Genomic DNA, 115,343 nt, shown 5'->3' on the forward strand with positions numbered 1-115,343 from the left:
GCCCATTCCTGCAGAAAATACGGATAGCCCTGCGTGATCCGCAGAACCTCGGCCACCGCTTCAGGCGTGAAATTCACCCCCTCACGCTCCGCCGGCGTCCGCAACGCGTCAGCGGACTCCTCCTCCGAAAGCGGCCCCAGTTCCGGAAAAGAAAAGAGCCGCTCGGAATAAGACCGCGACTGCCCCGTCAGCGCCACCACATGCGGCAGCCCCGCGCCCGCCAGCACCACCGGCAATCCTTCGCGCATCACGCGATGCATCGCCATGATCAGCGCGCCCATATCCTTCTCGGAAAGATACTGGATCTCATCAATAAAGATCGCCACACCCGTCTTACGGGACTGCGCCGCATGACCCAGCGCCGACACCATGTCCGGAAGATCGCTTTCCAGATCGCCGCTATCCGCCGTACCCCTCTCGGGATCGACGTCCAGCTCGATCATCAGCCCCAGCGGGTGATGAATCCGCAGTCCCCCGGCAAAACTTTTCAGAACCCGCAACCCGCGCTTCACCTGCGCCGTCACCGCCCCGAGCCGGTCCAGCTCCAGCATCATCTTCCGGAACGGCGGCGCCAGAAGCTGCCCCAGCGACTTATCCTCATGCGCCTCGACAAAGCACGTCAGATAACCCGCGCTTTCCGCAAGCTGCTGAACCCGCCCCAGAACAACCGTTTTGCCCACCCCGCGAAGCCCGGTCGCAATAAAACTGCGCGCGCTCTTCCCGATCAGCGCCCGCTGCAGCACGACCCCCGCCTGGGTGAACAGCTCCTGCCGCCCCGCCAGCTCAGGCGGGGACGCCCCGGCCCCCGGCACATAAGGATTGCGAATAGGGTCCATGAACCGAGATCAGCCCGCCTTCACGCCCGAAGCCTGCCGCGCGTCGATCATCGCCACGAACCGCTCGAACAGATAGAAACTGTCCGAAGGACCCGGGCTCGCCTCAGGGTGATACTGCACCGAAAAAGCCGGCAGCGTGTTCGACGCAATCCCCTCGTTGGACCTGTCGAACAGGCTCACATGCGTCACCCGAACCTCATTCGGCAGTGACCGTTCATCTACCGCGAACCCGTGATTCTGACTGGTAATCTCCACACGCCCCGTCGCCAGATCCTTCACCGGCTGGTTCGCCCCCCGATGCCCGCGCTCCAGTTTGTAGGTCTTGCCGCCCAGCGCCAGAGCCAGCAACTGATGCCCGAGACAGATCCCGAACACCGGCACACCCGCATCCAGCACACCCCGGATCGCCGGCACCGCATAAGCCGCCGTCGCCGCCGGATCGCCCGGCCCGTTGGAGAGGAAAACTCCCTCAGGCTTCAGCGCCAGAATTTCCTCCGCCGTGGTCGTCGCCGGAACCACCGTCACATCGCAGCCCGCCGTGGCCAGACAGCGCAGAATGTTCCGCTTCGCGCCATAATCGACCGCCACAACCTTTCGCAGCTTCGCCGGCAGCGGCTTCGTCGCCGAAGGCCACTCCCACACACCCTGCGACCAGCCATAGGGCTTCTCACAGGTCACGACCTTCGCCAGATCCATGCCCTCCAGCCCCGGCCAGGCCACCGCCGCCTTCTTCAGCGCCTCAATATCCAGCTTCCCGTCCACGACATGCGCCAGAACCGCCGTCTGCGGCCCTTTGTCACGGATACGAAGCGTCAGCGCCCGCGTGTCCACACCGCAGATCCCCGGAACCCCGCGCTCTTTCAGCCAGGCATCCAGACTCTCCGCCGACCGCCAGTTCGCAGGCTCCGTCAGATCCTGCTTCACCACCAGCCCCCGCGCCGAAACGCGCGCCGCTTCGTCGTCTTCCGCGTTCGTCCCCACATTCCCGATATGCGGAAAGGTGAAGGTGATAATCTGCCCGGCAAAAGACGGGTCCGTCAGCGTCTCCTGATATCCCGTCATCCCCGTCGAGAAGCAGATCTCCCCGATCGCCTCGCCGGTCGCCGGCGCGCCAAAACCCATGCCCCGGAACACCGTGCCGTCCGCCAGAACAAGCGCCGCCGTGGCGCCATCAGGGATTGCGCCGGACACTGCGCCGCTCTGCTCGGACATGATGGAATCCCGCTTCTGGTCATGTGATGAAAATTCAGAGGAAGAGGTCTCCGCGCCGGACGCCCCCGGCTGCAACGCCTCGATCGGAACACCCGCCGCTTTCGCCACAACCGGCCAGTGCTTCGGCGGAATCGCCCGCGCCTGCCGCCACTTGCGAACCGCCTCGGTGCCCACGCCCGTCAGCGACGCGATTTTTTCCGCACCGCCGATGCGCTCAATGATACTATCGACTGACAGAGACATTCCGAATATCCCCCTGATTGCTGACCTCCATATCAGTCCCAATCGTCCGTGGGAAGAAAATTCCCACCATGTGACAGGTGAGGGAAGTGGGAAAAACTTTCTCCCGCCATCCCGCGTCACCCGTCACTCTGTTACCGACCGGAGACCATCATGACCGAGCCCACCTCCCTCCGCGCCCGTATCGCCGACGATACGAAAACCGCCATGAAAGCCGGACAGAAAGACCGCGTCAGCGCACTCCGCATGATCGGCGCGAAAATCAAGGACGCCGACATCGCCGCCCGCACCACCGGCAAGGAACTCAGCGAGGACGACCTGATCGGCACGCTCCGCAGCATGGTCAAATCCCGCACCGACTCCCTGAAAATGTATCTCGAAGGCGGCCGCGAGGACCTCGCCGAAAAAGAGCAGGCCGAAATTACCCTGATCCAGGAATACCTGCCTGCCGAAATGGATGACGCCGCCCTCGAAGCCGCCGTCAAGGCCGCCATCACCGAGACCGGCGCCGCCACCATGAAAGACATGGGCAAAGTCATGGGCGCCCTGAAAGCAAAATTCGGCGCCTCACTCGACCTCGGACGCGCCAATGGTCTGGTCAAAACTACCCTGAACGCAGGCTGAAATCTCTCGCTCAGCCATACTATTTTTCCGGGGCCTGGCCCCGGACCCCTGTACAGAACGCACCCCCCTGATCCCGCCGGCTCAGAATTACATCAGCCGCCCAGCCGGATTCATGACGCCTCAGGTCACCGGTAAAAATCAATTATACTGCCGGAAAACCAGGAGACTGTTTCAAAAGCCTCAAAGGGACAAAAACCTTTCAAAACAAACGGATAATATTACGTTTTCTATGTCCCGCTCGTCTGTTCGCCTCAGCCAGCCTTCAAAAGAATCTCACAACAAACCTTTGATAAAAAAATAAAAGTTTTTGGGTGCCGCCTTTTTTCAAAAAGGCGGCGTCTTCTGAAGCTTCTCCAGAAACCTCTCGATAATTCAAAGAAGAGTTCAAAAGCAGGATCCTGAAACAGATTCCAGATGTTTTCAGGCTCCATGACCGCCCCCCCCGGAAGCAACCACCGGCAACCAGGCCTTCCGCAAACTTTACCGGTCATCAAAGCCGCCATCCCCGCTCACAACCGCAAACGGAACGCCTCACACACAAAAACAGACAGGCAACTCATGACCGCTGCACGCGTCCTGTTCACTGTCACGACAGAAACAGGACGCTTCCCCATGAAAGCACTGACCTGGCAGAAAAAGGGTAAGATCACATGCGAAAGCGTGCCTGACCCGATCATCCTCGACGGACGCGACGCCATCATCAAAGTGACGGCCTGCGCCATCTGCGGCTCCGACCTCCATCTCATGGACGGGCTGATGCCCACCATGCAGTGCGGTGACATTCTCGGCCATGAAACCATGGGTGAAGTCGTCGAAGTCGGCCGCGACAACAAACGTCTTTCCGTCGGCGACCGTGTCGTCGTCCCGTTCACCATCTCCTGCGGCGAATGCCGTCAGTGCAGATGGGAAAACTGGAGCTGCTGCGAACGGACAAACCCGAACGGGAAACAGCAGGCCGAAACCTTCGGCTACCCGCTCGCCGGCCTTTTCGGTTACTCTCACATCACCGGCGGCTTCGCCGGCGGACAGGCGGAATATCTGCGTGTCCCCTATGCCGATGTCGGCCCGATCGTGGTTCCTGAAGACCTCAGCGACGAACAGGTCCTTTTCCTGTCAGACATCTTCCCAACCGGCTATCAGGCCGCCGAATACTGCGAAATCACGCCGGAAGCCGAAAAGACCATCGCCATCTGGGGCTGCGGCCCGGTCGGTCAGATGGCCATCCGCTCCTGCTTCCTCCTCGGCGCCCGACGCGTCATCGCCATCGATGAAGTCCCCGAACGCCTGGCCATGGCCCGCGAAGGCGGCGCGGAAACCATCGACTTCCGCACCCATAATATTCAGGAAACCCTCATCGAAATGACGGACGGGCAGGGACCGGACGCCGTCATCGAGGCCGTCGGCATGGAAGCCCACGGCGCGGACACCACAGCACAGAAAATCGGCTCGGCTGTGATGTCGGCGGCAACGCTCGAACGCCCGTTCGCCCTCAACCAGGCCATTCTCGGATGCCGTCCCGGCGGAATTGTCTCAATGCCAGGCGTTTACGCCGGCGCCCTGGGACCGGTGATGATCGGCGCTCTCATGAACAAGGGCCTGACCCTGCGCACAGGACAGACGCGCGTCCAGAAATATCTCGCGCCTCTGCTCGAACGTATCCGGAAAGGCGAAATCGATCCTTCCTTTGTCATCAGCCACCGTTCCGCCAGTCTCGAAGACGGTCCTGAACTTTACAAAAAATTCCGCGACAAAACCGATTACTGCACAAAAGTCGTCTTCAGACCCCATGGTGTCGCAGCATAAGATAATCGTCCCCGTACCCGGCAAAATGCAGCGACCACGTTCCGTCCGGAAATAAAAGAATTCAGAAATATTCTGTTCTCAGAAGAAAAACCTGTCCACTTTCCTGAAATAAACAATCCGGCTCGCCCGGACCGGTTGCGGGTCAGACAATCAGTCAGCCCGCGCCGGAATAAGCCTCATCATTTCCTATCCGGCTTTTTCTTATCAGCATGATCTGAAACCCGCCATGAAATTTCCGGTGGAAAACCGATCAGCGAATTACCTGCCTGACGGGAAGACGCCTTCAGGCTCCATCTTCTCCCGTCCGGGCCACCGAAGAAATCCCTCACACAGGTCGTCCCGTCACATCACCCTGAAAAAACAAAACCTTTTTCAAAACTTCCGAACACGGTGCGGCGTTGGGACAGCATCGAATAAGCAAAGGAAAAATATATCATGCCAATTCTGCTCTGGCTTCTCGGGGTGCCACTCCCCCTGATCCTCATCATCTTCCTCTTTTTCCGATGATCGGACCCGCTATGACAAAAGATATTGAGACACCGGCGCTTTTGCGCGCCGGCATATCCTGGCCCGCTGTTTCAGGAGGCGCCTTCGTCGCGGCGGCCGTATCCATTATGCTGATCAGCCTCGGAGCCGGCTTCGGCTTCTCCGCTGTCTCCCCGGAAGCAGGGAATAATCCGTCAGCATTCACATTCACCGTGTGGGCGGCAATCTGGCTGATCGTCGTCCAGTGGATCTCATCGTTTTTCGGCGGCTATCTCGCCGGACGGCTCCGCGCACCACTCCTCTCAGCCCATTCGCGCGAAGTCATGTTCCGCGACACCGCCGGCGGCTTCGTCGCATGGGCCGTCGCCGTCGTCTTTACGGCTGCCATCATCGGCTCCGGCGCTTTTTCCCTCGCGGGAAGCGCCGGCAAAGCCTCAGGACATATCGCTGCGGCTGCCGTTTCAAAAAATACGGATATGCCATCAGGCTATATGCTCGATGCCCTGTTCCGTCCGGCCCAGCCCGACAACGTCACCGGCAATGCCTCAGAAGGCAAAAACCCGGCCCCGGAAGCCGCGCGTATCCTGGCGACAGCAGCCACCGGAAGCATCAGCCCTCAGGACCGCGACTATCTGACAAAACTCGTGGCCGCCCGCACCGGAACCTCCGCGGAGGATGCCGGACAACGTGTCGACCGGGCCATCGCAATGGAAAACGAAGCCATCAGTAAAGCGAAACACGCCGCCGAGCTCGCACGGAAAGCAGCCGCGTCGCTCGCTTTCTACACTTTCTTCTCCATGCTGGTCGGCGCGTTCATCGCCTGTGTCGCAGGCGCCATCGGCGGCCGGCAGCGCGACGCCCTGCAGAGAACTGAAGCGGAGTTCTGAAATCCGAAAAACCCTGACTCTGAAAACCCTGGCGACAGCGGCAACATCCGCTCCGCCAGGTCAGACTCCCGGACCGGATGCAGAGAGCTTTCGCCAGCAGGAGAGCATAGTGGACAGGCCGGTCACCAGCGATATGTCCGCACAGAGTCCGTATCAGAATACCGACCTGCTCCACTTCTGCCGCTCGGAAATAAGATTCGAAAGTGAGATGGTGGGCGTCCGGCTGAGCGCCCTCGTCAACTCACAGTCCTTTCTCGTCATTGCATACGCAACCTCAATGACAACCTCCGCATCCCGCTGGGGAAACGCCCTGTTCCTCCTCATTCCGCCTCTCCTCTCCGCGCTCGGTTTCGTCCTTGCACTCCTCGCCTGGCCTGGAATTCGCGCGGCTTACGCGGCGATCGGGAAATGGGAAGAAAAGGAAGCTGAACTCCACCGCCAAAGTCAGCATCTGTCGGCCTTCTCTCTGGCGTCCAGCGACCCCGACGCCCGGGCAACGCTCCGCCGCGGCCAGGAAGGCGCCCGGTTTGCCCTTTGCGCACCCGGCATCTTCCTCGCCACCTGGTGTCTGTTCGGGTATCTCCCTTTTTATCTCTGTTATTTTCATTAACAGACGCGCCGCTCGTTCACGCCCCCGCAATACATCGCCGTGCACGATCAGCGAATACACCGCCTCATCCGCAAAAAGACCTTTACCCATTCCACTCCAGGTCGCCTCAGATCCAGGCACAAAAAAACCATACTCCCGCCCGGCACAGGGTCCGCGCCATCCCGTTTGCAGAACGCCGCTCCCACCCATAAAAAGAACCCCCACCAAAAGAACCTCACGCCACCTGCACCCGGCCGCCAGCAGAAAAGCCCCCGTTCCGCCCCGCATGAGCACCATCGACGCCGCCTTCCTCGACGAACTCCGGGCCCGCACCCCGATCGCCCCCCTGATCGGCCGCCGCGTGAAGCTCACCCGCTCGGGCCGGAACTGGAAAGGCTGCTGCCCCTTCCACGGCGAAAAAACACCGTCCTTCTACGTCTATGACGACCACTATCACTGCTTCGGCTGCGGCGTGCATGGCGACGTCATCAGCTTCGTCATGCAGCTTGAGGGAAAATCTTTCCCGGAAGCCGTCGAAAACCTCGCCGCCGAAGCCGGCCTCGAAGTCCCGAAAGCCACCCCGCAGGCCCGCGCCCAGGCCGTCCGGGCGAAAACCCTCGGCGACGTGCTCGACGCCGCCCAGCAGCTCTGGACCCACGCCCTTCACGAGCCGGAAGGCCGCCCCGGTCTCGATTACCTCCGCAAACGCGGCCTGACCGACGAGACCATCGCCACCTTCGGTCTCGGCTGGGCCAGCGACCGGCGCGGCGCCCTCGTTTCCGCCATGCGCGAACAGAACATCACCCCGGAAGCCCTCGCCGAAGCCGGCCTGATGAGCACCGATGAGGAAGGCCGCCCGAAAGGCGAACTCTTCTGGGGCCGCGTCACCTTCCCGATCCGCGACCGGAGAGGCGATATCGTCTCCTTCGGCGGCCGCATCCTCGGTGACCGCCAGCCCAAATACCTCAACGGCCCCGAAACCGCGCTCTTCTCCAAACGCCGCCTGCTCTTCGGCCTCGACCGCGCCCGCGCCGCCATCCGCGCCCCCCGCCCGAAAGGCGCCGCCCCCGTCGAAGCCGTCGTCGTCGAAGGCTACATGGACGTCATCGCCCTGCATCAGGCAGGCTTTCCCGGCGCCGTCGCCCCGCTCGGCACCGCCCTGACACCCGAGCAGCTCGAAATCCTCTGGCAGGTCGCCCCCAGCCCCATCCTCTGCTTCGACGGCGACGCCGCCGGCCGCCGCGCCGCCATCAAAGCCGCCGAAACCACCCTCCCGCTGCTCTCCACCGAACGCGGCCTGCGCTTCTGCATGCTTCCGGAAGGCGAGGACCCCGACAGCCTCAGCCGCACAAAAGGCCGCGCCGCCGTCGAACAGCTCTTCGCCGGCGCCCGCCCGCTCGCAGACGTCCTGTTCGACCTCCTCGCCGAGGGCACCCCGCAAAACCCCACCCCCGAACAGCGCGCCACTCTCCGCTCCCGCCTCGTCGAGGCCGCCGGGAAAATCGCCGACAAATCGCTCGCCGGCGAATACCGCTCCTCTCTGCTCGACCGTTTCTTCCAGACCTACCGGGGCAGGAAAGGGGGCAGGCCCGGCAAAAACGGCAACTCCTTCACCCCCTCCGCAGGTCCGTCAGTTCCCTTCGTTCCCCTCGACGCCGGCGCCGCCAAACTCGCTCTGCTCACCGCCCTGGTCCTGCGCTACCCCCGCCTGACCGGCAGCGTCGCCGACGCCTGGTGCCAGCTCGATCTTCCGCAGGACCTCGCCGAACTCCGCAGCGCCATCCTCGACAGCACCGCCTCCGGCACCATGCTCGACGACCATCCCGACGAGGAAACCGCCTTCACCCGCATGATGGACGCCCTCGGCGAGCAGGGCCTCGGAGCCCGGGCCGAAGCCCTGCTCCGTACCGCCTGCCTGAGAAAACCCGGCAGGCAGGTCGATGACGGGCTGATGGAGTCGCCGCCGGAAGTCCGGTGGTGGCATTTCTATGCCGCAACGAATCGCGCCGCCTTCGAGGCCGACATCGCCCGCGATACCGAAGCCTGGACGCGCGAAGGACTGGACCCGGCGCAATGGGACAGGTTGAAACTCCGTCTCGAAGCCCTCGCATCGCTGCGCCGCCTGGAGGACGGCTCTTACTGAAAACCGGCCGGAAACCCGGTGTCGGAAATACGCACGGAAACCGGAACGAAAAGCCGGACAAAAATCTGGTGCGGAAAAAAACCACGGACAGCGCGGAAACGTTTGGCCGTAACGGAACCAGGTCTTGACTTCCGGGCCCGGATCGACCACCTCCACGCTATCAAATTCAAATTGAGTGTATAATTGTACTGCGTTCTCACTTCGGAGAAATGCGGACACGGGGAGATATTCCGGGAATGGCGACAAAGACTGCTGCTGGCACTGCCGCGACATCCGGGGATCAGGACGGCGATACCGCGCTCCTCGATACCCAGTCCGGCGCCGTCAAACGCCTGATCGCCAAAGGTCGTGAGCGCGGTTACATCACCTTCGACGAGCTCAACGCCGTCCTCCCGCAGGACCAGATGTCCTCCGAACAGATCGAGGACGTGATGGCCGTGCTGTCCGAAATGGGCATCCAGGTCGTCGAGAACGAAGACAACGAAGACTCGGACAGCACCGAGGAAAAGGCCGCCGAAACCGAGGACGAGGAAGAAGAGGCCGAAGCCGAGGCGGAAGCCGGCCCGGAAGGCGCGCCGACCCGCGGAAATGTGAGCGAGAACGCCGGCCGCACCGATGATCCCGTCCGCATGTATCTGCGCGAAATGGGCTCGGTCGAACTGCTGTCCCGCGAAGGCGAAATCGCCATCGCCAAGCGCATCGAGGCCGGCCGCGACGAAATGATCGGCGGCCTCTGCGAGAGCCCGCTCACCTTCCGCGCCATCATCTCCTGGCATGAACGCCTCAAGGTCGGCGACATGCTCCTGCGTGACATCGTCGATCTGGAAGCCATGCAGGCCGAAGCCAACGGCCTCGAAGGCGTGCCGGGCGAAGGCGACGACCCGGATGCCGCGGACGCCAAGGCGGACGACACGGACGACACCGAGGAAGCCGAAGGCGGCGAAGGGGAGGGCAGCGGCCTGTCCCTTTCCGCCCTGGAAGAAAAACTCAAGCCCGACATCCTCATCCAGTTCGACGAAATCGAGCCGCTCTACGACCGGCTGCAGAAAATGCAGAACAGCCGTATCGAAGCGCTCGTCGCCGGTGAAGAGACAACCGACAAGATCGAGAAAGCCTATCTCCAGCTCCGCTCCGAACTGGTCGCGAAGGTCGAGCAGGTCCATCTGCACAACAACCGTATCGAGGAACTGGTTATGCAGCTCAAGGAGCTGTTCCAGAACCTCAACATGCTCGAAGGGCGGATGCTTCGCCTCGCGGAAAGCTGCAAGGTGTCGCGCGAAGACTTCCTGATCAAATACCGCCATAACGAAATCGATCCCGGCTGGATGGACATGATCGCCACCCTGCCGGGCAAAGGCTGGAAGAACCTCGTCGCGAAACACGCCGACACCATGGCCGACCTCCGCAGCCAGGTCGCGGAACTCGCCCAGGACACCGGCCTCTCGGTCAGCGAATTCCGCCGCGTCTACGCCACCGTCGCCCGCGGCGAACGCGATTCCGCCCGCGCCAAGAAAGAGATGATCGAGGCCAACCTGCGTCTCGTGATCTCGATCGCCAAGAAATACACCAATCGCGGCCTGCAGTTCCTCGACCTCATCCAGGAAGGCAATATCGGCCTGATGAAGGCGGTCGATAAGTTCGAATACCGGCGCGGCTACAAATTCTCGACCTACGCCACCTGGTGGATCAGACAGGCCATCACCCGCTCGATCGCCGATCAGGCCCGCACCATCCGTATCCCAGTGCACATGATCGAAACGATCAACAAGCTGGTCCGCACCTCGCGCCAGATGCTGCACGAAATCGGACGCGAGCCCGCGCCGGAAGAACTGGCCGAAAAACTTGGCATGCCGCTGGAAAAGGTCCGCAAGGTCCTCAAGATCGCCAAGGAGCCGATCTCCCTCGAAACCCCGATCGGTGACGAGGAAGACAGCCATCTCGGTGACTTCATCGAGGACAAGAGCGCCGTCATCCCGCTCGACGCCGCGATCCAGACCAATCTGCGCGAAGCCACCACCCGCGTCCTCGCCTCCCTCACTCCCCGTGAGGAACGCGTCCTGCGCATGCGCTTCGGCATCGGCATGAACACCGATCACACGCTTGAGGAAGTCGGGCAGCAGTTCAACGTCACCCGCGAACGTATCCGCCAGATCGAAGCCAAGGCCCTGCGCAAACTCAAACACCCGAGCCGCAGCCGTAAACTCCGCTCCTTCCTCGACGACAGCTGAGCCCATGTCAGCCCGGATGACGCCGGCGAACACAACCACCCGGGCAATCGTGGACGTCACCTTCATGGAGATGCGCCATCCGCCCGCCACGCCGGCGCCGCACCTGCCGGCCGGATGGAGCATCACCCACGAGCCCCGTCCGTCCGTCGCGTTCTACCGTGAACTCTATGACCGCGTCGGCCGGGATTACTGCTGGTGGATGCGCCAGGTCCTCCCGGACGCCGAACTCGCCGGCATTCTCGCCGAACCCGGCCGCCGCGTCTTCCTGCTAAGGGAAGGCAAGGATCTCCGGGGTTTCTTCGAACTCGAAAACCAGCCGTGGAACATCATCAACCTGGCCTATTTCGGCCTGTTCCCGGACGCCATCGGACACGGAACCGGCCGCATATTCCTGAGCAACGCCATCGAAATTGCCTGGGCCAGCCGCCCGGCCCGCGTCACGGTCAACACCTGCAACGCCGATCATCCCCGCGCGCTGCCGGCTTATCTCAAAGCCGGGTTCGAAATCCGGAATGTCGTCCGCGAAATCTGGGACATCCCCGACCGCCTCGGTCTCACCATCCCCGATCGCCTGCGCGCCTGACATAGCCGGACCGGAACAAAGGCACTCCCGGACAAGGCTGTTTATGCGCTTTGCAGACACGTCTGGAGCAGGTTTTCGGGGCTTTGCCCCAAACCCCACAAAAGGGCACAGCCCCTTTGATCCTGATCTGTAAAATCAGGCGAGACAGAGCAGGCGTCATGCGCGCAGCACGCCTTATGCGTGCCGACCACCATCAAGGTGGAAGGCAGAGCCCGAAATAGATAAACACCAGAAAAAGCCAGTCGCCATCGCCCTATGCGGAATTCTCAGAGGCTGTTTATAAGCCTTAAATGCACAAAAATTCTTACGTCAAACTGATAATGTTATGTTTTTTAAGACCCACTTACCTCGCCATTCCAGTTTTCAAAAAGACGGCATTCCCTGAATCTCTCCCAAAAAAGCGTCACCAGAAACATCTTTATAATTTAAAGGATATTTCACAAGCAGGCCTTTGAAACAGACACTTATTTCTGAACGGCGATCAGCGCCATCATCGGCCGGTCCATCTCATCACACAGCGCCGGCATCTCCTCCAGCTGCGCCGCCGTCGGCGACCATTCCTGAAGCTCGCGAAACGTAAACCCCGACGCCACCAGCGTGTTCAGCGTCGTGGCCAGAGTCCGGTGCTGCTTGACGACACCCTTCGCCAGCCAGTCCGTCCTGCGCTCCCCCTCCACCGCGTAATGATCGACAGGCCAGCTCCGCCCGTCCTCCCGCATCACCCAGTCCAGTCTTCGGGACGCCATGTAAATGGGATGCTCAATAGTGAATACAAAATGAGCCCCCGGCGTGAGAGCCCGGAACACCATGCGAACCAGCCTGCCGAAATCGACAATGTAGTGAAAAACCAGAGAACTGTAGGCAAAGTCGAACGCCCCCGCCGGCAGCTCCAGCGATTCAAGATCAGCCGTCACATATTCAACCGCTGCATCGCGTGTCTCCGCCTTCGCCCGCGCCAGCATGTTCTCCGACAGATCCACGCCAAGCACATGCGCCGCTCCATGCGTCCGCGCCCATCGGGAAAACCATCCAAACCCGCACCCCAGATCAGCGACACGCCGCCCCGCCAGATCCGGAAGCATCGCCCGGATCGCCGCCCATTCCGGCGCCCCGTCAAGCCCGTGAACCGAACGGCCAAGCTGGCTGTACCCCGCAAAGAATTCAGCCGTATCATAAATGTTCTGCGCCATTTCTCTCTCCGTCGGAGCACCGGTGAACAGGGCAGGGAAGGAACAGGGAAGGAACAGGACAGAAAAGCAGCCCGGCCGGAACCCATATCCGCCACGATCCGGGATGCTATGCGCGGCCGCTCCGCCATTCAATGCCGGTCCGCAACAAACCGGCACATCACCACTTCATCAGCCTCTCCGGTCCGGACCGTTCCGTTCTCCAAAGAAACGAAAAAAGCTTTTATCAGAATAAATAATTCCCATTACAGACAGACCACGCGACCCGCCCGGACAAAAGCGTTCAGCCGGATTCAGAATGTAAAACACCTCCGGCCGGCCTGAAGACGCACCCGCAACCACACCGGCAAAAATATATTCCGGAACAGGAAAAAATCAGGACAGCAAGAGCATCTCCGCTGTTCCCTCACTCCCGGCCGTACTCTATCCGTCATCCCGGCACACTGGCCGTGCGTAAGAAGAGATCATGACCCGATTTGCTATGAAAACCCCGCTCAGTAATCGCAAAGCCGTCATCATCGCCATAGCGGCCTGTGTCCTGATCAGTTTTCTGCGCTGGCCCGAGCTTCTGCTCGACGCTCAGTTCTGGGGCGAGGACGGCTGGTACTGGTGGCCCGAAGCGCGTGCATTCGGTTTTAGCAGCCTCCTGCTGCCCCATACAGGATACTTCCAGACAGACGCCCGCATGGTCGCCCTGCTGGCCAGCCCGTTTCCCCTTTCCCGGGGACCAACACTCTTCGCGCTGGCCGCTCTGATATTTGACGTCATGCCAGCCGCCTTCCTCATCTCAGGCCGCTGCGCCAGTCTCTGTCCGTCGCTCCCGCTCCGTATATTCATCGGATTTCTCTGGTGCGCCATGCCCAACACATGGGAGGTCCACGGCAATCTTACGAACAGCCAGTGGCATCTCGCGGTCCTTTCTCTCCTCATTCTCATGTCCGCAACTCCCGCAACAAAAGCCGGACTGACGTTCGATACGGTCATGCTCGCACTCGGCTGCGTCAGCGGACCATTCTGTATCTTCCTGGCGCCTGTCAGCGCAATCCTGGCATGGCGGCACCCCTCCGGCACCAGACTGGCAAGACTTGCCATCGTCATGGCGGGCGCGCTCATCCAGATCAGCGCACTTTCCATGGGCGCGCGCAGCGCCATGCCCAGTCTTGGAGCGACGCCGATCAGTTTCATCAGACTGATGGCCGGACAGGTTTTCCTGGCTCCCCTCGTCGGGCACCGGCATCTGCCACAGTGGTACGCCACCGGACCATGGCGAAGCGGTCTTCTGCCCTGGATCGCAGCCCTCACCGGTTTCTGGCTGTGTATCGACGCCGCGCGGCGCTGGCCCGTCATCCGTCTGGCCGGACTGTTCACCCTTCTGACGCTGTGCGCCAGCCTGTCGCACCCGGTTCCCGGCGACGATGGCAGCCCCGTCTGGGTCAGCATGCGCAACCTTGACAGCAATATGCGCTATCTTTTTCTGCCGCTCGTCTTCTGGATGACAGTCCTCGCCGTAACGACCTTCGCCGCACCACGCGGATGGGCAAAAGGCGTCGCCACCGGCGCCCTGCTGGTCAGCCTGTTCTCCGGTATCCCGAGAGACTGGCGCTTCCCGGCCGTTCCCGACCGTCATTTCTATGATATTGCCCGCGAATACGATAAAGCCCCGCCGGGAACCCGGTTCGTTATTCCGGTCCGTCCGGGCAGGCAGGCCGTTTACATAAAGTAAAACCCATCCTCTGCTTGCTTTCCCGCTCCATTCGTGCTTGATGCCGCTTCTTCCCTGCCGGGCGCGCGGCATCGCTCCCGGCTATACCCGTCGCGCAACATGGTTCCGGCTCAGCCGCCAGAACAGCGCACCATCGCGGAACGGTCCGCAATGGTCTGGGTTGAAGCAATCCGGAGGGACACACAGTGCCACTGTACGAAACCGTGCTCATCGCACGTAACGATATCAACCAGCAGCAGGTTGAAGCCATCGCCGAAGGTATCAAAACGTACCTCGAAGGCGAGAACGGCTCCATCAAAAAGCAGGAATACTGGGGCCTTCGCTCCCTGGCATACCGCATCAAGAAGAACCGCAAGGGCCATTACATGCTCCTCGGTCTCGATGCGTCCGCGCCGGCCCTGAAGGAAGTCGAGCGTCAGCTCGCCCTGAACGAAGACGTGCTCCGCGTCCTCACTCTGCGCGTCGAGGAAATCGACGAGGCTCCGTCTCCGGTTCTGTCCCGCAAGGGCGATGACCGCGGCGACCGTGGCGATCGCGGCAACTTCCGTGGCCCGAAGCCGTCCGGCCGGTTCGAGAGCGGCCGTTCGCGCCGTTCCTATGACGACCGCGAGGAATATCGCGCTCGTGACGAAAACCCCGAGCCGAAAGCGGAGTAAGGTCAGATGTCCGACACAACCGAAGTCAATCCAGCCGGCCGCCGCACCGCCGTCGGCGCGCGTCGTCCGTTCTACCGTCGTCGCAAGGCATGCCCGTTCTCCGGTCCCAACGCGCCGAAGATCGATTACAAGGACGTCCGTCTGCTCAGCCGGTTCCTGTCCGAGCGCGGCAAGATCGTCCCGAGCCGTATCACCGCGGTATCCGCGAAGAAGCAGCGCGAACTAGCCCAGGCCATCAAGCGCGCCCGTTTCCTCGCCCTGCTGCCCTACGTCGTAGGCTGAGGAGAGGCATATCATGGCTGCTACAGAAGTAATCCTCCTTCAGCGCGTTGAGCATCTGGGCCAGATGGGCGACCTCGTGAAGGTGAAACCGGGCTATGCCCGTAACTTCCTCCTGCCCCAGGGCAAGGCCATCCGCGCGAACGCCGCCAACCGCGAGCGTTTCGAGCGTGAGCGCGCCCAGCTCGAGGCCACCAACATCAAGCGTCGCGAGGAGGCCGAGCGTCTCTCCGAGCGTATGGAAGGCCTCACCGTCGTCCTGATCCGTCAGGCCGGCGACGCAGGCAACCTCTACGGCTCGGTGTCCACCCGCGACATCGCCCTGGCCACCACGGAAGCCGGTCTGACCGTCACCCGTAACCAGGTGTTCCTGCCGCACCCGATCAAGAGCCTGGGGCTGTACGACGTCCGCGTCGACCTGCACCCGGAAGTCTCGATCCATGTGCGCGTCAACGTGGCCCGCTCGGCTGAAGAAGCCGAGCGTCAGGCCAAAGGCGAAGTCATCGGCACCGAAGAAGACGAATACGAGCTTCCCGTTCCCGACGACGCGGAAGACGCCGGGGCGGAAGCCACGGCCGAAGGCGAGACAGCCGCCGTCTGACGGCAGCTTTCCTCCGCAAAGTTACAGAAAACCCCGGAAGAACACTTCCGGGGTTTTTTTATTATCCGGCTTTCCTCCGGGACTTTGCCCCGAACCCCATAAAGGGGCGCGCCCCTTTGATCCCGATTTGTCAAATAACGGAGCCTGTCATGCACAGCACGCTCCCGCGTGAGGCAGGATGGACCCCAGCTCTGAAACCCGCATAACCCGCGGTTCCCCGATAAAATCCGGGTACCGCACCCGGTTACCGCGCCAGCGCCAGCACGCCGTCCAGATCGATACTCCGCTCCAGCACCTCCGCGATCTCATCCAGCGCAGCATTCACCATGATCTCATGATCGACGGCATCGCTCCGCACTCCCATCTGCGCCATCAGCGCGGACCGAAACCCAGGCGCCCCCAGCAGTCCGTGACAATACGTCCCCATCACCCGCCCGTTCCCGCTGACCGCCCCGTCGCTCCGTCCGTCATCCAGCCGCGCAAACGGACGAACATCCCCACGCCACGTCTCTTTCCCCACATGAATTTCATAGCCCAAGAAATCCGCGCCCAGCGCCACACCGGAAACCCGCGTCAGCACCTTATGCCCCGCCAGCTCCGTATCAGTCTCCAGCAATCCCAGCCCCGCCATTTCCTCCGCATCACCCTCAAGCCCCTGCGGATCGGCAATCCGCCGCCCGAGCATCTGATAGCCGCCGCAAATCCCCAGTATCCGGCCACCCTGCCGGTAATGAGCCAGAATATCGACATCCCAGCCCTCCCGGCGCAAAAACTTCATGTCGGTAACAACAGCTTTCGAGCCCGGCAGGACAATCAGCGCCGCATCGGCCGGGATCGGCCGCCCCGGCGGCACCATCGCCACCTCAATCTCAGCTTCATGCCGAAGCGGATCGAGATCGTCGAAATTCGCGATATGCGGCAGGACAGGACACGCCACAATCCGCCGCCGCTCCGATAAAACCGCATCCTTTTCCAGAACAACCGCATCCTCGGCCGGAAGCCGCCGCGCAGCCCCCATCCACGGCACAAGCCCCAGCCCCGTCCAGCCGGTCAGTTCCTCAATCGCCCGATACCCGTCCTGAAAAAGCGCTGCATCCCCACGAAATTTATTGATGATAAACCCACATATCTGCCGGCTGTCCTCCCCGGACAGCACCGCCTTCGTCCCGACCACCGACGCAATAACGCCGCCCCGGTCGATGTCTCCGACAAGGATCACCGGCACATCCGCCGCAAGCGCAAACCCCATATTGGCAATATCGCCATCCCGCAGATTGATCTCCGCCGGAGATCCCGCACCCTCCACGACAACAAGATCGGCATTGTCCCGCAAACGCCTGAAACTGCCGAGCACCTCAGGCAAAAGCGAGCGTCTGTCCTCACGGAAACGGTCCGAATGCAGCATCCCGCACATCTGGCCATGCACGATCAGCTGCGACGACCTGTCACTCTGCGGCTTCAGCAATACCGGATTCATGTCCACAACCGGCTCAGCCCGCGCCGCCACAGCCTGAAGCGCCTGCGCCCGCCCGATCTCCCCGCCATCCGCCGTCACCGCCGCATTGTTCGACATGTTCTGAGGCTTGAACGGCGCCACCCGCAGCCCCCGGTTCGCAAACGCCCGGCACAGCCCGGCAACAAGAACCGACTTGCCAACATCAGAACCCGTGCCCTGAACCATGATCGCAACCATCGATCCCACATCTCCGTCTCATCGCGATGGCAGCTTTTTGTCTGCAATCTTCTTCCGCGGGTCTCCTGTGGACCCCACCAGGCTGTTCACCCTGATCCGCCAGCCGGGCGAAGCAGATAATGCCTGCGACCCAATGTCCACCCGCGACATCGCCCTGACCATCACGAAAGCCGCCTCATCACCGTTCGGGACAGGAGTTCCTGCCACACCCGATCATAAGCCTGGGTCCGGATAACCTCCGCGCCGATCTGCACCCGGAAGTCCCGATCTGCATACGCGTGAACGTCGTTCACTCGGCTGAAGAAACCGGACGCCAGACCAAAGGCGAAACAGCCACCATCTGACGCCATCTCACCTCTGCAAAGTAAAAAACCATCGCATCGTCATCAGCAGGGCAGGGGAGCCAGAGCAAGAACCAGGCATAATCGTTTGCCCCGGTGTCAGGAACCGGGACGTCTCTCAACCAGCCCGGATAACACCCTGCGAACCGTCAGGACCGCTGTACGGCAATCCTGGCTCCGACAGCATTCAGACAGGCAGAAATTTTCGTCCTTGACCATTTCTGCAAAGGCATTTCGAGAAGTCTGTAACTCAGAGCAGACATCATTACGGTTACCACCGCCGCCAGGAAGGTTCCGGAATAAGGCCCCACCGCATGCAGAACACCGGATTTTCCGAGCCAGTAATAAACAGGGATATGCAGAAGATACACAGAGAAACTTATCGCTCCCAGAAAAACCATTGCCCGATTTCCGAAAACAAAATCCCCAAATCTGCTTTCATATGACAGACACATCACAATGAACCCTGTCACCAGAACGCGCAGGATATTCCCATAAAATACCGAATACGATGGATCCAGCGCCCGGTTAAATGTGGTTCGTCCAAAAAGATCACCGTAATGATAGTTAAACAATATAACCAGTAACAACAAAAATCCCACACAACCAACAATGTTTACCGAAAGGTTATTTAAATTTTTTAGTTTTCCGAATCTTAAAAATGAAAATAAAATCCCTGTTGAAAATATATGAAATTTTGATGTGAAAATAACTCCGGGGATATGCCGCATTGTCATAATCCCAAAACACGAAACGATAAAAAGAAACGAAAAACATATTATTTTATTTTCGAATCTATTGAACAGGAACCATATAAATATAAAAACAAAATAGAACTGAAACTCAGGCCCTATGGACCAGAAAACGGAAGCGCTCCCGTTAAATGTTAATAATCTCACAAGCTGAACATCTGTAATATTATAGATAAAATCATGATCAATTGTTTTATATATAAAAAACCCGCATAGAACTATTATATAATAAATAGGAACAATTCGCGCAATTCGCGCTGATATGTATCTGGAAACCGTATGCCCGTTAAAAGGCTGCGCAAGATACAGTGTGCCCATCAGAAATCCGCTCAGCGCGAAAAAAATCAGCACACCATAATGACTGACAGAAGGCGCAAGAAACGACGCACACCCGAATTCAGGCGCATGCCCCGACAGGACCATCAGCGCCGCGAGGCCACGCAAACCATCCAGAGCAGGCATATGTTTTCGCGTCGGAGAAAAACTGTCTGCCATAATTCACTCATCTTTTTTTAAAATGCCATTTCCCTTATGTCATCTTAACGACTGATCCGGAACCTTGTTTACCGTCCGGTACCATGAAATATCCGGCGCAGATGAGTAAAGTATCGATGAGGAAAATAAAATTATGAACAAGCCACTCGATTACATCCTCAGAAAGTTCATCTCAGCCGGATCTCTGGACGTCACCTTCGCCAACGGAAAAACGTCACATTATCAGGGCACCACACCCGGCCCCCACGCCGCCATGCGTCTGACAACACCCGCCGCCGAGCGCAGCCTTCTCCTCAATCCCGGCCTCGGCTTCGGTGAATCCTGGATGGACGGCAGCATCACCCCCCTGAACTGCACCCTCTACGACCTGCTCCACGTCCTCATGCTCAACGCCATGAATCCAGCCGGCCATATCGGTGAATCTCTCGCCGCCGCCGCCCGCTATCTCCGCCGGAAAAAAATCCAGTTCAACCCGGAATCCCGCTCCCGCAAAAACGTCGCCCACCATTACGATCTCGGCGAACCGCTCTACGATCTCTTCCTCGATAAAGACCGCCAGTATTCCTGCGCATATTTCCGAACCGGCAATGAAACCCTCGACGAAGCCCAGGAAGCCAAGAAACACCACATCGCCGCCAAACTCCTGCTCAACCGGCCAGATCTTTCCGTCCTCGATATCGGCTGCGGCTGGGGCGGCATGGCGCTTACACTGGCAAAAGATTACGGCGCCACCGTCACCGGCGTCACTCTCTCCACCGAACAGCTCCGCACCGCCCGCGCCCGCGCCGAAGCCGCCGCCCTCTCAGACCGCGTCCGCTTCGAACTGATGGATTACCGCCACGTCAGCACCCAATACGACCGCATCGTCTCCGTCGGCATGTTCGAACATGTCGGTATCGCCCATTACCGGACCTTCTTCGAAAAAATCCGCGACTGCCTCACCGAAGACGGCGTCGCCCTGATCCACTCCATCGGCCGCAACGACGGCCCCGGAACCACCAACCCCTGGATCGACAAATACATCTTCCCCGGCGGTTACTCGCCCTGTCTCAGCGAAACCTTCGCCGCCATCGAACCCACCGGCCTGTGGGTCACGGACTGCGAAATCCTCCGCCTCCATTACGCGAAAACCATCGCCATCTGGCGCGACCGCTTCGCAAAAAACCGCGACAAAGCCAAAGCCCTCTACGACGAACGCTTCTGCCGCATGTTCGAGTTCTACCTCGCCGGCGCCGAACTCTCCTTCCGCGTCCAGGGCCACATGAACTTCCAGCTTCAGCTCACCCGCAGCCAGACCGCCGTCCCTCTGACCCGCGACTACATCACCGGGGCCGAAAACCGCGCCTGACCCCGAACAGGCGAAACAGTTTTTCGGACCCTTATCCCGAAACCCATGAAGGATCGTGCTCCGAAATCAAAAAGAGACGCTCCCAAAAGGATCACCTGCGGACAGAAACCCCGCCGGAAAATTCCGGCGGACCTCCCGTAAACCCGAAAAAAATCAGCTAAACGAAAGCTTATTTCAGCCAGGAAGCATCCCAGGCGCCGTATAACCGGCAGAACCAAATCCCCCGGCCTCTTACGCTGTCAGAACTCCGCCCTCTGCCGTGCCTTCCCCATCAATCCATTTCCCCACGGCAGCAAAAGCCCCGCCGCAGTCACACGGCTTCATGCGGCAGCCCGAAAACCTCCACCTGATCGAAATGCAGATAAGTCCGGCTCAGGATCGTAATCCTGACAAAGCGACCACACACCGGGACAGACGCCACCCAGCGATAAGGCGTTCCGTCAGCCCCGCCGGGCGGCACACCCCCGAAATCATGCCGATGAACCTCGGAAAACCTGACACCGTCATCCGAGACCGTAATCGAAATCGCGCTGCAGCGCGCCGCGACCGCCGGATGGTCGATCCTGTTGTAAATCCTGACCTCGTTAATATCGCACAGGCCGCCAAAATCCGTCTGCCACCACGGATTGTCCTCCTCTGCCGTATGACACTGATAAATCCCGGTCAGATACCCGCTCACAGCCCCTTCCGCCGTGCGCGTCCTGCCTTCGTCGTGCGGATACACCGAACTCTGCGAAGCCTGTCCCGTCCGCGACAGATTCACCCCGAAACCCTCATCCCGGAAAATCAACGGCGAAACAGTCCGGCCCATATCCGGAATCACCGTCGGACTTAACGCCCCGCTCTCGAATTTCCCGATGCAGGACAAAATGGAGCGCCCGAACGCCTCCACATCCCGTATCCGGCAGACCAGCGAAAAAGAGTCAGTCCGCCCGGTCTGCTCCAGATCATCGCTGAACAGATGCAGCACCCGGTTCGAACCGTAAGCATCCAGCAGCAGCTGATTGCTCGACGCATAACAGTCCCGGTTGATCAGGATAATATCCCTGCCGTCAAAAAAATTGCAGAGATGAAAAGAAGAACTCGAAAACCCGATAAACTTTCCATGCGTGGCCCAGAATTGCAGCTGCTCCTCAAACTGGAACTGCTCCGGCGCCACGCATTTCACACCGTTCTTTTCCAGAAACTCACACAGCGCATCCTCGTTTTCGACAGAGAACACACCCCGTCTCACCAGATGCTTCGTAATATAAACAAAAGATTCGGAAGCCTCGTCGGAAAAAGGGTAAATACTCCTCACCGACTGGTTATAGCGCTCGCTGACCGAGTAATTCTCATTCAGTGCACGCTCGGCAATATAAATCGAAGAAAACACACACGGAGCGTCCACGCGGATCAGCCGGTCCGGCGTCAGACCCAGACGGCCGAAAATCTTCGCGATAAACTCCTGCTGAAACAGGTCTTCAGCCGGCGGCCCGTAATAAGCAATCCTCACAGAAGCGGGGACCCGATCCAGCGCCCAGATACGGCTCAGTGAACTCAGAAGAAAATGCCCGAAATGTCCGAAAATCTCCCCGAGCCAGAAACACATTTCCTCAACGCGACGCACACGACTGACATTCACCGTCGCCGTCACATCAGACCCGAGAAGACGATACCCGTCAGCCCCTCTGAAGAACGCCGAGTCAGAAATGATCTGCCCGTTCTCCTTATAAAGAGCATTCTGCTGCATCAGAACATTTCTGTATAAAGCGAAACTCAGGTCAGACCCCGTGGGAACAGCATATCCATAAAGTCTGGTCGTTTTCCTGAGCGCCATGACCCGTTCCCTGATAAAACAAACTCAGATCCGGCGTGACCGCGGACGGAAAACAGTCCGCGCTCCGGCTCACCGCACCCCGATCCTGCGAACGATGTTCATATCCACATCCCGCCCACCACGAAAGACCACCCGGTCACAGACCGAAACCATGCCCGGAAGGCGCTGTCTCATGCGAAAATACCCCGTCTCAAAAGTGTATCGCCTCCTTGAGCCCGGCCCCGTCGTCCTGGTCACAACCCGCCCGAAAAACGGCCCGCCCAATGTCATGACCATGGGCTTTCACATGGTCATTCAGCACGACAGGCCGCCTCTGATCGGCTGCATCATCGGACCATGGGATCACAGCTACACAGCACTGAGGGACACCGGCGAATGCGTCATCGCCATCCCCGGCGCCGATCTTGCGGAAAAAATGGTCGATATCGGCAACTGCTCCGGTCAGAACACCGATAAATTCACCCGCTTCGGCTTCACGCAGTCAAAGGCGAAAACCGTCAGCGCACCCCTCATCGCGGACTGCCTCGCCAACATCGAATGCCACGTATCCGACACAACAATGGTCGAACGCCTCAGTCTCTGGATACTCGAACCCCGCGCCGCCTGGATCAGCCCCGACCGTCCCGAACAGCGCACACTCCATCACCGGGGCGACGGCACCTTCACCATCGACGGCCCGGTCATCAACCTCCAGGATCGCATGATCCTGTGGAAACAGTTCCAGGACTAAAGAGACCCGCCGCCAGCCCGCTCTCCCCGCAGCCGCGCCATCCCCCGCGACGACCCGAAGCGCCACATCAGATGCGCCACCGCCATCAGCACCGGCCCGGCGAACAGACCCACCAGTCCCCAGGTCTCCAGCCCGCCCAGAATCCCCAGCAGAACCCAGACAAACGGCAGCCGGATCGACCCGCCAATCAGCACCGGCCGGATAAAATGATCCGCCAGGAACAGAACCAGCATCCCGAACACACCCACAGCCACCGCCGCGCCCACACTGCCCTTCATCAGGATCAGAAGCACCGCGATCAGCACCGCAAACCCGCCCAGCATCGGAATCATCGAGGCCACCGCCGTCAGAATCCCAAGCAGAACCGGCTGCGGCGCCCCGGCGATCACATAGGAGACACCGATCAGCAGGCCCTCGCCAAGCCCGACCAGCACCAGCCCCGCCATCGAGCCGCGCACCGCCCCGACAACCTGCTTCAGAACCATCCCGCCCCGCACGCCCAGCAGCCGGTCCGTCAGAACCGTAATCCGGTCCGTCACCTCACGCCCGCTCCGCAGCAGAAAAAACAGCACCAGCAGCGAGAAGGCGAGCAGAACCGTGCCATTCGCCGCTCCGTGGCCGACATGCTCCGCCGCGTCCAGCGCCTGCTCCGGCCTGAGACGATGCATCAGATCCTGAACACCCTGCGGGTCCGCCAGATTGTCCGCCCACCATTGCCGGGCCTGAGCCCTGCCAAACGGCAGCTCGCCCAGCCAGCCCGGCGCCGCAATCCCGTTCTGACGCACCTGACCGAACCACTGCGTCGCGTCATGCGTCTCCTTCGCCACCTCGGTGCCGATCAGAAGAACCGGCGCCGCAAACGCCACCGCGATCGCCACCACCACTGCCGCCGGAATCAGCGTGTCCGCATGGCGCGGCGACCACCGCCTGCGAACCCACGCCATCATCGGCCAGCACACAATCGCCAGAATCCCGCCCCAGGCCACCGCCAGCCGGAACCGCCCGAGCGTATACAGGGTCAGCACAACAACCAGAACGGCCAGAACACCCTGCGCCCGGACCTGAAACCCTCTCCGGGACGGTTTCACCGGATTGTCAGCCTCATCCGGTGTCTCAGAAAACGCGCCCTCACGGGAAACAGTATCGTCGTGCATATGGCCTTCAGAACAGGAAGAAAGAAAAACCGGAACCCGTCGCGAACAGCAGTCCACGCGAACAGAACCACGACCCGGTCATAACAGGACAGGGCAGGGGACTTCACACCGGATACTTCATCCCGAACGCCTCCGGCCAGAAATCGTTTCCTTCCTTTACCAGACTGGCATCACGACACATCAGGTATTTATTCACACCACGCCCGTCATGACCGCACACAACCAGACCCCTCAGACCCACCCGGCAAATCAGTGCGACAGCGCCGGTATCACCGACAGAAAATAGTCCACCGCCGGCGAAATGGCCGCAACCGGCGTCCGCTCGTTCAGACCATGCGAGAAATTTTCCGACAGCCTGATGAACAGCGGGCTGGCGCCATAGGACGGCACGCCATGCGCGCGAAACCACATGCTGTCCGTCGCGCCGGATTTCATCGCCGGTATCACCGGCAGCCCCGGATAAATCCCGTCAATCGCCTGCGTGATCGCCCCGACCACGTCCGGCCGCATCGGCGAGGCCGGCGTCTCAACAGCACCCTCCGTCACATCCGTCACCCGGACCTGCGGATCGGCCACTACCCGCTCCAGCTCATGCAGAATCTCCTGCCGGGAATGTCCCGGAAACACCCGGCAGTTGATATTCGCCACCGCCCGCTGCGGCAGGGCATTGAGCGCATGACCGCCCCCGATCGTCGTCACCACACAGGTCGTCCCGATCCGCCCCGCCATCGCCGGATCGGCCCTCAGCACCGCAACCGCCTTCGCGTCCGCCGGATCGGCCGCGAAAGCCTTCATCGCCGCGCCCTGCGCCCCCGGCTCCAGCTTCGCCGCCTCCGTGAAATAGGCCCGCGTAATGTCATTCAGCTCCGGCCTGAAATGATACGCCTGAATCCGCAGCAGCGCCGCCGCCAGCCGGTCGATCGCATTGTCCGCCCGCGGCTCGGAGGAATGTCCGCCCGGATTTGTCACCGTCAGCTGAAAATCCAGACAGGTCTTCTCCGCGCCCGCCCAGGCAAAATACTCAGGCTTCCCGCTCCGCTCACCGGTCACGCCGCCCGTGCCGTCGACATTGATCACCAGTTCCGCGTTCGCCAGCCTGTCCGCCAGCGCCGCGCCGGTCCGCATCTCCGTTTCCTCATCGCCGGAAAACGCCAGAACGATCGACCGCTTCGGCCGGTATCCCTGACGCTTCAGCTCCAGAACCGACGCAATCAGCAGCGTGTCATCCAGCTTCATGTCCGTCGCCCCGCGCCCGAACAGATAGCCATCCTCCACCACCGGCGTGAACGGATCGCGCTTCCAGTCCGCCGGCTTCGCCTCCACCACATCCATATGGCCCAGAAACACCAGCGGCTTCAGCGACGGATCGCTCCCGGGCCACGTCGCCGTCATGTAAACCGTGCCACCCAGCGGCGTGATCGCAATGTCCTTCGCCTGAAACCCGCCCGCCAGGAGCGCCGACCGGAACAGTGCCGCCACATCCGCCGTCCTGTTGCCAGGTCCCGCCACAGAGCGCAGCGCAATCGCCTTCTCCGCCAGATCCAGAGCCTGCCCGTCCGCCTGCGGATGAGCCACGACCTCCGCCCGGACCGGAGAGCCGGTCATCACCGGCGCCGCCGTCAGAGCAAGCAAAGTCAGGATTTTACGCATCAGCCCGTCACTCCCGGAACACCATCGGCACCATCCGACGTTTCTTATCAGAAATAATCCGGAAATAAACGCACCCGCCGGCCGCCCCGTCAGGAGACTGTTTCAAATGCCTGTTCGTGAAATGTCCTGTAAATTATAAGGACGTTTCTGGTGAAGCTTTTTCCGGAAAGCTTCAGAAGACGCCGCCTTTTTGAAAAAAGGCGGCACCCAAAAACTTTTTCAAAGATTTATCGCGACAGTGCGCTCTGATCCTGACTGCAGCAAACAGCTGATCGGGACCAGAAAAAACAAAGCAAAATCAGCCTGTTATGAGAATTTCTGTGCATTAAAGGCTTTTGAAACCGTTTCCAAAGTCCGGCCCCTTAATCAGCCTCGTGAAAACGCCGCGATATAATTGACACCGGTATCCCGGCTCTCGCGCCAGTGGTTCCCGAACAGATCCGGCGTCATCCCCGCCATGTCCTGCAGCCGCAATCCGGCCCGCCGCCCGAACCCCGCCAGTTCCGCCGGCGTCACGAACTTCCGCCAGTCATGCGTCCCGACCGGCAACAGACGCATGACATATTCCGCCCCGATCTTGGCAAAGGCAAACGCCCGCGCCGTGCGGTTCATCGTCGAGACAAACACATGCCCCTCCGGCCGGACCAGCACCGCCAGCATCGCCATGAAAGCCGCCGGGTCCGTCACATGCTCGATAATCTCCAGCGCCACCACCGCATCGAACGTCTCTCCCTCAGCCACCAGCGTCTCCGCGCTGCCGACCCGATAGGTGAGGGAACCCGCCGACGCCGGCAGCGGGTTTTCCTTCAGATGCTGCCGCGCGGCCGCAATCCCCTCCGCCGAGGCATCCAGCCCCAGCACGTCATGCCCGGCGGCCGCCAGAGCCTCACTGGCCAGCCCCGCGCCACAGCCCAGATCGAGAACCCGCAGACGCGGCTGCTTCCTGCTCCGCAGCGGCAGATGCCGGTCGATCCAGCCGATCCGCAGCGGATTCATCGCATGCAGCGGCCGCATCGGCCCCGCCGGGTCCCACCATTCCCGCGCAATCGCCCCGAAGCGCGCGATCTCCTCCGCCGAGACGGACCCGCCCCGCGCATCCTGTCCGGCCAGAGCGACATCGTTTCCGGCGACATCACCACCGGCAACACCACCGGCAACAGCGTTTTCACCTGAGGCAGAGTTATAGTCGGGATGCATAAAACGAGGCCTTTCTTCTGCAGTCGCCGCTGGACGTAAGCCGGGCCGAAGGTTATGTCACGCCGCTTGCACGCCTTCGCAATGGCCCGTCCTGCCGAACGCCGCGCCTGTCCGCAACCCCGGACGGACAGAAACCGGCCCGGATGACCTTCCTCCGCCAGGGCTGGCCTGCATGAATTCGGGAACATCCGGCGCACGCAGCAGTCGCGGAGCCCGGATGTGAAGCAACAGGATAAAGGTCGCAGCCAGCGGCCCGGACGGAGTCAGAATAAGACCATGGAGCGTACCGCACCCCGGATCGTCATGAAGTTCGGCGGCACATCCGTCGCCGATCTGGACCGTATCCGCGCCGTAGCCAGAAGGGTTCGCGCCCAGGTCGACGCAGGTTCCGAAGTCACCGTCGTCGTCTCCGCCATGGCCGGCGTCACAAACCGGCTGGTCGGTTACTGCGAGGCCCTGTCGCCCCTGCACGATCCGCGTGAATATGACGCCGTCGTGGCGGCCGGCGAGCAGATCACCAGCGGCCTGCTCGCCATCGCCCTGCAGAGCCTCGGCGTCGCATCCCGCTCCTGGCAGGGCTGGCAGGTTCCAATCCGCACGGATGACGCGCATGGAAAAGCCCGCATCTGTTCGATCGACGGAGAAGGCCTGATCGCCTGCATGCAGTCAGGCCAGGTCCCCGTCATCGCCGGCTTCCAGGGCGTCGACGCCGAAGGGCGCGTCGCAACGCTGGGGCGGGGCGGCTCGGACACCTCCGCCGTCGCCATCGCCGCGGCGGTAAAGGCCGATCGCTGCGACATCTACACGGACGTGGACGGGATCTACACCACCGATCCGCGTATCGTTGCGAAGGCCCGCAAGCTGGATAAAATTACCTACGAGGAAATGCTCGAACTGGCCTCCGTCGGCGCTAAAGTGCTGCAGACACGCAGCGTCGAACTGGCGATGAAAGAACGCGTGCGCGTGCAGGTGCTGTCGAGCTTTTCAGATAACGCCGCGGCACCGGACGGCAGCCTGCCAGGATCGCTGGTGGTGGATGAGGACGAGATTTTGGAACAGGAACTGGTCACCGGCATCGCGTATTCCCGCGACGAGGCAAAGATATCGATGCGCCGCATCCCCGACCGGCCGGGCATCGCCGCCGCGATCTTCGGCCCCCTCGCGGACGCGAATATCAATGTCGACATGATCGTCCAGAGCACGGGCGAGGACGGCATGACCAACATGACCTTCACCACCGGAAAGGCCGATCTGCAACGCGCGATCGCCCTGGTCGAGGCCGCGCGCGAAGTCACGCAGTACGGCGAACTTCTGACCGACGACAGCGTGGTCAAGATCAGCGTCGTGGGCGTCGGAATGCGCTCTCACGCAGGCGTAGCCAGCACCATGTTCCGCACTTTGTCGGACCGCGGAATCAATGTGCAGGTTATCTCCACCAGTGAAATCAAGGTTTCGGTCCTGATCGCCGCGGATTATGCTGAGCTCGCCATCCGCGCGCTGCACACCGCCTACGGCCTTGATGCCGCCTGATCCGGAGGTCGCCGAGTTTCGTATGAAAGATACCTCCACGTCCCCCGCCGGGACCAGCACCCCCGCCGCCGATCGGGCCAGAACCGCCGCCCGACATGAACTCGACCGCCTCTGGGCGGCGGGAACAGATTTTCTCGGAACCGAATATGCGATCCTGGGCGGCGCAATGTCGTGGGTCAGCGAAAGACATCTTGTTTCCGCGATCTCGAACGCCGGCGGCTTCGGCGTCATCGCCTGCGGCGCAATGTCCCCCGAACTTCTGGAAACCGAAATCGCCGCCACCCAGGCGCTTACGACGAAACCTTTCGGCGTCAATCTGATCACCATGCATCCGCAGCTTGAAGACCTCGTCCAGGTCTGTCTGCGCGCCGGCGTCGGCCACATCGTCCTGGCAGGCGGCATCCCGCCGTCATCGGCCATCCGCGCCATCAGAGAAGGCGGCGCCAGAGTGATCGCCTTCGCCCCGGCCCTCGTGCTGGCGAAGCGCCTGATCCGGATGGGCGTGGACGCCCTCGTCATCGAAGGCGCGGAAGCCGGCGGCCATGTCGGCCCGGTATCGCTCACGGTTCTGGCACAGGAAATCCTGCCGCATATCACGGAAGTCCCGGTCTTCGTGGCAGGCGGCATCGCCCGGGGAGACGCCATCGTGGGCTTCCTGGAACAGGGAGCCGCCGGCGCCCAGCTCGGAACCCGCTTTGCCGCGGCCGCCGAAAGTATCGCGCATCCCCGTTTCAAGGAGGCGTTTATCAGGGCAAACGCCCGCGACGCACTGACCTCCGTCCAGCTCGATCCCCGCTTCCCCGTCATCCCGGTCCGGGGACTGGTCAACGACGGAAGCCAGCGCTTCCTCACCCACCAGGCCGAAACGCTGCGCCGTTTTCAGGCCGGCGAACTCAGCAAGGACGAGGCCCAGCTCGAAATCGAACATTTCTGGGCAGGCGCCCTGCGCCGCGCGGTCATTGACGGCGACGTGGAGACAGGCTCCGTGATGGCCGGACAGTCCGTCGGCATGGTCAGATCCGTGCAGTCCGTCGAAGATATTATCGCCGAACTGGTCGACCAGGCCGTTGAAGCCCTGATACGCCGAAGCGACCGGCGGGAGCACTGAATTGGGTGTCGACTCCAGGGAGCTGATCGAATTGAGCACCGGACGTCACGAGGACGACCTGCGCGCCCGTCATGCGGGAGAATCAGGAGCCGCGCCGGACTCACCGCAGGGTGACGGAGGGCAGGGAAGCCACGCCGATGCCGCGCAGCAACCCCTGCCTGACTTCACGACCCTCGGCGTCGCCACTGCCCTGCGCATCCGGCGCGAATCTCTGGGCTGGTCCCTTCCCGATGTCGCCGCCTGGCTTAGAATACGCCTCCCTTATCTGGAAGCGCTCGAACACGGACACCCCGGCCAGCTTCCCGGCAACGCCTATGCCGTCGGATTCCTGCGGACATACGCAGCAGCCCTTGGCTTCCCGGCCGAACAGGTCGTGTCACGCTTCAAACGCGAAACCCGTGGCGTCGAGCGGAAACCGGAACTCGAATTTCCCGCGCCTGTGCAGGAAAGGACCGTGCCGGCCGGAGCGATCGTGCTGACCGGCATCGTCGTCATCATCGGCGCCTATATCGGCTGGTATCGTATGGTCGGACACGACCCGGTGCCGCCGGAGCGTATCCCGCCCGTCGCAAGCGTTATGCCAGGCGTCAGATCCGGCCCGCTGCCCTCGCCGCAGATCGCATCGATGATGCCGGGCGCAGGCCCGTCGCAGACCCCGGGTCAGCAAAGACCCTCGCCAGCCGCCACTGACATGACCACCGGCACGACCACTGGCATGACCACCGCCCTGAACATGCCCTCATCCGCTGACACATCAGCGGATTCGCCGGCTCCTTCAGTCATGCACACCGACCCGCCCACCGCTCCGAACCCTTCAGACAGCACAGAAGCGGCCATTCCGGCCCCGACAGCCGTGCCCGTACACGAACCCCCGGCAATCAGGGCCATCGCAACCAGCTGGATTCAGGTCAAAGCCGGTGACGGAAAAGTCCTGTGGGACCACATCATGCAGCCCGGCGAAAGCTGGCCTCTGCCCGCTGACGGAGCGCCTTTCACCCTGACCGTAGGAAACGCCGGCGGAATCACCCTGGCCGCAGACGGCGTGACCACCGTTCCGCTCGGCCGCAACGGAGCCGTGCGGCGCAATATCGTCCTTTCACCCGACACAATACGGGACGGAAGCATCGCCGCCCCGGCATCACCATCGCCCGCCTCTCCAGGCCCGCAGACGCCAGCCGGGACCGGAGAAGACGCGGATGCCAGCGCAGCCGGCGCGCCGGTCCCCCTTCCGCCCCCACCGGTTATCAGACCCCGCGTGCGACCGGTTCAGCCACCCGCTCATGAGCCGTCAGCGGATGATCTGAATGCAGTGCAGCTTCAGTCAATGCGCGGCTCAGGCGGGGTTTCCGGACAACATTAAGCTGCGTAAAGACATGACAGACCGCGTCCTGTCAGTTTTCCCGGTTTCGCGAACCGCACAACGCTCTTCCCCTATGGCCATCGGCTTCCAGATTTGGCAGGAAGAGCCCCAAACAGTATGTGCGTCCAGCACCTATATCCAGCCAGGGCTTCGGCCTTCGCCTCGACAGGAGGATTGAACGATGAGTGGCTACCGCCCCTACCAGCATATCGAACGTCGCAAGTCGCGGCAGATTCATGTCGGCAAGGTCGCCGTCGGCGGCGATGCGCCGGTCTCCGTTCAGACGATGACCAACACGCTGACAAGCGACGCCCAGGCGACAATCGAACAGATCCGCCGCTCCGAACTCGCCGGCGTGGATATCGTCCGGGTCTCCTGTCCCGATGAGGAAAGCACGGCCGCGCTCGCCGAGATCGTTCGTGAAGTCAACGTCCCGATCGTGGCCGATATCCACTTCCACTATAAACGCGCCATCGAGGCGGCAAAAGCCGGCGCGGCCTGCCTGCGCATCAACCCCGGCAACATCGGCAGCGCTGAGCGCGTCCGCGAAGTCGTTAACGCCGCGAAGGATTACAACTGCTCCATCCGAATCGGTGTGAACGCCGGCTCGCTCGAAAAGCATCTTCTGGAAAAATACGGAGAGCCCAATCCGGACGCGCTGGTCGAGAGCGCTCTGGAACACGCCAGAATTCTGGAAGATCACGACTTCCACGAATTTAAAATCAGCGTAAAGGCCTCGGACGTCTTCCTCGCGGTCGCCGCCTATCAGCAGCTCGCCGACGTGTGCGACCACCCGCTGCATATCGGCATCACCGAGGCCGGCAGCCGGCGGGCCGGCACGGTCAAATCGTCGATCGGCCTCGGCAACCTCCTCTGGGCCGGTGTCGGCGATACGATGCGCGTCTCCCTCTCGGCGGAGCCGGAAGAAGAGGTCCTGGTCGGCTGGGATATCCTGAAATCCCTGGGGCTCCGTCACCGGGGCGTCAAGATCATCTCGTGCCCGTCCTGCGCACGCCAGGGCTTCAACGTCATCCAGACCGTCCAGACCCTCGAAGACCGGCTGGCCCACATCAAGACGCCCCTGACGCTCTCGATCATCGGATGCGTGGTGAACGGCCCCGGCGAAGCGCTGATGACCGATCTCGGCGTCACCGGCGGCGGCTCCGGCCGCCATATGGTCTATTCCGCGGGCAAGCAGGATCACACCGTCCCCGCCGCGTCCATGATCGAGCATATCGTGGATCTGGTCGAGGAACGCGTCGCCAGCATCCAGGCGGAAGAAGCCCGCCAGGAAGCGGAAGGGATCGCACCGTCGCTTCCCGATCTGGAGACAGCGAAATAACGGCCCGGACGGTCAGCCGCCGTTTTCCGGTATTCTGTTAACTGATCTGAACGTCTGCCGGCGAACGCAAGCTGCCCCCGGCCAGACGTTGTTTTGTGGAGAGACCATCTGTGAACGCCGCTCAGCCCGTCCGTGGAACGCATGATCTCATTGGCGAGCAGCAGCGGCGTCACGCCCATGTCACCGAGACCGCGCGCCGGGTGACCGGCCTTTACGGCTTCGACGAATGGGCGACACCCGTTTTTGAGAACACATCCGTCTTCGCCCGCTCGCTGGGCGACACGTCGGACGTGGTGTCAAAAGAGATGTACACCTTTACGGACCGCGGCGGCGAGTCACTCACCCTGCGCCCGGAAGGGACCGCCGCAATCTGCCGCGCACTCGTCACCAACGGGCTGACACAGTCGCTGCCGCAGAAAGTCTTCTACGCCGGCCCGATGTTCCGGTACGAGCGCCCCCAGAAAGGCCGTTACCGGCAGTTCCATCAGATCGGCGCTGAACTGATCGGTCCCTCCGAACCCCTCGCCGACGCGGAAGTCATCGCAATGGGCCGGGACGTGCTTGGCGCCCTCGGTATCGCGGACGAGGTGGTCCTTGAGCTGAACACACTCGGAGATACTGAAAGCCGGACAGCCTGGCGCACCGCCCTCGTGGAATATTTTTCCGCTCACCGTGAAAAACTGTCGGAAGACAGCCAGGTCAGGCTCGAACATAACCCGCTCCGTATCCTCGACAGCAAAGCACAGGCCGACCGGCTGCTGATCGAAGACGCCCCCCTTCTCGATCAGTTTCTCAACGACGCATCAAGGCGTTTCTGGGATGATCTGCGCAACGGCCTTAACGCTTTCGGCGTAAGTTATACCGTCAACCCAAGGATCGTGCGCGGACTGGACTATTATAGCCACACCACATTCGAATTCGTCACCACACGCCTGGGATCGCAGGGAACCGTGCTCGCCGGAGGACGATATGACGGCCTCGTGGAGGAAATGGGCGGCCCGGCGACACCCGCCATAGGCTGGGCCGGCGGCATCGAACGGCTCGGAATGCTGCTCGAAGCCCCCCCGGAAGTGGTCGCGCCGGTCGCCGTCATCCCACAGGGAAACGAGGCGGAACACCGCGCCGTTCAGGTGCTGACTCTGCTTCGTTCAGCCGGCGTGCGCGCGGAGATGGCCTGGCGGGGCAATCTGAAAAAACGCATGGAGCGCGCAAACAAGGCCGGAGCTTCCCATGCGGTCATCATCGGCGAAACCGAGCTTGCAAAGGGCACTGTCCAGCTGCGCAATCTCTCTGACGGCCTGCAGCAGGAAGTCAGACCGGACGATCTCGCCTCCCTCCTGAGCCACAGCAAGAAAGCAGAGCAGAACACGTGAGCCTTGATGATCGCCTCGACCGGATCGTCGGACGGGCGGAGGAAATTGAAGCGCTTCTGGCCAGCGGCATAACCGGAGAGGACTTCACCCGGGCATCACGTGAATATGCCGAACTGGAACCTCTCGTACAGCGCATTAACGAATTACGTACCGCGCAGACGGAGGAACGGGAAGCCGAGCATCTGCTTGCCGATCCCGAAATGAAACTTCTCGCCGAAGCCGAGCTCCGGGCGCTCCGGGAACGGATTCCGCTTTTGCGGCAGGAAGTCCGCATGGCCATGCTGCCGCATGACGCAGCGGATGACCGCAGCGCAATTCTTGAAATCCGCCCCGCGGCCGGAGGCGACGAAGCGGCCCTGTTCGCGGCCGAACTGTTCAACGTCTACCGCCGCTATGCCGATCTGCACGGCTGGCGATTCGAGTTAATGGAATACGACGAAAGTGAACTGGGCGGACTCCGTGAAGGAATCGCCACAATCACCGGACGCGGCGTGTTTGCGAGACTCAAATATGAATCCGGCGTTCATCGCGTTCAGCGTGTTCCGACGACAGAAAGCCAGGGACGCATCCACACCTCGACGGTGACAGTCGCCGTGCTGCCGGAAGCGGAAGAAGTCGATGTCCAGATTGATGAGGGCGATCTGAGAATAGACGTCTATCGCGCCTCCGGAGCCGGAGGGCAGCATGTCAACAAGACAGAAAGCGCCGTACGGATAACGCATCTCCCAACCGGCGTCATGGTGGCCATGCAGGAAGAGAAAAGCCAGCACAAGAATCGCGCCAAAGCCATGAAGATCCTGCGCGCCCGGCTCTTCGAGCAGAAACGGGCAAGCCTGCATGCGACCCGCGCCGCCGACAGGAAATCACAGGTCGGCACCGGAGACCGGTCAGAAAGAATTCGCACTTATAATTTTCCGCAGGGACGTGTCACGGATCACAGGATCGGCCTGACCCTCCACAAGCTGGACCGGATCATGCTCGGCGAGATCGACGATATCGTCGACGCCCTGATCCAGGACGACCTGGCCGCCCGGCTTGCGTCGGAAGGCATTTAATCCACGCGACCGGTATTGCGGCCCCGCGTGGAATGCGTTTTCTGCAATTAATAATCTGATAACAGGGCCTCTTTATAATAACGACTGCATTTCATTAAAGGCAGTCCGAAGACGTCGTGCGAAATTCAGATAAAAATCGCTGTCATTTTCAGTATTTTATAAAAAATAAAGAAGAAATTAATCGCTTCTCCGCCCGCACGCACCTGTTTCCGGCTTCATCGAAGTTTTCTTCTTTTCTGTCTCTCTGCCTTATCGGCTCAGTTCTCTTTTTCTCCGACCTTCACGCGCAGACAATGCGCCTGTTCGATGGTCAGGCCGGCGCGGGCAGCGCCTCAGTCAACGCATTCGCCCAGGACAGTAACGGCTTTTTTTATGCCGGCACGGAAACCGGTCTGTATGTCAGCTCCGGCGGCGAATTTACCCGCGCAGACAGCGGAAGTGAGACGCCTTTTTCGCACGTCACCGCTCTCGCGGGCGGAGCCGACGGAAATCTGCTTGTTCAGGCCGGACAGACCCTGTGGCTGCGTTCCGGTCTTTCCTTCCGGAAAGTCCCGCTGCAAATCCAGGGAAACCCGCAATTTTCCCTGTCAGGTAAAGATTTCATCGTTCTGGCAGGGGAGGGACCCGCCCAGGGCGGAGGTCTGTGGCGCATCCATCCCGAAGGCGAAAAGCCGCCCGTCACGGAGCGGTTTGTCGATGAAAGAAAAGACGGACCGGTTCCTCCGGGCGACCCGCTTACGACGCAGCCTCTTCACGCTCTCGCATCCGCCGGTGATATGCTGTGGGCCGCGTGCGGCTCAGCGCTTTGCCGCCACAAAGACGGCGCCACGACCAGATTTGGAACTCATGAAGGTGTGCCGGCAGACACATGGCTGGCTCTCGCGGTCGCTCCGGACGGAACGCTGTTCGCGCGCAGCGCGGATCGCCTCGTACAGATTCACGCCGACAATGAAATTAACGCCGAAACCATTCCCGGCACATTTTCCACATCCCCGGCGTCCCGAATTTTTCTCGTGGCGACACGCAACGGCACAATCCTGACGCAGGGTGAAAATACATTACTGATCCGCACCCCCGCAGGACAATGGAAACCGGCTGAATTTTTATCGAAGTATAACAACAGTCAGATTTCAGCCGCTTTCGTTGACCGGGAGGAAGGGGTCTGGCTTGCGCGCCCCGAACAGGGAATCATGCGGCTTGCGGGTTTTCCCTCCTGGGAAAGCTACGGATCTGACCGCGGATTTCCTTCCGGCCGGATTTCAGCAGTCCGGCGCGACAGCTCTGGCGCATTATGGCTCGCCACCTCAAAGGGCTTATTTCGCTACAACGCCTTTCGTAATAACGAAACCGCAGGCGAAAAGCCGGAACACTACGATATCGACGCCAGATCCCTCCTTCGCACGGGAGACGGAGCAATCTGGGCGGCCGGCAAAGGGTCCGCCCTTTTCCGCATTGATCCGGGAACAGGAAAATCAGTCAGCCTGCCGTCTCAGGCCCCGCTGACCGGAGCGCTGGCGCTGGACAGCGGCGGACGATTATGGATTGGCACGGCTCAGGGCATCGTCCGCCTGGATGAACCTCTTCACCCGACAGCCCGTCTGCCCAAAGCCATTGCGCTGAACGACCGCCGGGTCAACGACCTTCAGTTCGACCAGTTCGGCAGACTTCTGGCGCTGACCGACAATGTGCTGTTCCGTCAGAAATCGGGAGAAGATTACTTTGAACCAAAACTGAATCTCCCTGACCTGGGAATAGGGGAGGGACGATCCGTTGCGGTAACCATGACAAATGACGTCTGGATTGCCGGCGTAAGAGGCGGCCTCCGGAAAATCGAGATTTCAGAAAACGGGACTCTCTCAGCATCTTCACCAGATGACCTCCACGACACCGACGAGATAACGTCGCTGTTTCGGGACAGCCGGGGCTGGCTGTGGGCAGGCAGCACGAAGGGACTTGATGTCTTAACCTCCGGCGGCTGGCGTCATTTCGATGTCGCCTCGGGACTTATATCGAATCAGATCTCATACGGAGCAATAAGCGAAGATGATGACGGCTCCATGTGGTTTGGCACCGATAACGGGTTTTCCCGCTTTACCGGCGCGTATGCGCTGCCTCCTTTGCCTGAATTACATACCTGTATAATATCAGCTTATCTTGGCTCAGCAGACATCCGGGGCATTCCAGAAGTCTGGCCTGAAAATGAAAGAGACTTAAATATCAGGTTTGCGTCTCCTACGTTTTTAGACAATGAATATATCAGATATAAGTATATTTTATACGGAATCGACAAAGAACCACACACAGTCAATTCATCAGAAGCGAAATATTTAAACTTCGATAAAAATAAAATCTCCTTTGACGTTCAGGCCATAGATCCGGTCAACAACAGAGTTTCCAGCCCGGCTCATCTCGTCGCTCACCCGGCAGGAAACACGGGGCGTTCCTCAGGGCTCCTGAGCTGGCTTTCAATCGGGAGTATCATCGTATTTATCGCAGCCGGCGCGACATACAGGTGGTACATTTCCGTAAGAAAAAAGAATATAGACAAGGCCGTTCGGGACAGAACGCGCGTCATGGAAGAAGTTCAGACTCAGTTACGCCAGCAATCCCGAATTGACAGCTTAACCGGGCTGTTAAACCGCAGGACAATATTCGACGAATTGTCCTATCTGGTCTCCGCTCTTTCTCCGAACGAGATCCTGGCGGTCGCTCTTATCGATATCGACCATTTCAAATTAATAAACGATACCTATGGCCACCAGGCAGGTGACTTCGTTCTGGAACAATACGGATTACGTCTGCGCCAGACATCGTCCGCAGGCGTCATTACGGGACGTTACGGCGGGGAAGAACTGATCGTCGTGTTTCCCGTCGTTCGCACTATGGAAGATATTATTGAAGAGACCAATGCTATCCATCGTATCCTGTGCTTACCCATCAAATTCGATTCAAATACAATCATTGCCACCAGTAGTATCGGACTGGCGTTCCTGTCCCCGGGAGACACTCCCGCAAGTCTGGTCGGACGCGCAGATCGCGCCCTCTACAAAGGAAAACGAGCCGGAAGAAATCGTGTAGTCGTTTCTGATTAAAGCTGATTTTATACACCCGGAGTTATTTACGGTGACCCTCTGATCCACATTGATTCTGCGCCGGGATATCAGAACGTACGGAAGAATTTCGATCAGATCACAGCATTTCACGTTCCCGACCACGTGACAATCCCGGATGCCGGCAAACGACAATCTGCACACCATATTCCTTAAAACCAGCAACGGCGCTGCTCTCCGGAAATTCCACCAGAGCGGCCGCCACGTTCTTATCCTGACATCGGGACAGACCCCGCCCCCCGCAGCGCCAGATCACAGAAAGCCCCCGCTCACCCCGGCAGAAAATGCAAAAGCACCGGAACCAGAATCGCCGTCACCAGCCCGTTCAGCCCAATCCCCAGCGCAGCAAACGCGGCCCCCACCGGATCTCTCTGCGCCACCTGCGCCGCCGCGATGCCACTTCCCGCAATGCCGGCGGCCAGCCCGTGCGCGCGCCAGTCCGTAATGCCAAGACGGCGTAACGTCGTTTCACCGGTCATCGCCGCGATAATCCCGCCAAGAATGGCAAATGCCGCCGTCAAAGCCGGAATGCCGCCAGCCTGAACCGTAATGGCGATAGCAATCGGCGTCGTCACCGCTTTCGGCGCCATCGACAGCGCAACCTCGTGACTGCCGCCAAAGAGCAGCACAAGAGCAACACCGCTCACAACCGAGGTCACAGATCCCGCAAGCAGAGCAAGCGTCATCGACGGCAGACTTCTCGTCACCAGCCTGATCGAGTCCGCCAGAGGAATAGCAAGCGCAACCGTCGCCGGCCCCAGCAGGAAATTGATGATATGAACGCTCTGAAAATAGGTGCTGTAAGGCGTTCCGGTCACAAACAGCCCCGCCGCAACCAGAACAATCGAAAACAACACCGGATTAGCCCACGGAGCCCGCCCCAGACGGATCTGCAGCCTCATGCCCAGCCCGAACACCGCCAGCGTAACACAAAGCCAGAACAGGGATTCAGTCCCCGGCGTCCCGAACGTATGAACATAAAGCCGATGAACCGGCCCGGAAATCCAGTCGCCCGCCATCACAGCACCTGTCCGCCGGTATCAGGCAGTTTTTCAGCAGCGCCACCACCACTGGCCGCGCGATGCATGACAAAAGCCGTCACCAGAAGACCGAGAATGGTCGAACCGAACAACGCCACCGCAATCGGCACAGCATTTTCCGACAGCACAGGCAGTTCCGTCACAATCCCCACACCCGCCGGCACAAACAAAAGCCCGAGACAGGCGATCAGCGTCCGCGACAGAGCCGTAAGCGCCGGAGAGGCCGATGTCTCTCCGGCCTCCACAGCCCCGGAAAGCGAACCGGCACCGCCTTTACGAAGCCCCCGCCCTTTGCGCCAGATCAGCAGGGCCGCAAGCAGAAACATCCCGATGACCGGCCCCGGCACGGGAAGGTTCAGCGCCGCCTGCACCGCCGTTCCGATGAGCTGAAAAACCAGCAGAGTAAAAAACGCTTCCGGCATAGGTCATTTTCACTGAATCTGAACAGAAACGCCCATCTGGCCCTCAGACCAGACAGGACGCAAACCACTATCACGCGACTGACAGAATCCCGGCCGGCACAAACGGCCGGCCGGAACGCATCCCCTCTCAGCCCTCCGCGAGTTCGAGTTCAGGATACGAAACATCCTCGAGATTATGACGAACCTTCGCCTCGCGCCGCCGCTTGTGCAGAATGCTCTCCGTGTAGCCATTCGCCTGCAACGCACCCCCGAACACCAGATCATGCGCCGCCATGAAAGCCGGCCCGTCCTGATGCGTGGACAACGCCACATAGCCCGGCTCGTCCCGGTTCTGCTCGTCCACAACCCGCGCCATCCGCGCCAGCGCCATCTCAACCTGCGTCTCGCTGACAATGCCATGCATCAGCCAGTTCGCCACATGCTGCGACGAAATCCGCAACGTCGCCCGGTCCTCCATCAGCCCGACATTGTTCAGATCCGGCACCTTCGAGCAGCCAACCCCCATATCCACCCAGCGCGCCACATAACCGAGAATGCTCTGAAGATTCGTGTCCAGCTCGGCCGCGATCTCCTCCTCCGACCAGTGCCCGTCAGGCGCCAGCGGCATGGTCAGCAGCTCATCCAGCGGCGCCGGCGCCCGGTGACTCAGATCCTGCTGCACCTGGCCGACATCCACCACGTGGTAATGCAGCGCATGCAGCGTCGCGGCGGTCGGGGAGGGGACCCACGCCGTGCTCGCCCCGGCCCGCGGCTGAGCGCCCTTCTGGTCGAGCATGTCGGCCATCCGGTCCGGCATCGCCCACATGCCCTTGCCGATCTGACCATGCCCGTCCGGCCCGATCCTCAGCCCGCAGGCCAGCCCGATCGCAACATTGCGCTGCTCATAAGCCCGGATCCACGCCGTGTTCTTCATGTCGCCCTTGCGAACCACCGGCCCCGCCTTCATGCAGGTGTGAATCTCGTCGCCCGTCCGGTCGAGGAACCCGGTGTTGATGAAGAACGCCCGCTCCCGCGCCGCGTGAATACATGCCGCCAGATTGACGCTCGTGCGCCGCTCCTCATCCATGATCCCCATCTTGATCGTGTTGCGCTCAAGCGAAAGCATGTCCTCGATCCGCGCGAAAATCGCATCGGACAGCGCCACTTCCCGCGATCCGTGCATCTTCGGCCGCACAATGTAGACCGAACCCGTCCGGCTGTTCCGCACCGGGCTGTTGCCCCGCAGATCATGCAGCGCCGTCACCGCCAGAATCGCCGCGTCCAGAATCCCCTCCGGAATGTCGCGCCCGTCCGCATCGACCACCGCATCCGTGAACATGTGATGCCCGACCGTCCGCACCAGCAGCAGGCTTCGCCCCGGCACCGTCACGGCGGACCCGTCCGGCGCCGTGTAACGCCGGTCCTTCGCAAGCTGCCGCGTCGTCACCGTCCCGGCCCGCGGAATCGCCGCCGTCAGCGTGCCCCGCATCAGACCGAGCCAGTTGCGGTAAACAAGAATCTTGTCCGCCACATCCACGGCCGCAACGCTGTCCTCACAATCCATGATCGTGCTCAGCGCGGACTCCATCAGCACATCGCTGATCCCGGCCAGATCGGCGCCCCCAACCACACTCTCCCGGTCGAACCGAAGCTCGATATGCAGCCCCCGGTTGCTCAGCAGAACCGCCCGCGGGTCGCGCGGCGCCCCCTGGAACCCGGCGAACTGAGTCGGATGCCGCAGTCCCGTCGTCCGCCCGCATTCCAGCTTCGCGTGCAGTTCGCCGTGATGCACATAATACTGCGTGACATCCATATGACTGCCGATCAGCAGCGGCACCGTCTCATCGAGAAACAGCCGCACCCGCCGCACCACAGCCCGTCCGCGCATCGCGTTATAGCCCGTCCCCGGCGCGAACGGATCAACCTGCGAAATCGCATCCGTACCGTAGAACGCGTCATACAGACTGCCCCAGCGCGCGTTCGCCGCGTTCAGCGCATAACGCGCATTGTTGACCGGCACCACAAGCTGCGGCCCCGCCACCTGCGCGATCTCCGGGTCCACATCCGGCGACGTCACACCGAAAGCGGAAGGCACGTCCTCAATATATCCGATATCCCGCAGAAACCGCGTCTGCGTCTCCGCGTCCGGATTGCCATTCTCAAGCAGAAAACCATCGATCGCCGCCTGCAGCCGGTTCCGCTGCTCCAGCGCATGACCGACCTTCGGCCCGAACTCCTCCACCAGCGCGGACAGCCCGCTCCAGAATGTCAGAGGAGAAATGTCCGTCCCCGGCAGAATCTCGGAATTGACGAAATGATGCAGTGTGCGATCGACGCCGATGGACTCGATCTGGATACGCGATGTCATGTCGTGTCTCCTGGGTCAGAGCGCCGTCCCGGTGCGGAAACCGGAGAGAGCGATAAAGGAAAGGGTATCCGGCCCGCCCGAAGGCAGACCGGTTCCCGGATGCACAGAGAAGAATGAAGAATGTCGGAAACTTTACGCCGGCGCCTTGTCCTTGCCGAACGCAATGCTGTCGTCGTGGAACTGATCGTGCTCCGTCGAACCATGCATCGCCGTCGTCGAGGACTGACCGCCGCTCGCAATCGTCGCCACCGCGTCGAACCAGCCCGTGCCGACCTCCCGCTGATGCCGCGTCGCCGTGTAGCCATCGACCTCCGCCGCGAACTCCGCCTGCTGCAGCTCGGAATAAGCCGCCATGCCCCGCTCGGCATACCCGTGCGCCAGTCTGAACATCGAGTAGTTCAGCGCATGGAAGCCCGCCAGCGTGACGAACTGGAACTTGTAGCCAAGTTCGCCAAGCTTCTTCTGGTAACTGGCGATTTCCGACTCAGACAGTTTCTTCTTCCAGTTGAAGGACGGCGAGCAGTTATAGGCCAGCAGCTTGCCCGGAAACTCCTTGTGAATGGCCTCCGCGAACTGCGTCGCCTCCTCAAGGTTCGGCTCGGACGTCTCCCACCACAGAAGATCGGCATAAGGCGCATAGGCGAGAGACCGCGCAATCGCATACTCCACGCCCAGACCTTCCTTAATCCGGAAAAAGCCCTCCGAAGTCCGCTCCCCCGAAAGGAACGGACGATCCCGCTCATCCACATCCGCCGTCAGCAGCTGCGCCGAATGCGCGTCCGTGCGACAGACCAGAACCGTCGGAACCCCCTCCACATCCGCCGCCAGCCGCGCCGCGTTCAGCGAACGGATATGCTGCGAAATCGGAATCAGAACCTTCCCGCCCAGATGCCCGCACTTTTTCTCGGACGCGAGCTGATCCTCATAGTGAACCCCGGCCGCTCCCGCCGCAATCATCGCCCGCATCAGCTCGAACACGTTCAGCGATCCGCCGAAACCCGCCTCCGCATCCGCCACGATCGGCGCCATCCAGTACTGGTTGCGGTCCCCTTCAAGAGTCGCAATCTCATCACAGCGGCGCAGCGCGTTGTTGATCCGCTTCACAACGTTCGGAACCGAATTCGCCGGATAAAGCGACTGATCGGGATACATCTCGCCCGCCAGGTTCGCATCCGCCGCCACCTGCCAGCCGGAGAGATAAATCGCCTTCAGCCCCGCCTTGACCTGCTGCATCGCCTGGTTGCCGGTCAGCGCGCCGAGCGAATTGATATAAGGCTCCTCATGCAAAAGCTTCCAGAGACGTTCGGAACCCATCCGTGCAATGGTGTGTTCAATCGTGAACGACCCCGCCAGCCGCGCCACATCGCGGGCGGTGTAGTCGCGGCGAATACCGGCGAAACGCGCCTGATCGTTCATCCGGTCTTCAATGGCCTGAAGTGACATGGTGAAGTCTCCCTTCTGATTCGTCATGTTCTCAGTTAAGATGACAACCGGAATTACTTCCACATAAAAGGAATAACCTCAGATGAATGTTGTAAACAGCTTTACAAAAATTCCGCTTTATTTGTAAATCCTGTCATGACCACATCGTCCGCCACGCGGATCGGCCGCGTCGTCCGCAGGCTCCGGCAGGAGAGAAACCTGTCCCAGCAGACCCTGGCCGCCCGCCTCGGCATTTCCGCCAGCTACCTCAACCTCATCGAACACGATCAGCGCAGCGTCACCGCCGCGCTGCTGATCAAATTCACCCAGACCCTCGATGTCAGCATCGAAGCCCTGTCCGGCACCCAAGAACAGAAACTCGAAGCCCTGCTGCGCGAAGCCCTGTCCGACCCCGAACTCGGCACGGATATGGATAACGCCGCCCAGGAAATCACCGTCCTCGCCGCCCAGCCCGCCGTGGCCCGCGCCGTCCTGACCCTGCACCAGGCCTGGCGCGCCGCCCGCCACGACGCCGAAGGCATGGTCCTGCCAGGCGGCCGCCGCCTCATCCTGCCGCAGGACGAAGTCCGCCGCATCTACGACGAGCGGATGAACCACTTCCCCGTTCTCGAAGAGATCGCCGACACCATCCGCCGCGACATCGCCCGCGACATCGGCTTCCGCCCCGGCGAAACGCTGCCCCAGTCCGAGGTCAACCACGCCCTCGCCACCCGCCTGCGCCAGCGCCACGGCGTCATCGTCCAGGTCCTGCCCGTGGACGACGTGCTGCGCCGTTACGATCCTTCCTCGAAAACACTCGTCCTTTCCGATCTCCTGCCCCGCGGCAGCCGCGGCTTCCAGATGGCCTTCCAGCTCATGCTGTTCGAGGCGCGGGACACCATCGAAAACCTCATCCGCGAGGAAGACCCCAGCTCGGAAGAAGCCCGGACCTTCCTGCATATCGGCCTGACCAACTACACCGCCGCCGCCCTGCTGATGCCCTATACCGCGTTCCTGAACGCCGCCACCGCCTGCCGCTACGATCTGGAACTTCTCAGCTTCCGCTTCGGTGTTTCCTTTCAGCAGGCCGCCCAGCGCGTCGCCAGCCTGCAACGCCCCGGCGAACGCGGCGTCCCGTTCTTCTTCGTCCGCAACGACCCCGCCGGCAACATCACCAAAAGCTTCTCCGCCTGCGGCTTCCCCATCCCGAGACAGGGCAACCCCTGCCCGCAGTGGAACGCCTGCACCGCCTTTTCCGGACCCGGCGAAATCCACACCCAGGTCGCCGCCTTCGCCAGCGGCATGACCTTCCTCTCCGTCGCCCGCACCCAGGCCGGCACCGTCTCCCGCTGGGGCGACGCCCGCCCCGTCCACGTCGTCGCCATCGGCTGCGCCATCGAAAGGGCAGGGGAGGTCGTCTATTCCGACCGCCTCAACCTGAACGCACGGCCCACCCCGATCGGTATCTCCTGCCACCTCTGCGACTGGACCGAATGCCGCTCCCGGGCCTTCCCACCCGTCTCCCACCGTCTTACACCCGACATCAACCAGCGCGTCGCCCGTCCCATTCCGTTCGAGGACCTGCATAATCATGAATAATCAGAAAGCCGTGCCGGAATGACCTCAGCCGAAACCCCCGAAATCCGCGAGGCCGAACGCGAGCGACGGATCGAACTCCTCATCCGCCGCCTGCCCGGCACCAGAGCCCCCGCCACAATCCGCTTGCTCCGCCGCCCCGGCTCCCGCCTCGCCCGCATCCCCGCCGGAGCCGCCCTGACAATCGGCGGAATTTTCTCCTTCCTGCCCGTCCTGGGCCTGTGGATGCTCCCTCTCGGCCTGCTCCTGCTCGCGGAGGACATCCCGCCGCTGAGACGAGCCTGCAACCACGCCCTGTCCTGGGTCGAACACAGGCACCCCCGATGGATGGGCCTGCCCGACGACAATAAGCGCTGAATTTCACCCGTCCTGAACTGCACTCAATCAGTTCGGGCAGCCGAAATTCAGGCAGACCACACCCGGCCCCGCCTCACTTCCGCCGCCGCCACAGAAGGGCCGCCACAGAAGGAGAGCGGACATCTCCCATGCTCCGTTCCGCCGTTCAGGGTGCTGTAAGCTAAATCTGCTACCCCGGTCCGGCGTCAGTAAGTCAGGGCAGCAGTTGACGATAATGAAACGAATCAGACAGGGAGCAGCACTTTTCCGGCGCCACAGATCCGCTCCCGACATGCCGGCCCGCCGCCTCTCCGCATCCGCCCGCCAGACCCCATCCACTGGTCAGGCCCCGTCCATCGGCCAGACAGCGCAGCCCGTGTCACCGCAGCGCCACCGTATCGCACACGGACTCCGCCTCCTCCTGCTGTCCGCCACGCTGATCTGCCCGACAGCCGCCAGCGCCGCCTCCTGGTCGTTCCACGACGCCGTCCGCGCCGCATGGACCCGCGATCCCGCACGGCAGGCCATCCACGTCGCCGAAAAATCCGCCGCCTCCGAAGCTGAGGCCGCCCGCGCCTGGTTCCCGGCCGGCGCCATCATCAACGCCCAGTATCTCGATGACCACTTCATCGGCAGCAACCAGGGCTACACCACCTATCAGGGACAGCTCTCCGTCCCTTTCTGGCTGCCGGGACAGGGAACCGCGACCGAACGCAACGCCCTCGCCGACATGGACGTCGCCCGCGCCAATCTCACAATGGAACGCATGGCCCTCGCCATGCAGCTCCTCGACATCGCAACCCGCGCCGCGAACGAGCAGTATCAGCTCGCAACCCTGGACGCTGAACAGCAGGCCGCGAACGACATGCTGTCCCAGTCCACCCGCGCCCTCGCCGCCGGAGAGGAAGGACGCGCCGATCACGACGCGGTTCTGGGCTTCTTCAACGATGTCAGCCAGAGGCGCGCCGAATCCGAAGAGCGGATCGCCGGACTGCGCGCTGATCTCGTCAGAATGACCGGAGTGGAAACACTGCCCGATCTCGAAAGCATCGACGGCCGCGATCTCGCCCGGGCAGGCAGACCCCAGGCGGAACTCGCGGCTGCGCGCGACCCACGGGTTCTTTACGCCGATGCAGTCGAAAAAGCCGCCGGCGCGTCCCTCGAAGTCACGCGCCGTTCCTGGATGCCCCAGCCCACAGCCGGCATCCAGGTCATCCGCCAGAAGCAGTACGAAGCGCTGTGGGACACATCCGTCGGCGTCCAGATGACCGTGCAGCTTCCCAGCGAAGCCCAGTACACGCCACAGCTCATGCAGAAAGTCCGCGTGCAGGCCAACGCGGAACGCGATCTCCTCCAGGCGCGCCGGATCGTGACCGACGAATATACCCACACGCTCAATCGCCTCAGGACATCCGTCACCGTCCTGAACGATGCGCGGATGCAGTGCGCGTCCCAGTCCGACCGCGAGCACCAGCTGATGCGCGCCTGGCAGATCGGAGAAACAGCCGTCCCGGAACTTCTCCGCGCGCGCCAGGCCGCACTCACCGCCTGCCAGGCCCGCGACGCCGCCGGCATCGCCTGGCACAGCGCGGTGATCCGGCTGCTCATCTCCAGCGGAGCCACACCATGAGAAACAGCGGACCGATGCGCCTGGCCTGGCTGCTCCCCGCAACGTTCCTGGCCATCGGCTCCGCCCGCGCGGCCCTGCCGGACAGCATCCATATGAGCGCCACCGCTCAGGCCAACGAAAATGTCCGGACCGTCACGGCGCAGACAGGCCGCCTGCGCGAAACGCTCTCCGCCATGGCCCGCGTGGATGTCGATACCGCCCGGTCGGTCGCCATCCGCCCGGCCGGAGAAGGCAAGGTCCTGAGCGTGCTGGTCACGCCAGGCCAGATGGTGCGGCGCAACCAGACCCTGATGACCTATGTCGATCACTCCCTCCATATCCTGGCTATGCAGGAACAGCAGGCCCGCGCCGGCCTCAGCGCCGCTCAGGCCGCACAGGCGGATGCGCGTCTGGCCCTGCAGCGCGGACGCGTCCTGTCCGGCGGCGCGCTCTCCACCGGCGAGGTCCGGCGCCGGCAGGCCGTCGCCTCGCAGGCCGGAGAGACCGTGCTCGCGCGCGAGGCCGATATCGGAATGATCACCCATCGTCTGCAGGAGGAGTTCAACTCCCCGACGGAGCGGGTCGAACATGAGGAAGATTCGGCGCTGATCTCGCCCGTGGACGGCGTGGTCCGGTCAGTCACAGCCGGTATCGCAACCGATATCGGGCCGCAGACCGTGGTCCTCGAAGTCGTCGATCTGTCCTCGGTCTGGGTCGTCGCCGATATCCCCCCCGAAGACGCGTCGCGGATCGCCGTCGGCAACCTGATGCGCCTGCGACGGTCCGGAGATACGGAAAGCGCCCCGGTCGTGACCAGGATTACAACCATCGACGCCATCGCAAACCCGGCGACCGGCCTCATCCACGTCATCGGCGTCGCAAACTCCGGCACTGAGTCCGATCCGGCCATCCTGCGCCTGGGCACGATGCTGGACGCCACACTCGATACCACACGGGAAGCGGAAGGCCTCCGCGTTCCCGCCGCCGCCCTCGGACATATGGGCAGTCAGGACGTCATCTTTGTCCGGACAGGCCCGGAAACCTTCGTGCCCCGCACCGTGAAGATCCTCCTGCAAACCGATGACGCCGCAATCGTGCAGGGCGCGGTCGCCCCCGGCGATCACGTGGTCACGGACGGCAGCTTCGCCCTGAAATCCATCGCCCTGATGGCCGACAGCGACCAGAACTGACCGCGCGCCATATGCTCGAGACAATCCGCCAGAACCGGTTCGTCGTCCTCGCCCTCATCCTTGCCCTGATGATCGTCGGAATCACCCTCATCCCGGGCCTGCCGGTGGAGCCGGTGCCCGATATTTCACCGAAGCAGGTAATGATCTCGGTTTCCACACCAGGACTGGCGACGGAGGAAGTCGAGAAACTCATCACATTGCCCCTCGAGGCCGCTCTGGCCGGAATACCCGGCACGCTCGATCTGCGCTCCGTCTCGCGAACCGGCATCTCGGCCATCTATATGCAGTTCGCCGACAGCACCGACATCGATCTCGACCGGACCCGCGTGGCCGAGCGGCTGCCGGCCGCCCGGGCGGCCATCTCCGTTCCGGATGCCACAGTCCTGATGGGACCGCGCGCGACCGGAATGGGCGAAATCATGCAGATGGAGATCAGAGGACCGGGATACTCCCCCACGGCCCTGAACCGCCTCATGACATGGACCGTCGCCCCCATGCTCCGCCTCGTGCCGGGAGTCGCCGACGTCAACGTCAATGGCGGCGCCGAGGAAACCTTCCGGATCTCCCTCAACCCCGCCCGTCTGCGCGCCTATGACGTCACAATCGAGGAAATCGACCGCGCGATCACCGACAACAACGCAGCCTCCGGCGGCGGGTGGATCACCCATCAGGCCGAAAGCCAGGTCGTCGTCGGCCGGGCGCTGGTCGAAACGCTCGACGAATTCGGCGCCGTTCCGGTGAAATTCGGCCAGGACGGCCACGTCGTGCGCCTGCGCGACCTCGGAACCGTCTCACGGGCCGCACGGATGCGGCTCGGCGCCGTCACGCGGGACGGAAAAGGCGAGATCGTCAACGGCGCCGTGCTGATGCAGATCGGCGCAAGCTCAAACGCCACCCTCGCCGGCATCCGCGCGGCACTCCCCGCAATCCGTCAGGCGCTCCCGGCCGGAATCACCCTCGACCCGTTCTACAGCCGCTCGACACTGACCGACGAGACCGTCGCAACAATCAGGGAAAACCTGCTCATCGGCGCCGCCCTGGTGCTGCTCGTGCTGGTGGTCGTCCTGGGCGACTGGCGAGCCGCGCTGGCCATCGTGAGCGTCATCCCCGTCTCCCTCGTCGCGGCGATGGCCGGCATGAGACTGTTCGGCGTATCGGCCAATCTCCTGAGCCTCGGCGCCATCGATTTCGGCATGATCGTCGACAGCTCGCTCGTGATCGTCGAACATCTGATGACGGAGCGCAAAGACAACCGCGATCCCCACTCGCTGCAGATGCTCGCCTCCGCAACCGTGCGCACCGTCGCACGGCCCGTCACATTCGCCATCGCCGTCATCATCATGGTCTACCTGCCCATCCTCACCCTGCAGGGCGTCGAAGGCAGGATGTTCCGCCCGATGGCCCAGACCGTCATCATGGCGCTGCTGGCCTCGCTGGCTTACGGATTTGTCGGCGTGCCGCTTGTCGCCGCGCTGCTGCTCCGCCGCAGCCCGCCAGACCGGGAAACCCGGCCGGTCCGCTTCCTCCGGCGATATTACGAACGGGCGCTGGAATGGAGCCGCCCGCACAGCACGCGTCTGGCGATCGTCATGGCCATAACCGTCCTCGTCGCCGGCATCCTCGCCAGCCGTCTGGGCGGCGAGTTCGTGCCCCAGCTCGAGGAAGGCTCGCTGGTGGCGACATCCGTGCGTCTGCCCGCCGCCTCCCTGGACACGGTCCTGAAAGACGTAACACAGGAAGAACGGATCATCCGCCGCTTTCCGGAAGTCGCCACCATCGTCAGCAACACAGGCACCGCCGCCATCCCGACCGACCCCATGGGGACCTACGAAACCGACAGCTTCATTCTGCTGAAACCCCGGAGCGAATGGCGCACCGCATCCAGCCAGGCAGCTCTGGTCAAAGCAATGAACGCGGCCCTGACCAGCGAACTGCCCGACGCCGATTACTCATGGTCCCAGCCGATCCAGATGCGGATGGACGATCTGCTCTCAGGCGTGCGCACGCAGCTCGCCGTGTCGATCTATGGCGACGATCTGACGGAACTTTCCCGTCTGGCCACAAAAACCGCCAGCGTGCTGCGCGGCGTCCCCGGAGCCGCCGACGTCCAGGTCCAGGGCGACGGAACCATGCCCTTTCTCCGCATCGACATTAACCGCGACGCCGCCGCCCGCCTCGGCGTGGCCGTGCCGTCGATCCTGGCGGAGATCGAGGCCGTGGGCGGCCATATCGGCCGGCCGGTCATCGTGGACAACGCCATCATCCCGACCGAAGTCCGTCTCGATCCGGCGTCAGTCTCGTCCCCGGATCGTATCGGACACCTCCAGATCCGCAGAATGGACGGACGCGGCTGGGTGCTGCTGTCCCAGGTCGCAACGATCGCCAGCATAGACGGCCCGCCACGCATCGACCGGGACGCGCTGCGGCGACGCATCACGGTCCAGGCCAATGTCCGCGGCCGCGATGTCAGCTCCTTCGTCGCCGACGCGCAGAAAGCCGTCACCCGCGCCGTGGCGATCCCGCACGGCTACCGCACCGTCTGGGCCGGCCAGTTCCGCAACCTGCAATCCGCGATGGCCCGGCTCGAAATCGTCGTCCCGGTCGCGCTCGGCCTGATCTTCGGCCTCCTCGTGATCGCGCTCGGCTCCGCCAGAGCCGCCGCGCTCGTCTTCGTCAACCTCCCCGCCGCCGCGACCGGCGGCGTGTTCATGCTCTTCATCCGAGGCCTGCCGTTCAGCATCGCCGCCGGCATCGGATTTATCGCCCTGTTCGGCGTCGCCATCCTGAACGGCGTCGTGCTGCTGAGTCAGACCAGCCTGTACCACCGTGGCGGCATGGACGCCGCGGAAGCCGCCTTTGCCGCCGCCCGCTCCCGCTTCCGCCCCGTCATCGCCACCGCCTCAGTCGCAACACTCGGCTTCTTCCCCATGGCCTTCTCCGCCAGCGCCGGCGCCGAAGTCGAACGACCACTGGCCAGCGTCGTCATCGGCGGCCTGGTCTCCTCAACCCTCCTGACCCTGCTGCTCCTGCCCACATTCTACGCCCGCCTGTCCGGCGAAAAGCGCACATGACGCACCCACCGGCCTCATGAAGGGACACAATTCCTTTGATCCCGGCCTGTTAAGATGGGGGCTATACCGTTTGCAAATACGGCTGCTACCGCCTTCTTCCAAGCCACTCACAGGTCCGGTGAGGCCGCCACTCTAACCGGACATTTCGCAGCGGCCTGATGGTGAGACCTCAAGGCCAAACAGGAGCGCCATCCAGCCCGGCAGTTTCCGGCAGGCCGCAAATCAGGTTCGCATTTTGGACTGCCTGACCGGCCGCTCCCTTTCCAAGATTATCGATGACGCTCATCGCGATGACCAAATTCCGCTCCGGATCGGCTGCATAGCTCAGGAAGGCAAGGTTCGAGCCGGTGGCCCATTTGGTCTGGGGTGGCCTCTCCGTCACCCGGATGAATGGCCGTTTGGCATAAAAGCGCCGAGCCGAAGCAAAGCACTGGTCCGTTGTCGCCCCGCCACGACAATAGATGGTGGCCAGAACGCCCCGGGTCATCGGCACCAGATGCGGCGTGAAGACGAGCCCTGCCGCACTTCCCCCGCTTAGCTTTTCAATGGTTTTCGCGATTTCAGGCATGTGGACATGTTTCAGCAGGCCGTAAGGCTGCAGGTTCTCGTTGGTGTCCGCATAACTAAACTGGCTGTTTGCGCCACCTCTGCCTGCGCCGGAGATCCCTGTCTTAACATCGATCACGATGTTGCCCGGCTCGATCAGCTTGTCGGCAAGCAATGGAGCCAGCGCGTTGAGCGTCGCTGCCGGGAAGCAGCCGGGGTTTGCAACGCGCACCTGGTCAGCAATCTGCTGCGGCCAAACATCGGCCAAACCATAAGCCCAGCCATCGACATAGCGGTGATCGCCGCCAATATCGACGATCTTCATGTCCTTGGGGACGCATGAAAGCGCTTCAGCCGAGATGCCTGTGGGAAGAGAGGCGAACAGGACATCGAGCTGCGGCAGGGTTGCGGGGTTCCACTCCTGGATTACCAGTTCTGCCAGCGTGGACGGCACACCGGGGAAGCGGTCCACCAGGCGGCTGCCCGCGCTGCCCTCGCCAGCAGCATAGACCAGATCAAACGATGGGTGGCTCGCAATCAGCCGCAGCGCCTCGCCTCCGCCGAAGCCGCTAATTCCGACAATGCCAACGCGAATCCCCATGGTGCTGTCCCGCCGCTTGAGTGAGCAAACAGGGGCATTTAGGGGGCCATTCAGCTCGCGGACAAGTCAGGTTCCGCCTCTTTGGAGAGGCTACCCATAGGGTTTGATTTAATGTCTGGTCCTTAAATAACCATTCTGTCACAAGACATTCGGCTATCCCCCGCATAGCAGCCGTGTCTGCAAACTGTATAATCATCCTGCCAAAAACTGACTTAGTGAATTCCGGCTCATGAAAATTCTGGTCGTCGAGGACGAAAAAGTACTCGGAGCCGCCGTCGCCGAGCGGGTCCGTCAGGCAGGACACGCAGTGGACTGGTTCACCACACTGAGCGACGCCCGGGCCGCGCTCGCCACATCCGCCTACGATTTCGTACTGCTGGATCTGGGCCTGCGCGACGGAAACGGCAGGACCCTGCTGCGCGAAATCCGCGCCACACCGTCCCCGGTCGCCGTGCTGATCACAACAGCGCTCGATCAGATCAGCGACCGGATCGCCGGCCTCTCGGACGGCGCCGACGATTACATCGTCAAACCCTACGACCTGGACGAACTGATCGCCCGGATCGACGCGGTCGCGCGGCGCTATCTCGCGCTGCCGGAAAATATCATTCGCCGGGGCGGGACGGAAATCGACCTGACCCGCCGCCGCGTCATCTGCGCCGGCCAGGAAGCCGACCTGACAGCGCGGGAATGGGCCGTCGTCGAACTGCTCGCCCGCAGGCCAGGCGCCGTCTGCTCCCGCGAGCGGATCGAGGACGCGCTCTACGGCATGGGCGAGACAATCGGCAGCAACGCCATCGAGGTCTTCATCAGCCGCGTGCGGAAAAAGATCGGCCCCGGCGTCATCCGGACGGTGCGCGGACGCGGATACTCCCTGTCAGCGGCAGCCGATCCTTGAAAATCCCGCGCATGAAGTCCTGGAGCCTCGCCTCACGCATTGTCGCGAGCGTCCTGGTCGTCGTGGTCGGCGCCCTGACCGTCCTCAGCCTGCTGCTGGCGTCGTTCACCCGGTTCGAGGTGACGGAACGTCTCGACAATTCATTGCAGGAAGTCGCCGAGCGGCTGGAATTCGTCGTCTCCGACATAGAACGGCAGGGAAGCGGGCAACAGGGAAGCGGCCAGCCGGGCGACGCCTCCGGCCAGGAAGCCGCCATCGTCGCCCGGCTGCCGCATGTCGACCGCCGCACGCTCGCCTACCAGATCGCCACCCGTGACGGCCATCTGGGCCTGCGCTCGCAGAACGCGCCGGACCACCTTTTCGACGTTCCGCTGACCGCCGGCTTTTACGACCGGCAGGATTTCCGGGTCTACGTCACACCCTCCCAGTCAGGCCGCCACGTCATCCTCGTCGGCGAACCAGTCTTCCACCGTCAGGAAGCCGTCCAGCGCGCCGTCCTGATCTCCGTCCTGCCCACCCTCATCTTTCTGCCGGTCATCTGGCTCCTCGTGAACTGGATCGTCCGCCGCTCGCTGCGGTCGATGGAACAGTTGCAGACCGAAATCCGCACCCGGAGCGGAAGCAATCTCTCCCCGGTCCCACCGCTCGACCTGCCGCCGGAACTCCTCACGATTCACACCGCCGTCAACTCGCTGCTTGAACGCCTGACCATGGCGCTGGCCACCGAACGCGCATTCGCCGCCAACGCCGCCCATGAACTGCGCAACCCCATCGCCTCGCTCATGGCGCAGGCCCAGCTTCTGCGCGCCAGACTGATCGAAACAAGCGACTTTGAAAGCGCCGACACCATCGTCCGCCAGGCGCGCCGCATCGCGCGCACAACAGAAAAGCTCCTGCAACTGTCGCGGGCCGCGTCCGGCGTCGCCCTCCAGGGACAGGCCGTCAGCCTCCGGTCCCTCATCCGGCTTCTCTCCGACGAAATGAATCAGAGCAGCCGGCTCATCTTCACGGAAGAGGGAACCAGCCCCGGGCCGGTCCGCGGCGACGTCGACGCCGTCGGAATCCTGCTCCGCAATCTGCTCGAAAACGCCCTCAGCCACAGCCCGCCCGGATCGCCCGTCCGGATCGTGCTGCGAAGAGGCTCCGAAATCCTGATCGAAAACGACTGCCCGGCAATCGACCCGTCCCTCCTGACACGCCTCCGGGAACCCTTCGTGCGCGGCGAAACCGACAGCGAGGGAAGCGGTCTCGGCCTCGCAATCGTCACCGGAATCGCTCAGCAGTCGGGCGCGAAAATGACCTTTCATTCTCCCGTTCCCGGAACATCGCGCGGCGTCCAGGTGATCGTCGGATTTCCACCCGGCCCGACCGCCGCCGGCGAAACCGTCCGGACAGACGCCACCCCGGCAAAACCAGATTACGGCACGGAGAAGGGCAGGGACCAGCCGCATCCGGCATAACCACACAGAGCCCGGACGGCCCGATGTGCTCATAACCGCGTCATGACACCGGCACAGACGGGACAGATCCCCCGCGTCCTGCGATAGTGCGAACACACAACCGGATATGGATCATGACCCGGCATAGACCGCCCGTCACCTTCGCCTCCTCAGTCCCATGCGACCTTCACGAAAAGACCCTGCAAGCCCGCCATTTTCAGAGCTGGCTGGAAAAAACCGGCACGGATTTCGACCTGCGCTCGGTCCTCATCCGGGATGTCCTGATGTTCGGCTCCCGTGTCGGCTTCATCGTCGTCGAAGCGGACGCCTGCCATGACGGCGCGCAGATGCCTGGTTTCGCCGTGCTGAGAGGCCCGACCGTCTCCATCATGCCCGTCATCACCGTGCGCGAAACCCCGGCCGAAAAATACGTCGTTCTGGTCAGCGAAGCCCGGCTTCCGGCCGGACGCATGGTCACAGCCATGCCCGCCGGCATGGTCGATAACGGAACAGTCGACACCGCCGCGCTGCATGAACTGCAGGAAGAAACGGGTATCGATCTTCAGCATACCAGGAGCGCCCCCTGGAAACTGAAAGACACCCCGGTTCTCCTGTCCCCAGGCGGAAGCGACGAGGAAATGACGCTCTACGCCGTCGACATCACCCTGACGCGCGCGGACATGAACCGTCTGTCAGGCAGAAAACGGGGCCTTTCCGGCGAACATGAGCACACGACCGTTCTGGTCGTCCCGCTGGAGGACCTGCCGCAACACACACCGAACGCGCATTGCCTCCTGAGCTGGTTCCTTTACCGGCAGCGGACGCCTGAAAGCCGCTGATAAGCTGTCCATAAAGGTCCGCCCCGTAGCCTCGCCCCGCCAGGCCCGTTAAATGCTCACCGGCAGCCGAAACAGACAACAAAAACTGGCAGCAGAAAGGAAAACCCCATGGCGAAGATGATTCATTCCATGATCCGCGTCCGTGACGAACAGGCGTCGCTGGCGTTCTATGAAAAGGCGTTCGGCCTGAAAATCGCCGACCGCATCGCATTCGACACCTTCATCCTGATCTATCTCGTCAATGACGAGCAGACCTTCGAACTCGAACTGACCATCAATAACGACCGCGACCGCCCCTACGACCTGGGCGACGGCTACGGCCATCTCGCCGTCTCCGTGGATGACATCGAAGCCGAACACGCCCGCTTCGAACGCGAAGGCCTGAACCCGCAGCCGGTAAAGGAACTGTCGCGGGAGGGCAGGGTGGTCGGCCGGTTCTTCTTCGTCACCGACCCCGACGGATACAAAATCGAAGTCCTCCAGCGCGGCGCCCCCGGACGCTTCCTCTGATCCGCTAAATTACAAAGAAGTTTTTGGTGAAGCTTTTTTCAAAAAGCTTCAGAAGACGCCGCCTTTCTGAAAAAGGCGGCACCCGGAAACTTTTATCAGAGACTGATCGCAATCAGCTCTCTGATCCGGGCGAGGCTATAAAAAAAAGCCCCATGAAACGCTCCCCACGGGAAGCGCCTCACAGGGCCGGAACACCACCGGACCGGAACCCGGCCCGCTCAGCCTCAGAAAATACCGAGAACTTTGGACTTCTTCGCCTTGACCGTCGGTGTCGCCCCCTTCGTCGGCGGATTCCCCAGCGCGGCATTGGATTTCAGGCGACGGTTCTCCGCATCGCCATCCACAACCGAGCCGGCCCCGCCGCCTTTCCAGAACAGCAGCGCATCGACATAGCCTTCACCCGCCTTGCCCAGCTCGCCCTGATCCGGCTCCGCCGCCGCCTCGGACGCCTCCGTGATCAGCATGTTCTGGGCCTCGCTCCCCGAACCCGCCGTGCCATGCAACGCAACATCAGGAGAAAGCGTCTCAAGCGCCTGCATCCGCTCGCTCTCATTTTCCGCAATCGGCGTCGTCGCTCCCGAATGCGGAGCGGAAAGCTCGGAGGTCGGGGGCATGGAAAGCGGCGCCCTGGTCGTCACGGTATATTCATCCGGCACACTGCGCTGAAGCCCGAACGCACGATTCAGGTCCTCACCGGAGCATCCCGTGAGCAGGACACTGAGCCCGGCACCAAGAACCACATGCCGAAATCCGACAATCACTCGCATTCTCTCCGCCTCATCTGTCACCGGCGTCCGGCCCGACCACAGCCCCGGAGCCCTGAACCTTATTCCCCTGAGCCTCATGCCCCCGGGTCCCGTGCCCCCGGTCATGATACAGACTGTCCAGTATCAACCCGGTTACACTACATACTATCGCAGCATCGGCCACGTTGAATACATACCACGACCAGCCAAATGCGTGAGCATGGATAAAATCCACCACCGCCCCGTAGCGCAGCCGGTCCAGCACATTCCCGATCGCCCCGCCCGTGATCGCCCCGATCAGAAGCGCAATGAAAATCCGCGACGTCCGCGCCATCCATACGAGCAGCCCCGAGACAATGGCAAGAGACACCGCCGAAAAGATCACCCGCCCCGCGGCGCCCGCGCCACCGAACATCCCGAAGGTAATGGCGTGATTCCACACCATCGTGAAATTCAGCCCCGGAAAGATCGCCACCGACCCCTTCTCAGGCAGCCGGTAGTCAAACAAAATCCAGTATTTCGACAGCTGATCGAGCAGAAACACGACACACGCGCTCAGCAGCCCAAAGCTCAGCGAGCGATAATACACCGCTTTCCGGCTCATTCCGAAGCCGGCTCACAGGACAGAGCCGCAACCACGCCCGCGCAACGACCGCACAGCGTCGGATAAGCCGCGTTCGCGCCCACCTCGGGCAGAACCCGCCAGCACCGCTCGCACTTCCCGCCCTCAGCGACCGTCACCACCGGAACCCCGCAAGGCAGCGCCACACCACCCGGCGCCCCGGCTTCAGTTCCTTCCACCTTCGGCGCCTCCGCCGGAATGACGCTCAGCTCCGCATGCGACACAATCGCCAGCTCAGCCCAGTCCACATCCGCCACCAGAGCCGTCTGATCCTCGAACACAGGCAGTTCGATCGCCGCCTGCAAGGACGACCCGACCTGCCCCGAACGCCGCGCCGCCTCGATCTCCGTCGTGATGATGCGCCGCACCGCCCGCAACGTCACCCAGCGATCCGCCAGCTCCGGATCGTGCCACTCCTCCGGCAGCACCGGAAACGCCTCCAGATGCACCGACGTGCCCTCGCCAAACCGCGCCGTCCACGCATCGTCCGCCGTAAAGACCAGCACCGGCGCCAGCCACGTCGTCAGACAGCGATGCAGAATATCCAGCACCGTCCGCGCCGAACGCCGCTTCAGACTGTCCTTCCCGTCGCAGTAGATCGCATCCTTGCGTACATCGAAATAGAACGCCGAAAGATCCGTCGTGCAGAACCCGTGCAGGGCAGGGTAGACGCCAACCCATTCATGCGTCTCAACCGCGTCCGAAATCAGCCGCCCGAACTCGGTCAGACGATGCAGAACCCACTTCTCCAGCTCCGGCAGTTCCGCATAAGGAACCGCCTCCTCAGCCGTGAACCCGTCCAGCGCTCCGAGCAGCCAGCGCAGCGTATTCCGCAACCGCCGGTAAAGCTCGCCCTGCTGTTTGAGAATCTCCTTGCCGATCCGCAGATCCTCGCTGGTGTCGGAGTTCATCACCCACAGCCGCAGAATATCCGCGCCCAGCGTATCGTTCACATCCTGCGGCGCAATCACATTGCCCAGAGACTTGGACATCTTCCGCCCGGCCTCATCCAGCACAAACCCGTTTGTGACCAGCGTCCGGAACGGCGCAACCCCGCGCGTCCCCACACTCTCCAGCAACGAGGCCTGGAACCACCCGCGATGCTGGTCCGACCCCTCCAGATACAGATCGGCCGGGAACCGCAGCTCCGGCCGGTTCAGCACAAAGGCATGAGTCGAACCGCTCTCGAACCACACATCGACAACATCGAAAACCTGCTCGTAATCCGCAGCATCATACTGATTGCCCAGGAAACGCGCCGGATCGCTGTCATACCACGCATCCGAGCTCTCCTCGCGGAACGCATCCACAATCCGCTTCATCACCTCCGGATCGCGCAGAACCTCGCCCGTCTCCTTATGCACGAACACCGCGATCGGCACGCCCCAGGCCCGCTGCCGCGAAATACACCAGTCCGGACGCCCCTCAACCATGGAGGTCAGGCGATTCCGGGACTGCTCCGGCACGAAGGTCACATCGTCCAGCGCCGTCAGGGCCTTGTCCCGGATGGCGTTGCCGTCATCCATCGCAATGAACCATTGCGGCGTCGCCCGGTAAATGACCGGCTTCCGGGATCGCCAGGAGTGCGGATAGGAGTGAACGAGCGACCCGCGCGACACCAGCCCGGCCGGCGCCTCATCGTCGGCAATGCTGCGCTCCATCGCCGCGGCCAGCGCCTCACAGACCGGATCAGCCGCTTTGAACACATGCGTCCCGCCAAACAGCGGCACCCGGTCGAAATACTTCCCGTCATCCGCGACCAGCTCCGGAACCTCGATCCCGTTCGCCCGCCCGACCGCGAAATCGTCCTCGCCATGCGACGGCGCAATATGCACCAGCCCGGTGCCCGCATCCGCCGTCACAAACTCCGCCGGCAGCAGCGGCACATCGAAATCAAAACCCTGACGCCGCAGCGGATGCGCCGCAACAGCCCCCTCCAGCGCCGACCCCGGCATCGTGTAGAGAACATGATGCGCCAGCACCCCGGCGTCAGCACAGACCTTCTCAGTCAGCGATTCCGCCAGCAGGATCTTCGCCCCCGGCGCCAGCAGCGCCTCGGGAGACGTCTCATCCACCCGCACCACGCAGTAGGTGATCTCCGGATTGAACGCGATTGCCCGGTTCGCCGGAATCGTCCACGGCGTCGTCGTCCAGATCACCGCCGAAACCCCGTCCAGCGCCCCCGCCGGCGTCGGGTCCTCAATGAACGGAAACGCCACGTAAATCGTCGTCGAGGTGTGATCGTGATACTCGATCTCCGCCTCGGCCAGCGCCGTCTTCTCAACCGGACTCCACATCACCGGCCGAAGCCCGCGATACAGACTCCCGTTCAGCAGAAACCGCCCAATCTCCTCAGCAATGGCCGCCTCGGAGCTGTAATCCATCGTCGAATAACGCTGCGACCACTCGCCCTGCACACCCAGACGCTGAAACTCGCCCATCTGCACATCGAGCCACCGCGCCGCCCAGGCCCGGCATTCGCCACGGAACTGCAGAACCGGAATGGAATCCTTGTCCCGCTTCGCCTTGCGGAACTCCTCCTCAACCTTCCACTCGATCGGCAGCCCGTGACAGTCCCAGCCCGGCACGTAATGCACCGCATACCCCGCCATACGATGGCTGCGGTTGATGACATCCTTCAGAATCTTGTTCAGCGCGTGCCCGATATGCAGATGCCCGTTCGCATAGGGCGGCCCGTCATGCAGCACAAAAAGCGGCCGGCCCTCAGCCGCGTCCTTCATCTTCCCGTCAGCGTCCAGCGCCGCCCAGCGCGCCAGCAGCTCCGGCTCCCGCTTCGGCAGATTGCCCCGCATCGGAAAAGACGTCCTCGGCAGAAACACCGTATCGCGATAACCGTCAGCCACGGCGCTCTCCTGCCCTGCAGGGGCACTGGTCTTGCTGTTTTCCGTTCCGGTCATCGTGCTCTCGGCCACCCTCTGGGAAAGAATTTCGGGCTGGTGTTATGCGGAGGTCCAGGTCATGCGGTCAAGCCATCGTGACCAGACGAACGCAGCGGAAACCCGCGCCGCAATTCCGTTCTGTTCCGCACCCGGACTAAAACAGGTGGTGAGCCCGAAGCCATCATGCCATGGTCCCTCCGCACTCCCGGTTCCCCGGCTGCCTGGAAAGAAGCGTCTTCGATATGATCAGTCTTTTTGATCTGTTTAAACCGGGGATCGGCCCCTCATCCTCCCACACGGTCGGCCCCATGCGGGCCGCGCACCGCTTCCTCTCCCGCCTGGAAAAAATCCCCGCGGCAGCCCGCGTGCGCGTGACTCTGTACGGCTCCCTCGCCTGGACGGCCACCGGCCACGCAACCGACAAGGCCGTCATCCTCGGCCTGGCCGGTCAGACTCCGGAACATGTCGATCCGGACCAGGCCGACAGTCTCGTCCGCCGCGTCCGCGAAAATAAAGCAATCCGCATCGCCGGCCGCTCCGTTGCGTTCGACCCGGAAACCGACATCATCACCGATCTCGAAACAGTGCCGCCCGTTCACCCGAACACAGTGCAGTTTCAGGCGCTGGACGCCGACGGAGCCGTCCTGACAACGGAGCGGTTCTGCTCGGTGGGCGGCGGGTTCATCGTGCCGGAGCAGGCGACGGAACACGCCAGCTACAGACTGCCCGACATGCCGTACGATTTCAGCAGCGGCGCAGAACTGCTCGAACGCACGCGGGAGACCGGAACCAGCATCGCGGCCGTCGTGCTCGCCAATGAATGCGCGCTCCGGCCAGAAACAGACATCACCGCCTACCTGGACCGTATTATCGACATCATGATGGCCTGCATCGAACGCGGCCTGACGCAGCGCGGACCGCTCCCCGGACGGCTGAAGGTGGAGCGCCGGGCAGCGGCGCTCTATGAGCGGCTGCAGGCCAGTGAGCGCCGCAATCAGCGCTCCGCCCACGAGATCATGGACTGGGTCAGCCTGTTCGCCATGGCCGTCAACGAAGAAAACGCAGCCGGCGGCCGCGTCGTCACCGCCCCCACAAACGGAGCCGCCGGCGTCCTCCCCTCCGTCCTGCGATATTATCGTGACTTCTGTTACGATTCCTCCCGCGCCGGCATGCACGAATTTCTCCTCACGGCCGCGGCGATCGGCGGGCTGTTCAAGCTGAACGCCTCCATCTCAGGTGCGGAAGTCGGCTGTCAGGGCGAGGTAGGCGTCGCATCGTCGATGGCCGCCGCAGGACTGGCCGCCGCCCTCGGCGCGACCCCGCTGCAGATCGAAAACGCCGCGGAAATCGCCATGGAGCACCATCTCGGCATGACCTGCGACCCGGTCGCCGGCCTCGTCCAGATCCCCTGCATCGAGCGAAACGCATTCGGCGCGGTCAAGGCGATCAACGCGGCATCACTGGCCATGCACGGCAACGGCGAGCACCGCGTGTCCCTGGATCAGGTCATCCGGACAATGGCCGAAACCGGACGGGATATGAATCACCGCTACAAGGAAACCTCCCTCGGCGGCCTCGCCGTCAACTTTCCGGAATGCTGACCCGCACCGCCTCAGAAACACCCCGCGACACCCCATCGATAAAAAACAAAAGTTTTTGGGTGCCGGCTTTTTTCAAAAAGGCGGCGTCTTCTGAAGCTTTTTGAAAAAAGCTTCACCAAAAACTTTTATAATTTAAAGGCCCCTCCACAGGCAGGCTCCTGAAACATCTCCCCCGGCTCAGCCGCCCCGTCAGTCCGCCTCCGAAGTCTGACGCGACATCGCGACAGACACCCTAGCGCTGCGTCGCGCAACGTCGCGCCGGCGCAGGCTCCACATCACAAAACCCGACACGGAGAAGAACGTCAGCGCCGCTCCGGTCACGAACACCGCCGCCTTCCAGACCGGCGCAACAACGGCAGGCGCAACAAGTTTCGCCTCATGCAGCGTATGCAGCCACTGGAACGTCCATTCGCCGGTCCGCTGCTGTCCCGGATCGCGCGTAAGACGCAGCACGTCGCTCTTCGCATCATACTGCACCGACGCCGGACGATTGGGTCCATAAGCCGGCAGCGCAACCTCAAGCGACTGCTGCGACGGTGACGCGCCCAGCCGCACAGCCATCAGCTTCGCCTCAGGCATCTTCGCGCTCAGCGTCCGCAGCGCCGCATCCAGTCCCTGTTCGCCCGTCACCGTCTCAGTCACCTGAGCCTCGTGATGACCATGACGCTCACCACGACCGCCGCCGCCAGGCCCGCCACCCGGTCCGCCACGATGAACGCCAAAAAGCGTGGCACCAAATGGGAAGGCCAGAATCATGCCGCTGACAGCAAGAAACAGCAGCATCGCCGACATCCAGAACCCGATGCTGATATGCGCCTCACGCCACAGCCGCAGCCCCCGCGCGCGGGATGAAATGACAATCGTTTTACGCCACTTCCCGGATGCCCACAGCGCCGGATGCGGCCACCAGAGGATAAGCCCCGTCACAGCCATGCCCGTGAGAAGCAGCCCCATGATCCCCGTCAGGTTCTGGCCGTAAGGCAGCAGAAACAGATCGGCGTGCAGATTGTGAAGGAAGCGGAAAAACGCCGGAAAAACATGCGTCCGGATCACCGCCGGCGCGCCCGGGTCCATCAGAACCTCAAAGGTCGGATGCCGCTCACCCGGCGGCCCGAACGTCACAACCGCGCTGTCCCCGGCCCAGCGCGCCGGATCGAACCGCAGCGGGATCATCCCCCCCGGAGCCGCCGGCCGCGCCGCCGCGATAATCGCCTCCACACCAGGCGCTCCCATATCGGCCGCCACCCGTGGGACAACCTGAGGACGGGCCGGCATCAGCAGCGGGATCAGGATCAGCAACGTCCCGGTCAGACCCTGAAGCGCGAACGGAAGCACCAGAATGAGCCCGATCCAGCGATGAATTTTGCGCAGCACGCCACAGTTCCTGTTGTTGCGAAACGTTCGCACCTTTACAGGAGCCACAGATACGCCGCAAGCCTCGTTACGACAACGCAGCATCCGTTTCCGGACCGGCCCCCGCTGCAATTTCGCCTTTGATTTCCAGCATATTACCGCCCCGTTACCGCCCGTAACATCCATCCGCCCGACGCGCCGGAAAGCCCCGGCCTGACAGCAACCCCGGACAATGCCGGACGAACGAGGGAACCTTCCGCGCCCGGCGGCGTTCTGTCAGAAGGACGCAGCAAAAGCGGCTCGCCGCGCCATGCGTCCTCCTCGCCGTTTTTTTCTGAAAGGAGTGTCGCCATGAGCGCGGATCAGAAGGACAAATCTCAGACGAAATCTGAGAAGAAAGAGGATAAGGCTCTCGATAAATCCCTGGACGAAAGCTTTCCCGCCAGCGACCCGCCGTCGCAGACCGATCCCGACCGTCCTGAAAAATAATTTCGCACCCGGGGAAACAGGGCAGGGCGTTCCTCCTTGCCCCCGATTTTAACCCGCCGGGATCAAAGGGACCGCGTCCCTTTGCGAGGTTCGGGGCAGAGCCCTGAAAACTCCCTCACGCCTGTCTCCCCAAAGCACACAACCGAAAAAAGCCCGGCACTGGCCGGGCTTTTTGCTGCAAATACGACCACCTGCCGGCCGCCAGCCATACGGGAAAACCCGGTTCAGTCGTCCGTCCCGACCATCACATCAGACGCCTTGATCACAGCATAGGCCTGCTTCCCAATCTCAAGCTTCAGATCCGCCACCGCCTCATTGGTGATCGAAGCCATGAGGACAGTGCCTCCGGTGTCGATGCTCACATGGGACGTGGTCGCGCCCTTCGCGATGCGTGTAATGGTGCCTTTAACCTGATTACGGGCACTCAGCTTCATGTTCTGTCTCCGTGTTAAATGAACTAACGCGTCAGTGACATTACGTCAGCAAACGCTTCAGACTGTTCTCCGCCCCCGGCTCCCCCCATCGCACCGGACCGGAATGCCGCGCCACTTCCTGCGCCTCGCGGTTCAGAAACAGCGTCAGAGGAAGCGCCGGCTCCTCCAGAGCCGCAACAGCCGCCGCCCGCGTATCGTAGAACGACCGGAAGCCGCCGAGGTTCAGACGCCCCAGAAACGGCAACACCTTTTCCGGACCGAGATGATCAGTCGCGACCGGCAGAACCGCGATTCCATCCTGCGCAAGAGCAGGCGTCAGAGCAGCGAGGGCAGGCAGCTCCGTGACACAGGGACCGCACCACGTCGCCCAGAAATGAAGAACAGCAGGCTGCCCCCGAAAACTCGCGAGATCCCTTTCGGTCCCGTCCGCGTCCGTGAAACTCAGCGCAGGCAGAACCAGCGGCGGATGCGCCGCAATCTCCGCCAGAGAAACCGGAGCATCCGTCGCCGTCGCGGCGTGAAGCGGTTTGCGCGTCACAGGGGCTGCGATTAGGGTGCCGGCCATCAGAAGAACGGTACGCCGGCGCAGCGATGGGGCTGTGTGCCGGAACCGGATGTCACGTTGAGGCATACGATGAGTGTGGACGAGCAGAGCGAAGCGGGCAAGTCGGGCGCGGTGACGGCCAATGCACAGTGGGGCGGCCGGTTCGCCGGCGGCCCGTCGGCGATCATGCGGGAAATCAACGCGTCGATCGGCTTCGACAAGGCCATGTGGCGTCAGGACATCGCCGGCTCGCTCGCCCATGCCGCCATGCTCGCAAAGGTCGGTATCATCAGCGCCACCGACGAAACGAAGATCCGCAACGGCCTGACAGAAATCGGCCGCGAAATCGAAGCCGGCACATTCATCTTCGATGACGCCCTCGAAGACATCCACATGAATATCGAGGCCCGGCTGAGCGAACGCATCGGGGAAGCCGGCAAACGCCTGCATACCGCGCGCTCCAGGAACGACCAGGTCGCAACCGATTTCCGCCTCTGGGTGCGCGACGCAGCCGACGGAATTTCAGCGCAGATCGCAGCCCTGATGCTGTCGCTCGCCACGCGGGCACTCGAATACGCCGACACGGCCATGCCCGGCTTCACCCATCTGCAGACAGCCCAGCCCGTAACCTTCGGCCATCACCTCCTCGCCTATGTGGAAATGCTGTCCCGAGACAGGGGACGGCTGGCCGATGCGCGCAGACGCCTCAACGAGTGCCCCCTCGGCTCCGCCGCCCTGGCCGGAACCTCCTTCCCGATCGACCGGAAAATGACAGCCGCCGCGCTCGGGTTCGACCGCCCGACCGCCAATTCGCTGGACGCCGTGTCCGACCGCGACTTCGCCCTGGAATATCTCTCCGCGCTGTCCATCCTGGCCATGCACCTGTCACGTTTCGCGGAGGAAATCGTGATCTGGTGTTCCGCGCCCTTCAGTTTCATCCGGCTCTCGGACGCCTTCACAACCGGCTCGTCCATCATGCCCCAGAAACGCAACCCGGACGCCGCCGAACTGGCACGGGCCAAAATCGGCCGCGTGGCCGGCTCCCTGATCAGCCTTCTGACCGTCATGAAAGGCCTGCCGCTCGCCTACGCCAAGGATATGCAGGAAGACAAAGTCCCGGTCTTCGAGGCCACGGAAGCCGTCTCGCTCACCCTGGCCGCCTGTGACGGCATGGTCCGCGACCTGAAAGCCAGCGAACGGCAGATGAGAACATTCGCCGGCTCCGGCTTTTCAACAGCGACCGATCTCGCGGACTGGCTCGTGCGCGTGCTGAAACTCCCGTTCCGCACCGCCCACCACGTGACAGGCCGCCTCGTCGCCCTCGCCGAGGCAAAAGGAACCGATCTGGCCGAACTCAGCCTGGCCGATATGCAGTCCGTCGAACCCGGAATCACAAACGACGTCTTCTCCGTGCTCTCGGTCGAAGCCTCGATCGCGTCCCGCACCAGCGAGGGCGGCACAGCAGGCGCCAATGTCCGGCAGCAGGCGGAAGCATGGCTGAAAAAACTCGCACCCGGCGCCACAGGAGCGGCAGCATGAAACGTCTCGTTATTCTGCTGACACTCTCAGCCATCCTGCTGCCACTCGCCGCATGCGGAAAAAAAGGCTCCCCCACCACGCCCGGCCCGGCAAACAAAATCACATTCCCCCGCACATACCCGGCCCCGGACTGATCCCCGGCCCGATCCTCCGGACTGATCTCCCGATGCGAGACGAACAGGCGAGGGCAGGGGACAGACCCGTTCCCGGGATGCCTACCTGACCGCCGACAGTTCAGCATCGCTGTCATGGAGGACACTCTCTGCCCGATGCTGCCAGGCGTCCGGCGGATCGTCCGCCGAGGAAGGCGGAGAGGGATCAGTCCGGAAATTGCTCACCAGCCTGGTCAGATTCAGGGAACTCGATTCCATGCCCTGACCCTTTTGCGCCGTCTGGTTCACAGCATCCGCGTTTCTGCGCGTCTCATCCTCCAGCCTGGCCACACGCTGACTGATCTCGTCGACACGGGACGCCTGAACATCCGAACCCTGCGCGATCTGCTCCGCCCGCTCTCCGACAGCGCGGATCGAGGTCCTGATATTGGTGATCGCGACCCCTGCCGCATTCGCCAGCTCAACCCCGCTTTCCACCTCGCGGGCACCCCGGTCGATCAGAGCCCTGATACGCTTCGTCGCCTCGGCGGACCGCACCGCGAGATTGCGCACCTCCTGCGCCACAACCGCAAATCCCTTGCCGGCATCCCCGGCGCGGGCAGCCTCAACCCCGGCATTCAGCGCAAGCAGATTGGTCTGCAGCGAAAGCTCGTTGATCAGACCGACAATCTGAGAAATCTCACCCGATGAGTCCGAAATTCTGCCGATCGCATCCGTGACATCCATCACAATTTTTTCGCCCTGGCCCGCCTCCACCTCACATTCGGCGACACTGCCATTCACCTCCGCCGTCTGCCCGGCAATCATCCGCGTGGCCTCGGCAATGTTCCCGATCGTATCGGAAACGCTCTCAAGATCGCTGACCTGAGCCGCCATCCCGGAAGCGATGTTCTGGCTCTCCCGGTTGATGGTCCGCGCATCCGTCTCCACCCGCTCCGCGTTTTCCCGGACGGAACGGGTAATCGCCGTAAGACCGCTGATCAGCGTTTCAAACGCGGTCGCCAGACGCGGCGATTTCTCCCCGAGCTGCGCATCGACCCTGATGGACAGATCGCCCTCCGCCACCTGCTCCAGAGCGTTCGCCAGCATGTCGAGAGCGGCCTCCTGCTCCCGCGCCTCAGCCTGCCGCTGCCGCTCCGCCGTATCGAGCGCGGATGTCACGGCCAGCTCCATATCCAGCATCGTCGCCTTGATGAGCAGACCGACACGCGTGACGAGATCATCGCAGGACATCTCTCCGGTCTGCTGCGGCCCGAACAGCCAGCCAGCCCTGGCCTTCCGCTCCTCCGGCCAGCACTTCCTGATCAGATCACCGACAATCGCTTCAATCAGCAGAGAGTTTCCGGCGATATACCAGCGCGGGGAGAGCCCGATCCGCGCATGGGTGCTGCCGATCTTCGCAACCCGCCTGAGATAATGCTCCTGGAAACGCTCGGTGACGATCGCATGCCAGTGCTTCACCTGTTCGGACCGCGCATGGTCCGCCTGCGCGCGATTTGAAAAAAAATGCGATAATTCAGGATTTTTTTCTATTCGTGCATAGAAATCATCGAGAGCCTTCGGAAGGCTCCGCGCAATGTCATCGCTCGTGCTTTGAAGAATATCGAGCTGCTTCGGGCCAATGTCGAGAAATCGCACCCGTCCTTCGATATCGAAGGCTTCACTGTTCTTCACGACCAGTATCTTTCCATTCTGGGGCGGGATATGGACCCCCAGACTTACGGAAAACTGGCTAAATAAGTCTTAATTCCCGGACGCAACTGACAGCGCCCGTCCGCCGCGCTCTCCGCACCCGCCACGGAACACCCGCGAAAACATGGCCTTACCCCCGATCCCCGCCGCCATCCGGCCGAACCGTCACAACCGCGCGAGCAGCGGACCGTCAGAACCGGCCGATGAACCGCGACGGCAGCCGCCACAACTCGTCCCCGGAAATATGCAGATCCAGCCTGTAAAGTTCATCCCGGCGAAAGACCGTGCTCTCCATCACACGCCCCAGCCAGTGCTCCAGCGTCACATCATCCCGCCCGAGAACAATGTCATCACGACGCGACAGCCCCGACATACCCCGCAGCATCGCGTCCCAGTCCGCGTCGGCCATCCGCTGATGCTGCCCCGCCTCCGCGCTCGCCCATGGCTGCCGGCGGGTCCGCGCCAGACGCGCCAGCCCGGAAGGCTGATCGGCATAACGCAGATGGAACAGGTACAGATCGTCAAAGGCCGGCGCTTCGTCGATACAGTGAAAGCCCGGAGCCCAGGCCACGGAACGCCGGATCAGAACCGGCTTGCACATGGCGCTGGAAAACCGCAGCCAGTGGCGCTGTTCACTGACAGGAAGCGACCAGTCAATTGCCGGCTCCCCGTCCAGGGCATGAACCACATCGAACCCGATCGCCGTCCGGACACCGCCAGGCTCAACACAAGCCGCATAAGCCGCCAGCGACGGAAAGTGGTCCGGGTTCGCAACCAGCAGTTCATCCACGTCCACATGAATGACCGCATCATACCAGTTCAGCAGGGACGCACAGAATTCCGATATGAAACGGGTCCGTCGCGTATCGTCCTGCGGGGAGCGCGGAATGCGTATCCGGTTAACCCCGCCGAGCGCCTCCGTGCTCCCGTCCGAACTGCCATGATCGATGACGTAACACCGCTCAGCCCCCACCGCCGCCGCATAATGCCGGCACCACACCGGAAGCAGTTCACCTTCATTATAAGCCATGGTGACAACGGCGAGCGAAGAACTGTCAGACATAACACCATCTGTATGTCAGCGGACCGGACGGAACCACCCCCGGGGCGACAGCCTGACTGTCAGCCACATGACCCCGAAATGACGAACCGTCAGCGGAAACGTCAAGACAAATCCGCAACATCCGCCGTTTCGGAGAAACGGAAGAACCGCCTGTTCAGTTTTTCAGAAAACCCGGCAGATGGTAGCGGCGGACGGATTTGAACCGCCGACCAAGGGATTATGATTCCCCTGCTCTACCGCTGAGCTACGCCGCCATCGTGCCGGTGGGCGTTCAGGTATCCGCGCCCGGCGCGCAAGTCAAGACGGGTTCTGCCGCTCACGACGCAATGCCGTTTTCCGCCTCAGACGCAACAGCCGCGGCAAGACGGGAATGCGCGCGGCCATAGAAGCGATAGATCGCGGCGCCAAGCATGAAATAACTCAGCAGCAGAACAGCCGGGGTCGGATTCCCCGAAAACAGATCCCGCAGCACGTCGATGAACAGGGGAGCCGCCATCACGAAGCAGAACAGAATCCCCAGCAACGGCGCGATTCCGATCCAGAACCCGCGAATCCGGATTCCCCCCAGAGGCACTCTGAACGGCCTCAGCGCGTCCGGACGCATATTGCGGTCCCAGATGACCGTAAAACACACAACGCCAAACGCCGTGGCCGTCCCGATGCTGACAAGATCACTGATAATGTCGATCGGCAGAAGAGCCGTCGCGGCGGAAACCGCAAGGCCAAGAATAATCGAGCCGATCCACGGCGTGCGGTAACGCGGGTGAAGCAGACAGAAAACCGGCGGCAGCAGACCGTCCCGTGAGATCGTGAAAAAGATGCGGCTCTGACCATAAAGCAGCCCGAACAGCACGGAACAGAGCCCGATCACCGCCCCCAGCTTCACCAGAAGCGCCAGAGAAGGCCAGCCAATCGCATCGACAGCCAGCGCCAGCGGATCGGCGACATCGAGCGTCCGCCACGGCACGACACCGATCAGAACGGCGGCCACGCACATATACACGACAGTACAGATCAGCAGAGACCCGATCACGCCGATCGGAATGTCCCGCCGGGGATTCCGCGCCTCCGAGGACGCCGTCGAGACCGCCTCGAAGCCGACATAGGCAAAGAAAATAATCGAGGCCGCCCGGAAAATTCCCGGAATCCCATACCGGAACGATCCCTCCGACGGCGGAATGAACGGATGCCAGTACTCCGGATGAATGGCACGCAGCCCGACAATCATAAAAACGAACAGCACACCAACCTTCAGCATGACGATGGCCGTATTGATCTTCACCGATTCCTGCACGCCCATGACAAGAAACACGGTGACGAACAGCACAACCGCCGCCCCGACGAAATCGATGTGAGGCCCGATCGCCGCATGCATGCCGCGCGGCGTCATCGTCGTCTGAACGAATGTCCGGTGCAGAAAATCCGGCACCACGACACCGAAATCATGCAGAAAACTGACCGCATAACCGGAAAACCCCGCGGCCACGCCGGCGCAGGACACACCATATTCAAGCAGCAGGAGCCAGCCCACCCACCAGGCGGCGCGCTCGCCAAGAGAGACATAGGCATAGCTGTAGGCCGATCCCGAAACCGGCATCGCGGACGCCAGCTCACCATAGGACAGAGCCGTGAACAGACAGGCCAGACCGGCGATGACAAAGGAAATGATGATGGCGGGACCGGCATAATTCGCCGCCGCCGTGCCGGTCATGACATAGATTCCGGCCCCGATCGTGGACCCGACCCCCAGCATGACCAGCTGAACCGGACCGAGCGAACGCTTCAGGCCGCTGTTCTCGTTTTCCTTCTCAATACGCTCGACAGTTTTACGAAGCGGCCGGATGCCGGACACGGGGCTGGTCATGGTCTGGGCTTAATCTCCTGTCTCCGTCCGCATCAGCCTGACACAGTCTGTCATCATCGCTGACCCGCGCGTCCCTGCCGTAAACGCAAACGTTAACGCAAGAGAACATTCCGCGAAATGGCATCCGTAACAGAAAGTGCGCCGCTCCGTCGCCATCCGGACACCAGACCAGACCGCACATCACTCATCCGGTCCCGGCGGAGATACCTTTTATTGTGATTTTAACGTAACAGACCGCATAGACAGAAACACAGAAACGCCCTCCGGGGCCAGACCAGCCATCTCCGGCTTTTCCGGAACGGCCGGTCTGATGACGTGTTTCATGCAGAGGGACTGAAGGAAAACGATGTCGTCCGGCGAAAATACCGACAAGCCCATGATCATAAAAATCAGCGGTCTCGGAAATATCGGCAACCGGATGATGCAGTATATCTCAGCGGTCCGGTTCGCCAGACACTTCCCGAACGCCCGGATCGAGCGCGTCAGCCTGCCCGAATGGGGAATAGAGTTCGATCATTCGGGCGAAACCGCCCCCACGGACGACATCATGCATGTCGACGACCATTTCCGTGACGAACAGCATCTCGTCTCCACGATCAGAGACCGTAATCCCGATGTGGTGTTCTTTACCGGATATCTCCAGAAGACCGCCCTGTTCGGAGATCACCGCGAATGGAAAGACATCTTCTCGGAGAGAGAGGAGGTCGATGTCCGGTTCGGCGATAACGATCTGGTCGTCAGCATCCGGACAGGAGAGATCGTGGAAGGGTATTATCAGTACCCCCTGATCCCGATCGAATTTTACAGGCACCTTGAGAAAACAACCGGCATGAACCTGGTCTTCGTCGGCCAGATCACGGATAACGGATATTCGCGGGACCTGCGCGACGCCTTCCCGCACAGCCGCTTCATTCCCCACATTTCCCCCATGAAGGATTTTGAAATTCTCAGACGGGCGAAAAACGTCGTCGTGGGAATCAGCACATTTTCATTCCTCGCCACATGGCTTTCGGACGCGGAAAAAATCATCCTCCCGTTATGGGGATTTTTCAGCATTCCCTGCCACCTGAACGAAATAGAGCTGCTCCCGCCAGACGACGACCGCTACGAATTCTGGCTTTTCCCGTTCGTCCCCGGCCTTCCGGAAGCCCAGATGCGTGAGATTTCCGCATCCGTCGCCGGCATGTGCCGGAAGACGGACATGGAGGAAATAATCAGTATCAGAAACAGAATAAACAGCATCAGCGTCAGGGAAACAGACTTCCAGGTCGACGATACCTGGTACGCCTCACGATATCCCGATGCGTCTCTCGACATCGCTCTGGGTTATTTCAGAAACCCCTACGACCATTATACCCGAACCGGCGTCTGGGAAGGCCGCCTTCCCACACCTCCGACCCGGCCGGACCTCCCGAATGTCGCTTCCGGAAAAAAGGCCCTCGTCAGTTCCTTCTCCGAATACGCCGCAGGCGCCAGCGCCGAAGAACAGGCCCGCGCCGCTGTCGACGGACCGGTGGAGGGAGACTGCGCGTTCCATACAAAAGACGAGAACTATCCCTGGTGGCAGGTCGATCTCGGTCAGATCCACCGGATAAGTTATATGATCATCTGCAACAGGGAAGGCGGCGACATCCTGAAGGACAGATGCCTGCCGCTGGGCGTCTACAGTTCCGAAGACGGCGTCAAATGGTATTGCGTCCGCGTCCACAGACAGCTGTTTGGCGGAATGGACGGCCACCCGCTGGAAATCAATCTCCATCCGGCCATAACCGCCCGCCACATCCTGCTCGTGGCTCAGAAACACACCTATTTCCACCTGGAGCAGGTGCAGATCTTCGGCGTTCCCGACGACAGAACCGGCAACGCATGACACAGCCGCTCCGCTTCCCGGCAGGGGAGGGAAGCGCCAGACTCAGAGCACAGGACTCAGCGCACAGGAATCAGAGCACACCGCCCAGAATAACGAGAGAGCCAAGCCCCAGCGCCACACAGTAATAAGCGAACGGCGCCAGCGCCCAGTTATCGTGATTACGGAAATAACGCATCAGAACCGCCGTACTGATGAGCGCCGTAACCCCGGCCACACCCGCCGCGATCAGACCCGTCTGAATCTGCTCATGCGTAATCGCCATATGGCGCATCTTCAGCATCTGGTGCGCCGTGGCGGCGAGAATGACAGGCTCCGCCATCAGAAAGGAGAACCGGGCCGCAACATCATGATGCAGGCCCCGCAGCAGCCCGCCCGCAATCGTCGCCCCCGACCGCGACAGACCGGGAAAAAGAGCCAGACACTGGAAAGACCCGATAAACAGCGCGTCCCGCGCCGTCAGACTCGCAATCGGACGCGCCGCCTCCGGGGCATCCGGCGTGGGGCCAAAACGTCCGCGAAGCCGCTCCACCGCCAGCAGCATCAGCCCGTTGACAACGAGAAGCCCGGCAACAGGCAGCGGCGATCCGAACAGATGCCGGAGAAAATGCTCCAGAGCCGCGCCGACAATGACAGCCGGCAGAGTGGCAATGGCAAGCAGCCACAGAATCTTGAAACTCTCGACCCGGTAACGGCTCTCCTGCAGCCCGAGCGCCCCGGAGATGATGGCCGACCAGTCGCGCCAGAAAAATATGAACAGCGCCACCGATGTTCCGAGATGCAGCATCACCAGAAATGGCAGAAAAATCTCGTCGCTCTCATTGAACGGCCAGTGAAGCAGCGCCGGAAGAAGAACCGCATGACCAAGACTGCTGACAGGGAAAAGTTCAGTCGCCCCCTGCAGAACGGCGATAATAACAGCTTGCAGCAGCGTCATGGGCGGACCCTGTTTTTGTTCTGAACACCCCGGAACATGATTCGCTCCGAAAGCGTCGTGGCTGAAAAGTTGCCCGGACCTTAACGCGGTCCGATGCGCAGCGATACCGCCTTTGTCACAGACAGCGCCGTCCCATTCCCGGACACCCCGTCATCAGCACGCTTGACGCGGTCCCGGTCACGCCGGCTTATTGCCACGCAGGAACAGAACACAGGGGCAGAACAGCAGCGTCTGCCGGACTGATAAGGGGTATCCAATGGGTCATCGCCGTGAGGCCGGAACGATCGTGTTCAGTTTCGTCGTGCTGGCCGTGACAGCAGGCTTCGCCGGATACGCGCGCAGCACACAGGGCAACCACGGCATCGCGCGTTACCCGTTATCCGCACAGTTCGTTTCGGCAAACGGCCTGGCGCGCGGCGCGGACGTGAATATGGGCGGCGTGCCCGTCGGCCGCGTCTCCTCAATCCATCTCGATCCCGAAACCGCGATGGCCGTTGTTGATTTCGAGGTCAACAACACCCTGCATTTCCCGACGGACAGCGTCCTCACCGTCGGAAGCACCACGCTCTCAGGCGACAACGCCCTGATGATCGAGCCCGGAACGTCAAAACAGCTGACAAAAGCCGGCGATGTCCTCACCAGCACGCGCGAGCCCACCAGCCTGGAACAGCAGGTCAGCAACTATATCTTCGGCAATGGCGGCCTGCCCGCGGACTGATCACACCCCCCGCCGGACATTTCAGTCCCGGCCATCCCCGCTCCGACGACTTCAGTCGTTCAGCGGATAGGACCGCATGAGACGCCGCTGCTCCCGCCAGAGGCGAATGCCATAAAACAGCCGCGTCGATTTCCAGCCGCGCCTGCGATTCTCGGCCCCGATACGAAACGCCTCTCCGTAATGGTGGAACTGAGCCGCATAAGCCTCGCGCAGAGTCGTGCCGGCATCCCAGATATGGGTCGCCTCAGACCCCACACCATTGATCTCGATAATCTCGAAATCCTTCCCCTGCCGCAAAGCCTCGACAGAACGGAATTTGAGATCGACACGCCCGAAATGAAATTCAGGAATGTCCCGCATGATCCGGTCGACCGCCGCGGTCAGCTCCGGCGTGATGTCCGCCGCCCCGTTGCGGAACACCGACCCCTTGCAGTGGTTGCCGGTGAACACCAGCGGCAGCTGCTCCCCGGCGGCCAGAACCTCATCGAGACGCCCGGCCAGCCGGGGCCGGTAAATATGCGGCACCAGCCGCGTGCGCGGGTCCGCCGCGAGCAGATCGTCCACCGTCGATCTGCCATCCCCGGTCAGACATGGAATATCCTTATACGTGACCGACGTAATGCGCCCCTGCGCCTCATCCGCATGCCGGATATAAAACAGACCGGCCTCATGCTCCCACGGAATCAGCCGCTGAATGACAAGCCGGACGCCACGCGGAAAAGAGGCGAGGGCGTCCGCAAGCGATTCCCGCGTGGGTGTCAGCTTCACGCCCGTCCCGTTGCACCCGATATCCGGCTTGACCACAACCGGCAGCGAAATCCCCGCGGCATCCAGAGCCGCCTCCGCGCGCGCCAGATCGTCCGTATCGGTGTCCAGCACGATATAAGGCGCAATCGCCTGCCGGGCCACAGGACCAGCCATATCCAGAATGGCGCTCTTGCTCTCACAGCACAGCCCGCCGGTCGTGATCTTCGGGTTCGCGGCGGTCGGCATCCCGAAGTCACGATACCGGATGCCCAGCGCAATCCAGTAAGCAACGATCGGCGTATAAAACAGCCATCCCGGCCAGAACTCGAAAAAGCTGACAGGCTCTCCTTTATCCCGCCCGCCCGGCAATCCCCCCGGCACTCCGGCCGTCCCCCGCCCGGAACCGGATTTCCCCGTCCCGACATCCTCATTCCCGTCAGCCGGCACAGATATTCGCGGCGCTGACGGAGAGCCATGCAACGACTCACGGGCGCCTGTCCCATGATCCGGAGCGGCTTCATCTCCATTGCCGGAGGCCAGGAGCGACTCTGTGTCCTGCATCTGATCCATTGTCGTCCTGACCTGTCAGTTCGGGGGGCGCATGCGGGCGACATGACGCCCGACGAGAATGATTGATACGATAAAGCCAGCGATTCCAACCCACCGCCAGGCACCAAGGCTGTCGAGCAGAACCTGACCAAGACGGAGCGATAACGCAAACAGCGCCGTTGTCCAGATCAGCGTCGCAACCGCCGTGGCAAGAATGAAGACCCGGAATCCGGCCGCAAAAAACCCGGACGCCGTGTAAATGGGCAGCCGCGTCCCGGGAATGAAACGGCAGATGAACACAACGCGAAACAGCGCCCTGCCAGTCCACCAGCCTCCGGCCGGCGGGACAGGCGTGCCATCCCGGCGGGTGTTCGCAGGCGCCCACCGACGCGCGGCAGGCCACAGAGCCGCCAGCCGCCCAAGCCCGTAAAGCCCCGCATCCCCGACGATAATCCCGACATAAAGCGCCGGCAGCGCAACCAGAATCGACACAAGCCCCGAGCCGACAGCGACAGCCGTCAGAATCGTCGCGCCATCCTCGAGAATGAATGTGGCGAGAAGGATGGCAAGCGCCTGAGCGAAGGGATCATGGGCCGCGGCAGTCAGCCAGGCGGTCAGCGCCCCGGGGAAAGCAGGTGACATGGCGCTGCTCTTTGCACGGTTCCGGCCCGATCTCCAGTTCCGCGCATCAGGCACCGTCAGACATGGCTTGCCGGAATGCACGACTTCACGTGTAAGATACCACCATGAAGCGGCCGCCGGCGCCCCGTGCAGACACCACGGAGCCGGCATGGTCCGGTTCAGGCTGACCATCGTCCGGCCCCACCGGACTTAACGGATTTTCGTGCCTTGGCAGACAAACTGTTCTCGATAGAAGACCTCGCCCGCAGCATCCCCGGCCTGCCGGCACAGGGACCGGCAAGACTGACAGCCCTCAGAGCCGCGGCCGGCAGCGGACCCGCCCCGGCCGCGCTCGGCGTGCGCCCGAAGCGCCTCCACCATACATTACCCCCGGCCGCCGTCCGCCTCGCGGAAATCGCGACCCTGAGCAGCGCCAGCCTGGATAATCCTTCCCGGAATATTACCGCCCCGAACACACCTGGCCCTGATATCGCCCCTCCACCCGTCACCAAAACCCCGGTTCACGCCCTGCCGCCTCTCACGGAAAAGGAAGCCGCGGCCATCCCGACAGAAGCGCGATATTTCGACCGGGACTGGTACGTCCGCACCTATCCCGACGTCGCGCAGTCCGGAATCGACCCGGTCCGGCATTTTCGCGAATGCGGAGAAGCGGAAGGGCGCAACCCCAACCCCCATTTCAACGCGCGCCTCTATCTCGCCGCCAACCCCGACGCCGCCCACGGAGCCCTCAGCCCGTTCGGCCACTTCATCATGTACGGCATCAGCGAACGCCGCAGACTCCGGCCCGATATGTGATGGCGATCATCGCGGCTGCCCCGGCCATGCCGGAGCCTGCCGGAACGGGACCGTCAGCCAGGCTCTGGAGGACCGCCCGTGAACATCGTAAAGAGTGAAAACCGTAAAGAGATGTCGGGCAGCCGGCCGGTTCGTCCGGTCGCAGCCGCCCAGGGGAAAAGCGTAAGATGGTTCGCATGATCGGTCGCCGGGCCACACTCGGAGGCCTCGCCCTGGCAGGAGCCGGTGTCAGCTCAGCCAGCCTCCACTCAGTTCCGGCCCGCGCCGGCGCCACAGGCAGCTACGCCTCCTTCCTCGCCGGCATCCGCAGCCAGGCCACAGCCCTCGGCGTCTCGCCCGACATCGTCCGGGAAGCCCTCGCCCTGACCAGCGAACCCAACGCCAAAGTCCTGAAACTGGACCGCCACCAGCCGGAATTCACCCTGACCTGGGCCCAGTACCGCACGCGCGTCATCTCACAGGGCAAGATCGACGCCGGCCGCGCCGCCCTGGCCGCAAACGGCACAACCCTGGCCGAAGTCGAATCGCGATCCGGAACAGACCGCCAGCCGATCATGGGCATCTGGGGCCTCGAATCGTTCTACGGAAAACTGACCGGCAATTTCAGCGTCGTCGACGCCCTGGCGACACTCGCTTTCGATGGCCGCCGGTCAGCGTTTTTCCGCGCCGAACTGCTCAAATCGCTGAAGATCCTCAATGAAAGACGCATCTCCCCCGCCGGAATGACCGGCAGCTACGCCGGCGCCATGGGGCAGCCCCAGTTCATGCCCAGCGCCTACCTCCAGTACGCAAAGGCCTTCGACGGCTCGGAACGCGCCGATATCTGGAAGACCATCCCCGACGTGATGATGTCGATCGCCAACTATCTCGCCCGCTGCGGCTGGCGGACAGGCGAACCCTGGGGTCAGGAAATTCAGGTCCCGGACTCGCTCGCCCAGGCCGAACTCGGACGCGAACACACCCGCACCCTGGCGGCATGGACCCAGGCCGGCGTGCGGCGAAAGGACGGCACCGCCTTCACACGCGGCGATGTCGAGGGAGCCGTGCTCCGTCCGGACGGACCGGGCGGACAGGCCTTCATGGTGTACCATAATTTCAGCGTCATCCGCCGCTACAACCCGTCGGATTTTTACGCACTGGGCGTCGGACTGATGGGCAATCTCACAACATGACCCCCGCGCGCGGTTCCGCGTCCCGATGGGCCGTTCCCGGACTCGTCACGATCCTCGCAGGCTGCCAGCATCCGCAGCCCGCCGCCCTGTCGCCCCGTCTTCATTACGAGGTCGGCGCCCCCTGGGTCGCAAACGGCGTCTGGCATTATCCGCATCAGGATTTCGCCTATCGCGAGACCGGACTGGCCGTGATCGACGCCCCCTCGAAAACACCGCGCCTCACCGCCGACGGCGAACTCTACAACCCGATGGCAATGGCCGGCGCCCACCCGACCCTCCAGTTGCCGGTCATGGTGTCCGTCCGTAACCTCGAAAACGGACGCCAGATCGAAATCCGCCTGAACGATCGCGGCCCGGCGAACCGGGGCAGGCTGCTGTCGCTGACCCCGCAGGCCGCGAGCGCGCTCGCCATCGTCCGGGAACCGGTCCAGGTCGAAATCACCGAGCTGGAAGGACCAAGCCGCACCTACGCCGAAACACTGCCAGGCGGTCCTCTGCTCGACATGCAGGCCGCGCCGGTCGGCGACGTGCGCCAGGAATCGCTCGACTCGTCCGGACCCCGCCCGCCTGCGGGTGCCACAGGCAGAACAACGGAAACAGCGCAGCCGGTGACAACCACCCTGCCGGCGCTCCCGGTGACGGTCACACAGGCCTGGGCCACCCCCGGCTCGCTGTGGGTGGAGGCCGGACAGTTCACCGGACGACGCTATGCCGCGCTGGCGGCGCAGCGGGCCGGCGGAACGGTATGGCCCCCCTCCGGAGGGAGCGGATCAGCCTGGACGGTTCGTGTCGGACCGTTCGTTCGTGTGGAAGATGCAGACGCGGCACTGGACCGGGCACTGGCCGACGGGTTAACGGGTGCCCACATCATCGTCGAATAGGATTCAACGTGCAGACCCGACGGATTCTTCTTGCCAGCGGCGCAGCCGCTTTTGCCGGTGGCGCTGGTGTTCTAAGCGGGACCGCCCGCGCGCGGCCTCATCACCGTGCGCACAAGCCGCCGGCAGAAAATCCGTCCGAAGGCGGAGCCGACGCAGCCACCGGCTCCGGCCCGGCCATGACCCCCATCGGCCCGGTCGACACCGTGGCGCGCTGGGCCTGCATCGTCGATTTCTCCAGCGGCATGGTCCTGCTGGAAAAAGCCGCCGACGAACGGATGCCACCATCCTCGCTCACCAAGATGATGACCGCCTATGTCGTCTTCGCCATGCTTCAGGCCGGACGCCTGAAACTCGACCAGATGCTGCCGGTCAGCGAACGCGCCTGGCGGATGCAGGGCTCCAAAATGTTCGTGCCGCTGGGCGAAAGCATCGCCGTCCAGGAACTGATCCAGGGCATGCTGATCCAGTCCGGCAACGACGCCTGCATCGTGCTGGCCGAAGGCATCGCCGGCTCGGAAGAGCAGTTCGTCGCCCTGATGAACGACACGGCGACGAAACTCGGCATGTCGAACTCGCATTTCGTGAACTCGACCGGCTGGCCCGCCGACGGGCATTACATGTCCGCCCGCGACGTCTGCACCATCGCCGTCCACCTGATCCGCGACTTCCCGCAATATTATCATTTCTTCTCCGAAACCGAATTCAAGTTTAACAAGATCAGCCAGGGCAACCGCAATGTGCTGGTCGATAAGGGCCTCGCCGACGGCCTGAAAACCGGCCACACCGACGCAGGCGGCTTCGGCCTCTGCGCCTCGTCCCAGCGCGAGGGCAGGCGGGTCGTCATGGCCCTGAACGGCATGGCCTCCTCCAACGTCCGCGCGCATGAGGGCGAACGTCTGCTCGGCTGGGCTTTCGCCAATTTCGAAACCGCAACAATCGTGCGCAAAGGCCAGGTCCTCGACCAGGCCCCGGTCTGGATGGGCGAGGCCGCCACCGTGCCCGTCATCGTCGCCGAAGACGTCTCGCTGGTCCTGCCCCATGGCTGGCAGTCCCGCGCCCGCGTCTCCGTCGATTACCGCTCCCCGGTCCTGGCCCCGGTCACGGCAGGACAGGTGCTCGGCCAGCTCACCATCACACTCCCCGGCTCACCCGGCGCCACACCCCCGGCGCCTCCTCCGCCACCCGCCGCGCCCGCACCCGGCATGCAGCCAGCCACGCCCGCCGCCCCGCCACCGCCGCCCACAACCTCGGCCGACCGGGTCATCACAGTGCCCGTCCAGGCCGGCGCGTCCGTCGCAAAACTCGGCTTCGGCGGCCGGATCGCAGCCCGCCTCGGCATAAACCATCACTGATCCGTCGTGCCGTCTTCCGCCGCGATGTCCCCCGGCCCAATATTTTCCGCGCCGGGGCTCTGTGCCCCGGAGTTCTGTGTCCCGCAGCCTTCTGTCCCGGCGCCTTCCGGCGGAGCGCCCTCTCAGGACGTCCCCCTGAAACCCGCCGGACGTCGCAGACCTCCGCAACCCGTTTGTCTATAATCCGGGAGCAGGGCAGGGGCGTCGTCCCTGCCACACCCGCCAAAAGCCCCTGAAACGGAGCATCCGAATGACACGCCCTCTCCCGAACGGCGCGTTCATCACCTTCGAAGGCGGTGAGGGCGCAGGGAAATCCACCCAGCTTCGCGCCGTGGCGCCACGCCTCACCGCGCTCGGCTACGACGTGGTGGCCACAAGAGAACCGGGCGGCTCCCCCGCAGCCGAGGCCCTGCGCGATCTTCTGCTCTTCGGCAAACAGGATTTTTCACCCCGCGCCGAAATCATGACCCATTTCGCCGCACGCTGCGATCACGTCGATCACGTCATCCGGCCCGCAATGAACGCCGGAAAAATCGTTCTCTGCGACCGCTTCTTCGATTCCACCATGGCCTATCAGGGATACGGCCGGGGCAACGGCGACCCGGCCCTGCTGGACCTGATCCGCGCCCTCCGCACCCTGACCGGCCTGACCCCCGATCTCACCATTCTGTTCGAAATCGGCCCCGAAACAGGCCGGAAACGCATCTCAGCCCGCGCCGCGGCGGCAAACGCAACGGCAAACGCAACAGCAAATCCGGTCACCCCCGACGGAGCCCCCACAACCGCCGGAACCGATCGCTACGAGCGCGCGGACATGGCCTTCCATTCCCGCGTATTCCGTGGATTTGACGACATCGCCCGCGAGGAACCGGGCCGGTTCACGCGCGTCTCCTCAGAGACACTCTCCGTCGGGGCCGTCACCGATCAGGTCGTGGCGCGGATCGAGACCTTTCTGAAGGAGCGCTGAGCCGTGGCGCCCCGCAAAGGCGGCTCCCGCACCGCAGCAACAGACACAGTCAGCGCCCAGGCGTCCCCCATGGACACCGCCCGCCAGGCCTCGCTCCACGTCGTCGGCCACGATGCCGAATTCGCCACGTTTCGCCGCGCCGCCGCCTCCGGCCGCCTGCACCACGCCTGGCTGCTCACCGGCCCGGAAGGCATCGGCAAGGCGCCGCTCGCCTTCCGCATGGGCCGCAGCCTGCTCAACGGTGAAGATCCCGCAGCGCCCGCCACCCGCCAGATCACCGCCGGATCACACCCCGACCTCCTCGCCATCGGCCGGACCTTCGACGAAAAACGCCAGAAATTCCGCAGCGAAATCGTCGCCGACGAAATCCGGCCCATCAACGCCTTCATGCATCGCACCGCCGCCGAAGGCGGCTGGCGCGTCGTCATCATCGACACCGCCGAGGCCATGAACCGCAACGCCGCCAACGCGCTGCTCAAAATCCTGGAGGAACCCCCGCCACGCGCCATCCTCCTGCTCACCTGCGCCACACCCGGCATGCTCCTGCCCACCATCCGCAGCCGCGTGAGAACCCTGCCGGTCTCCCCCCTCAGCCCCGCCGACATCCACACCGTCCTCGCCCGCGTCGCCCCGGAAACACCGCCGGAAGAACTCGCCCGCGTCACCCCCCTCGCACAGGGCTCCCCCGGCCGCGCCCTGTCCCTGCTCGCCGACACCGGCGGCGCCATCAGCGCCGTCGCCCATGAAGCCGTGCGCGGCATGACCATGAGCCGCATTCTCGACGTCGCGGACGCCATCGGCCGCAGCGAAGCCGGCTTCGGACTGCTCTTCACCCTGCTGGGCAGCGCCCTGGCCCAGGCCAGCCGCCAGGCCGCCGAACCCGGCCTCGCCCGCAGCGTGAAACTCGCAGACGCCTGGGAAAGGGTCATGCTCATCCGCCGCCAGACAGAACAGTTCAATCTCGACAAACAGGAAGCCATTATCGAAGCACTGTCCGCAGCAGGCTCCGCTCACATCTGAGAAAGGGCGTTTGTATACTTTGCAAATACAGAGGCAGTAACTTTTCAGAGCTTCGCCCCGAACCCCACAAGGGGACACAGTCCCTTTGATCCCGGCTTGCTAAAGCAGGGAATGATACCGTTTACGAATACGGCTGCATTCGCCTTCATTCCGGACGCCATTGCATAAAGCCTATGTTCTTCAAAGCGCTCTTTATACTAAGATGTAGTCAAATACAAACTGCGCAATCAGGTAAAGAGTTCCTATTCGCCTCTATCAGGATTGTTTATGGAAATGAGAAACGAAAAATTCATCAAAAATTTAATAGAAACCGCAGATAGGCAAATACAATACAAAGAATATAAGACAGCTCTGATATTGATAATTATTGCTGTAGCGGCATCGTCGAAAAAAATGTTTCCACATGGAACACGCTCGCTTGATCTTTCCTCTACGAAAAGTGGGAGTAAACGTCCGCTAATGCCAGATAACGAATGTTTCACAAGGTTTCTTGAGAGCCGTTTAGGTCGGCTTGGTGATAAGCCTTGTAACCCCGTTATTCAGGAAGACGGCACGCATAATAGGCTAAATGACGATGGGACACGTAATCCTAATCTGCCCGCCATGTGGGGACCATTAGCAACACTAATATACAAAGAGATCCGTTGTCCCATTATACATGAAGGCTGGATAGCGGCAGATCTTGAGTGCATCGATACACTTTCCGATTTGTCAGGATTAACGAGCATCCAAATAAAAAACGGAAAAATAGTTCTTCAACGTGGTTTACTTAGTGCTTTACGCACAACTGTTATCGACGCACCTTGTAACGGTATCGAATTTGGCAAAGAGTTCTGGAGACTGATATCTTCTGAAGGAAAAACCCCTCATCAGATGTTTAATGACGGAATACACTTTATCAATATGCTAGATAAAATTGGCGTGGTCGGTTATCCAGGTAGAGCTTTTATACTTGCCAATTTCTTGGAAAAAATTGGTCCAGAATCAAATGTTCTAGACGACGACGCTCTTGCCGCAAAATTTTCCACTCTATTGAATAATTCGAATTCTGCTGGGCTAGCCAATCCCGGGCCTAGCTTTAATTCTGTTACTCGTAATGCAAGTAAGCCCGAACCCTGGATTACGAGCCAATATCGACTCTCCGACACAGGCATTCGAGTTGCAAGAGCAATTCTTCACGATTTCTCCTACGTCAATATATCAAAATAGATCACTGTTTGAACAAGGCAAATGTCTGCTTTCGCTCGTTTTTGACCGACACCAGACAGATTGTTTCCCCCCTCCAAAGCCGCCCGTCAGCCTGACGAAAACGAAGCGTCTCCACCTCCTCCCATCCGCCCCCCGGACACACCTCACCCCCCGGAAAGCCTCCCCGCCAGACTGTCGAACGCCGGCTGATAAATCAGCTCCGGCATCCGCGCCTGCATCGCCGCCGCATGATCCGGATCGGCCTCAAACCGCCCCTGCCAGCGAATGAACGTGCGGTCCCCGTCAGTGACCGGAAACAGCCTGATTGTCGAACGATAGTTCCGGATCGGCAGCGCTGACTCAATGATCGAAAACGTCACCGCATGATCCATATCGGACAGGGCGAGCAGCTGCTCGCGGATCAGACCGACATCGCCCATCTCAAGCCGCCGGATGGCGCCGACCCGATCGCCCGGATCATCCCCTTCGATCCGGCAGCTTTTCACCCCCGGCAGCCAGTCCCCGATGGCCCCGAAATCCCGGATGAGGGACCAGACTGACAGAACGGGCGCATCCAGAACACTGCTGGCCATCACATCCGTCATCACATTCTCCCTGATCGCCGCCGGCCCGTATTCAAAGTGACTGTCCACCCGTCACCTCGATCCGCTGCCCGTTCACCCAGTGCATGTTCCCGGACAGAAGGGCCGCAACGGCCGCCCCAATGTCATCCGGCTGCCCCACACGCCCGAGAGGCGTGATCTCCGCGAGGCTTTTGTTGACCCCGGCGTCGTCGCGCACCAGCCCGCCGCCAAAATCCGAGGCAACCGCGCCAGGCGCCACCGCATTGACGGTAATGCGGCGCTCGCCCAGTTCCTTCGCCATGTAAAGCGAGATCACTTCGGTCGCCCCTTTCATCGCCGAATAGGGACCATGATCCGGCAGGTAAAAGCGTGTGGCCGCCGAAGTGATGTTGAGAATACGTCCGCCATCACAGATCAGCGGCAGAAGGGCCACAGTCAGCAGATACGGTCCCTTGAAGTGAATGTTGTACTGATTGTCGAGCTGTTCAGGTGTCGCGGCGTCAAAACGGGTATGAATGATATTCCCCGCATTCTGCACAATATATTTCAGCGCAGACCCGGCAAACTCCCCGTCAAGGAGCCTCCTGACCTGCGCGATGAAGGCCGCAAAAGTGGTATGATCTGAAATATCCAGTTTCAGCATCCGCAGTTTCGCGCCGTCATTGCTGAGCGCCGCCTCCGCCGCCTTAGCCTCGGCTTCATTGGTGTGATACGTGCCGATCACATCGATGCCCGCCGCAATCAGATATTTTGCGATACTGTAACCGATCCCGCGATTGGCGCCCGTGACAAGGGCTGCGTGCTTCTGGTTCATGACCGGTTTCCTCTGACGAAATGTGTAAGGAACAGGCTGACAGGAAAAGCCGGCCCGACTTAAAGACCACTCGATACATAAATAGGGCAGATCATCCCGTCAATGAATTACGGACCAACCGATACATATAATTCAGCAGAGCAGCTTATCTGCTGCGGGAAACACGCCCGGGTTTCACCGCGAAGCTGTCCCAGACCTGCATCAGCGTCGTAACAGCCGCATCCAGCTTCTTTGCCCTGTCGCCATCCCTGGCTTCGCAGGCCATGCCGTGAAGAAAAGTTGTCAGCAGGGTGGGCAACGTTTCGACAGCAGGCGAAGCCGCCAGCTCCCCGTCTGCCACGGCCCGCTCCACGCAGGCTCTGATGCCCTTCCGGCTGCGCTCCCGCTCGGCGGCCAGAAGGGCCTGCACGGGCTGGTTTTCAGGCGAGCAGTTGCAGGCCCCCAGCACAATCAGGCAGCCCGTGGGATGCGAACGGGTCGTCTGCATCCGGGCGGAGCGTCGCAAAGTCTGTTCGATGGCGTCACGCGGCGCGAGCGTCTCATCCCACAGCGGCGCCATCACCTGTCCATAGGTTGCCAGATAACGCTGCACGACTTCGCGAAACAGCGCTTCCTTCGACCCGAACGCGGCGTAGAAACTCGCCGGCGAAATGTCGCCCATGCAGGCCTTGAGCTGATTCAGAGAGGTCGGCTCATAACCCTGCGTCCAGAACAGCGTCAGCGCGGCATCCAGCGCCCTGTCCCGATCGAACTCACGGGGCCGTCCTGTCCGCGCCATACAGTGTCTCCGTCCATGTAAGAATTTTTCTATACTAATCGGTCCGGAAGTAGATTGCCAGCATTACGCACTCAGCATTACGCACTCCAGCCGCCATCAATGGTCTGCATGGCCCCGGTAATGCCGCGCGCCGACTGCCCGGCCAGAAACGAGACATAGGCCGCAACATCATCCGCGGAACCATGTTCCTTTATGGCCATGACGCTGTGCATGAGACCGGCCTCAGGGCCATCGGCCGGATTCATGTCCGTATCCGTCGGTCCCGGCTGGATGACATTGACCGTGATATGACGCTCCCCAAAATCCCGCGCCAGGCCCCGCACCATGCTTTGCAGCGCGGATTTCGTCATGCTGTAGGCCGCCAGCCCCTTAAAGGGCACCCTGTTCGCATTCGCGGAGCCGATCAGAATGATCCGGCCCCCGTCCGGCATGGAACGGGCCGCTTCAACCGAGCAATGCCAGGCGGCGCGAATGTTGATATCGATCATGCGATCGACATCGTCAGGATCGAGCGTCAGCGGATCTCCGGCAATGCAGATCCCGGCGTTGAAGACAAAGATGTCGATGGGCCCGGCATCGCGCGTAGCCGCAAGAATTGCGGAACGGTCGGTTGCATCCGCCTGAACCGCTTCCGCCCCGCTCTCGCGGGCAAGGTCCTCCGCCTTTATGCGCGACCCGGCCCATGTGAAGCGCACGGACGCCCCTTCGCTGGCCAGACGCCTGACGATCGCGGCCCCGATCCCCCGGCTGCCGCCGATGACGAAGGCTTTTTTGCCCAAAAAATCAGCCATGTCGCATTCCTCCCTGTTCTGTATCGGTCAATACAGAACAGAAAGCTGTCGGCAGACAAGCGAATTCCATATCGACCGATACGGAAAATGGCTTCACCTGCCCGGTTTGTCAGAAACTGAATGACCGCTCAGCCTGGTCCACGCAGTGCTGTTTCCCTCCTCCGATCAGCAGGCTTCCATACCGACCGTTCCAGAAATGTGTTGCCTGAACATTCAGCACCCGTATATCTGTATCGTTCGTTCCATTTATGTGAGTTCCGGATGACCGAAAATCAGCGCCTCCCGTCAGAAGACCGCCTGCCGGTCGCCGGTCTGCTGGCTCTCGCCATGACCGGTTTCCTCTGCATCATGACGGAGACGCTGCCTGCCGGCCTCCTGCCGGAGATCAGCGCGGGCCTGCATGTGCCCGCCGCCTTTGCAGGGCAGATGGTGACGGCTTACGCCGTGGGCTCCCTGAGCGCGGCCATCCCGCTCACGCTCGTCACACAAAGATGGCGACGACGGGCGGTGCTGCTTCTGGCGATCATCGGCTTCCTGGTCTTCAATTCCGTCACGGCCCTTTCACCGGATTACTGGCTGATACTCGCAGCGCGTTACTGCGCGGGAGCCGCCGCCGGCCTGGCCTGGGCCCTTCTGGCGGGATATGCGCGCCGGATGGTGACGCGTGACCAGCAGGGCCGGGCGCTGGCCATCGCCATGGTGGGCACGCCCATCGCGCTGTCCCTTGGTGTCCCGGCCGGCACCTGGCTGGGCGCCGCGCTGGGATGGCGGCTGGCCTTCGGGATGATGTCGGTCTTTACCCTTCTGCTGACCGGCTGGGTGCTGGCGACAGTGCCGGATTTTCCGGGAGCGTCTCATACAGAACGCCTGCCGTTCCGGCATGTTCTGACAACACCGGGAGTCCGGCCCGTTCTGGGTGTCGTCATCGCCTGGATGCTCGCACACAATATTCTCTACACCTATATCGTGCCGTTCCTTGTCCCATCGGGACTGGCGGGAAAAGCGGACCTTGTGCTGCTGGTTTTCGGCGTCGCCGCACTGGGCGGGATCGGACTGACGGGAAAGCTGGTGGACCACGCGCTGCGTGCCGCCGTTCTGGTCAGCCTGGCGATCTTCGCGGCGGTCTGCGTCGCTTTCACCACCGGCGCGAACTCTCCCGCCGTCATCTGGACGGGCGTGACCATCTGGGGACTGACGTTCGGCGGAGCCGCGACGTTGCTGCAGACCGCCCTGGCGGATGCGGCAGGGCAGGGGGCGGACGTAGCGCTGTCCATGAATGTCGTGGCCTGGAACAGCGCCATTGCCGGCGGCGGCCTTCTGGGCGGCGCTCTGCTGAATCTGTGGGGCGCCGCCTCTTTTCCATGGGCCATGATTCTTCTTCTGGCCTGCGGCTTCAGCATTGCATGGCAGGCGCGCTCACATGGTTTTCCGTCAGGTCATCGCCTTTCGCAGCGATATTCGGAAATTCTGTAATTTTTCCAAAACGGAAGCGCGCCGGAACTGCTGAAAACCATATCCCTGAGAAGACCGGCTGTTCGGCACATACCCGGACACACGAGGTCAAAAGAGTCAGGCCGGGCACTGACCTGGCGTGACACCCGAAGCTGCCGACCCTCTCAGGCTCCTCAACCGCGAAAACCGTGAACCTCGAAAGGCGAATGGGACCTTCCATAAAACCCCGATTCAATCCCGCCCATATCCGTTTTTCCACGAGCTTATATCTGACGCGGACGTTCTGAGTCCCCGGCCATACCGGCCCCAAAAATCACCCCGGAAAACATTCCGACCTCAAACCGAAAACGCCCATAACTCTCTGGAATCCCGATCGTCCCCAAACCCGGTCAACCCCCGTCCGGCAAAATAAATTCCTCCCGCCAGCCGCCAGAGACAGGCTCTTTTCCCTGTCACCCTCAACCGGAGCCCGTCCCATGCCATCCCGCCACCAGCCTCAGCTCATCCCCGCCAGACCCCTCCGCCAGACCTTGCCGGACCGCCCCGACGCTGCCCTCTGAAACAATCCGTGATCCCACGAAGAAATACCCCCGACCCATCTGGAAAACCCGGACAGGAAAAACCCGTTTTTTCACCCGTGAGGTCTCGCCGCCTCCCGCCCGATCCGATAGAGGTACAAACCTCTTTCCCGACATGGGGCAGGCACCCCGCTCAGGCTGTGCTATCCTCCCCGCCACCATGATGACCGCCACCACGACCAGGGACACCACGCGCGATATGACCGGCCGCTTCTACGTCACGACCCCGATCTACTATGTGAACGGCGCGCCCCATATCGGCCATGCCTACACCTCGATCGCCGCCGATATCGTCGCCCGCTTCAACCGGCTCGCCGGAAAGGACGTGTTCTTCCTGACCGGAACGGATGAGCACGGACAGAAAGTCGAGCAGGCCGCCCAGGCCGCCGGCGAGGAACCGCAGGCCTTCACCGACCGCATCTCCGCCGAGTTCCGCGCCGTCGCCGACGCGATGGACATCTCCTATGACGACTTCATCCGCACCACCGAACCGCGTCACAAAACCGGCGCCCAGGCCCTATGGGAAAAAGTGGCCGCCAACGGCGACATCTATCTCGGCGCTTACGAAGGCTGGTACGCCCTGCGCGACGAAGCCTTTTACAACGAAGACGAAATCACCATCCGCCCGGATGGCACCAAAGTCGCCCCGACCGGCGCCCCGGTCGAATGGATGCGCGAGCCGTCCTACTTCTTCAAACTCTCCGAATACCAGGACCGCCTGCTCGAACTCTACGAAAAACATCCCGAATTCATCGGTCCCGCCGGCCGTCGCAACGAGATCGTCAGTTTCGTAAAGCAGGGCCTGCGCGACCTCTCCATCAGCCGCACCAGCTTTCGCTGGGGCGTTCCGGTTCCGGGCGACGCTGACCACGTCATGTATGTGTGGTTCGATGCGCTGGCCAATTACCTGACCGCCCTCGGCTACCCGGATCAGAACGCGCCGCGCATGGCTTTCTGGCCCGCGAACCTGCACATCGTCGGCAAGGACATCGCCCGCTTCCACACTGTTTACTGGCCCGCTTTCCTGATGGCCGCCGGGATCGACCTGCCGCACATGGTCTTCTCCAATGGCTGGTGGACCGTCGAAGGCGAGAAGATGAGCAAGTCGCTCGGAAACGTCATCGACCCGCGCGACCTCGTCGCCGAATTCGGCCTTGATCCGGTTCGCTTCTTCCTGATGCGCGAAGTCCCGTTCGGCGGCGATTCCGATCTCTCCCGCCGCTCGCTGATCAACCGCATGAACGTCGAACTCGCTAATGATCTCGGTAATCTCGGCCAGCGCACCCTGTCGCTGATCGCCCGCAACTGCGGCGGCGAACTGCCCGCCCAGGCGGTCCGCACGGAGGAGGACAACCATCTCCTCGCCCAGGCCACGCTTCTGCCCGACATCATGACACAGCAGATCGGTCGCGTGGCCCTGACCGAAGCGCTGGAAGAAGTCTGGAAACTGATCCGCGCCTGCAACGCCTATATCGACCACCAGGCGCCATGGGCGCTGAAAAAGACCGACCCGGAGCGGATGGCCGCCGTCCTGCGTGTCCTCGCCGACGCCCTGCGCACCATCGCCACCGTGCTTCAGCCCTATATGCCCGGCAGCATGGACCGCATGCTGACCCAGCTCGGCGCCGAACCCGGTGAGCGCAGTTTCGCCGCCCTGGAAACGCCACTTCCCGCCGGTCGCGCCTTGCCGAGACCGGAAGGCATCTTCCCCCGTTTCGTCGAGCCGGAAGCCGGGGACGCAAAATGACTGGGCTGATCGACACCCACTGCCATCTCGATCATTTCTCCGCTGAGGAAATGCCGGATCTGCTCGACCGTGCCCGTGAGTTCGAGCTGGAAGGCATGGTCACCATCGGCACACGGCTGTCACGCCAGGCCGAGCAGAAAGCCCTGACGCAATATTCGCGTCCGGATCTGACAATCTGGTGCGCGATCGGCACCCATCCCGACCATGTGGATGAAGAAGGCGTGCCGGAAGCAGAGGATATCGCGATCCTCACGGAAGAACCCGAGGTCATCGCCATCGGCGAATCCGGCCTCGACTACTTCCATGGCGCGGAAGATATCCGCCCGACGCAGCAGGCCAGCTTTCGCGCTCATATCCATGCGGCCCGCCTGACCGGTCTGCCACTGGCCATCCACGCCCGCCAGGCCGACGAGGATATCGCCGCGATCCTGCAGGAAGAAACTGCGGAGCGCGGCGCCTTTCCGTTTCTGCTTCACTGCTTCGCTTCCGGTCCGGATCTGGCAAAAGCGGCGCTGTTACTGGGCGGCTATCTCAGCTTCTCCGGTATCGTGACCTTCCCGCGCTCTACCGAACTGCGTGAGATCGCCGCTCAGGTACCCCTGGATCGTATTCTCGTGGAGACGGATTCTCCTTTCCTCGCCCCGGTCCCTCGCCGCGGAAAGCGCAACGAACCCGGTTATACCTCCTACACAGCCGGCGTTGTCGCGGAACTGCATGGCCTCGAACAAGAGGCCTTCGCAGAGACTACAACGGCAAACTTCCACCGGCTGTTCACAAAGGCCGGGTGACGAAACAATGGAAGCCGGTACCCCGACCACCGACCTGCTGGAAATCACCGTCATGGGATGCGGCAGTTCCTCCGGCGTGCCACAAATCGGTGGACCCGACGGACGCGGTGACTGGGGAAGCTGCGACCCGGCCGAACCGCGCAACCGGCGAACACGAACCTCCATTGTCATCCGGGCTCCGGATGATCGCCGACTGCTGGTCGATACCGGTCCGGATCTGCGCGAACAGCTTCTGGCAAACGGTATTCCGTACGCAGACGCGATATTTTATACGCACGAACATGCTGACCACATTGCCGGCCTGGACGATGTACGTCCGTTCAACTGGGCTCTGAGACGACCGATCGAAGCGTTTGGAACGGAACAGACAATAGCCGGAATCAGACAACGTTTCGATTATGCTTTCAGGCCATGGACGGATAACGCCTTTTTCCGCCCCGGTGTGGAAGCAAAACCCATCCTTCCCGGTGAACGGCTTTCCGTGATTGGCCTTGAACTCGATGTATTCGAGCAGGATCACGGAAGAGTAACGTCTCTGGGCTTCCGCTGCGGCGGATTCGCCTACTGCACGGACGTCGTGAGACAGACGGACGATGTCCTCGCGATACTGGAAGGTGTCGACACCTGGATGGTGGACTGTCTCCAGTTCGGCCCGCATTCGGCACACGCCTGGCTGGAAAGGGTGCTGGAATGGGTAAGCTGTATCAAACCCAGGCGCACGATTCTCACGCATCTCGGACCATCTATGGACTGGGCGACAATGAAGCGTGACCTGCCATCGGGAATCGAACCGGCCTGGGATGGAATGATCTTTACCGCACCGGGAGCCCTGGCCAGCTGATCCTGTTTAAAGACCTGATTTAACGAGGATCGAATCGAAAATCTGGCGAATCTGCCATATTCTGCGCAAAGAGCCCCCGGGAGGCCTTCACATCCGTATGCTGGCAGCGGGGAGAATTACAACTGCCTCATGCAGTCAGTGTGGGGTTGATCTCAAATCCGGCCAACACACTGATTTTTAAAAAGAAAAAAGGCCCCGGGCTCATTTCATCCAACAATCCGCAACAGGCCGGTTTGCGATTTCTCTTGAAAAGGGCTGCCGGAGTTCGATAGCGTCATAAACAGGAAGGCGCCTCGGAACCGCGCTATTTGCCCGCTTTTTTCCGGAAAGGCAAGCTTTAATCCACTGTCAGCTTCTTCCCTTTAATGTTGGCGAAATCGTTCGTTACAAACCGGAGGTGAAGAGCTGCAGAGGGACGGGCATATTGCCAGAAGCCCATGCAGAGTGCGTGGGCGAGAGGAGCGGGTTTCAGAAAGGTAGGATTTAGCGGCTGTACGACTGATCTTTTTCGGAGAACTGTATTGATGGCTTCTGTCTCTGACGTGTTTTCACTGGCAACCGCGATGCGAGACCGGCATCGCGAGACTGAAATGAGCCTGGCGGAATATCTCGAAGCCTGCCGGGACGATCCGTCCTGCTACGCCAGCGCCGCGGAGCGGATGCTGAAGGCAATTGGTGAACCTGTTCTCGTTGACACCTCCCGCGACCCGCGTCTGTCGCGAATTTTCATGAACCGTACGATGCGGATTTACCCCGCTTTCGAAGATTTCTACGGCATGGAAGAAACGATAGAGCAGATCGTCGGCTTCTTCCGTCACGCCGCTCAGGGCCTGGAGGAACGCAAACAGATCCTCTATCTGCTCGGCCCGGTCGGCGGTGGCAAATCATCCCTGGGCGAGCGTCTCAAAACGCTCATGGAATACGAACCAGTCTATATTCTGAAAGCCGGACGCCATCTGAGCCCGGTTTTCGAAAGCCCGCTCGGACTGTTCGATCCTTCCACCATGAGCGAGGCTCTGGAACGGGATTACCGCATTCCGCGCCGCGTCCTCACCGGAATCGCCAGTCCCTGGGCACTGAAACGGCTTGAGGAATTCGACGGAGATATCTCGCGGTTCACCGTGGTCAAGCTGCACCCGTCGAAACTTAAGCAGATTGCTATCGCCAAGACTGAGCCCGGTGACGACAACAACCAGGACGTCTCCGCCCTGGTCGGTAAAGTCGATATCCGCCAGCTCGAACATTTCAGCCAGAGCGATCCGGATGCCTACAGCTTCTCCGGCGGCCTGAACCGTGCCAATCAGGGCATCCTCGAATTCGTCGAGATGTTCAAGGCGCCGATCAAGATGCTGCATCCGCTTCTGACGGCCACGCAGGAAGGAAACTATGTCGGGACGGAAAATATCGGTTCCATCCCGTTCACCGGCGTAATTCTGGCCCATTCCAACGAGGCCGAATGGCAGAGCTTCCGCAACAACCGTACAAATGAAGCATTCCTCGACCGCGTCTGCGTGATCAAGGTACCATACTGCCTGCGGGTGACCGAAGAAGCGAAAATATATGAGAAGCTGATCTCGGGTTCGGCTCTGAAAAACGCGGCCCTCGCGCCCAATACACTGGACATGCTGGCGCGTTTCGCCGTCCTGTCACGGCTGAAAAATCATCCGAACTCGACCCAGTATGCAAAACTGCGCGTCTACGACGGAGAGAACATCCGCGAAACCGATCCCAAAGCCCGGACAATGCAGGAATACCGGGATGCGGCCGGCGTCGATGAAGGCATGGATGGAATCTCGACCCGTTTCGCTTACAAGATCCTGTCCGCGACCTTTAACCATGACTCTTCAGAAGTCTCCGCCGACCCGGTCCATCTGATGTACGTGCTGGAACAGGCCGTCCGGCGTGAACAGTTTCCGCCGGAAGTGGAGGCAGGCTATCTTGCCGTGTTGAAGACCGAGCTGGCCAGCCGATACGCCGAATTCCTCGGTCACGAAATCCAGAAAGCCTACCTCGAAAGCTATAACGATTACGGCCAGAATCTCTTCGACCGCTACCTGGATTACGCCGATGCCTGGATCGAGGATCAGGATTTCAAAGATCCCGATACCGGACAGATGCTCAACCGGGATCTGCTGAATGCCGAGCTGACCAAGATCGAGAAGCCCGCGGGGATCGCCAATCCGAAGGATTTTCGTAACGAAGTTGTCAAATTCTCACTTCGGGCACGGGCGAATAATGGCGGCCATAACCCGTCCTGGACATCGTACGAGAAAATCCGGGACGTGATCGAAAAGCGGATGTTCAGCCAGGTCGAGGATTTGCTTCCTGTCATCAGTTTCGGTTCGAAAAAAGACGGAGAAACCGAGCGAAAGCATGACGAGTTCGTCGGACGCATGATGGAGCGGGGATACACGGAACGGCAGGTCCGCAGACTCGTTGAATGGTATATGCGTGTGAAACAGTCCGCATAACCGAACACCAGAAGCCTTGGGGTGTCGCGCTTTGGACATTATTGACAGACGCTCTAATCCACACGGCAAAAATATCGAAAACCGCAGACGTGCCCTGGAACGGGCACGGGACGCGGTGCAGAAAGCCGTGCGGGAAGCCGTGGCCAGCGGGAAGCTCCGTGAAGCGGGGCAGGGGAATGCTGTCTCCATTCCCGCTGACGCGTTGCATGAGCCAGGATTTCATCGGATTTTCAGCACGGGAGAACGTCATATCGTTCTCTCCGGGAATCACCAGTTTTCACGTGGCGACCGTCTGAGACGGCCTCCGGCAGGTGAAGGAGGCGGTGGTGGCGGAAGCGGCCAGGCAAGCGATGAAGGCGGGGGAGAGGATTCCTATCGTTTCCTTCTCTCCCGTGACGAATTTCTTGACCTGTTTTTCGGAGATCTCGAACTGCCCGATCTCGTCAAACGCGAAATCGCGGCAACCGAGACAACGGCACCGAGCCGCGCCGGACTGAGCAATGACGGCTCACCCTCCCAGCTCGATATGGGCCGGACGATGCGTTATTCGATGGCTCGCCGCATCGGCCTCGGGCGCCCCAAACCCGAAGAACTGAAGGAAATAGAAGCCCGGATCACAGAGCTGGAAGAAACCAGACCTCTTTCCGATGCCAACGCGGAAGAACTGGAAGCCCTGCGCGAGCGTCGCGGCGCTCTCCGCCAGCGCCTGAACCGTATCCCCTGGGTCGATCCGGTCGATCTGCGCTACCGCAGATTTGCGCCCACACCGAAACCCTCAACCCGGGCCGTGATGTTCTGCATCATGGACGTCTCGGGCTCGATGACCGAGCGGATGAAGGATCTGGCCAAGCAGTTCTTTCTCCTGCTCCATGTCTTCCTGGAGAAGCGCTACAAAACCCTGGATGTCGTCTTTATCCGCCATGCTGAGACGGCTGAAGAGGTCGATGAAGAAACGTTCTTCACAGATCCGCGCACCGGAGGCACCGTCGTCTCAACTGCCCTGGCCGAGATGTTACGGGTTCAGCGGGCCAGATATCCTGTGCAGCAATGGAATATCTATGTGGCGCAGGCATCTGACGGAGACAACTCACCATCCGATACCCCGCGTACGGCGGAACTGCTTGAGCAGGAAATTCTGCCACTGGTGCAGTATTATGCCTATATCGAGGTCATGGGCTCAGGCGCGGTTATCCGCGGCGATACCGATCTCTGGCGCGTCTATCGTGAAATCTCCGAACGTCAGTCCCACCTGGCGATCCGCCAGGTCAGTGACAGGAAGGAAATCTTCCCGGTCTTTCGTGAACTTTTCGCACGCAGGACAACAGAACAGGCGGGCAGGGTATGACAGAAACTCCCGTGACCGGTGCTGCATCCCAGGCAGGAAAAGGACTTCTCTATCAGGGAGCGGACTGGAATTTTCACATCATTCGCGACTGCTATGCTGCGATTGAAGAAATCGCAGAGAAGGAGTTGGGTCTCAATGTTTTTCCCAACCGGATTGAGGTGATCACCTCCGAGCAGATGCTCGACGTCTATACAACAAACGGAATGCCGGTCAGTTACAGTCACTGGTCTTATGGCAAGCGGTTCGCGGGTCACGAGAACGCCTATCGACGCGGCCTGATGGGCCTCGCCTACGAGGTAGTCATCAACTCCAATCCCTGCATCAGCTACCTGATGGAGGAAAACAGCGCCACCATGCAGGCGCTGGTGATTGCACACGCGGCCTTCGGGCATAATCATTTTTTTAAAAACAACCGGCTTTTCCAGGAATGGACCGATCCCTCCCAGATCCTGAATTATCTCGAATTCGCTCGCGGTTATATTTCGCGCTGCGAAGAAACCCATGGGCTGGAAGCCGTCGAACGCATCCTCGATGCCGCCCATGCGCTCCAGGGACAGGGCGTCAACCGTCATAGCGGTTCCCGACGTATCGATCTGAAAGGAGAGCAGGAACGCGCCCGGGAACGTCGCGCATGGGAGGACCGCTCTTTCAACGACCTGTGGCGCACTCTTCCGCCTGTAAACGAACCGGAAATCGAACCCGATGGCGCGAAAAGCGCAATAAGACGCCAGTTTGGCCTTCCCGAGGAAAACATCCTCTATTTCCTGGAGAAACACGCTCCGCGTCTCGCTCCCTGGGAGCGTGAAATCATCCGCATCGTGCGTCTGATCGCGCAGTATTTCTATCCCCAGCCGCAGCTCAAACTGATGAACGAAGGCTGTGCCACCTGGGTCCATGACCGCATCATGACCCGTCTGCACGAACTCGGACGTATTGACGACGCCGCTTATATGGAAACCATCCATTCCACAACCAACGTAATCACGCAGTTTGGTTACGATCAGGGCTCAACCAGCTTCAACCCTTACGCGCTCGGGTTTGCAATGATGAAAGACATCGCGCGGATCTGCACTGATCCCACCGATGAAGATCGCCGCTGGAGCCCCGATATTGCCGGCAATAACGATCCTCTCGGCACGCTCAGGCACGCCTGGGCCGAATATCGGGACGAGAGCTTTGTGCTCCAGTTCCTCTCTCCCCGCGTCATGCGCGACTTCAGGATGTTCCGCCTGCTTGATGACACGCGTGACCCTTATCTACTCGTGGACGCGATCCATGATGAAGCCGGATATCGCGACATCAGACGAACCGTGGCCGCATCCTACGATCCTTCGGCCTGGTACGCTGAGATTGAAGTCGTCGATGTCGATACATATGGCGATCGGACTCTGCGTCTGGAACATCGTACGCGACAGGGCCAGCTTCTGGCGGAAAACGACATGAAACTCACCCTGAAAGGTCTCGCCGACCTCTGGGGCTACCGTGTCATTCTCCAGGAAATCGACGCTCCGAGCGGCCGGCTTCTTGCCTCGCATGAAGCTATCGCACACAACTGAAGGCAGGGGAGCGCGCGCGTGTCAGCGGTCGCTCTCCCGGTCTGACCAAATTCCGTTACACGATCTCGTACGTCGTCACGTTGAATGACGTCAGAAGATGTGGGCCGAAGGATGTCGAGATCGCAACATCGGCGGCATCGCGGCCCCGGGCAATCACAATTCGGCCAATCCGAGGCTTATTGTGACGTGCATCGAACGTATACCACGTACCGTCGAGCCAGACCTCGAACCAGGCGGAAAAATCCATCGGATCAGGCACGAGCGGAACACCAATATCACCGAGATAACCTGTGCAGTAGCGGGCCGGAATATTCATACACCGGCAAAGCGTAACAGCGAGATGGGCGAAATCCCGGCAAACACCGATCCGCTCGTTCCAGCCTTCCCACGCAGTCCGCGTGTTGCGGGCATTCGCATAGCTGAATGTCAGATGGTTGTGGACATAGTCAACAATCGCCTGAACACGGGCCCAGCCCGGAGGCGTGCCGCCAAAAACCGACCAGGCGAATTCCGAAAGCAAATCCGTCTCGCAATAGCGACTGCCAAGAAGAAAGACGAGCACGTCCGACGGCAGATCCTCGACGGGAATCTGCTGCGCATCCAGAACATGCCGTTCCGGCCGGCCATTGTCATAAACAGTGAATTCCGCCCACGTGCGGAAGATACCAGCCGGCGCAAGAAGACGCGTGCAGCGATTGCCAAAGCCATCAATATAGCGCTGCACCGGAACCCACGGCTCGAAAACCGGCCGTTGTGGCGTAATCAGGTCTGGTTCGCGTTCCGGGCGTATGTCGAGCATCAGAATCAGCGGCGTCGGGGCCGGAAACTGAATGGAGATGTCGTAGCCGGCGCGAATTTCCATAAGTCGTATCTCCCTGTGTCCCGGAAAACTGTCTTCCGGACAAACAGCCCGGCATGTCACTTCGTCGTTTTCGGGGCTCTGCCTGGTAGCGGACCGGACATCAGGACAAAGCCGGCGTGACAGGACGTGTTTTCAACGGATGATGACGAAAGGTGGTTCCCCGGTATCGTTACGATGAAGATCGTTACGTTCGTGGTATTGTTTACGGAACTGGCGCCGATAAGCAACAGCCAGGCGGCCATGCGTCCCGGCACAGGCTCGAATTCAGGAAGCCAGTCTTGATACTGCTGGCGGACTGTGGGACTCCGAACCACACATAGCGACAATGGTATCTGCCAGGATTTTCCGGCAGAAACCAAGACAGAGGCAAAAGGAATGACGCTGGCGGGGAGCGGAAGTGATATGACAGATGGTCTGCTCGGTGCCGGCGATCCGCCGCCGATCCTCGTTCATGGGGGCGCCGACCCGAATTCCCCGTTCCTCCTCGTCAGTGATCATGCCGGTCAGGCTATTCCCACGGCCCTCGCCGATCTCGGCGTCAGAGCGGAAGACCGCGCGCGGCACATTGGCTGGGATATCGGCATAGACGGCGTTGGCAGACTGCTCGCCAGCCGCCTGGGAGCGCTGCTGATCGAACAGACCTATTCTCGTCTGGTGATTGACTGCAATCGCACTCCGGGACATCCGACGGCCATCGTGACTGTCAGCGACGGCACGATCATTCCCGTCAACAACGATCTGACCGCTGAAGCGGCCTCCATGCGGACGCTGGAGATTTTCGATCCATATCATACCCGGATCGGCGAGGAACTGGACCGGCGCGAAGAACAGGGGCTGGAAACATTTCTTGTGGCGCTGCACAGTTTCACCCCTGAAATGGGTGGCATAAAACGTCCCTGGCAGGCTGGCGTACTGCATAATCATGATCCGAGATTCGGACGCCTGCTTGTTGAGATACTGCGTGAAAATGGCCTCATCACAGGCGACAACGAGCCCTATGAACTGACGGACACCAGCGATTATACGATCCCCATCCATGGCGAGCGGCGCAGGATCCCCCATGTCGAACTCGAAATCAGACAGGATCTGATCGAATCCGAAGCGGGGCAGACCGAATGGGCCGACAGGCTCGCGAACGTTCTCCCCGAGGCCCGCTCCCGCTATCACGCGCTGTACGGCAAACACCCCGCTCAGGAACTCGACGCGTGAATAAAGCCAGAATCTCCGGTGGGACTGCCAGCGAGATTACTCACCGGATTGCTGACAGAGTGAATGACAGGATTACTGGCCAGGCGCGACTGGCAGGCGTCCTCGGATACCCGGTCTCTCACTCCCTTTCTCCCGTCCTGCACAATTACTGGCTCGAACGGCTGGGTATAGACGGCGCCTACGTCCCGCTGTCCGTCAGCCCGGAGCAGTTCAGCATCGCCGTGCGTGGCCTGCAGGCGGCCGGATTCCGAGGCGCGAACGTTACCATTCCACATAAGGAAGCCGCCTTCGCAATCGCTGACGACGTCGATCCGATGGCCTACATCGCCGGATCCGTAAATACCCTCGTCTTCGGCGAGGATGGGCGCATCCGGGGCTCCTCCACAGACGGATTCGGCTTCATCGCCAGCCTGGAAGCGGAAGGTATCGACCTCGCGCGGCTCAGACAGAACGGCGCAGCTCTTCTGCTCGGCGCTGGTGGTGCTGCCCGATCCATCGCCACCGCACTGCTGGAGCTGGGATTTTCCGTTATCATCAGCAACCGCACCGAAGCCCGCGCCCACACCATGGTGAAGCAGTTGTCGGAAGCATGGCGCAACCATTCAGACGGTCACAGACCGGATCTGTCTGTTCTCGCCTGGGACCACTGCCGCAAAGATGTCTCCGCCAGCCTCTCTCTCCTGGTCAATACCACCTCACTGGGTATGACCAGCGGCCCGAATGCCGGATGGAAACCCGATCTCACAGGCGCTTCCGATCAGCTTGTGGTCTCGGACATCGTCTATGTGCCGCGCGAAACGCCGCTGCTCCGGGAAGCTTCCGAACGCGGTCTGAAAACCGTTGGCGGTCTCGGCATGTTGCTCCATCAGGCTCGTCCCGGTTTTCGCGCCTGGTTCGGCATCGAAGCTGAAGTCGATGACGCCACCATCGCCCATGTTTCGGCCGCTCTGAAGCGCTGAACGGATACGTCACCACCATGAAGATTCTCGGACTGACCGGCGGCATCGGTATGGGAAAGACGACCGTCGCCAGAATGTTACAGCAGGCAGGATTTCCCGTTTTCGATTCCGACCTGGAAGTTCATCGTCTTCAGGGACCCGGCGGCGCGGCTGTCGGAGCCATCGGACGACTGGTTCCCTCAGCCCTCATTCCGGGCGAAGGCGCGGACGAGCACGGACACCCCGCCATCAGGCCCTCGCTGAACCGCGCAGCACTCCGCAAGGCCGTGATGGACGATCCCACCCTGATCCGGTCCCTCGAACGCATCCTGCATCCTCTGGTATTCGCCGCCCGTGACCGGTTCCTCCGACGTTGCAGGAGGCGGGGCGCTCCATGGGTCGTGCTTGATGTGCCGTTGCTGTTCGAAACCGGCGGTAATCGCCGATGCGACTGCGTCGTCGTGGTTTCCGCTCCACATCAGACCCAGGTCAGACGGATCGCCCGGCGACGCGGTATGACCGCGGCAGAAGCGGCACGAATGATCGCCCTTCAGATGCCGGACTCCGAAAAGCGACGCCGGGCGGATATCGTCATCCGTACCGGGCTGTCACTCGCGGACACGCGGGCGCAGGTGCGCTCACTTATCAGACAGATGAAGTCTCCGGGTAACGCCTGAGTCTGAAAACTGGCAGCCTCCCAGAAAAGGAAATGCGGACATGAAGCGCTCTGTGCTGTTCGATACCGAAACCACAGGTCTCGAAGCGACAGGCGGCGACCGCGTGATCGAAATCGCGGCTCTCGAACTGATAGGCGATCTGCCAACAGGACAGGCCTTCCACGTACTGATCGACCCGGAACGGGATATTCCGCCAGAAGCTTCCCGCGTACATGGCTTCACTCTGGCAGATCTCGAGGGAAAGCCGAAATTCGCCGATATCGCTGACGATTTTCTTGCTTTTATCGGTGACGATGAACTGATCGCGCACAATGCGACCTTCGACTTCGGATTCATCAATGCCGAACTGGATCGACTCGGAAAACCGCCTCTTGATGATGCCCGGAAGGTCGATACCCTCCTGCTGGCCCGCGAACGTTTTCCGGGAATGCCGAACAGTCTCGATGCTCTGTGCCGTCGTTACGGCATCGATCTCTCCGAACGGACAACCCATAACGCGCTACTTGACTGCAAACTGCTTGCTGACGTTTATGTCGAACTGACAGGCGGCCGCCAGCACGGCCTCAGCCTAGGCGGTCTCGACGGAGAGGATACACTCCAGGCAGCCCGCTATACTCGGTCCGCGACGCGCACACCGGTCTTCATCATCCCTGACGAAAACGCATTGGCCGCACATGATGCTTTTGTCGACGCAATGCCCGAACCAGTCTGGCGAAAATAAAGGCATCTGTAATACGCGCGGTAAGAAAGTCACCGTGCGCAGCACGCTTTTGCGTAACGACTTCTTCCAGGTACAGCCTAGAGCCCTGTCCCACAATCACATGCAGCCGGTTCACAGTTACACTGCAAGTGTAACCCGGACAGTCAGTCCACGGGGCATACGACCGACCAGTTTCACATCGCCACCCTGACCCCGAATGATGGTCCGGGCAATCGATAAACCCAGCCCCGTACCTCCGGTTTCCCGATTCCGGCTTTCTTCTGCACGGACAAACGGCTCGAACATGCGCTCAAGATCCTCGGGCGGCAGACCAGGACCTTCATCCTCGACCAGGACAGTGACGTACCCATCTTCCGGCTCCGAAAGCGTGACCGTCGCGCATCCCCCATAAATGATGGCGTTGTTCACCAGATTGGTAAAAGCCCGCTTCAGCGCCAGCGGCCTGCCCCGGATAATGACCGGCGGCGGATCGCCGGCAAGAATGATCCGGTCGGCATCATCCGGACGGCTTTCACCAACATCATCAACAACGGTCGCCAGCAATGCCGTCAGATCAAGCGCTGTCACCTCTTCGCGCGCCGAACTGTCGCGCCCGAAAGCCAGAGTCGATTCAACCATCGCCGAGAGTTCATTCAGATCGGTAAGGAACTTTTCCCGCATTTCATCATCTTCGATGAATTCGGCGCGCAGTTTCAGACGGGTGATCGGTGTACGCAGATCATGCCCGATGGCTGTGAGAAGATGAGTTCTCTCGGAAATAAAACGCCTGATCCGCGCCGCCATAGCGTTGAACGCCGCTGCCGCCCGCGCAATTTCCGCAGGACCATTCTGAGGCAACGGCGGGCTGCTGGCATCCGGCGCAAAAGCCTCCGCAGCCGCAGCCAGTGTGCCAACAGGCGCGATCATGCGCCGCACGCCCCAGATAATAAGAATACATCCGCCAGCGGTCATGAGACCGAATGCAATCGGAAAAGCCGGCGAACTGAACGGTGTCGGAACCGGAAGCCTGTAGCGAATAACAAGCCAGCGTGTGTCGTTGGGAAGCAGCAGGGCAATACCCTGTCTGCGAATACGTCTCTCCGGCAGCGTAAACACACGCTGCGGACGCCAGCGGGCCGGCACGACCGGAAGTCGGTGACCCTCGTTATGCGGATCGCATTGCGGTCCGGGAAAGAAAGGATGCTGATCAGGCTGCCCGGCCGGACCATCCCTGCGGCCTGGCTGATCATGCGGCGAAAATTCCGATGGTCCTCCCCGGAACATCATGGCACCCGGTCCGCCCATGTCGTCCGGGCCGTGCGGACCGCCCCCGGGACCACCAGGCATAAACTGCATGCCTCCCGGTCCGTCAGGAAAACCACCCGGGATGAACAGCTGCCGCCGGAAATCCGCTGCAGAAACCTCCAGTGTCATATCCGCGTCCGGCCTGTCGGCCAGTCTCACAGTAAATCCAGGCGGCAACTGCAGCTCATTCGCTTCGACCGCCCGGTCCTCAGGACTGGCCTCCGCTACAGTGCGATAAGCCATGATCGCATGAGATACAGCCTGATGAGCCGCCAGACGGTCATCAAAAGCAATCCGATCCAGCGTTTCGATCGTGAGACCCGCGATCTCCAGAACAGCGAATCCAACGATCAGAAGCAGGCTGGTGCGCGCGGCAAGCGACGCAGGCAGTATGGAATGCCGGGAGAGCCAGGCCGCGATAACCTGCATCACAGGTCAGGCAGTTCAGACGCAATAACTGTCTGGTTATCCGCATAAAAAATTGTCAGAACAATAACGCCTCCCATGCGGGATATCGCATCCGCAACACTCATCGACGTTCGACATCGGCGGCCAGAACATAGCCTCCGCCACGAACAGTCTTGATAAGCTGGGCGTTTCGGCCATCATCTTCCAGCTTGCGGCGCAGCCTGCTGACAGCAACATCGATCGCCCGGTCGAAAGGCCCGGCCTGACGACCACGCAGAAGATCAAGCAGCATGTCCCGGGTCAGCACACGGTTCGCCCGCTCAAGAAGAGCGAGCAGCAAATCGTATTCGCCTCCCGTCAGCGGCACCTCGACCCCCGCCGGATTCAGAAGCCGGCGACGTGCGATCTCAAGCGTCCAGCCTGCAAAGACAATTTCACGGACCTCGCCATTCCCCTGTTCCTGAGTCTCCGTGGCTCGCCGCAGCACGGCACGGATTCGTGCCAGAAGTTCCCGCGGATTGAATGGTTTGGCGACATAATCATCCGCACCGAGTTCAAGACCGATAATCCGGTCCGTATCGTCGCCCATGGCCGTAAGCATGATAATCGGAATATTGGTCTGCGACCGCAGCCACCGCGCGATATCAAGGCCGGATTCGCCCGGCAGCATGAGATCGAGCACGACCAGGTGGTAATGCCCCTGGCTCCAGACCCGCCGGGCTTCCCGGCCATCCCGCGCGCTTGTCACGCGCATCTGATTACGTTCGAGGAATTTCGACAGAAGATCGCGAATTTCACGATCGTCGTCGATGACCAGTATATGCGGTGTTTGCTCCATGATGCATTTATAAAGCAGGAATCGGTCGTTGTGCAGATCGTGTTTCATTCCGTTTCACTTCGGGATAAGCCGAAGAAATGGCAGTCACGCTGCGGTAATCGACCGGATTATGGTCCACGGAGGCATGACGGATGGGTGTTGCTGATTTTACGCTGACAATGCCCCGACCCGCCGTGCTCTGCCTCGTTCTCGCGCTGACAGTCACGACCAGCGCACACGCCAGCGCAAATGACGTCGATTCATCCTCCGGAACCGGAAACAGCAACGCAGAGACCACCGGCGTCATCCATCCGACAGTCTCGCCGCCGGGGCAGAATCAGGATTCGGCCATCACGCCCGTTCTGCCGCCACCGGCCATGGAGCCGGGACAGGACACGCCCACCGGAGACAGCCCTGAACAGCCGATTCCTCTTACCGTCCGCTCCGGAACAGGAATCTCCTCCGCCGGGAGCAAAGACGGCGATCAGCCAAGAACTGAAACCATCTCCGCCCCCTCCGGCGGACTGCTGGACCGAAAGGTGCTGGGCGCTGATCACGCTTCACTCGGTCGTGTTGTCGATGTCCTCGCCGGCCCCGACGGAAAAGTAAGGGCGGTCGTCGTCGATATCGGAGGATTTCTCGGGGTCGGCAACAGACGCGTCGCCATAGCCTGGTCTTTGCTCGCCCCAGATCAGACTGATTCCGGGCGACCCATTACGGTGCTCGCCCCTTCGGGCGTCATCCGGTCCGCTCCCGAATACAATAACAATAGCCCGACGATTCAGATCCTCAGCGGTCCTCACGTGACGCAGCCTCCGGCAGATGAAGGAAACAGCAAGAGACCGGACGACGAAAACGCACAGCCCGACAGCCCGGCCATCGCAGTTCCCCTGACCAGAACAGCTGCGCCTTCCGACAGCGTGGAGCAGACGTCATCCGGACCTGGCAGCCCGCAGAAAGGCAGTCCACAGAAAGAGGAAGCGACACCACGGGACATTCCGGCCGGTCCGCCGGCATCCGACCACGGACGGTAGCCGGTCTGTGAACCGCATGGTTTCCTCTCCGGCCGCCAGCCCTGTTCATGAAAACGACATGGCACGGCACGGCATCATTGCCTGCGACACCAGCGTACAGGACGGCATGCCGTGCTGAGGAAACTTCCGGTCAACAGCGCCTGGGGACTGGACGGCGTAAGCTTCTTCGTCGCCAATCTTCAGGCCGCGTTCGGACCATTTGTCGCCGTCTATCTGACAGGCGAGCACTGGACGCAGGGCGAAATCGGCGTCGCGCTGAGTATTGGCTCCATCACCGCCATGGCAAGCCAGGTGCCTGCCGGCGCCGTTGTCGACGCGCTGCGCAACAAACGGATGGTGGCTGAACTCTCGATCGTCGCCATCATTCTGTCCTGCCTGATCATGGCCCTGATGCCACAGCGCCTGCCTGTCGCAATCGCTGAAGTGCTGCACGGTCTCGCGAGTTGCACGCTCAACCCTGCGATCAGCGCGCTGACCCTCGCCGTTGTCGCAACATATATTGCCCGCAACCCTGACCGCGCCACCGGTGCGCTGGGAGCACGTTTCGGACGAAATGCCAGCTTCGCAGCAATCGGAAACGCCATTTCTGCCGGTCTCATGGGTGCGGCAGGCTACTGGTCCTCGGCCCGCGCCACATTTTTTCTCGGCGCGCTGATGGCCGCGCCGGGTCTGCTCGCTCTGCGCATGATCGAACCCGCCGGAACACCCCTGGACGAAAATGCATCTGCTCTTGCAGAGGGAGAAACTCCGCAACAGGCGAGGGGCGCTTCACTCCTGAAACTTCTGCGTGAACCCGGCCTGTTCGCCTTCGCGCTCTGCGTCGTGTTTTTTCATCTCTCCAGCGCCGCGATGCTGCCTCTTGCAGCCGGACAGGTGACAAAAGACGCAGGACGGTTCGCGGAAATCGTCATCGCCGCATGTATCCTCGCCCCGCAGATGCTCGGGGCCGTGCTGTCTCCCTGGATTGGCCGCTGGGCAGAGACAATCGGAAGACGGCCGGTCATGCTCGTCTGTTTCGCCGCGCTGCCCCTGCGCGGCATCCTGCTCAGCCTGACCTCGGATCCCTGGCTGGTAGTGCCGATCCAGATGCTGGACGGAATAAGCTCCGCAGCCTTCGGTGTGATGCTTCCTCTGGTTGCCGCCGATCTCACGCGCCGGAGCGGCCATTTTAACCTCTGCATGGGCGTTCTCGGGCTGGCAATGGGCCTCGGAGCAAGCTTCAGTACGACCCTGGCCGGGCTGGTCGCCGACACATCGCTTCGCGATGCGTTTCTGCTCCTGGCCGCAGCCGGCGGTGTCTGCGTTCTTCTGGTGGCGTTCCTCATGGGCGAAACACGGATCAGCGCATCCACAAAGAAGTCGGCCACAGCGCCGCCGGAAACATAAGAACCGGCCATAATGCGCTTATCGTTTTGCATTCGCGTCATGCTATCCGGCCGAATATGCACTCAGAGGATGTATCCAAAAAATTCCGGTCTCCGGTGGTAACACCCGTAAAACCCGCTCCCTTCCGTGCCGTTGTCTGAAAAGACGTCCGGAGGGAATCAGTCATCCGCCGGACGAAATGATTTCCGGAGAAATACCCATGCTCGGCACGATCCTGATTATAGTCCTGATTCTGATGCTTCTCGGCGCCCTGCCAAACTGGGGCTACAGCGCCGGGTGGGGATATTTCCCGTCCGGTACGCTCGGCACGATCCTCATCATCGTCATCATTCTCGTGCTTCTTGGGCGGCTATAATATTCCATTAAATCTTTAAAATTCAGACCATTAAAAATTATTCTTAATATTCTTTCTGAAAAACCTCTGCGGCAGACTTTACATCTCTTCCGTAGAGGTTATCTGTTCAGAAATATATTTTAAAATCAGCCTGTTAGAGTAAATTCCTCAGTTTCTGATTAAGCCTGATCAAGCCATGACGGCACCGGCAGATCTCTGGCACGAAGAAACTCAGGATTAAACAGCTTGGACTGATAGCGCGCCCCACCGTCACACAGGATCGTAACGATCCGATGTCCCGGCCCCATCGCACGCGCCACTCTGACCGCCGCCGCGACATTGATCCCGGATGATCCGCCTACTGACAGACCTTCATGAATAAGCAGGCTGTAAATCTGTTCCAGCGCTTCCGGATCGGGAATCCGCTCGGCATCGTCGATAATCGCGCCCTCCAGATTGGCTGTCACCCTGGACTGACCAATTCCCTCCGTAATCGATGATCCGCTGATGGAAAGATCATCCGATTTCACCCAGCCATACAGACCCGATCCTTCCGGGTCGGCAAGAACGATCTTCGGACGCGCGGCGCCCGCAGCCTTTGCGGCGTCCGCAAGACCGAAGCCTGTTCCGGCCAGAGTGCCCCCGGTGCCGCAGGCGCAGGTAAACGCATCAATCCGTCCGCCGGTCTGCTCCCAGATTTCCGGCCCCGTCGTAAGACGATGACCTTCGCGATTGGCGAGATTGTCGAACTGGTTAGCCCACACCCAGCCATTCTCTTCGGCCAGGCGACGCGAAACATGCACGTAATTTCCCTGATCCCGGTAAGGTTTAGCCGGAACCAGCCGGAGATCGGCGCCGATCATCCGCAGGAAATCGATCTTCTCCTGACTCTGCGTCTCCGGCATGACAATGACACTCTTATAGCCGCGCGCATTTGCAACAAGCGTAATCCCGATGCCCGTATTCCCGGCTGTCCCCTCGACAATCGTTCCCCCCGGACGGAGTTCACCACGCTTCTCAGCATCCTCAATAATGGCGAGAGCAGCACGATCCTTCACGGACCCGCCCGGATTCATGAATTCGGCCTTGCCAAAGATGTCGCACCCCGTAGCCTCCGACGCCCGGCTGAGACGGATCAGAGGAGTGCCCCCGACAGCATCTGCCATACCGGCAGACAGGGTTGTCCAGCCGCGACGGGTGAGGGAGTCAGATTCCGATATCATGGTGTCTGCCTTTCGTCCTGATACAACCGGGCTAGCGCGAGTTGGCCCGGTGTGCAATTGGCCACCCTGCAGCGTCTCAATACGAACGACCCGGTCCGTTAGCGGCGAGACCTGTAAAGACCATATTTCCGGGGTCAGGCAGAACATGGAGTGCTGAGTATATGATCGACGACGTATCACCGCAGGCCACATGGCAGGCCCTGCAGGAAAACCCCGAAGCCCGGCTGATCGACGTGCGAACCCCGGCGGAATGGCTTTTCGTCGGAATGCCAGATATCTCCGAAGTCAGTCGCACAGTACATGCCATAAGCTGGCAGCTTCCGAACGGCATGCCGAACAGCCGGTTTTTGGAAGAACTCCACGCCGCCGGACTGAAGGAAGGCCAGCCGCTCTATTTCATCTGCCGCTCCGGCGCACGCAGTCGCGCAGCAGCACAGGCCGCCTTACAGGCAGGCTTCGGACCCGCCTTTAATGTTGCTGACGGCTTCGAAGGGCCTCTGGATTCGCAGTCACATCGCGGCATGGCAGCCGGCTGGAAAGCTTGCGGCCTGCCATGGCGCCAGAACTGACTCCAGCCACCATCTGACCCACTGAAATTCAGGGACGCTTACGGGAAAAATAAAAGTCTTCCCACGTGCCCCTGATGAAATATCAGTGCCAGATTGTCAGTTACTGCCCCGCGTCAGGCTCGGCATCCGCGTCATACACGACCTCAAGCACCGCACACCACGGATAGCGGGAATCATAACTCCTGCCGTCCTGAGACGCGACAGCCCCGTTCGCGTCGGTCGGAACATGCGTCAGAGTGACCGCGTCATCAATATTTCCGCCGATAATACTAAGCTGCTTTCCAAAAGGCTGTCCGTTCTGCCCCGTCGCCACAACAATCCCGCAATGGGCCGGGAAGCCATAGCGTGTCGGCAGGCTGGAGAAGCGCACGGATTTACTTCCGCCCCGTCCGGTACAAATCAGATCCCCTTGTTTCGGCACATATGCTCCCGGATCATGAGCCCGAAGTCCCGTCGACTCACCTGAGGCCGCCGCATTGATATATGTCGAATGATTGGGTGAGTAAGGGAACCGGTCATTCGCACCTGCAACCCGCATCACATAAGAAATAAAAGCTGCCGACCAGGCAAAATGACCGTCATGGATCAGATTGAACAGACTACCGTTCGCATCATACTTGCCACTCCATGAAACTTCAGTTTCCTGCGGATCCTGCCCGATCCACCAGTACTCGCCGACACGCTGCCATAATCCAGGCGCACGCTCAGGCTTCACACTGCCAATCGTCGGTTCCGGGCGGAGTTCCGGGTCATCGTCATCCATCGGCATGCCAAAAAGCCGCCATTCGCGCATTGCGATTGCAACGACATCCTGCCTGTTAAAAGGAACGAAATTGCGCGTTGCAAAATCCGGCACATGCGGATCCCAGGCCACAGGCCCGGCGCTGTTCCTGTACTGCGCCGTCGGTGTCTGCGCCGGGGTCGGACTGGCCTGAGGATGTGGAGCGCATGCGGCAACGCCGAGAGCAAGAAAAAGAGCAGCAGGCTTACGAAACACCAGATTGTCCATCCCACAGGCCGGTGTGTCATTCCGGCTTATCAACGTCAGAAGACGACATGAACCAGGTGAGCCATGCCTCTCCTGTTAATCTTTACAGCGTTGACATGCGGGCCGAAAGAGGCCGTCCATCCACCCGCAGATCAAAATCCGCGATACAGATGTGCAATGAACCGCACGGGTCGTCAGGTCGCCTGCTCCGGAAAGAGTGCGTGCAACCCTGCCGCGCTCGCCGCACAACGTCCCCGCTCGGTAATGAGTCCGGTCACAAGGCGGGCCGGTGTCACATCGAAAGCCGGATTGGCCGCAGCACTGTCACGAGGCGTAATCCTGACCCTCCCGATCAGACCATCTTCCATCTGACCCGCCACATGCGTGACTTCAGACGCCGCCCGCTCCTCGATTGGAATTTCCCGAACGCCATCCGTGACAGTCCAGTCAATCGTGGTCGACGGAAGCGCGACCCAGAACGGTACATTGTTGTCTTTCGCCGCCAGCGCCTTGAGGTAGGTCCCGATCTTGTTGGCCACATCGCCCTGCGCCGTCACCCGGTCTGTCCCGACGATCACCAGATCAACCATGCCATGCTGCATGAGATGGCCACCCGCATTATCCACGATCACCGTATGCGGCACACCATGACTGCCAAGTTCCCATGCCGTCAGAGCAGCACCCTGATTGCGCGGGCGGGTTTCGTCGACCCAGACATGCACGTCATATCCCATGTCATGCGCCATATAGATCGGCGCCAGCGCCGTTCCCCAGTCCACCGTCGCGATCCAGCCAGCATTACAATGTGTCAGAATATTAATCGTTCCTGTTTTTTTCTTATCTTTTGCAATGCTTTCAATCAGAGAGAGTCCATGGCGACCAATGGCCTCGTTCTGCGCCACGTCTTCGTCGCAGATCAGCGCCGCCTCAGCATAAGCCGCCTCAACGCGATCTTCCGGTTTCAGAGGGCGCAGTTTCGCAAGCATGCGATCGATAGCCCAGCGCAGATTGATCGCCGTCGGTCGCGTTGCGGCCAGCATCGCCGCGTCACGTTCCATCGCCACGTCGTCCGGATCGGTCCGCAATGCAAGCGCAAGCCCGTAAGCAGCAACCGCTCCGATCAGCGGCGCACCTCGCACCTGCATGGATGTAATGGCATGAGCGACCTGACCGCACTCCGTCAGCCGGAGGACATCGAGAGAAAAAGGCAGGCGGGTCTGGTCAAAGATCAGAACCGTCCGATTGTCTTCCGGATCCACCCGGACACTCCGGTACTGCACTCCGTTTATCTTCATGGCGACGACATCCTGGTTCAGAAAAAATGGAATTCGGAGAATATTAGCCTGACGGGTGAATTATCACCAGTGAGGACACCCGGACCACCTGCCGTTTCGGTTGCGATGAAAATATTCCGTTACAATATAAGCGAGTGTGCGTTGCACGCATGGCGCGTAGCAATCTGATGCAACCTTTACCAGATCAGGAACATCCGCCTGATAACAGATCCGGATTCCTGTTTCATAATATTGTTATTATGAAAGGATATTTTCTTATTTTATCCATTTCGTATTCCGTAATGATCATCTGTCTTCGGACATCACGACGACTATAATCTGTATAAAGAATGGCCGATATTGATATTGCAAACAGGAACGGGCATCTATATTGAAGTGATCAATCAGGGTAATGATGCCTTCATTGCAGACTTTCCGGACTGCTTCCGAAGTCTTCCATGTCAGGAAAGACAGGAACAGAGTTCAGGCACTGTTTTGAAAAGTATCATATATAGCACTGAGAATTCTGATGATGTTCTCAGATGCGTGACAACAGGAAGAGCAGGCCATGGCCAAGAGACCAGCTAAAGTTACCGCACCAGCCGCAGCACCGAAAAAGACCGCTGCCGTGAAAAAAGCTCCGGCAAAAAAAGTCGCGCCGAAAGCCACGAAAACGCCGGCACCTTCGCCCGCACCAAAAACCCGGGCTGCAGCCGCTCCAAAGACGAAGATTGCCGCGAAAACCGCAGCGAAAGCGCCCGCAAAAACGACGCGTACCGCGCGCGTGGCAGAAACTGCGCCGAAAGCCGTTACGAAGCGTAAAGCTGCTGCTGCACCGGCTGTTAAGGCTGTGGCAAAGAAAACTGCAGCACCAAAAGCAAGCACATCGCGCAAAGAGGCACCGGCCGTCAGACTGTCAGCCGTCGAGCGTCTGCGGATCACACAGGAAGCCCGCAAACAGAAACGCCTGACACGGCTGGCTGCGGAAAAAGCAGCTGCCGAGCAGGCCGAAACACCGAAGCGTCAGACACGCGCCAAAGTAACCCGGAGCCGTGCAGCCCGCAGCTGATACAGCCTGCAGACGCTGGTCGGATTTAATTAAAGAAAGGCCCGAAACCCCTGGTGGGTTTCGGGCCTTTCTTTTAATCTTCCCACGCCAGATAACGGAAAGTTACGCGTTGTTGCGAAGCGCCTTACCGGGTTGTCCACGCGTCGGAATATAGCTTCCCGAATTACCATATCGCGTCTTCGCCGTGGGATCCGGCAGCGCTTTCGTCAAAAGCCTGATAATAAAGCTCTGTGCGGTCATCGCCTGACGCAGAAGCATCCGGTTTTCCTGCAGCGCGTCATCAAGCCGTCTGGCAGCGTCCGGCAGCTCCGGAGAGCAGCACTCCGCTGCATCTTCCGTCTCCGGACTTCGTGTGCAGACAATATCGAGCCTGTCCAGGTCAGCAAGCGCAGCTTCCTTCCGTGCCAGGAGCGACACAGCTGCCGGAATATCACCCGCTCTCAGCTGAACATTTTCCGCCTCGATAACATCGAGAACGGTTTCAAGTGTTTTCAGCGTAGTAGCTGTCATCCTGCTTTCTCCTGAATTTCAAGCATCTGGCGATAGATTGATTTCGCCAGACCAAGACCGCCATTGCCCTCCATCTGTTTTGCCATTTCATCGACCAGCATCGGCCTGAAAGTCGACTCCCCGACACCACCCCCAAAAGGGGTCTTCGAAAGATCGACCGTATCAAACATCGGCTTAAGAAGCTGACCGATCGCCATCGTCTCGAAATCAGAAGCCGCCTTCCATATTTTTGGATCAACCGGCGCACCCGCCGCAGGCACTGTTACAGTCCCGGCGGATGGGGAAGGGGAGCCCAACGTACTTTTAACACCGCTCGTCATCGTACCTCCAGATCTGCCTGAAGAGCGCCATCCGCCTTGATGGCCTGAAGGATGGAAATCATGTCACGCGGCCCGACACCCAGAGAGTTCAGACCCGACACCAGATCACTGAGCGCCGGCCCGTTCCGAAGAATGCCGAGCTTCGCATTATTGCCGTTACTGACATTGATGCTGGTTCTCGGCACGACGGTCGTCGTGCCATTGGACATCGGGCCAGGCTGGGAGACCTGCGGCGTTTCGGTGACCTGAATAGTCAGATTACCCTGCGCGATCGCTACTGTGCTGATCCGGACATCGTTCCCGATCACGATCGTGCCGCTGGCATCGTCAACAACAACTTTCGCCAGCGTGTCAGGTTCAACGAGCAGATCGCCGATGCGATAAAGCGCCTGCATCCTGTCGACGGCACTAAGATCCAGAGCCACCGTGCGCGGATCCTCGACGCGCGCAATATTGCCGCCAAGGCTGGAATTGATCACCTGCGCCACACGTGTCGCCGTTGTAAAATCGGGATTGCGCAAAGACAGATGCTGCAGCTTCCGGTCCGTCATACTGAGCGGCACCTCGCGCTCCACCACCGCGCCATTGGCAATATGTCCGTTGGTCGGAATATTATGGACAATAGAGGCAGCCGCACCGCGCGCACTGAACGCATTCGTGGCGAGCGACCCCTGAGCAACCGCATACACCTCGCCGTCCGCAGCCATCAGCGGCGTGACAAGAAGTGTGCCCCCGGTCAGATCGGTCGCATCGCCGGTTGCCGACACAGTCACGTCTATCCGGCCGCCACCATGCGCAAAAGGAGGAAGATCCGCCGTCACCATTACCGCGGCCACATCATGGGTCTGGAGCTGAATTTCATTGGCGCGAATATTGACACCCAGGCGGTTCAGCATGCTGACCAGCGTTTCGCGCGTAAACAGTACGTTGGTCAGCTTATCGCCCGTGCCGTGCAGCCCGGCCACCAGACCGTACCCGATCAGCTGATTCGTCCGGACCCCTTCAAAATCGGCAATATCCTTGATCCGGACCCTGGCCGCATGCGCCGGCGTAAGTCCCGCCATCATGCTGCCGAGCATGAAAAAAGACGCAAGCAGCACGGAGACGAGGCGACGAAACGCCCCCGTCTGCACGGGCTTTCTTCTGCGGTGAGTAGGATTCATTCCGATGTTTGCCGCTCGTCAATGTTTTGCCGACAGACTATCCGCCGTAAGAGCAAACAATTCCTCAACGGGCAGCGCGGGACGACGCTCTTCCTGATCCGGAAACGGATGGAGGCATGGTTCCTGCTCACGGTGTGGAGACAGAATGAGCGTCAGCGGCATAACAGGCTACATTTCCCGGGCGATCACATCGTCCCGGCCCCGGCGACGGACAACGCCGGCTCCCTTTTCAGTGACGCAGAAAGAAAATACCGCGGAAACTCCGGCTGCCGGTCCGGTAAACAGCGTCTCGCTTCTCGGTCTGCAGGAGGAACATGACCCGGAACCGCAGGGTAATGACAGAACGGCATTCGCCTGGGGTAATGACGCGCTGAAAACCCTTCGCGCCGTTCAGGTCTCGCTGCTTGAAGGCGGCTCTCCATCCGAAGCGCTCGCGGTCCTGGAAGCGCTGTGCCGGGTGGTCCCCGCCGCCGCGAGCCCCGGCCTCGCCGCCGTGATCAGATCGATTCGGGTCCGCGCCGCCGTTGAGGTCGCCAGAGGAAAGCAGTCACGTAAGAATACAGAGTCACCGGACGAGGGAGAAGACGATGACAGCCGACCCTCAGCGTAAACATTACCCGACCGTCCGGCTGTAACAGATATTCCACAGAATCAAGGCTGCGATTCGTGCTTGGCTCCGTCACGCCCCGTCGCTATAAGCCGCCCATTCTTTGGCGGGCATCTGCCCCCGGTCGCGGAGACGCTTCTTATGATCACACTTCCTCCGGATTACAGACCGTCCGACGACGAAGAATTCATGAATCCCATGCAGGTCGAATATTTCCGCGAAAAACTGCTGAAATGGCGCACAGACCTGCTGAAAGAAGCCGGCGGAACACTCGCCAGCCTTTCCGAAGGCGGGATTCATGAAGCGGATGTGACGGATCGCGCCAGTGTCGAAACCGACAGAGCCCTTGAATTGCGGACACGGGATCGTGCCCGCAAACTGATCGGTAAAATCAATCAGGCCCTGCAGCG

At 61.1% G+C, this 115,343-nt stretch carries 101 protein-coding genes and 1 tRNA gene (2 of these 102 cut by a window edge); 59 read left to right on the forward strand and 43 right to left on the reverse strand.

The annotated features are described in order from the left end of the window. A protein-coding gene (locus GOB93_RS06260) for an ATP-binding protein (protein ID WP_173582644.1) crosses the window boundary here: on the reverse strand, window positions 1–836 show its 5' portion. Its footprint begins 370 nt before the window's first position; the window shows 836 of its 1,206 coding nt (coding positions 1–836); it begins with the start codon at window positions 834–836; its stop codon lies beyond the left edge, outside the window. A gap of 9 nt (window positions 837–845) precedes the next feature. Continuing rightward, window positions 846–2,291, reverse strand: coding sequence for a glutamine-hydrolyzing carbamoyl-phosphate synthase small subunit (carA, locus tag GOB93_RS06265; protein WP_173582645.1), 1,446 nt, complete (start codon window positions 2,289–2,291; stop codon window positions 846–848). Between the two features lie 150 nt (window positions 2,292–2,441). On the opposite strand from carA, the gene GOB93_RS06270 reads away from it, so the two are divergent. The 7 genes from GOB93_RS06270 (at window position 2,442) to GOB93_RS06300 (ending at window position 11,631) form a co-directional block, all read left to right on the forward strand. Continuing rightward, a complete protein-coding gene (locus tag GOB93_RS06270) occupies window positions 2,442–2,912 on the forward strand; it encodes a GatB/YqeY domain-containing protein (protein WP_173582646.1) in 471 nt (156 codons plus the stop codon). Window positions 2,913–3,524: 612 nt separating this feature from the next. Beyond that, window positions 3,525–4,715: a zinc-dependent alcohol dehydrogenase gene (locus tag GOB93_RS06275; RefSeq protein ID WP_173582762.1), complete on the forward strand. Its 1,191-nt coding sequence runs from the start codon at window positions 3,525–3,527 to the stop codon at window positions 4,713–4,715. 518 nt (window positions 4,716–5,233) lie between these two features. Beyond that, window positions 5,234–6,088: a hypothetical protein gene (locus GOB93_RS06280; protein ID WP_173582647.1), complete on the forward strand. Its 855-nt coding sequence runs from the start codon at window positions 5,234–5,236 to the stop codon at window positions 6,086–6,088. A gap of 109 nt (window positions 6,089–6,197) precedes the next feature. Beyond that, entirely contained in the window at window positions 6,198–6,698 is a 501-nt protein-coding gene (locus tag GOB93_RS06285) for a hypothetical protein (protein ID WP_173582648.1), read from the forward strand. Between the two features lie 265 nt (window positions 6,699–6,963). Further along, entirely contained in the window at window positions 6,964–8,820 is a 1,857-nt protein-coding gene (dnaG, locus tag GOB93_RS06290; protein WP_173582649.1) for a DNA primase, read from the forward strand. A gap of 236 nt (window positions 8,821–9,056) precedes the next feature. Further along, window positions 9,057–11,048 carry an RNA polymerase sigma factor RpoD gene (gene rpoD / locus GOB93_RS06295; protein WP_173582650.1) on the forward strand — a complete coding sequence of 664 codons (1,992 nt, stop codon included), beginning with the start codon at window positions 9,057–9,059 and terminating at the stop codon, window positions 11,046–11,048. Between the two features lie 4 nt (window positions 11,049–11,052). Continuing rightward, window positions 11,053–11,631: a GNAT family N-acetyltransferase gene (locus tag GOB93_RS06300; RefSeq protein ID WP_242010576.1), complete on the forward strand. Its 579-nt coding sequence runs from the start codon at window positions 11,053–11,055 to the stop codon at window positions 11,629–11,631. A 464-nt stretch (window positions 11,632–12,095) separates the two neighbouring features. Here GOB93_RS06300 and GOB93_RS06305 read toward each other — a convergent pair whose 3' ends face one another. Then, window positions 12,096–12,821: a class I SAM-dependent methyltransferase gene (locus tag GOB93_RS06305; protein ID WP_173582651.1), complete on the reverse strand. Its 726-nt coding sequence runs from the start codon at window positions 12,819–12,821 to the stop codon at window positions 12,096–12,098. Window positions 12,822–13,284: 463 nt separating this feature from the next. Here GOB93_RS06305 and GOB93_RS06310 point away from each other — a divergent pair, with 463 nt between their 5' ends. The 4 genes from GOB93_RS06310 to rplI all read left to right on the forward strand — a co-directional run bounded on the left by GOB93_RS06310 (window position 13,285) and on the right by rplI (window position 16,077). Further along, the gene (locus tag GOB93_RS06310) at window positions 13,285–14,541 is read left to right on the forward strand and encodes a hypothetical protein (protein WP_173582652.1); all 1,257 of its coding nucleotides are present in this window, start codon (window positions 13,285–13,287) and stop codon (window positions 14,539–14,541) included. 185 nt (window positions 14,542–14,726) lie between these two features. Beyond that, a complete protein-coding gene (rpsF, locus tag GOB93_RS06315; RefSeq protein ID WP_173582653.1) occupies window positions 14,727–15,197 on the forward strand; it encodes a 30S ribosomal protein S6 in 471 nt (156 codons plus the stop codon). A 6-nt stretch (window positions 15,198–15,203) separates the two neighbouring features. Then, entirely contained in the window at window positions 15,204–15,479 is a 276-nt protein-coding gene (gene rpsR / locus GOB93_RS06320) for a 30S ribosomal protein S18 (protein ID WP_146888499.1), read from the forward strand. Between the two features lie 13 nt (window positions 15,480–15,492). Next, window positions 15,493–16,077, forward strand: coding sequence for a 50S ribosomal protein L9 (gene rplI / locus GOB93_RS06325; protein WP_173582654.1), 585 nt, complete (start codon window positions 15,493–15,495; stop codon window positions 16,075–16,077). Between the two features lie 244 nt (window positions 16,078–16,321). Here rplI and GOB93_RS06330 read toward each other — a convergent pair whose 3' ends face one another. Together GOB93_RS06330 and GOB93_RS06335 are read right to left on the reverse strand one after the other, a co-directional pair. After that, window positions 16,322–17,770, reverse strand: a complete 1,449-nt coding sequence (locus GOB93_RS06330; protein ID WP_173582764.1) for a cobyric acid synthase — start codon at window positions 17,768–17,770, stop codon at window positions 16,322–16,324. A 490-nt stretch (window positions 17,771–18,260) separates the two neighbouring features. Continuing rightward, entirely contained in the window at window positions 18,261–19,358 is a 1,098-nt protein-coding gene (locus GOB93_RS06335; protein WP_173582655.1) for an acyltransferase family protein, read from the reverse strand. A gap of 133 nt (window positions 19,359–19,491) precedes the next feature. On the opposite strand from GOB93_RS06335, the gene GOB93_RS06340 reads away from it, so the two are divergent. Further along, window positions 19,492–20,706, forward strand: coding sequence for an SAM-dependent methyltransferase (locus tag GOB93_RS06340; protein WP_173582656.1), 1,215 nt, complete (start codon window positions 19,492–19,494; stop codon window positions 20,704–20,706). Window positions 20,707–21,016: 310 nt separating this feature from the next. On the opposite strand, the gene GOB93_RS06345 is transcribed toward GOB93_RS06340, so the two are convergent. After that, window positions 21,017–22,438, reverse strand: a complete 1,422-nt coding sequence (locus tag GOB93_RS06345; protein ID WP_173582657.1) for a discoidin domain-containing protein — start codon at window positions 22,436–22,438, stop codon at window positions 21,017–21,019. Window positions 22,439–22,697: 259 nt separating this feature from the next. On the opposite strand from GOB93_RS06345, the gene GOB93_RS06350 reads away from it, so the two are divergent. Then, window positions 22,698–23,255: a flavin reductase family protein gene (locus GOB93_RS06350; RefSeq protein WP_173582658.1), complete on the forward strand. Its 558-nt coding sequence runs from the start codon at window positions 22,698–22,700 to the stop codon at window positions 23,253–23,255. On the opposite strand, the gene GOB93_RS06355 is transcribed toward GOB93_RS06350, so the two are convergent. The 3 genes from GOB93_RS06355 to ubiG form a co-directional block, all read right to left on the reverse strand. Continuing rightward, window positions 23,252–24,409: an AI-2E family transporter gene (locus GOB93_RS06355; RefSeq protein ID WP_173582659.1), complete on the reverse strand. Its 1,158-nt coding sequence runs from the start codon at window positions 24,407–24,409 to the stop codon at window positions 23,252–23,254. The genes GOB93_RS06350 and GOB93_RS06355 overlap by 4 nt on opposite strands. 249 nt (window positions 24,410–24,658) lie before the next feature. Then, window positions 24,659–26,059 carry a M20/M25/M40 family metallo-hydrolase gene (locus GOB93_RS06360; RefSeq protein WP_173582660.1) on the reverse strand — a complete coding sequence of 467 codons (1,401 nt, stop codon included), beginning with the start codon at window positions 26,057–26,059 and terminating at the stop codon, window positions 24,659–24,661. A 366-nt stretch (window positions 26,060–26,425) separates the two neighbouring features. Beyond that, the gene (gene ubiG, locus GOB93_RS06365) at window positions 26,426–27,256 is read right to left on the reverse strand and encodes a bifunctional 2-polyprenyl-6-hydroxyphenol methylase/3-demethylubiquinol 3-O-methyltransferase UbiG (RefSeq protein ID WP_173582661.1); all 831 of its coding nucleotides are present in this window, start codon (window positions 27,254–27,256) and stop codon (window positions 26,426–26,428) included. 276 nt (window positions 27,257–27,532) lie between these two features. Here ubiG and GOB93_RS06370 point away from each other — a divergent pair, with 276 nt between their 5' ends. The 7 genes from GOB93_RS06370 to GOB93_RS06400 all read left to right on the forward strand — a co-directional run bounded on the left by GOB93_RS06370 (window position 27,533) and on the right by GOB93_RS06400 (window position 38,116). Then, on the forward strand, window positions 27,533–28,786 hold the full coding sequence (locus GOB93_RS06370; RefSeq protein WP_173582662.1) for an aspartate kinase: 1,254 nt from the start codon (window positions 27,533–27,535) through the stop codon (window positions 28,784–28,786). Window positions 28,787–28,808: 22 nt separating this feature from the next. Then, on the forward strand, window positions 28,809–29,894 hold the full coding sequence (locus GOB93_RS06375) for an NAD(P)H-dependent flavin oxidoreductase (RefSeq protein WP_173582663.1): 1,086 nt from the start codon (window positions 28,809–28,811) through the stop codon (window positions 29,892–29,894). 1 nt (window position 29,895) lies between these two features. Next, window positions 29,896–31,254 carry a helix-turn-helix domain-containing protein gene (locus GOB93_RS06380; protein WP_173582664.1) on the forward strand — a complete coding sequence of 453 codons (1,359 nt, stop codon included), beginning with the start codon at window positions 29,896–29,898 and terminating at the stop codon, window positions 31,252–31,254. Window positions 31,255–31,435: 181 nt separating this feature from the next. After that, window positions 31,436–32,596: a flavodoxin-dependent (E)-4-hydroxy-3-methylbut-2-enyl-diphosphate synthase gene (gene ispG, locus GOB93_RS06385; RefSeq protein WP_173582665.1), complete on the forward strand. Its 1,161-nt coding sequence runs from the start codon at window positions 31,436–31,438 to the stop codon at window positions 32,594–32,596. A gap of 110 nt (window positions 32,597–32,706) precedes the next feature. After that, complete coding sequence (hisS, locus tag GOB93_RS06390) at window positions 32,707–33,969, forward strand: histidine--tRNA ligase (RefSeq protein WP_173582666.1); 1,263 nt, start codon at window positions 32,707–32,709, stop codon at window positions 33,967–33,969. After that, on the forward strand, window positions 33,966–35,024 hold the full coding sequence (prfA, locus tag GOB93_RS06395; protein WP_173582667.1) for a peptide chain release factor 1: 1,059 nt from the start codon (window positions 33,966–33,968) through the stop codon (window positions 35,022–35,024). Before hisS ends, prfA begins: the two co-directional genes overlap by 4 nt. Window positions 35,025–35,317: 293 nt before the next feature. After that, the gene (locus GOB93_RS06400) at window positions 35,318–38,116 is read left to right on the forward strand and encodes a ligand-binding sensor domain-containing diguanylate cyclase (protein WP_173582668.1); all 2,799 of its coding nucleotides are present in this window, start codon (window positions 35,318–35,320) and stop codon (window positions 38,114–38,116) included. A gap of 97 nt (window positions 38,117–38,213) precedes the next feature. Here GOB93_RS06400 and GOB93_RS21965 read toward each other — a convergent pair whose 3' ends face one another. The 5 genes from GOB93_RS21965 to aceA form a co-directional block, all read right to left on the reverse strand. Then, window positions 38,214–38,339 carry a hypothetical protein gene (locus GOB93_RS21965; protein ID WP_277877217.1) on the reverse strand — a complete coding sequence of 42 codons (126 nt, stop codon included), beginning with the start codon at window positions 38,337–38,339 and terminating at the stop codon, window positions 38,214–38,216. A 64-nt stretch (window positions 38,340–38,403) separates the two neighbouring features. Continuing rightward, window positions 38,404–39,153: an LrgB family protein gene (locus GOB93_RS06405; protein WP_173582669.1), complete on the reverse strand. Its 750-nt coding sequence runs from the start codon at window positions 39,151–39,153 to the stop codon at window positions 38,404–38,406. Next, on the reverse strand, window positions 39,153–39,596 hold the full coding sequence (locus tag GOB93_RS06410) for a CidA/LrgA family protein (protein WP_173582670.1): 444 nt from the start codon (window positions 39,594–39,596) through the stop codon (window positions 39,153–39,155). Before GOB93_RS06410 ends, GOB93_RS06405 begins: the two co-directional genes overlap by 1 nt. 127 nt (window positions 39,597–39,723) lie before the next feature. Then, the gene (locus GOB93_RS06415) at window positions 39,724–41,943 is read right to left on the reverse strand and encodes a malate synthase G (protein ID WP_173582671.1); all 2,220 of its coding nucleotides are present in this window, start codon (window positions 41,941–41,943) and stop codon (window positions 39,724–39,726) included. 132 nt (window positions 41,944–42,075) lie between these two features. Continuing rightward, window positions 42,076–43,386, reverse strand: coding sequence for an isocitrate lyase (gene aceA, locus GOB93_RS06420; protein WP_173582765.1), 1,311 nt, complete (start codon window positions 43,384–43,386; stop codon window positions 42,076–42,078). Between the two features lie 135 nt (window positions 43,387–43,521). Between aceA and GOB93_RS06425 the strand changes: the two genes are divergently transcribed. The 5 genes from GOB93_RS06425 to GOB93_RS06445 all read left to right on the forward strand — a co-directional run bounded on the left by GOB93_RS06425 (window position 43,522) and on the right by GOB93_RS06445 (window position 51,167). Further along, window positions 43,522–44,964 carry a helix-turn-helix domain-containing protein gene (locus GOB93_RS06425; RefSeq protein ID WP_173582672.1) on the forward strand — a complete coding sequence of 481 codons (1,443 nt, stop codon included), beginning with the start codon at window positions 43,522–43,524 and terminating at the stop codon, window positions 44,962–44,964. Window positions 44,965–44,982: 18 nt separating this feature from the next. Continuing rightward, window positions 44,983–45,318, forward strand: a complete 336-nt coding sequence (locus GOB93_RS06430; RefSeq protein WP_173582673.1) for a hypothetical protein — start codon at window positions 44,983–44,985, stop codon at window positions 45,316–45,318. A gap of 214 nt (window positions 45,319–45,532) precedes the next feature. Then, window positions 45,533–46,927: a TolC family protein gene (locus tag GOB93_RS06435; protein WP_173582674.1), complete on the forward strand. Its 1,395-nt coding sequence runs from the start codon at window positions 45,533–45,535 to the stop codon at window positions 46,925–46,927. Next, window positions 46,924–48,096, forward strand: coding sequence for an efflux RND transporter periplasmic adaptor subunit (locus GOB93_RS06440; protein ID WP_173582675.1), 1,173 nt, complete (start codon window positions 46,924–46,926; stop codon window positions 48,094–48,096). The genes GOB93_RS06435 and GOB93_RS06440 overlap by 4 nt, the downstream gene beginning before the upstream one ends. A gap of 11 nt (window positions 48,097–48,107) precedes the next feature. Further along, entirely contained in the window at window positions 48,108–51,167 is a 3,060-nt protein-coding gene (locus tag GOB93_RS06445) for an efflux RND transporter permease subunit (RefSeq protein WP_173582676.1), read from the forward strand. A gap of 169 nt (window positions 51,168–51,336) precedes the next feature. Here the strand turns inward: GOB93_RS06445 and argC are convergent, their stop codons facing one another. Next, window positions 51,337–52,314, reverse strand: coding sequence for an N-acetyl-gamma-glutamyl-phosphate reductase (argC, locus tag GOB93_RS06450; RefSeq protein ID WP_173582677.1), 978 nt, complete (start codon window positions 52,312–52,314; stop codon window positions 51,337–51,339). Between the two features lie 229 nt (window positions 52,315–52,543). Here argC and GOB93_RS06455 point away from each other — a divergent pair, with 229 nt between their 5' ends. From GOB93_RS06455 to GOB93_RS06470, 4 genes are all read left to right on the forward strand, one after another. Then, entirely contained in the window at window positions 52,544–53,212 is a 669-nt protein-coding gene (locus GOB93_RS06455) for a response regulator (protein ID WP_173582678.1), read from the forward strand. A gap of 11 nt (window positions 53,213–53,223) precedes the next feature. After that, window positions 53,224–54,672, forward strand: a complete 1,449-nt coding sequence (locus GOB93_RS06460) for a sensor histidine kinase (RefSeq protein WP_173582679.1) — start codon at window positions 53,224–53,226, stop codon at window positions 54,670–54,672. Between the two features lie 113 nt (window positions 54,673–54,785). Beyond that, window positions 54,786–55,490 (forward strand): NUDIX domain-containing protein, encoded by a 705-nt coding sequence (locus GOB93_RS06465; protein WP_173582680.1) that lies wholly within the window; start codon window positions 54,786–54,788, stop codon window positions 55,488–55,490. A gap of 108 nt (window positions 55,491–55,598) precedes the next feature. Continuing rightward, window positions 55,599–56,000, forward strand: coding sequence for a VOC family protein (locus GOB93_RS06470; protein WP_173582681.1), 402 nt, complete (start codon window positions 55,599–55,601; stop codon window positions 55,998–56,000). Window positions 56,001–56,224: 224 nt separating this feature from the next. Here the strand turns inward: GOB93_RS06470 and GOB93_RS06475 are convergent, their stop codons facing one another. Genes GOB93_RS06475 through ileS form a run of 3 tightly spaced genes read right to left on the reverse strand, consistent with a single transcriptional unit; the run spans window position 56,225 to window position 60,286 of the window. Further along, on the reverse strand, window positions 56,225–56,767 hold the full coding sequence (locus tag GOB93_RS06475) for a DUF3035 domain-containing protein (protein WP_173582682.1): 543 nt from the start codon (window positions 56,765–56,767) through the stop codon (window positions 56,225–56,227). Window positions 56,768–56,777: 10 nt separating this feature from the next. Then, a complete protein-coding gene (gene lspA, locus GOB93_RS06480; protein ID WP_173582683.1) occupies window positions 56,778–57,350 on the reverse strand; it encodes a signal peptidase II in 573 nt (190 codons plus the stop codon). Beyond that, a complete protein-coding gene (gene ileS / locus GOB93_RS06485; RefSeq protein WP_173582684.1) occupies window positions 57,347–60,286 on the reverse strand; it encodes an isoleucine--tRNA ligase in 2,940 nt (979 codons plus the stop codon). Before ileS ends, lspA begins: the two co-directional genes overlap by 4 nt. Before the next feature lie 224 nt (window positions 60,287–60,510). Here ileS and GOB93_RS06490 point away from each other — a divergent pair, with 224 nt between their 5' ends. Next, the gene (locus tag GOB93_RS06490; protein WP_173582685.1) at window positions 60,511–61,869 is read left to right on the forward strand and encodes an L-serine ammonia-lyase; all 1,359 of its coding nucleotides are present in this window, start codon (window positions 60,511–60,513) and stop codon (window positions 61,867–61,869) included. Window positions 61,870–62,058: 189 nt separating this feature from the next. Here GOB93_RS06490 and GOB93_RS06495 read toward each other — a convergent pair whose 3' ends face one another. Then, a complete protein-coding gene (locus GOB93_RS06495; protein ID WP_173582686.1) occupies window positions 62,059–63,243 on the reverse strand; it encodes a PepSY domain-containing protein in 1,185 nt (394 codons plus the stop codon). Window positions 63,244–63,377: 134 nt separating this feature from the next. Continuing rightward, on the reverse strand, window positions 63,378–63,575 hold the full coding sequence (locus tag GOB93_RS06500; protein ID WP_173582687.1) for a hypothetical protein: 198 nt from the start codon (window positions 63,573–63,575) through the stop codon (window positions 63,378–63,380). On the opposite strand from GOB93_RS06500, the gene GOB93_RS06505 reads away from it, so the two are divergent. Then, a complete protein-coding gene (locus GOB93_RS06505; RefSeq protein WP_173582688.1) occupies window positions 63,574–63,711 on the forward strand; it encodes a hypothetical protein in 138 nt (45 codons plus the stop codon). The two genes, GOB93_RS06500 and GOB93_RS06505, sit on opposite strands and share 2 nt — an antisense overlap. A gap of 224 nt (window positions 63,712–63,935) precedes the next feature. Here GOB93_RS06505 and GOB93_RS06510 read toward each other — a convergent pair whose 3' ends face one another. Together GOB93_RS06510 and GOB93_RS06515 are read right to left on the reverse strand one after the other, a co-directional pair. Next, window positions 63,936–64,145 carry a TOBE domain-containing protein gene (locus GOB93_RS06510; protein WP_173582689.1) on the reverse strand — a complete coding sequence of 70 codons (210 nt, stop codon included), beginning with the start codon at window positions 64,143–64,145 and terminating at the stop codon, window positions 63,936–63,938. 40 nt (window positions 64,146–64,185) lie between these two features. Next, entirely contained in the window at window positions 64,186–64,710 is a 525-nt protein-coding gene (locus GOB93_RS06515) for a TlpA disulfide reductase family protein (RefSeq protein ID WP_242010577.1), read from the reverse strand. A gap of 69 nt (window positions 64,711–64,779) precedes the next feature. Between GOB93_RS06515 and argH the strand changes: the two genes are divergently transcribed. Together argH and GOB93_RS06525 are read left to right on the forward strand one after the other, a co-directional pair. Continuing rightward, on the forward strand, window positions 64,780–66,228 hold the full coding sequence (gene argH / locus GOB93_RS06520; RefSeq protein WP_173582766.1) for an argininosuccinate lyase: 1,449 nt from the start codon (window positions 64,780–64,782) through the stop codon (window positions 66,226–66,228). Then, window positions 66,225–66,362, forward strand: a complete 138-nt coding sequence (locus tag GOB93_RS06525; RefSeq protein WP_173582691.1) for a hypothetical protein — start codon at window positions 66,225–66,227, stop codon at window positions 66,360–66,362. The genes argH and GOB93_RS06525 overlap by 4 nt, the downstream gene beginning before the upstream one ends. A gap of 81 nt (window positions 66,363–66,443) precedes the next feature. Here the strand turns inward: GOB93_RS06525 and GOB93_RS06530 are convergent, their stop codons facing one another. The 4 genes from GOB93_RS06530 to GOB93_RS06545 form a co-directional block, all read right to left on the reverse strand. Continuing rightward, window positions 66,444–68,015 (reverse strand): methyl-accepting chemotaxis protein, encoded by a 1,572-nt coding sequence (locus GOB93_RS06530; protein WP_173582692.1) that lies wholly within the window; start codon window positions 68,013–68,015, stop codon window positions 66,444–66,446. A 208-nt stretch (window positions 68,016–68,223) separates the two neighbouring features. Continuing rightward, window positions 68,224–69,096: a glycosyltransferase family 2 protein gene (locus tag GOB93_RS06535; RefSeq protein WP_173582693.1), complete on the reverse strand. Its 873-nt coding sequence runs from the start codon at window positions 69,094–69,096 to the stop codon at window positions 68,224–68,226. Between the two features lie 179 nt (window positions 69,097–69,275). Next, a tRNA-Met gene (locus tag GOB93_RS06540) sits at window positions 69,276–69,350 on the reverse strand. Window positions 69,351–69,412: 62 nt separating this feature from the next. Further along, window positions 69,413–70,960 carry an amino acid permease gene (locus GOB93_RS06545; RefSeq protein WP_173582694.1) on the reverse strand — a complete coding sequence of 516 codons (1,548 nt, stop codon included), beginning with the start codon at window positions 70,958–70,960 and terminating at the stop codon, window positions 69,413–69,415. Window positions 70,961–71,306: 346 nt separating this feature from the next. Between GOB93_RS06545 and GOB93_RS06550 the strand changes: the two genes are divergently transcribed. Further along, the gene (locus tag GOB93_RS06550) at window positions 71,307–72,830 is read left to right on the forward strand and encodes a discoidin domain-containing protein (RefSeq protein ID WP_173582695.1); all 1,524 of its coding nucleotides are present in this window, start codon (window positions 71,307–71,309) and stop codon (window positions 72,828–72,830) included. Window positions 72,831–72,900: 70 nt separating this feature from the next. Here GOB93_RS06550 and GOB93_RS06555 read toward each other — a convergent pair whose 3' ends face one another. Further along, window positions 72,901–73,764, reverse strand: coding sequence for an undecaprenyl-diphosphate phosphatase (locus tag GOB93_RS06555; RefSeq protein WP_173582696.1), 864 nt, complete (start codon window positions 73,762–73,764; stop codon window positions 72,901–72,903). 256 nt (window positions 73,765–74,020) lie between these two features. Between GOB93_RS06555 and GOB93_RS06560 the strand changes: the two genes are divergently transcribed. Next, the gene (locus GOB93_RS06560; RefSeq protein WP_173582697.1) at window positions 74,021–74,482 is read left to right on the forward strand and encodes an MlaD family protein; all 462 of its coding nucleotides are present in this window, start codon (window positions 74,021–74,023) and stop codon (window positions 74,480–74,482) included. Between the two features lie 51 nt (window positions 74,483–74,533). Here the strand turns inward: GOB93_RS06560 and GOB93_RS06565 are convergent, their stop codons facing one another. Together GOB93_RS06565 and GOB93_RS06570 are read right to left on the reverse strand one after the other, a co-directional pair. Next, window positions 74,534–75,790 carry a D-alanine--D-alanine ligase gene (locus GOB93_RS06565; protein ID WP_242010578.1) on the reverse strand — a complete coding sequence of 419 codons (1,257 nt, stop codon included), beginning with the start codon at window positions 75,788–75,790 and terminating at the stop codon, window positions 74,534–74,536. Between the two features lie 24 nt (window positions 75,791–75,814). Further along, window positions 75,815–76,420, reverse strand: a complete 606-nt coding sequence (locus GOB93_RS06570; protein ID WP_173582768.1) for a DedA family protein — start codon at window positions 76,418–76,420, stop codon at window positions 75,815–75,817. Window positions 76,421–76,627: 207 nt separating this feature from the next. Here GOB93_RS06570 and GOB93_RS21450 point away from each other — a divergent pair, with 207 nt between their 5' ends. From GOB93_RS21450 to GOB93_RS06600, 7 genes are all read left to right on the forward strand, one after another. Beyond that, on the forward strand, window positions 76,628–77,215 hold the full coding sequence (locus GOB93_RS21450; protein ID WP_242010579.1) for a hypothetical protein: 588 nt from the start codon (window positions 76,628–76,630) through the stop codon (window positions 77,213–77,215). 176 nt (window positions 77,216–77,391) lie between these two features. Continuing rightward, complete coding sequence (locus GOB93_RS06580; RefSeq protein WP_173582770.1) at window positions 77,392–78,387, forward strand: lytic murein transglycosylase; 996 nt, start codon at window positions 77,392–77,394, stop codon at window positions 78,385–78,387. Beyond that, window positions 78,384–79,268: a septal ring lytic transglycosylase RlpA family protein gene (locus GOB93_RS21455; RefSeq protein ID WP_242010580.1), complete on the forward strand. Its 885-nt coding sequence runs from the start codon at window positions 78,384–78,386 to the stop codon at window positions 79,266–79,268. The genes GOB93_RS06580 and GOB93_RS21455 overlap by 4 nt, the downstream gene beginning before the upstream one ends. 8 nt (window positions 79,269–79,276) lie before the next feature. Then, window positions 79,277–80,620, forward strand: a complete 1,344-nt coding sequence (locus tag GOB93_RS06585) for a D-alanyl-D-alanine carboxypeptidase family protein (protein WP_338422307.1) — start codon at window positions 79,277–79,279, stop codon at window positions 80,618–80,620. 250 nt (window positions 80,621–80,870) lie between these two features. Continuing rightward, window positions 80,871–81,587, forward strand: a complete 717-nt coding sequence (tmk, locus tag GOB93_RS06590; protein ID WP_173582699.1) for a dTMP kinase — start codon at window positions 80,871–80,873, stop codon at window positions 81,585–81,587. A 69-nt stretch (window positions 81,588–81,656) separates the two neighbouring features. Continuing rightward, window positions 81,657–82,607, forward strand: coding sequence for a DNA polymerase III subunit delta' (locus tag GOB93_RS06595; protein WP_173582771.1), 951 nt, complete (start codon window positions 81,657–81,659; stop codon window positions 82,605–82,607). A 267-nt stretch (window positions 82,608–82,874) separates the two neighbouring features. Beyond that, window positions 82,875–83,816: a hypothetical protein gene (locus tag GOB93_RS06600; RefSeq protein ID WP_173582700.1), complete on the forward strand. Its 942-nt coding sequence runs from the start codon at window positions 82,875–82,877 to the stop codon at window positions 83,814–83,816. A 143-nt stretch (window positions 83,817–83,959) separates the two neighbouring features. On the opposite strand, the gene GOB93_RS06605 is transcribed toward GOB93_RS06600, so the two are convergent. From GOB93_RS06605 to bdcA, 4 genes are all read right to left on the reverse strand, one after another. Next, entirely contained in the window at window positions 83,960–84,400 is a 441-nt protein-coding gene (locus GOB93_RS06605; RefSeq protein ID WP_173582701.1) for an SRPBCC family protein, read from the reverse strand. Between the two features lie 31 nt (window positions 84,401–84,431). Then, window positions 84,432–85,193: an SDR family NAD(P)-dependent oxidoreductase gene (locus GOB93_RS06610; RefSeq protein WP_173582702.1), complete on the reverse strand. Its 762-nt coding sequence runs from the start codon at window positions 85,191–85,193 to the stop codon at window positions 84,432–84,434. Window positions 85,194–85,338: 145 nt separating this feature from the next. Then, window positions 85,339–85,971 (reverse strand): TetR/AcrR family transcriptional regulator, encoded by a 633-nt coding sequence (locus GOB93_RS06615; RefSeq protein ID WP_173582703.1) that lies wholly within the window; start codon window positions 85,969–85,971, stop codon window positions 85,339–85,341. Between the two features lie 77 nt (window positions 85,972–86,048). Continuing rightward, window positions 86,049–86,762, reverse strand: a complete 714-nt coding sequence (gene bdcA, locus GOB93_RS06620; RefSeq protein ID WP_173582704.1) for an SDR family oxidoreductase — start codon at window positions 86,760–86,762, stop codon at window positions 86,049–86,051. Between the two features lie 261 nt (window positions 86,763–87,023). Here bdcA and GOB93_RS06625 point away from each other — a divergent pair, with 261 nt between their 5' ends. The 7 genes from GOB93_RS06625 to GOB93_RS06655 all read left to right on the forward strand — a co-directional run bounded on the left by GOB93_RS06625 (window position 87,024) and on the right by GOB93_RS06655 (window position 97,540). After that, on the forward strand, window positions 87,024–88,235 hold the full coding sequence (locus GOB93_RS06625; protein WP_173582705.1) for an MFS transporter: 1,212 nt from the start codon (window positions 87,024–87,026) through the stop codon (window positions 88,233–88,235). Window positions 88,236–88,991: 756 nt separating this feature from the next. Beyond that, the gene (metG, locus tag GOB93_RS06630; RefSeq protein ID WP_173582772.1) at window positions 88,992–90,539 is read left to right on the forward strand and encodes a methionine--tRNA ligase; all 1,548 of its coding nucleotides are present in this window, start codon (window positions 88,992–88,994) and stop codon (window positions 90,537–90,539) included. Then, window positions 90,536–91,327, forward strand: coding sequence for a TatD family hydrolase (locus tag GOB93_RS06635; protein ID WP_173582706.1), 792 nt, complete (start codon window positions 90,536–90,538; stop codon window positions 91,325–91,327). The genes metG and GOB93_RS06635 overlap by 4 nt, the downstream gene beginning before the upstream one ends. A gap of 7 nt (window positions 91,328–91,334) precedes the next feature. After that, window positions 91,335–92,168 (forward strand): MBL fold metallo-hydrolase, encoded by an 834-nt coding sequence (locus GOB93_RS06640; RefSeq protein WP_242010581.1) that lies wholly within the window; start codon window positions 91,335–91,337, stop codon window positions 92,166–92,168. Between the two features lie 524 nt (window positions 92,169–92,692). Beyond that, window positions 92,693–94,639, forward strand: coding sequence for a PrkA family serine protein kinase (locus GOB93_RS06645; RefSeq protein ID WP_173582707.1), 1,947 nt, complete (start codon window positions 92,693–92,695; stop codon window positions 94,637–94,639). A gap of 31 nt (window positions 94,640–94,670) precedes the next feature. Continuing rightward, window positions 94,671–95,984 (forward strand): YeaH/YhbH family protein, encoded by a 1,314-nt coding sequence (locus tag GOB93_RS06650; protein WP_173582708.1) that lies wholly within the window; start codon window positions 94,671–94,673, stop codon window positions 95,982–95,984. Beyond that, a complete protein-coding gene (locus GOB93_RS06655) occupies window positions 95,981–97,540 on the forward strand; it encodes a SpoVR family protein (RefSeq protein ID WP_173582709.1) in 1,560 nt (519 codons plus the stop codon). Before GOB93_RS06650 ends, GOB93_RS06655 begins: the two co-directional genes overlap by 4 nt. A 55-nt stretch (window positions 97,541–97,595) precedes the next feature. Here the strand turns inward: GOB93_RS06655 and GOB93_RS06660 are convergent, their stop codons facing one another. After that, on the reverse strand, window positions 97,596–98,402 hold the full coding sequence (locus tag GOB93_RS06660; RefSeq protein ID WP_173582710.1) for a transglutaminase-like domain-containing protein: 807 nt from the start codon (window positions 98,400–98,402) through the stop codon (window positions 97,596–97,598). 402 nt (window positions 98,403–98,804) lie between these two features. Between GOB93_RS06660 and GOB93_RS06665 the strand changes: the two genes are divergently transcribed. The 4 genes from GOB93_RS06665 to dnaQ are packed head-to-tail and all read left to right on the forward strand — an operon-like array spanning window position 98,805 to window position 101,947. Next, complete coding sequence (locus GOB93_RS06665; RefSeq protein WP_173582711.1) at window positions 98,805–99,611, forward strand: N-formylglutamate amidohydrolase; 807 nt, start codon at window positions 98,805–98,807, stop codon at window positions 99,609–99,611. Window positions 99,612–99,658: 47 nt separating this feature from the next. Beyond that, complete coding sequence (locus GOB93_RS06670; protein WP_338422312.1) at window positions 99,659–100,570, forward strand: shikimate dehydrogenase; 912 nt, start codon at window positions 99,659–99,661, stop codon at window positions 100,568–100,570. Window positions 100,571–100,587: 17 nt separating this feature from the next. Beyond that, a complete protein-coding gene (gene coaE / locus GOB93_RS06675; protein WP_173582713.1) occupies window positions 100,588–101,226 on the forward strand; it encodes a dephospho-CoA kinase in 639 nt (212 codons plus the stop codon). A gap of 40 nt (window positions 101,227–101,266) precedes the next feature. Beyond that, window positions 101,267–101,947 (forward strand): DNA polymerase III subunit epsilon, encoded by a 681-nt coding sequence (gene dnaQ / locus GOB93_RS06680; RefSeq protein WP_173582714.1) that lies wholly within the window; start codon window positions 101,267–101,269, stop codon window positions 101,945–101,947. Window positions 101,948–102,064: 117 nt separating this feature from the next. Here dnaQ and GOB93_RS06685 read toward each other — a convergent pair whose 3' ends face one another. Both GOB93_RS06685 and GOB93_RS06690 read right to left on the reverse strand, forming a co-directional pair. Further along, window positions 102,065–103,660 (reverse strand): sensor histidine kinase, encoded by a 1,596-nt coding sequence (locus GOB93_RS06685; RefSeq protein WP_173582774.1) that lies wholly within the window; start codon window positions 103,658–103,660, stop codon window positions 102,065–102,067. A gap of 100 nt (window positions 103,661–103,760) precedes the next feature. Further along, window positions 103,761–104,477: a response regulator gene (locus GOB93_RS06690; protein WP_173582775.1), complete on the reverse strand. Its 717-nt coding sequence runs from the start codon at window positions 104,475–104,477 to the stop codon at window positions 103,761–103,763. 131 nt (window positions 104,478–104,608) lie between these two features. On the opposite strand from GOB93_RS06690, the gene GOB93_RS06695 reads away from it, so the two are divergent. From GOB93_RS06695 to GOB93_RS06705, 3 genes are all read left to right on the forward strand, one after another. Beyond that, window positions 104,609–105,490 (forward strand): PRC-barrel domain-containing protein, encoded by an 882-nt coding sequence (locus GOB93_RS06695; RefSeq protein WP_173582715.1) that lies wholly within the window; start codon window positions 104,609–104,611, stop codon window positions 105,488–105,490. Between the two features lie 111 nt (window positions 105,491–105,601). Further along, window positions 105,602–106,876, forward strand: a complete 1,275-nt coding sequence (locus tag GOB93_RS06700; protein ID WP_338422308.1) for an MFS transporter — start codon at window positions 105,602–105,604, stop codon at window positions 106,874–106,876. Between the two features lie 199 nt (window positions 106,877–107,075). Next, entirely contained in the window at window positions 107,076–107,231 is a 156-nt protein-coding gene (locus GOB93_RS06705) for a DUF3309 family protein (RefSeq protein ID WP_173582716.1), read from the forward strand. A 158-nt stretch (window positions 107,232–107,389) separates the two neighbouring features. Here GOB93_RS06705 and GOB93_RS06710 read toward each other — a convergent pair whose 3' ends face one another. Beyond that, a complete protein-coding gene (locus GOB93_RS06710) occupies window positions 107,390–108,433 on the reverse strand; it encodes a cysteine synthase A (protein WP_173582717.1) in 1,044 nt (347 codons plus the stop codon). Between the two features lie 161 nt (window positions 108,434–108,594). On the opposite strand from GOB93_RS06710, the gene GOB93_RS06715 reads away from it, so the two are divergent. Beyond that, a complete protein-coding gene (locus GOB93_RS06715; RefSeq protein ID WP_173582718.1) occupies window positions 108,595–109,002 on the forward strand; it encodes a rhodanese-like domain-containing protein in 408 nt (135 codons plus the stop codon). 100 nt (window positions 109,003–109,102) lie between these two features. Here the strand turns inward: GOB93_RS06715 and GOB93_RS06720 are convergent, their stop codons facing one another. The 6 genes from GOB93_RS06720 to GOB93_RS06745 form a co-directional block, all read right to left on the reverse strand. Beyond that, window positions 109,103–110,011, reverse strand: a complete 909-nt coding sequence (locus tag GOB93_RS06720; protein WP_173582719.1) for a DUF2272 domain-containing protein — start codon at window positions 110,009–110,011, stop codon at window positions 109,103–109,105. Window positions 110,012–110,184: 173 nt separating this feature from the next. Beyond that, window positions 110,185–111,285, reverse strand: coding sequence for an S-methyl-5-thioribose-1-phosphate isomerase (mtnA, locus tag GOB93_RS06725; RefSeq protein ID WP_173582720.1), 1,101 nt, complete (start codon window positions 111,283–111,285; stop codon window positions 110,185–110,187). A 462-nt stretch (window positions 111,286–111,747) separates the two neighbouring features. Next, on the reverse strand, window positions 111,748–112,206 hold the full coding sequence (locus tag GOB93_RS06730; RefSeq protein ID WP_173582721.1) for a hypothetical protein: 459 nt from the start codon (window positions 112,204–112,206) through the stop codon (window positions 111,748–111,750). A 229-nt stretch (window positions 112,207–112,435) separates the two neighbouring features. After that, entirely contained in the window at window positions 112,436–112,843 is a 408-nt protein-coding gene (locus GOB93_RS06735) for a hypothetical protein (RefSeq protein ID WP_173582722.1), read from the reverse strand. Then, window positions 112,840–113,103, reverse strand: coding sequence for a rod-binding protein (locus GOB93_RS21460; protein WP_338422309.1), 264 nt, complete (start codon window positions 113,101–113,103; stop codon window positions 112,840–112,842). Before GOB93_RS21460 ends, GOB93_RS06735 begins: the two co-directional genes overlap by 4 nt. 56 nt (window positions 113,104–113,159) lie before the next feature. Further along, window positions 113,160–114,242 carry a flagellar basal body P-ring protein FlgI gene (locus GOB93_RS06745; protein WP_242010595.1) on the reverse strand — a complete coding sequence of 361 codons (1,083 nt, stop codon included), beginning with the start codon at window positions 114,240–114,242 and terminating at the stop codon, window positions 113,160–113,162. A gap of 229 nt (window positions 114,243–114,471) precedes the next feature. Between GOB93_RS06745 and GOB93_RS06750 the strand changes: the two genes are divergently transcribed. After that, window positions 114,472–114,936: a flagellar assembly protein FliX gene (locus tag GOB93_RS06750; protein ID WP_173582725.1), complete on the forward strand. Its 465-nt coding sequence runs from the start codon at window positions 114,472–114,474 to the stop codon at window positions 114,934–114,936. 138 nt (window positions 114,937–115,074) lie between these two features. Then, window positions 115,075–115,343 carry the 5' portion of an RNA polymerase-binding protein DksA gene (gene dksA, locus GOB93_RS06755; protein WP_173582726.1) on the forward strand. 145 nt of this gene lie beyond the right edge of the window, so the window shows 269 of its 414 coding nt (coding positions 1–269); the start codon lies at window positions 115,075–115,077; its stop codon lies off the right edge, out of view.

The organism is Acetobacter musti, assembly GCF_011516835.1.
Taxonomy (GTDB): domain Bacteria; phylum Pseudomonadota; class Alphaproteobacteria; order Acetobacterales; family Acetobacteraceae; genus Acetobacter; species Acetobacter musti.

Bases quoted from the DNA above. Each gene is read 5' to 3' on its own strand.
- carA (WP_173582645.1), bottom strand. From the start codon at position 2,291: ATGTCTCTGTCAGTCGATAGTATCATTGAGCGCATCGGCGGTGCGGAA.
- GOB93_RS06270 (WP_173582646.1), top strand. From the start codon at position 2,442: ATGACCGAGCCCACCTCCCTCCGCGCCCGTATCGCCGACGATACGAAA.
- GOB93_RS06275 (WP_173582762.1), top strand. From the start codon at position 3,525: ATGAAAGCACTGACCTGGCAGAAAAAGGGTAAGATCACATGCGAAAGC.
- GOB93_RS06280 (WP_173582647.1), top strand. From the start codon at position 5,234: ATGACAAAAGATATTGAGACACCGGCGCTTTTGCGCGCCGGCATATCC.
- dnaG (WP_173582649.1), top strand. From the start codon at position 6,964: ATGAGCACCATCGACGCCGCCTTCCTCGACGAACTCCGGGCCCGCACC.
- rpoD (WP_173582650.1), top strand. From the start codon at position 9,057: ATGGCGACAAAGACTGCTGCTGGCACTGCCGCGACATCCGGGGATCAG.
- GOB93_RS06300 (WP_242010576.1), top strand. From the start codon at position 11,053: ATGTCAGCCCGGATGACGCCGGCGAACACAACCACCCGGGCAATCGTG.
- GOB93_RS06305 (WP_173582651.1), bottom strand. From the start codon at position 12,821: ATGGCGCAGAACATTTATGATACGGCTGAATTCTTTGCGGGGTACAGC.
- GOB93_RS06310 (WP_173582652.1), top strand. From the start codon at position 13,285: ATGACCCGATTTGCTATGAAAACCCCGCTCAGTAATCGCAAAGCCGTC.
- rpsR (WP_146888499.1), top strand. From the start codon at position 15,204: ATGTCCGACACAACCGAAGTCAATCCAGCCGGCCGCCGCACCGCCGTC.
- rplI (WP_173582654.1), top strand. From the start codon at position 15,493: ATGGCTGCTACAGAAGTAATCCTCCTTCAGCGCGTTGAGCATCTGGGC.
- GOB93_RS06330 (WP_173582764.1), bottom strand. From the start codon at position 17,770: ATGGTTGCGATCATGGTTCAGGGCACGGGTTCTGATGTTGGCAAGTCG.
- GOB93_RS06335 (WP_173582655.1), bottom strand. From the start codon at position 19,358: ATGGCAGACAGTTTTTCTCCGACGCGAAAACATATGCCTGCTCTGGAT.
- GOB93_RS06340 (WP_173582656.1), top strand. From the start codon at position 19,492: ATGAACAAGCCACTCGATTACATCCTCAGAAAGTTCATCTCAGCCGGA.
- GOB93_RS06345 (WP_173582657.1), bottom strand. From the start codon at position 22,438: ATGCAGCAGAATGCTCTTTATAAGGAGAACGGGCAGATCATTTCTGAC.
- GOB93_RS06350 (WP_173582658.1), top strand. From the start codon at position 22,698: ATGCGAAAATACCCCGTCTCAAAAGTGTATCGCCTCCTTGAGCCCGGC.
- GOB93_RS06355 (WP_173582659.1), bottom strand. From the start codon at position 24,409: ATGCACGACGATACTGTTTCCCGTGAGGGCGCGTTTTCTGAGACACCG.
- GOB93_RS06360 (WP_173582660.1), bottom strand. From the start codon at position 26,059: ATGCGTAAAATCCTGACTTTGCTTGCTCTGACGGCGGCGCCGGTGATG.
- ubiG (WP_173582661.1), bottom strand. From the start codon at position 27,256: ATGCATCCCGACTATAACTCTGCCTCAGGTGAAAACGCTGTTGCCGGT.
- GOB93_RS06370 (WP_173582662.1), top strand. From the start codon at position 27,533: ATGGAGCGTACCGCACCCCGGATCGTCATGAAGTTCGGCGGCACATCC.
- GOB93_RS06375 (WP_173582663.1), top strand. From the start codon at position 28,809: ATGAAAGATACCTCCACGTCCCCCGCCGGGACCAGCACCCCCGCCGCC.
- ispG (WP_173582665.1), top strand. From the start codon at position 31,436: ATGAGTGGCTACCGCCCCTACCAGCATATCGAACGTCGCAAGTCGCGG.
- GOB93_RS06400 (WP_173582668.1), top strand. From the start codon at position 35,318: ATGCGCCTGTTCGATGGTCAGGCCGGCGCGGGCAGCGCCTCAGTCAAC.
- GOB93_RS06405 (WP_173582669.1), bottom strand. From the start codon at position 39,153: ATGGCGGGCGACTGGATTTCCGGGCCGGTTCATCGGCTTTATGTTCAT.
- GOB93_RS06410 (WP_173582670.1), bottom strand. From the start codon at position 39,596: ATGCCGGAAGCGTTTTTTACTCTGCTGGTTTTTCAGCTCATCGGAACG.
- GOB93_RS06415 (WP_173582671.1), bottom strand. From the start codon at position 41,943: ATGACATCGCGTATCCAGATCGAGTCCATCGGCGTCGATCGCACACTG.
- aceA (WP_173582765.1), bottom strand. From the start codon at position 43,386: ATGTCACTTCAGGCCATTGAAGACCGGATGAACGATCAGGCGCGTTTC.
- GOB93_RS06425 (WP_173582672.1), top strand. From the start codon at position 43,522: ATGACCACATCGTCCGCCACGCGGATCGGCCGCGTCGTCCGCAGGCTC.
- GOB93_RS06430 (WP_173582673.1), top strand. From the start codon at position 44,983: ATGACCTCAGCCGAAACCCCCGAAATCCGCGAGGCCGAACGCGAGCGA.
- GOB93_RS06435 (WP_173582674.1), top strand. From the start codon at position 45,533: ATGAAACGAATCAGACAGGGAGCAGCACTTTTCCGGCGCCACAGATCC.
- GOB93_RS06440 (WP_173582675.1), top strand. From the start codon at position 46,924: ATGAGAAACAGCGGACCGATGCGCCTGGCCTGGCTGCTCCCCGCAACG.
- GOB93_RS06445 (WP_173582676.1), top strand. From the start codon at position 48,108: ATGCTCGAGACAATCCGCCAGAACCGGTTCGTCGTCCTCGCCCTCATC.
- argC (WP_173582677.1), bottom strand. From the start codon at position 52,314: ATGGGGATTCGCGTTGGCATTGTCGGAATTAGCGGCTTCGGCGGAGGC.
- GOB93_RS06455 (WP_173582678.1), top strand. From the start codon at position 52,544: ATGAAAATTCTGGTCGTCGAGGACGAAAAAGTACTCGGAGCCGCCGTC.
- GOB93_RS06460 (WP_173582679.1), top strand. From the start codon at position 53,224: ATGAAGTCCTGGAGCCTCGCCTCACGCATTGTCGCGAGCGTCCTGGTC.
- GOB93_RS06465 (WP_173582680.1), top strand. From the start codon at position 54,786: ATGACCCGGCATAGACCGCCCGTCACCTTCGCCTCCTCAGTCCCATGC.
- GOB93_RS06470 (WP_173582681.1), top strand. From the start codon at position 55,599: ATGGCGAAGATGATTCATTCCATGATCCGCGTCCGTGACGAACAGGCG.
- GOB93_RS06475 (WP_173582682.1), bottom strand. From the start codon at position 56,767: ATGCGAGTGATTGTCGGATTTCGGCATGTGGTTCTTGGTGCCGGGCTC.
- lspA (WP_173582683.1), bottom strand. From the start codon at position 57,350: ATGAGCCGGAAAGCGGTGTATTATCGCTCGCTGAGCTTTGGGCTGCTG.
- ileS (WP_173582684.1), bottom strand. From the start codon at position 60,286: ATGACCGGAACGGAAAACAGCAAGACCAGTGCCCCTGCAGGGCAGGAG.
- GOB93_RS06490 (WP_173582685.1), top strand. From the start codon at position 60,511: ATGATCAGTCTTTTTGATCTGTTTAAACCGGGGATCGGCCCCTCATCC.
- GOB93_RS06505 (WP_173582688.1), top strand. From the start codon at position 63,574: ATGAGCGCGGATCAGAAGGACAAATCTCAGACGAAATCTGAGAAGAAA.
- GOB93_RS06500 (WP_173582687.1), bottom strand. From the start codon at position 63,575: ATGGCGACACTCCTTTCAGAAAAAAACGGCGAGGAGGACGCATGGCGC.
- GOB93_RS06510 (WP_173582689.1), bottom strand. From the start codon at position 64,145: ATGAAGCTGAGTGCCCGTAATCAGGTTAAAGGCACCATTACACGCATC.
- GOB93_RS06515 (WP_242010577.1), bottom strand. From the start codon at position 64,710: ATGGCCGGCACCCTAATCGCAGCCCCTGTGACGCGCAAACCGCTTCAC.
- argH (WP_173582766.1), top strand. From the start codon at position 64,780: ATGAGTGTGGACGAGCAGAGCGAAGCGGGCAAGTCGGGCGCGGTGACG.
- GOB93_RS06525 (WP_173582691.1), top strand. From the start codon at position 66,225: ATGAAACGTCTCGTTATTCTGCTGACACTCTCAGCCATCCTGCTGCCA.
- GOB93_RS06535 (WP_173582693.1), bottom strand. From the start codon at position 69,096: ATGTCTGACAGTTCTTCGCTCGCCGTTGTCACCATGGCTTATAATGAA.
- GOB93_RS06545 (WP_173582694.1), bottom strand. From the start codon at position 70,960: ATGACCAGCCCCGTGTCCGGCATCCGGCCGCTTCGTAAAACTGTCGAG.
- GOB93_RS06550 (WP_173582695.1), top strand. From the start codon at position 71,307: ATGTCGTCCGGCGAAAATACCGACAAGCCCATGATCATAAAAATCAGC.
- GOB93_RS06555 (WP_173582696.1), bottom strand. From the start codon at position 73,764: ATGACGCTGCTGCAAGCTGTTATTATCGCCGTTCTGCAGGGGGCGACT.
- GOB93_RS06560 (WP_173582697.1), top strand. From the start codon at position 74,021: ATGGGTCATCGCCGTGAGGCCGGAACGATCGTGTTCAGTTTCGTCGTG.
- GOB93_RS06565 (WP_242010578.1), bottom strand. From the start codon at position 75,790: ATGCAGGACACAGAGTCGCTCCTGGCCTCCGGCAATGGAGATGAAGCC.
- GOB93_RS06570 (WP_173582768.1), bottom strand. From the start codon at position 76,420: ATGTCACCTGCTTTCCCCGGGGCGCTGACCGCCTGGCTGACTGCCGCG.
- GOB93_RS06580 (WP_173582770.1), top strand. From the start codon at position 77,392: ATGATCGGTCGCCGGGCCACACTCGGAGGCCTCGCCCTGGCAGGAGCC.
- GOB93_RS21455 (WP_242010580.1), top strand. From the start codon at position 78,384: ATGACCCCCGCGCGCGGTTCCGCGTCCCGATGGGCCGTTCCCGGACTC.
- tmk (WP_173582699.1), top strand. From the start codon at position 80,871: ATGACACGCCCTCTCCCGAACGGCGCGTTCATCACCTTCGAAGGCGGT.
- GOB93_RS06595 (WP_173582771.1), top strand. From the start codon at position 81,657: ATGGACACCGCCCGCCAGGCCTCGCTCCACGTCGTCGGCCACGATGCC.
- GOB93_RS06600 (WP_173582700.1), top strand. From the start codon at position 82,875: ATGGAAATGAGAAACGAAAAATTCATCAAAAATTTAATAGAAACCGCA.
- GOB93_RS06605 (WP_173582701.1), bottom strand. From the start codon at position 84,400: ATGACGGATGTGATGGCCAGCAGTGTTCTGGATGCGCCCGTTCTGTCA.
- GOB93_RS06610 (WP_173582702.1), bottom strand. From the start codon at position 85,193: ATGAACCAGAAGCACGCAGCCCTTGTCACGGGCGCCAATCGCGGGATC.
- GOB93_RS06615 (WP_173582703.1), bottom strand. From the start codon at position 85,971: ATGGCGCGGACAGGACGGCCCCGTGAGTTCGATCGGGACAGGGCGCTG.
- bdcA (WP_173582704.1), bottom strand. From the start codon at position 86,762: ATGGCTGATTTTTTGGGCAAAAAAGCCTTCGTCATCGGCGGCAGCCGG.
- GOB93_RS06625 (WP_173582705.1), top strand. From the start codon at position 87,024: ATGACCGAAAATCAGCGCCTCCCGTCAGAAGACCGCCTGCCGGTCGCC.
- metG (WP_173582772.1), top strand. From the start codon at position 88,992: ATGACCGGCCGCTTCTACGTCACGACCCCGATCTACTATGTGAACGGC.
- GOB93_RS06635 (WP_173582706.1), top strand. From the start codon at position 90,536: ATGACTGGGCTGATCGACACCCACTGCCATCTCGATCATTTCTCCGCT.
- GOB93_RS06640 (WP_242010581.1), top strand. From the start codon at position 91,335: ATGGAAGCCGGTACCCCGACCACCGACCTGCTGGAAATCACCGTCATG.
- GOB93_RS06645 (WP_173582707.1), top strand. From the start codon at position 92,693: ATGGCTTCTGTCTCTGACGTGTTTTCACTGGCAACCGCGATGCGAGAC.
- GOB93_RS06655 (WP_173582709.1), top strand. From the start codon at position 95,981: ATGACAGAAACTCCCGTGACCGGTGCTGCATCCCAGGCAGGAAAAGGA.
- GOB93_RS06660 (WP_173582710.1), bottom strand. From the start codon at position 98,402: ATGGAAATTCGCGCCGGCTACGACATCTCCATTCAGTTTCCGGCCCCG.
- GOB93_RS06665 (WP_173582711.1), top strand. From the start codon at position 98,805: ATGACAGATGGTCTGCTCGGTGCCGGCGATCCGCCGCCGATCCTCGTT.
- coaE (WP_173582713.1), top strand. From the start codon at position 100,588: ATGAAGATTCTCGGACTGACCGGCGGCATCGGTATGGGAAAGACGACC.
- dnaQ (WP_173582714.1), top strand. From the start codon at position 101,267: ATGAAGCGCTCTGTGCTGTTCGATACCGAAACCACAGGTCTCGAAGCG.
- GOB93_RS06685 (WP_173582774.1), bottom strand. From the start codon at position 103,660: ATGCAGGTTATCGCGGCCTGGCTCTCCCGGCATTCCATACTGCCTGCG.
- GOB93_RS06690 (WP_173582775.1), bottom strand. From the start codon at position 104,477: ATGGAGCAAACACCGCATATACTGGTCATCGACGACGATCGTGAAATT.
- GOB93_RS06695 (WP_173582715.1), top strand. From the start codon at position 104,609: ATGGGTGTTGCTGATTTTACGCTGACAATGCCCCGACCCGCCGTGCTC.
- GOB93_RS06705 (WP_173582716.1), top strand. From the start codon at position 107,076: ATGCTCGGCACGATCCTGATTATAGTCCTGATTCTGATGCTTCTCGGC.
- GOB93_RS06710 (WP_173582717.1), bottom strand. From the start codon at position 108,433: ATGATATCGGAATCTGACTCCCTCACCCGTCGCGGCTGGACAACCCTG.
- GOB93_RS06715 (WP_173582718.1), top strand. From the start codon at position 108,595: ATGATCGACGACGTATCACCGCAGGCCACATGGCAGGCCCTGCAGGAA.
- GOB93_RS06720 (WP_173582719.1), bottom strand. From the start codon at position 110,011: ATGGACAATCTGGTGTTTCGTAAGCCTGCTGCTCTTTTTCTTGCTCTC.
- mtnA (WP_173582720.1), bottom strand. From the start codon at position 111,285: ATGAAGATAAACGGAGTGCAGTACCGGAGTGTCCGGGTGGATCCGGAA.
- GOB93_RS06735 (WP_173582722.1), bottom strand. From the start codon at position 112,843: ATGACAGCTACTACGCTGAAAACACTTGAAACCGTTCTCGATGTTATC.
- GOB93_RS06745 (WP_242010595.1), bottom strand. From the start codon at position 114,242: ATGCTCGGCAGCATGATGGCGGGACTTACGCCGGCGCATGCGGCCAGG.
- GOB93_RS06750 (WP_173582725.1), top strand. From the start codon at position 114,472: ATGAGCGTCAGCGGCATAACAGGCTACATTTCCCGGGCGATCACATCG.